Source organism: Caballeronia sp. SL1002, assembly GCF_057814995.1.
Window position 1 is genome coordinate 1 of record NZ_JBYMUW010000005.1, and the last position, 112,084, is coordinate 112,084.

Annotated in this window: 106 protein-coding genes and 2 pseudogenes (1 of these 108 cut by a window edge); 54 read left to right on the forward strand and 54 right to left on the reverse strand. The window is 62.9% G+C overall.

Features of this window, described 5'->3' with window-relative positions:
• On the forward strand, nt 1-608 hold a 608-nt coding region (locus tag AC3D25_RS24470), incomplete at its 5' end, for a DUF72 domain-containing protein (protein ID WP_488891076.1).
• Between the two features lie 7 nt (nt 609-615).
• Here AC3D25_RS24470 and AC3D25_RS24475 read toward each other — a convergent pair.
• Entirely contained in the window at nt 616-1,731 is a 1,116-nt protein-coding gene (locus AC3D25_RS24475) for a hypothetical protein (RefSeq protein ID WP_488891077.1), read from the reverse strand.
• A gap of 163 nt (nt 1,732-1,894) precedes the next feature.
• Complete coding sequence (locus AC3D25_RS24480) at nt 1,895-2,578, reverse strand: MgtC/SapB family protein (RefSeq protein ID WP_488891078.1); 684 nt, start codon at nt 2,576-2,578, stop codon at nt 1,895-1,897.
• A 550-nt stretch (nt 2,579-3,128) separates the two neighbouring features.
• On the opposite strand from AC3D25_RS24480, the gene AC3D25_RS24485 reads away from it, so the two are divergent.
• A complete protein-coding gene (locus tag AC3D25_RS24485) occupies nt 3,129-4,223 on the forward strand; it encodes an AGE family epimerase/isomerase (RefSeq protein ID WP_488891079.1) in 1,095 nt (364 codons plus the stop codon).
• An 84-nt stretch (nt 4,224-4,307) separates the two neighbouring features.
• Here the strand turns inward: AC3D25_RS24485 and AC3D25_RS24490 are convergent, their stop codons facing one another.
• Nucleotides 4,308-5,924, reverse strand: a complete 1,617-nt coding sequence (locus AC3D25_RS24490; protein WP_488891080.1) for a methyl-accepting chemotaxis protein — start codon at nt 5,922-5,924, stop codon at nt 4,308-4,310.
• Between the two features lie 252 nt (nt 5,925-6,176).
• On the opposite strand from AC3D25_RS24490, the gene AC3D25_RS24495 reads away from it, so the two are divergent.
• Nucleotides 6,177-6,614, forward strand: coding sequence for a PaaI family thioesterase (locus AC3D25_RS24495; protein ID WP_488891081.1), 438 nt, complete (start codon nt 6,177-6,179; stop codon nt 6,612-6,614).
• 84 nt (nt 6,615-6,698) lie between these two features.
• Here the strand turns inward: AC3D25_RS24495 and AC3D25_RS24500 are convergent, their stop codons facing one another.
• The 6 genes from AC3D25_RS24500 to AC3D25_RS24525 are packed head-to-tail and all read right to left on the reverse strand — an operon-like array spanning nt 6,699 to nt 11,912.
• Nucleotides 6,699-7,547, reverse strand: coding sequence for an ureidoglycolate lyase (locus tag AC3D25_RS24500; protein ID WP_488891082.1), 849 nt, complete (start codon nt 7,545-7,547; stop codon nt 6,699-6,701).
• A gap of 36 nt (nt 7,548-7,583) precedes the next feature.
• Nucleotides 7,584-8,327, reverse strand: coding sequence for an SDR family oxidoreductase (locus AC3D25_RS24505; protein ID WP_488891083.1), 744 nt, complete (start codon nt 8,325-8,327; stop codon nt 7,584-7,586).
• A 59-nt stretch (nt 8,328-8,386) separates the two neighbouring features.
• Complete coding sequence (locus AC3D25_RS24510; protein ID WP_488891084.1) at nt 8,387-9,223, reverse strand: amidohydrolase family protein; 837 nt, start codon at nt 9,221-9,223, stop codon at nt 8,387-8,389.
• On the reverse strand, nt 9,220-10,266 hold the full coding sequence (locus AC3D25_RS24515; RefSeq protein ID WP_488891085.1) for an aldo/keto reductase: 1,047 nt from the start codon (nt 10,264-10,266) through the stop codon (nt 9,220-9,222). Before AC3D25_RS24515 ends, AC3D25_RS24510 begins: the two co-directional genes overlap by 4 nt.
• Before the next feature lie 11 nt (nt 10,267-10,277).
• Nucleotides 10,278-11,564: a UxaA family hydrolase gene (locus tag AC3D25_RS24520; RefSeq protein ID WP_488891086.1), complete on the reverse strand. Its 1,287-nt coding sequence runs from the start codon at nt 11,562-11,564 to the stop codon at nt 10,278-10,280.
• A gap of 9 nt (nt 11,565-11,573) precedes the next feature.
• Nucleotides 11,574-11,912 (reverse strand): UxaA family hydrolase, encoded by a 339-nt coding sequence (locus AC3D25_RS24525; protein ID WP_488891087.1) that lies wholly within the window; start codon nt 11,910-11,912, stop codon nt 11,574-11,576.
• A 163-nt stretch (nt 11,913-12,075) separates the two neighbouring features.
• Here AC3D25_RS24525 and AC3D25_RS24530 point away from each other — a divergent pair, with 163 nt between their 5' ends.
• Together AC3D25_RS24530 and AC3D25_RS24535 are read left to right on the forward strand one after the other, a co-directional pair.
• Nucleotides 12,076-12,867: an IclR family transcriptional regulator gene (locus tag AC3D25_RS24530; RefSeq protein WP_488891088.1), complete on the forward strand. Its 792-nt coding sequence runs from the start codon at nt 12,076-12,078 to the stop codon at nt 12,865-12,867.
• A gap of 130 nt (nt 12,868-12,997) precedes the next feature.
• On the forward strand, nt 12,998-13,543 hold the full coding sequence (locus tag AC3D25_RS24535) for a hypothetical protein (protein ID WP_488891089.1): 546 nt from the start codon (nt 12,998-13,000) through the stop codon (nt 13,541-13,543).
• 71 nt (nt 13,544-13,614) lie between these two features.
• On the opposite strand, the gene AC3D25_RS24540 is transcribed toward AC3D25_RS24535, so the two are convergent.
• Nucleotides 13,615-16,023 carry a bifunctional acetate--CoA ligase family protein/GNAT family N-acetyltransferase gene (locus AC3D25_RS24540; RefSeq protein ID WP_488891090.1) on the reverse strand — a complete coding sequence of 803 codons (2,409 nt, stop codon included), beginning with the start codon at nt 16,021-16,023 and terminating at the stop codon, nt 13,615-13,617.
• A 236-nt stretch (nt 16,024-16,259) separates the two neighbouring features.
• Here AC3D25_RS24540 and AC3D25_RS24545 point away from each other — a divergent pair, with 236 nt between their 5' ends.
• Nucleotides 16,260-17,147: a LysR family transcriptional regulator gene (locus tag AC3D25_RS24545; RefSeq protein ID WP_488891091.1), complete on the forward strand. Its 888-nt coding sequence runs from the start codon at nt 16,260-16,262 to the stop codon at nt 17,145-17,147.
• A 65-nt stretch (nt 17,148-17,212) separates the two neighbouring features.
• Here AC3D25_RS24545 and AC3D25_RS24550 read toward each other — a convergent pair whose 3' ends face one another.
• The 6 genes from AC3D25_RS24550 to AC3D25_RS24575 form a co-directional block, all read right to left on the reverse strand.
• The gene (locus AC3D25_RS24550) at nt 17,213-18,586 is read right to left on the reverse strand and encodes an MFS transporter (RefSeq protein ID WP_488891092.1); all 1,374 of its coding nucleotides are present in this window, start codon (nt 18,584-18,586) and stop codon (nt 17,213-17,215) included.
• A 40-nt stretch (nt 18,587-18,626) separates the two neighbouring features.
• Nucleotides 18,627-20,063 (reverse strand): NAD-dependent succinate-semialdehyde dehydrogenase, encoded by a 1,437-nt coding sequence (locus tag AC3D25_RS24555; RefSeq protein ID WP_488891093.1) that lies wholly within the window; start codon nt 20,061-20,063, stop codon nt 18,627-18,629.
• Nucleotides 20,060-21,097 (reverse strand): aldo/keto reductase, encoded by a 1,038-nt coding sequence (locus tag AC3D25_RS24560; protein WP_488891094.1) that lies wholly within the window; start codon nt 21,095-21,097, stop codon nt 20,060-20,062. The genes AC3D25_RS24555 and AC3D25_RS24560 overlap by 4 nt, the downstream gene beginning before the upstream one ends.
• Nucleotides 21,098-21,164: 67 nt before the next feature.
• A complete protein-coding gene (gene fae, locus AC3D25_RS24565) occupies nt 21,165-21,692 on the reverse strand; it encodes a formaldehyde-activating enzyme (RefSeq protein WP_488891095.1) in 528 nt (175 codons plus the stop codon).
• Between the two features lie 118 nt (nt 21,693-21,810).
• Nucleotides 21,811-22,101 (reverse strand): DUF1272 domain-containing protein, encoded by a 291-nt coding sequence (locus tag AC3D25_RS24570; protein WP_488891096.1) that lies wholly within the window; start codon nt 22,099-22,101, stop codon nt 21,811-21,813.
• A 72-nt stretch (nt 22,102-22,173) separates the two neighbouring features.
• Nucleotides 22,174-23,550, reverse strand: a complete 1,377-nt coding sequence (locus AC3D25_RS24575; RefSeq protein WP_488891097.1) for a GntT/GntP/DsdX family permease — start codon at nt 23,548-23,550, stop codon at nt 22,174-22,176.
• 369 nt (nt 23,551-23,919) lie between these two features.
• Here AC3D25_RS24575 and parA point away from each other — a divergent pair, with 369 nt between their 5' ends.
• From parA to AC3D25_RS24590, 3 genes and pseudogenes are all read left to right on the forward strand, one after another.
• Entirely contained in the window at nt 23,920-24,582 is a 663-nt protein-coding gene (gene parA, locus AC3D25_RS24580) for a ParA family partition ATPase (protein ID WP_488891098.1), read from the forward strand.
• Nucleotides 24,583-24,606: 24 nt separating this feature from the next.
• A pseudogene (locus AC3D25_RS24585) lies at nt 24,607-24,720 on the forward strand (ParB/RepB/Spo0J family partition protein); the annotation flags it as partial.
• A gap of 78 nt (nt 24,721-24,798) precedes the next feature.
• Nucleotides 24,799-25,668 (forward strand): annotated as a pseudogene (locus AC3D25_RS24590) (ParB/RepB/Spo0J family partition protein); the annotation flags it as partial.
• Between the two features lie 36 nt (nt 25,669-25,704).
• Here AC3D25_RS24590 and AC3D25_RS24595 read toward each other — a convergent pair.
• On the reverse strand, nt 25,705-27,054 hold the full coding sequence (locus AC3D25_RS24595; protein ID WP_488891099.1) for a replication initiation protein: 1,350 nt from the start codon (nt 27,052-27,054) through the stop codon (nt 25,705-25,707).
• A gap of 1,723 nt (nt 27,055-28,777) precedes the next feature.
• On the opposite strand from AC3D25_RS24595, the gene AC3D25_RS24600 reads away from it, so the two are divergent.
• Nucleotides 28,778-29,968: a DNA-binding protein gene (locus tag AC3D25_RS24600; RefSeq protein ID WP_488891100.1), complete on the forward strand. Its 1,191-nt coding sequence runs from the start codon at nt 28,778-28,780 to the stop codon at nt 29,966-29,968.
• 59 nt (nt 29,969-30,027) lie between these two features.
• Here the strand turns inward: AC3D25_RS24600 and AC3D25_RS24605 are convergent, their stop codons facing one another.
• Complete coding sequence (locus AC3D25_RS24605; protein ID WP_488891101.1) at nt 30,028-31,044, reverse strand: tyrosine-type recombinase/integrase; 1,017 nt, start codon at nt 31,042-31,044, stop codon at nt 30,028-30,030.
• A gap of 176 nt (nt 31,045-31,220) precedes the next feature.
• Between AC3D25_RS24605 and AC3D25_RS24610 the strand changes: the two genes are divergently transcribed.
• Nucleotides 31,221-32,651 carry a DUF2252 domain-containing protein gene (locus tag AC3D25_RS24610; RefSeq protein WP_488891102.1) on the forward strand — a complete coding sequence of 477 codons (1,431 nt, stop codon included), beginning with the start codon at nt 31,221-31,223 and terminating at the stop codon, nt 32,649-32,651.
• Between the two features lie 69 nt (nt 32,652-32,720).
• On the opposite strand, the gene AC3D25_RS24615 is transcribed toward AC3D25_RS24610, so the two are convergent.
• A complete protein-coding gene (locus AC3D25_RS24615) occupies nt 32,721-33,080 on the reverse strand; it encodes a DUF2471 family protein (protein ID WP_488891103.1) in 360 nt (119 codons plus the stop codon).
• A 237-nt stretch (nt 33,081-33,317) separates the two neighbouring features.
• Here AC3D25_RS24615 and AC3D25_RS24620 point away from each other — a divergent pair, with 237 nt between their 5' ends.
• The gene (locus tag AC3D25_RS24620; RefSeq protein ID WP_488891104.1) at nt 33,318-33,503 is read left to right on the forward strand and encodes a CsbD family protein; all 186 of its coding nucleotides are present in this window, start codon (nt 33,318-33,320) and stop codon (nt 33,501-33,503) included.
• A gap of 256 nt (nt 33,504-33,759) precedes the next feature.
• Here the strand turns inward: AC3D25_RS24620 and AC3D25_RS24625 are convergent, their stop codons facing one another.
• Nucleotides 33,760-34,365 (reverse strand): helix-turn-helix domain-containing protein, encoded by a 606-nt coding sequence (locus AC3D25_RS24625; RefSeq protein ID WP_488891105.1) that lies wholly within the window; start codon nt 34,363-34,365, stop codon nt 33,760-33,762.
• 131 nt (nt 34,366-34,496) lie between these two features.
• Between AC3D25_RS24625 and AC3D25_RS24630 the strand changes: the two genes are divergently transcribed.
• A complete protein-coding gene (locus AC3D25_RS24630) occupies nt 34,497-35,708 on the forward strand; it encodes a glycine C-acetyltransferase (RefSeq protein WP_488891106.1) in 1,212 nt (403 codons plus the stop codon).
• Between the two features lie 135 nt (nt 35,709-35,843).
• On the forward strand, nt 35,844-36,875 hold the full coding sequence (gene tdh / locus AC3D25_RS24635) for an L-threonine 3-dehydrogenase (RefSeq protein WP_488891107.1): 1,032 nt from the start codon (nt 35,844-35,846) through the stop codon (nt 36,873-36,875).
• On the opposite strand, the gene AC3D25_RS24640 is transcribed toward tdh, so the two are convergent.
• On the reverse strand, nt 36,872-37,498 hold the full coding sequence (locus tag AC3D25_RS24640; protein WP_488892144.1) for a YceI family protein: 627 nt from the start codon (nt 37,496-37,498) through the stop codon (nt 36,872-36,874). The two genes, tdh and AC3D25_RS24640, sit on opposite strands and share 4 nt — an antisense overlap.
• Nucleotides 37,499-37,696: 198 nt before the next feature.
• Here AC3D25_RS24640 and AC3D25_RS24645 point away from each other — a divergent pair, with 198 nt between their 5' ends.
• Both AC3D25_RS24645 and AC3D25_RS24650 read left to right on the forward strand, forming a co-directional pair.
• On the forward strand, nt 37,697-38,218 hold the full coding sequence (locus AC3D25_RS24645; protein ID WP_488891108.1) for a hypothetical protein: 522 nt from the start codon (nt 37,697-37,699) through the stop codon (nt 38,216-38,218).
• A gap of 252 nt (nt 38,219-38,470) precedes the next feature.
• Nucleotides 38,471-40,210, forward strand: a complete 1,740-nt coding sequence (locus AC3D25_RS24650; protein ID WP_488891109.1) for an FAD-dependent oxidoreductase — start codon at nt 38,471-38,473, stop codon at nt 40,208-40,210.
• Here AC3D25_RS24650 and AC3D25_RS24655 read toward each other — a convergent pair.
• Genes AC3D25_RS24655 through AC3D25_RS24665 form a run of 3 tightly spaced genes read right to left on the reverse strand, consistent with a single transcriptional unit; the run spans nt 40,200 to nt 42,121 of the window.
• Nucleotides 40,200-40,961, reverse strand: a complete 762-nt coding sequence (locus AC3D25_RS24655) for an ABC transporter permease (RefSeq protein ID WP_488891110.1) — start codon at nt 40,959-40,961, stop codon at nt 40,200-40,202. The two genes, AC3D25_RS24650 and AC3D25_RS24655, sit on opposite strands and share 11 nt — an antisense overlap.
• A complete protein-coding gene (locus AC3D25_RS24660) occupies nt 40,958-41,884 on the reverse strand; it encodes an ABC transporter ATP-binding protein (protein WP_488891111.1) in 927 nt (308 codons plus the stop codon). The genes AC3D25_RS24655 and AC3D25_RS24660 overlap by 4 nt, the downstream gene beginning before the upstream one ends.
• A 51-nt stretch (nt 41,885-41,935) precedes the next feature.
• Nucleotides 41,936-42,121, reverse strand: a complete 186-nt coding sequence (locus AC3D25_RS24665; protein WP_488892145.1) for a DUF1289 domain-containing protein — start codon at nt 42,119-42,121, stop codon at nt 41,936-41,938.
• 158 nt (nt 42,122-42,279) lie between these two features.
• Here AC3D25_RS24665 and AC3D25_RS24670 point away from each other — a divergent pair, with 158 nt between their 5' ends.
• Nucleotides 42,280-44,784: a PAS domain-containing protein gene (locus AC3D25_RS24670; RefSeq protein ID WP_488891112.1), complete on the forward strand. Its 2,505-nt coding sequence runs from the start codon at nt 42,280-42,282 to the stop codon at nt 44,782-44,784.
• A gap of 531 nt (nt 44,785-45,315) precedes the next feature.
• A complete protein-coding gene (locus AC3D25_RS24675; protein WP_488891113.1) occupies nt 45,316-47,325 on the forward strand; it encodes an AI-2E family transporter in 2,010 nt (669 codons plus the stop codon).
• Nucleotides 47,326-47,334: 9 nt separating this feature from the next.
• Here AC3D25_RS24675 and AC3D25_RS24680 read toward each other — a convergent pair whose 3' ends face one another.
• The 3 genes from AC3D25_RS24680 to AC3D25_RS24690 form a co-directional block, all read right to left on the reverse strand.
• Complete coding sequence (locus tag AC3D25_RS24680; RefSeq protein WP_488891114.1) at nt 47,335-47,568, reverse strand: hypothetical protein; 234 nt, start codon at nt 47,566-47,568, stop codon at nt 47,335-47,337.
• A gap of 193 nt (nt 47,569-47,761) precedes the next feature.
• The gene (locus tag AC3D25_RS24685; protein WP_488891115.1) at nt 47,762-48,553 is read right to left on the reverse strand and encodes a 3-hydroxybutyrate dehydrogenase; all 792 of its coding nucleotides are present in this window, start codon (nt 48,551-48,553) and stop codon (nt 47,762-47,764) included.
• 721 nt (nt 48,554-49,274) lie between these two features.
• Nucleotides 49,275-50,675 carry a GntP family permease gene (locus AC3D25_RS24690; RefSeq protein ID WP_488891116.1) on the reverse strand — a complete coding sequence of 467 codons (1,401 nt, stop codon included), beginning with the start codon at nt 50,673-50,675 and terminating at the stop codon, nt 49,275-49,277.
• A 338-nt stretch (nt 50,676-51,013) separates the two neighbouring features.
• On the opposite strand from AC3D25_RS24690, the gene AC3D25_RS24695 reads away from it, so the two are divergent.
• From AC3D25_RS24695 to AC3D25_RS24710, 4 genes are all read left to right on the forward strand, one after another.
• On the forward strand, nt 51,014-52,456 hold the full coding sequence (locus AC3D25_RS24695) for a sigma-54 interaction domain-containing protein (RefSeq protein WP_488891117.1): 1,443 nt from the start codon (nt 51,014-51,016) through the stop codon (nt 52,454-52,456).
• A 19-nt stretch (nt 52,457-52,475) separates the two neighbouring features.
• A complete protein-coding gene (locus AC3D25_RS24700; protein ID WP_488891118.1) occupies nt 52,476-52,718 on the forward strand; it encodes a DUF2164 domain-containing protein in 243 nt (80 codons plus the stop codon).
• Between the two features lie 85 nt (nt 52,719-52,803).
• Nucleotides 52,804-53,052, forward strand: coding sequence for a hypothetical protein (locus tag AC3D25_RS24705; RefSeq protein ID WP_488891119.1), 249 nt, complete (start codon nt 52,804-52,806; stop codon nt 53,050-53,052).
• A 109-nt stretch (nt 53,053-53,161) separates the two neighbouring features.
• Nucleotides 53,162-53,452, forward strand: a complete 291-nt coding sequence (locus AC3D25_RS24710; RefSeq protein WP_488891120.1) for a hypothetical protein — start codon at nt 53,162-53,164, stop codon at nt 53,450-53,452.
• On the opposite strand, the gene AC3D25_RS24715 is transcribed toward AC3D25_RS24710, so the two are convergent.
• A complete protein-coding gene (locus AC3D25_RS24715) occupies nt 53,430-53,621 on the reverse strand; it encodes a hypothetical protein (protein WP_488891121.1) in 192 nt (63 codons plus the stop codon). The two genes, AC3D25_RS24710 and AC3D25_RS24715, sit on opposite strands and share 23 nt — an antisense overlap.
• A 321-nt stretch (nt 53,622-53,942) precedes the next feature.
• On the opposite strand from AC3D25_RS24715, the gene AC3D25_RS24720 reads away from it, so the two are divergent.
• The 3 genes from AC3D25_RS24720 (at nt 53,943) to AC3D25_RS24730 (ending at nt 55,941) form a co-directional block, all read left to right on the forward strand.
• Nucleotides 53,943-54,155 (forward strand): hypothetical protein, encoded by a 213-nt coding sequence (locus AC3D25_RS24720; RefSeq protein ID WP_488891122.1) that lies wholly within the window; start codon nt 53,943-53,945, stop codon nt 54,153-54,155.
• A gap of 130 nt (nt 54,156-54,285) precedes the next feature.
• Nucleotides 54,286-55,536, forward strand: coding sequence for a serine hydrolase domain-containing protein (locus AC3D25_RS24725; protein WP_488891123.1), 1,251 nt, complete (start codon nt 54,286-54,288; stop codon nt 55,534-55,536).
• Between the two features lie 114 nt (nt 55,537-55,650).
• A complete protein-coding gene (locus AC3D25_RS24730) occupies nt 55,651-55,941 on the forward strand; it encodes an H-NS histone family protein (RefSeq protein WP_488891124.1) in 291 nt (96 codons plus the stop codon).
• 65 nt (nt 55,942-56,006) lie between these two features.
• Here the strand turns inward: AC3D25_RS24730 and AC3D25_RS24735 are convergent, their stop codons facing one another.
• Nucleotides 56,007-56,573: a lipocalin family protein gene (locus tag AC3D25_RS24735; RefSeq protein ID WP_488891125.1), complete on the reverse strand. Its 567-nt coding sequence runs from the start codon at nt 56,571-56,573 to the stop codon at nt 56,007-56,009.
• A 582-nt stretch (nt 56,574-57,155) separates the two neighbouring features.
• On the opposite strand from AC3D25_RS24735, the gene AC3D25_RS24740 reads away from it, so the two are divergent.
• On the forward strand, nt 57,156-58,109 hold the full coding sequence (locus tag AC3D25_RS24740) for an AEC family transporter (RefSeq protein ID WP_488891126.1): 954 nt from the start codon (nt 57,156-57,158) through the stop codon (nt 58,107-58,109).
• A gap of 123 nt (nt 58,110-58,232) precedes the next feature.
• Here the strand turns inward: AC3D25_RS24740 and AC3D25_RS24745 are convergent, their stop codons facing one another.
• Nucleotides 58,233-58,475, reverse strand: a complete 243-nt coding sequence (locus tag AC3D25_RS24745; RefSeq protein WP_488891127.1) for a DUF4148 domain-containing protein — start codon at nt 58,473-58,475, stop codon at nt 58,233-58,235.
• A 496-nt stretch (nt 58,476-58,971) separates the two neighbouring features.
• On the opposite strand from AC3D25_RS24745, the gene AC3D25_RS24750 reads away from it, so the two are divergent.
• Nucleotides 58,972-59,523, forward strand: coding sequence for an NADPH-dependent FMN reductase (locus AC3D25_RS24750; RefSeq protein WP_488891128.1), 552 nt, complete (start codon nt 58,972-58,974; stop codon nt 59,521-59,523).
• Between the two features lie 72 nt (nt 59,524-59,595).
• Here AC3D25_RS24750 and AC3D25_RS24755 read toward each other — a convergent pair whose 3' ends face one another.
• Both AC3D25_RS24755 and AC3D25_RS24760 read right to left on the reverse strand, forming a co-directional pair.
• Nucleotides 59,596-60,861: a hypothetical protein gene (locus tag AC3D25_RS24755; protein WP_488891129.1), complete on the reverse strand. Its 1,266-nt coding sequence runs from the start codon at nt 60,859-60,861 to the stop codon at nt 59,596-59,598.
• A 192-nt stretch (nt 60,862-61,053) separates the two neighbouring features.
• Entirely contained in the window at nt 61,054-63,348 is a 2,295-nt protein-coding gene (locus tag AC3D25_RS24760; protein WP_488891130.1) for a hybrid sensor histidine kinase/response regulator, read from the reverse strand.
• A gap of 911 nt (nt 63,349-64,259) precedes the next feature.
• Between AC3D25_RS24760 and AC3D25_RS24765 the strand changes: the two genes are divergently transcribed.
• Genes AC3D25_RS24765 through AC3D25_RS24775 form a run of 3 tightly spaced genes read left to right on the forward strand, consistent with a single transcriptional unit; the run spans nt 64,260 to nt 66,182 of the window.
• On the forward strand, nt 64,260-64,628 hold the full coding sequence (locus tag AC3D25_RS24765; protein ID WP_488891131.1) for a response regulator: 369 nt from the start codon (nt 64,260-64,262) through the stop codon (nt 64,626-64,628).
• Complete coding sequence (locus tag AC3D25_RS24770) at nt 64,621-65,244, forward strand: chemotaxis protein CheC (RefSeq protein WP_488891132.1); 624 nt, start codon at nt 64,621-64,623, stop codon at nt 65,242-65,244. The genes AC3D25_RS24765 and AC3D25_RS24770 overlap by 8 nt, the downstream gene beginning before the upstream one ends.
• Nucleotides 65,241-66,182: a sensor domain-containing diguanylate cyclase gene (locus tag AC3D25_RS24775; RefSeq protein ID WP_488891133.1), complete on the forward strand. Its 942-nt coding sequence runs from the start codon at nt 65,241-65,243 to the stop codon at nt 66,180-66,182. The genes AC3D25_RS24770 and AC3D25_RS24775 overlap by 4 nt, the downstream gene beginning before the upstream one ends.
• 362 nt (nt 66,183-66,544) lie before the next feature.
• Here AC3D25_RS24775 and AC3D25_RS24780 read toward each other — a convergent pair whose 3' ends face one another.
• The gene (locus AC3D25_RS24780; protein WP_488888149.1) at nt 66,545-67,684 is read right to left on the reverse strand and encodes an IS481 family transposase; all 1,140 of its coding nucleotides are present in this window, start codon (nt 67,682-67,684) and stop codon (nt 66,545-66,547) included.
• Between the two features lie 192 nt (nt 67,685-67,876).
• On the opposite strand from AC3D25_RS24780, the gene AC3D25_RS24785 reads away from it, so the two are divergent.
• From AC3D25_RS24785 to AC3D25_RS24810, 6 genes are all read left to right on the forward strand, one after another.
• On the forward strand, nt 67,877-68,281 hold the full coding sequence (locus AC3D25_RS24785; protein ID WP_488891134.1) for a hypothetical protein: 405 nt from the start codon (nt 67,877-67,879) through the stop codon (nt 68,279-68,281).
• 278 nt (nt 68,282-68,559) lie between these two features.
• Entirely contained in the window at nt 68,560-69,408 is an 849-nt protein-coding gene (gene hpnD, locus AC3D25_RS24790; RefSeq protein WP_488891135.1) for a presqualene diphosphate synthase HpnD, read from the forward strand.
• Nucleotides 69,408-70,667 carry a hydroxysqualene dehydroxylase HpnE gene (gene hpnE, locus AC3D25_RS24795; RefSeq protein ID WP_488891136.1) on the forward strand — a complete coding sequence of 420 codons (1,260 nt, stop codon included), beginning with the start codon at nt 69,408-69,410 and terminating at the stop codon, nt 70,665-70,667. The genes hpnD and hpnE overlap by 1 nt, the downstream gene beginning before the upstream one ends.
• A gap of 11 nt (nt 70,668-70,678) precedes the next feature.
• Nucleotides 70,679-72,661: a squalene--hopene cyclase gene (gene shc / locus AC3D25_RS24800; protein WP_488891137.1), complete on the forward strand. Its 1,983-nt coding sequence runs from the start codon at nt 70,679-70,681 to the stop codon at nt 72,659-72,661.
• 37 nt (nt 72,662-72,698) lie between these two features.
• The gene (locus tag AC3D25_RS24805; RefSeq protein WP_488891138.1) at nt 72,699-73,382 is read left to right on the forward strand and encodes a phosphorylase; all 684 of its coding nucleotides are present in this window, start codon (nt 72,699-72,701) and stop codon (nt 73,380-73,382) included.
• Nucleotides 73,383-73,488: 106 nt separating this feature from the next.
• Entirely contained in the window at nt 73,489-73,950 is a 462-nt protein-coding gene (locus AC3D25_RS24810) for an acyl-CoA thioesterase (protein ID WP_488891139.1), read from the forward strand.
• 122 nt (nt 73,951-74,072) lie between these two features.
• Here the strand turns inward: AC3D25_RS24810 and AC3D25_RS24815 are convergent, their stop codons facing one another.
• Nucleotides 74,073-75,038, reverse strand: a complete 966-nt coding sequence (locus AC3D25_RS24815) for an MlaA family lipoprotein (protein ID WP_488891140.1) — start codon at nt 75,036-75,038, stop codon at nt 74,073-74,075.
• Between the two features lie 75 nt (nt 75,039-75,113).
• On the reverse strand, nt 75,114-77,753 hold the full coding sequence (gene hpnN / locus AC3D25_RS24820) for a hopanoid transporter HpnN (RefSeq protein WP_488891141.1): 2,640 nt from the start codon (nt 77,751-77,753) through the stop codon (nt 75,114-75,116).
• A 214-nt stretch (nt 77,754-77,967) separates the two neighbouring features.
• On the opposite strand from hpnN, the gene AC3D25_RS24825 reads away from it, so the two are divergent.
• A complete protein-coding gene (locus AC3D25_RS24825; RefSeq protein ID WP_488891142.1) occupies nt 77,968-78,585 on the forward strand; it encodes an MlaC/ttg2D family ABC transporter substrate-binding protein in 618 nt (205 codons plus the stop codon).
• A 3-nt stretch (nt 78,586-78,588) separates the two neighbouring features.
• Here the strand turns inward: AC3D25_RS24825 and AC3D25_RS24830 are convergent, their stop codons facing one another.
• Nucleotides 78,589-79,224: a response regulator gene (locus tag AC3D25_RS24830; RefSeq protein ID WP_488891143.1), complete on the reverse strand. Its 636-nt coding sequence runs from the start codon at nt 79,222-79,224 to the stop codon at nt 78,589-78,591.
• The gene (locus AC3D25_RS24835; protein WP_488891144.1) at nt 79,217-80,668 is read right to left on the reverse strand and encodes a cache domain-containing protein; all 1,452 of its coding nucleotides are present in this window, start codon (nt 80,666-80,668) and stop codon (nt 79,217-79,219) included. The genes AC3D25_RS24830 and AC3D25_RS24835 overlap by 8 nt, the downstream gene beginning before the upstream one ends.
• A 167-nt stretch (nt 80,669-80,835) precedes the next feature.
• On the opposite strand from AC3D25_RS24835, the gene AC3D25_RS24840 reads away from it, so the two are divergent.
• From AC3D25_RS24840 to AC3D25_RS24855, 4 genes are all read left to right on the forward strand, one after another.
• The gene (locus tag AC3D25_RS24840; RefSeq protein ID WP_488891145.1) at nt 80,836-82,926 is read left to right on the forward strand and encodes a carbon starvation CstA family protein; all 2,091 of its coding nucleotides are present in this window, start codon (nt 80,836-80,838) and stop codon (nt 82,924-82,926) included.
• A 29-nt stretch (nt 82,927-82,955) separates the two neighbouring features.
• Nucleotides 82,956-83,150 (forward strand): YbdD/YjiX family protein, encoded by a 195-nt coding sequence (locus AC3D25_RS24845; RefSeq protein WP_488891146.1) that lies wholly within the window; start codon nt 82,956-82,958, stop codon nt 83,148-83,150.
• A gap of 110 nt (nt 83,151-83,260) precedes the next feature.
• The gene (locus AC3D25_RS24850; RefSeq protein ID WP_488891147.1) at nt 83,261-83,500 is read left to right on the forward strand and encodes a type II toxin-antitoxin system Phd/YefM family antitoxin; all 240 of its coding nucleotides are present in this window, start codon (nt 83,261-83,263) and stop codon (nt 83,498-83,500) included.
• On the forward strand, nt 83,497-83,892 hold the full coding sequence (locus AC3D25_RS24855) for a type II toxin-antitoxin system VapC family toxin (RefSeq protein WP_488891148.1): 396 nt from the start codon (nt 83,497-83,499) through the stop codon (nt 83,890-83,892). The genes AC3D25_RS24850 and AC3D25_RS24855 overlap by 4 nt, the downstream gene beginning before the upstream one ends.
• 8 nt (nt 83,893-83,900) lie before the next feature.
• Here AC3D25_RS24855 and AC3D25_RS24860 read toward each other — a convergent pair whose 3' ends face one another.
• The 3 genes from AC3D25_RS24860 to ispH form a co-directional block, all read right to left on the reverse strand.
• A complete protein-coding gene (locus AC3D25_RS24860; RefSeq protein ID WP_488891149.1) occupies nt 83,901-84,152 on the reverse strand; it encodes a hypothetical protein in 252 nt (83 codons plus the stop codon).
• A gap of 159 nt (nt 84,153-84,311) precedes the next feature.
• The gene (gene hpnH, locus AC3D25_RS24865) at nt 84,312-85,466 is read right to left on the reverse strand and encodes an adenosyl-hopene transferase HpnH (protein ID WP_488891150.1); all 1,155 of its coding nucleotides are present in this window, start codon (nt 85,464-85,466) and stop codon (nt 84,312-84,314) included.
• A 13-nt stretch (nt 85,467-85,479) separates the two neighbouring features.
• Entirely contained in the window at nt 85,480-86,442 is a 963-nt protein-coding gene (gene ispH / locus AC3D25_RS24870; protein WP_488891151.1) for a 4-hydroxy-3-methylbut-2-enyl diphosphate reductase, read from the reverse strand.
• A gap of 397 nt (nt 86,443-86,839) precedes the next feature.
• Between ispH and AC3D25_RS24875 the strand changes: the two genes are divergently transcribed.
• The gene (locus AC3D25_RS24875; protein WP_488891152.1) at nt 86,840-88,042 is read left to right on the forward strand and encodes a glycosyltransferase; all 1,203 of its coding nucleotides are present in this window, start codon (nt 86,840-86,842) and stop codon (nt 88,040-88,042) included.
• Nucleotides 88,043-88,060: 18 nt separating this feature from the next.
• Here the strand turns inward: AC3D25_RS24875 and AC3D25_RS24880 are convergent, their stop codons facing one another.
• Complete coding sequence (locus AC3D25_RS24880; RefSeq protein ID WP_488891153.1) at nt 88,061-88,543, reverse strand: hypothetical protein; 483 nt, start codon at nt 88,541-88,543, stop codon at nt 88,061-88,063.
• A gap of 123 nt (nt 88,544-88,666) precedes the next feature.
• Entirely contained in the window at nt 88,667-89,677 is a 1,011-nt protein-coding gene (hpnA, locus tag AC3D25_RS24885; protein ID WP_488891154.1) for a hopanoid-associated sugar epimerase, read from the reverse strand.
• Nucleotides 89,678-89,846: 169 nt separating this feature from the next.
• Between hpnA and AC3D25_RS24890 the strand changes: the two genes are divergently transcribed.
• The 5 genes from AC3D25_RS24890 to AC3D25_RS24910 all read left to right on the forward strand — a co-directional run bounded on the left by AC3D25_RS24890 (nt 89,847) and on the right by AC3D25_RS24910 (nt 95,966).
• The gene (locus AC3D25_RS24890) at nt 89,847-92,975 is read left to right on the forward strand and encodes a response regulator (RefSeq protein ID WP_488891155.1); all 3,129 of its coding nucleotides are present in this window, start codon (nt 89,847-89,849) and stop codon (nt 92,973-92,975) included.
• Nucleotides 92,976-92,986: 11 nt separating this feature from the next.
• Entirely contained in the window at nt 92,987-93,823 is an 837-nt protein-coding gene (locus AC3D25_RS24895) for a CheR family methyltransferase (RefSeq protein ID WP_488891156.1), read from the forward strand.
• Between the two features lie 2 nt (nt 93,824-93,825).
• The gene (locus AC3D25_RS24900) at nt 93,826-94,449 is read left to right on the forward strand and encodes a chemotaxis protein CheB (protein ID WP_488891157.1); all 624 of its coding nucleotides are present in this window, start codon (nt 93,826-93,828) and stop codon (nt 94,447-94,449) included.
• Complete coding sequence (locus tag AC3D25_RS24905) at nt 94,446-95,591, forward strand: hybrid sensor histidine kinase/response regulator (protein ID WP_488891158.1); 1,146 nt, start codon at nt 94,446-94,448, stop codon at nt 95,589-95,591. The genes AC3D25_RS24900 and AC3D25_RS24905 overlap by 4 nt, the downstream gene beginning before the upstream one ends.
• A gap of 78 nt (nt 95,592-95,669) precedes the next feature.
• Nucleotides 95,670-95,966: an acylphosphatase gene (locus tag AC3D25_RS24910; RefSeq protein ID WP_488891159.1), complete on the forward strand. Its 297-nt coding sequence runs from the start codon at nt 95,670-95,672 to the stop codon at nt 95,964-95,966.
• 28 nt (nt 95,967-95,994) lie between these two features.
• On the opposite strand, the gene egtD is transcribed toward AC3D25_RS24910, so the two are convergent.
• Complete coding sequence (gene egtD, locus AC3D25_RS24915) at nt 95,995-96,963, reverse strand: L-histidine N(alpha)-methyltransferase (protein ID WP_488891160.1); 969 nt, start codon at nt 96,961-96,963, stop codon at nt 95,995-95,997.
• Nucleotides 96,964-97,278: 315 nt separating this feature from the next.
• On the opposite strand from egtD, the gene rarD reads away from it, so the two are divergent.
• A complete protein-coding gene (gene rarD, locus AC3D25_RS24920) occupies nt 97,279-98,220 on the forward strand; it encodes an EamA family transporter RarD (RefSeq protein WP_488891161.1) in 942 nt (313 codons plus the stop codon).
• Nucleotides 98,221-98,342: 122 nt separating this feature from the next.
• Here the strand turns inward: rarD and AC3D25_RS24925 are convergent, their stop codons facing one another.
• Both AC3D25_RS24925 and AC3D25_RS24930 read right to left on the reverse strand, forming a co-directional pair.
• Nucleotides 98,343-98,882 carry an Mpo1 family 2-hydroxy fatty acid dioxygenase gene (locus AC3D25_RS24925; protein ID WP_488891162.1) on the reverse strand — a complete coding sequence of 180 codons (540 nt, stop codon included), beginning with the start codon at nt 98,880-98,882 and terminating at the stop codon, nt 98,343-98,345.
• Nucleotides 98,883-99,039: 157 nt separating this feature from the next.
• Complete coding sequence (locus tag AC3D25_RS24930) at nt 99,040-99,528, reverse strand: hypothetical protein (protein WP_488891163.1); 489 nt, start codon at nt 99,526-99,528, stop codon at nt 99,040-99,042.
• A gap of 341 nt (nt 99,529-99,869) precedes the next feature.
• Between AC3D25_RS24930 and AC3D25_RS24935 the strand changes: the two genes are divergently transcribed.
• A complete protein-coding gene (locus tag AC3D25_RS24935; protein ID WP_488891164.1) occupies nt 99,870-100,328 on the forward strand; it encodes a hypothetical protein in 459 nt (152 codons plus the stop codon).
• A gap of 21 nt (nt 100,329-100,349) precedes the next feature.
• Nucleotides 100,350-100,880: a hypothetical protein gene (locus AC3D25_RS24940; protein ID WP_488892146.1), complete on the forward strand. Its 531-nt coding sequence runs from the start codon at nt 100,350-100,352 to the stop codon at nt 100,878-100,880.
• Between the two features lie 122 nt (nt 100,881-101,002).
• Here AC3D25_RS24940 and AC3D25_RS24945 read toward each other — a convergent pair whose 3' ends face one another.
• From AC3D25_RS24945 to AC3D25_RS24955, 3 genes are read right to left on the reverse strand one after another with little or no spacing between them, the layout of a single operon-like run.
• Nucleotides 101,003-101,890, reverse strand: a complete 888-nt coding sequence (locus tag AC3D25_RS24945; RefSeq protein WP_488891165.1) for a tyrosine-protein phosphatase — start codon at nt 101,888-101,890, stop codon at nt 101,003-101,005.
• A 30-nt stretch (nt 101,891-101,920) separates the two neighbouring features.
• Nucleotides 101,921-103,264, reverse strand: coding sequence for an ATP-binding protein (locus tag AC3D25_RS24950; protein ID WP_488891166.1), 1,344 nt, complete (start codon nt 103,262-103,264; stop codon nt 101,921-101,923).
• A complete protein-coding gene (locus AC3D25_RS24955) occupies nt 103,261-104,001 on the reverse strand; it encodes a response regulator (protein ID WP_488891167.1) in 741 nt (246 codons plus the stop codon). Before AC3D25_RS24955 ends, AC3D25_RS24950 begins: the two co-directional genes overlap by 4 nt.
• Nucleotides 104,002-104,270: 269 nt before the next feature.
• Here AC3D25_RS24955 and AC3D25_RS24960 point away from each other — a divergent pair, with 269 nt between their 5' ends.
• Nucleotides 104,271-105,008, forward strand: coding sequence for a response regulator (locus AC3D25_RS24960; RefSeq protein WP_488891168.1), 738 nt, complete (start codon nt 104,271-104,273; stop codon nt 105,006-105,008).
• Between the two features lie 144 nt (nt 105,009-105,152).
• Here AC3D25_RS24960 and AC3D25_RS24965 read toward each other — a convergent pair whose 3' ends face one another.
• The 4 genes from AC3D25_RS24965 to AC3D25_RS24980 all read right to left on the reverse strand — a co-directional run bounded on the left by AC3D25_RS24965 (nt 105,153) and on the right by AC3D25_RS24980 (nt 107,086).
• On the reverse strand, nt 105,153-105,779 hold the full coding sequence (locus AC3D25_RS24965; RefSeq protein ID WP_488891169.1) for a flagellar basal body L-ring protein FlgH: 627 nt from the start codon (nt 105,777-105,779) through the stop codon (nt 105,153-105,155).
• A gap of 194 nt (nt 105,780-105,973) precedes the next feature.
• Nucleotides 105,974-106,603, reverse strand: coding sequence for a hypothetical protein (locus tag AC3D25_RS24970; protein WP_488891170.1), 630 nt, complete (start codon nt 106,601-106,603; stop codon nt 105,974-105,976).
• A 74-nt stretch (nt 106,604-106,677) separates the two neighbouring features.
• On the reverse strand, nt 106,678-106,893 hold the full coding sequence (locus tag AC3D25_RS24975; RefSeq protein ID WP_488891171.1) for a DUF6726 family protein: 216 nt from the start codon (nt 106,891-106,893) through the stop codon (nt 106,678-106,680).
• Nucleotides 106,894-106,900: 7 nt separating this feature from the next.
• Nucleotides 106,901-107,086, reverse strand: a complete 186-nt coding sequence (locus tag AC3D25_RS24980; RefSeq protein ID WP_488891172.1) for a hypothetical protein — start codon at nt 107,084-107,086, stop codon at nt 106,901-106,903.
• Between the two features lie 252 nt (nt 107,087-107,338).
• Here AC3D25_RS24980 and AC3D25_RS24985 point away from each other — a divergent pair, with 252 nt between their 5' ends.
• Nucleotides 107,339-107,632, forward strand: coding sequence for a hypothetical protein (locus AC3D25_RS24985; protein WP_488891173.1), 294 nt, complete (start codon nt 107,339-107,341; stop codon nt 107,630-107,632).
• A gap of 67 nt (nt 107,633-107,699) precedes the next feature.
• Here the strand turns inward: AC3D25_RS24985 and AC3D25_RS24990 are convergent, their stop codons facing one another.
• Nucleotides 107,700-109,871, reverse strand: a complete 2,172-nt coding sequence (locus tag AC3D25_RS24990) for a malate synthase G (protein ID WP_488891174.1) — start codon at nt 109,869-109,871, stop codon at nt 107,700-107,702.
• Between the two features lie 398 nt (nt 109,872-110,269).
• Between AC3D25_RS24990 and AC3D25_RS24995 the strand changes: the two genes are divergently transcribed.
• Nucleotides 110,270-111,472 carry an ammonium transporter gene (locus tag AC3D25_RS24995; protein WP_488891175.1) on the forward strand — a complete coding sequence of 401 codons (1,203 nt, stop codon included), beginning with the start codon at nt 110,270-110,272 and terminating at the stop codon, nt 111,470-111,472.
• Here the strand turns inward: AC3D25_RS24995 and AC3D25_RS25000 are convergent.
• Nucleotides 111,469-111,702, reverse strand: coding sequence for a hypothetical protein (locus AC3D25_RS25000; protein WP_488891176.1), 234 nt, complete (start codon nt 111,700-111,702; stop codon nt 111,469-111,471). The genes AC3D25_RS24995 and AC3D25_RS25000 overlap by 4 nt on opposite strands.
• Before the next feature lie 166 nt (nt 111,703-111,868).
• Between AC3D25_RS25000 and AC3D25_RS25005 the strand changes: the two genes are divergently transcribed.
• On the forward strand, nt 111,869-112,084 hold the 5' portion of the coding sequence (locus AC3D25_RS25005) for an amidohydrolase family protein (RefSeq protein WP_488891177.1). 630 nt of this gene lie beyond the right edge of the window; the window shows 216 of its 846 coding nt (coding positions 1-216); the start codon lies at nt 111,869-111,871; its stop codon lies off the right edge, out of view.

The following is a 112,084-nucleotide window of genomic DNA, read 5'->3' on the forward strand; positions in this document are numbered from 1 at the left end:
GGCAGTTCCCGCCGAGTTTTCGCTTCGACGCAGCGAGCCTGGAGCCGTTTCTGGCGCTGCTTCCCCACGACACCGACGCCGCGCTGAAGCTCGCGAAACAGCACGAACCCATGATGGAAGGCCGCACGCTACTCGAAGTGGAGAAGCCGGGCGCGATCCGTCACGCCATCGAGATTCGGCACGAAAGTTTCGTCGATCCGGCGTTCGTCGAGTTATTGCGCCGCTATAACGTCGCGCTCGTGATGGCGGACACGGATGGCCGCTGGCCGCACATGCAGGACGTGACCGCGGATTTTATCTATTTGCGTCTGCACGGGCAGAAGACGATGTACGAAGGCGAGTACACGGACGAAGCGCTCGATCACTGGGCGGCGCAGGTCCGGCGCTGGGCGGAAGGCGGCGAGCCACGCGATGCGGATCGTGTGGCGGCGCGCGCGCCGAAAAGCACGCACGCGCGCGACGTTTTCTGTTATTTCGACAACGACAAGAAAGTGCGCTCGCCGTTCGACGCGCAGCGTTTCGCCGATCTGCTGGGTGTCGATTGGGCGGCGCAGCACGCGGCACCACGCGACGCGCTGCTCGCGTCGCGCAAGCGCCGCGCGGCGTAGACGCGCGTCAATGTGACGCGTTGTGTTTGCTGTGCCCGTGCTTCGCCGCGTGCTTTTTCGGCGCGGCGTCGCTGCGCGCGGTCGCGCTGACCGGCTGAATCGGCGACGCATCGGCAGCTTCTTCGCGCTTCGTGTTCGTCGCGTTCGGCACGCTGACGTTGGCCGAATCGGTGTCGAAGAAGGACGCAAGCGTCGCCTGCTGATTCAGCATCAGTTGCTCGATGCGCTGCTGCTGCGACGCGCTTTCCCGGCTCATGCGCAGCAACACGACCGTCTGCGCGATACCCGTTGCGACCGTCGCGAGCATCACGCACACGATGATCGTCAGCATCGTCTTCATCCGGCGCGAATGGGCGGTGGACGTGCCGCGCTGATCGGCGATCACGGCGTAGAGCGCGTCGATGGTGTCCGCGAAAGCCGTCGCGCGGGCGCGGTCGAGTTCGGGCGTTGCGTTCTGTCCGGTTGAGGTAGCGGACGCGGCTCGCTGGTTCTGCCGATCGACATCAATCAACGACGCCGCGAGCGACGCGGGCGTCGGTTGCGGTTCGTCCGGCGCGGCGTGCGCGCTTGTCGCCGCGCGCGTAGCGGACGCGGCAAGCGTTCCGGGCCTGGACGGCGCGCTATCGTTATCGGGCGAAACGTCGCCTTCCGGCGCAACGCCGATCAGCAAATCCACCGCAGGCTCGGGCTCGGGTTCAAGCGTTTCGATCGCCTGCTGCACGCCGCCCGGCGTCGCGCCGTTCGTTGCATTCCGTGCAGCTCGCCGCGAAGCCGCGCCTTCGGCCGAACCGGACGCGCTCGGCGGCACTGCCGCCATGAACACCTCGGGTAATTCGAAGCCCGCGAGCGTGCCTTGCCGGACGTCGGTGTTCATGGCTTGAAGCGTCGCGCGCTCGGCGTCTTCGGCGAACAGATCGAGCGTGGCCGCGCCGCGCGACGCCGCGCTCAACTGCGCGAGCCGTTGCGCCGAACGCGCGGCGCGGGCGAGTTTGGTGTCGGTGTCGAGCGCATCGGGGGTGCCAGCACTGGATTGTTTCGATACCGCCTGACGGCGCGGCGATGCGCGGCCGGACGAAGCGGCGGGGACGGAAGTCTGGGCGTTTTTTACAGCGGAATCTGGCATAAGTCGAAGAGTGGCGGCCGGGCAAAGGCGGCCCACAGCGGGTCACGCGGATCAGCGAATTTTTTGAGACCGCATTGTCGCACGGCTAAGCGCGTCGATCGGCGCTTTGTCCCTGCGAATCGGTCTTCAGGCGGCGGTCGGCGGTGTGCTTACCCACACGGTTCTACGACGCGCCTTCTTCCTTGAATTCGCGCACGCTCGGAAGGCGGCGCAAGTTGTCGCAAATCGCCTGATATTCCACCGACGACACCCGCGAAAGCGTGATCTGAACTTCGTCGAGATCGGTTGAATCGTCGCTTTGCTGCACGATGAACTGCTTGACCCGCGCGCTGCCCGGCCCGAGCAATTCGTGCAGCGCATGAAAGTTGAGCGCGCCGCGATCCACGAGCAGCGTGAGCTGGCGACGCTGTTTCACCGAAATGAAACGGCGTTCCAGCGGCTTGATGCCCGCGAGGATGATGAGAATGATGATGGTCGCGGCAATCGACGCCGTATAAAGTCCGCCGCCGACCGCGAGCCCGATCGCCGCGACCGACCAGAGGCTCGCCGCCGTCGTCAGCCCGCGCACGATCTCGCCGCGCAGCAGGATCGACCCTGCGCCGAGAAAGCCGATGCCCGAAACGACTTGCGCCGCGATCCGCGAGGGATCGAGCACGGTGTGTTCGTTGCCGATGACATCCGCGAAACCGAACGCCGAGACGATCATGATGAGCGTCGAGCCGACGCACACGAGCATGTGCGTGCGCAGGCCGGCCGCCCAGGAAAGCCGCTCGCGTTCGAAGCCGATCACGCTGCCGAGCGCGGCGGCCAGCACGAGCCGCGAGACGAGTTCTATATTGCCCAGCATGGACGCGTTCTCCTTGTCGTGGGCCGGGATCGAGTCCCGGCGGGTTAGGGCGGTTTGCAACTGATCCTACGCCGAACCGCATTGGTGTTAGCCAGCGCCGGCGGTGATCGCTGCGGCGCGACCCGGCGGCACGCAGCAGACGACCGTACCACGGTCGCGCCAAGCGTTGTCGTTTGAGTCGTCGTGACGGTTGACGTTCACATTCTCGTTCCCACGCGACAACGTCGCCAAGCCGATGCACACCGATTCTCTCTATTAATCAGGAATACCAATCGGTTGATGCAGGTCGTCGCGAGTCCGTGAGCAATCGCGCAGCGTCCGCGAGGACGTCATTTTTTGCCGTCTTTCGAGCGAATTATTTGTCAAATGGCGTAGAACGCCGAGCCATGTCCGATTAGACCGGACGCGCTCGCGTTTGCACAAAATTTTGATTTATCCTTATGTATCCGGTGCGTCGAATGATTTTGCCCGGTTGACTTTGCGTTTTTGTCTTCGCACTTTCAAACCGTGTCTTCGTCCGCCCTCCAACTTCCAACTACACGAGCGCCGTATGCCCGACCATCCGATTTCTCCGTCCGCCGAATTGCGTGGGCATTACGCAAACGTGCTGCTGCCGGTCTGGCGCGGCCCGGGCTTCAATACCGAACTCCGCCTGCCCTACGAAGCCGTCGCGCCCGCCGATCACGCGCCGCTCGCCCCGACGCGTTACAGGGCGATGGCTTGCGCGCGACAGTTATATGTCTTTTCGCGCGAAGGCGATCTGGAGCACGCGGCCACGCTGTTCGCATCCTTGCTTCACTATTTTCGGGATACGGTGCATGACGGCTGGTTCTACAGCGTCGATGCCGAAGGCGCGCCGTTCGAGCGCAAAAAGGATCTCTACACGCACGCGTTCGTGATCTTCGCGTGCGCGGAATATGCGCGTCAGAGCGGCTCGAAGGAGGCGCTCGCCGTGCTGGACGAAACGGCGAAGCTGGTCGAGACGCGCTTCGCCGCGAACGACGGCCTGCTTAACTCGGCGCTCTCCGAAGACTGGAGCAAAGTTGTCGAAACGCCGATCCAGAATCCGCTGATGCACTTGACCGAAGCGTGGCTGGCCGCGCGCGAAGCCACCGGCGACTCCATATTCGACGAGCGGCTCGACGTGCTCGCGCGCGCGGTCGCCGCGACCTTCGTCGATACACCGAGCGGCTGTATCGCTGAGTTGCCGATCGGCGCGGACGACAACCGGCTGGAGCCGGGGCATCAGTTCGAATGGTTCTTTCTTGTGGAAGGCAGCCGCCATCCCGCATTCGAGGCGAGCGGTCTGCGTGCCGCGCTGCATCGCGCGTTCGATTTCGCCGAACGTCACGGCGTGGATGCCGAAACGGGCGGCGTCTGCGCGGCCATCGACGAGCGCGGCGCGATGAAGGATCCGATCCAGCGAATCTGGGCGCAGACCGAATATTTGCGCGCCCTCGCCACGCATGACAGCGATTCGGCGCGCGAGCGCCTGCCCGCGCAAATCGAGCGCTTCAGGTCGCGGTTCCTGCATTCGAGCGGCTGGATCGAGATTCAGTCCGAGGACGGCCGCGTGGTCCGCGCCGATATGCCGTCCACCACGCCCTACCATCTCGCCACGGCTTACGCCGCGCTGCCGGACTGAACGTTGCCCGAGTGGGCGAAAAAAAGCCTCGCGATCGATTCATCGCGAGGCTTTTTTATGATTTCCACAAGCTACACAGGCTGCTTACACCGCGGAAAATCCCGTCGGCTCGAACGCGTTGCCGGGCGCATTTGCGTGCCGGTCGGCCACGAGCACGGCATCGGAAATATGGAACACCGACACCGCCGCCTTCAACTGGCGCGTCTGCTCATGCAGCGAAGTCGCCGCCGCCGCCGCTTCCTCGACCAGCGCCGCGTTCTGCTGCGTCATCTCGTCCATTTGCGTGACGGCCTGATTCACCTGCTCGATCCCCGTGCTCTGTTCGAGCGACGACGCGCTGATTTCGGCCATCATCTGCGTGACGCGCGAAATGGACGTCGATACTTCGCGCATCGCCTGACCCGCCCGCTCGACGAGCGCGGAGCCGTCGCTGACCTGCGACACCGACTCGCTGATCAATTCCTTGATTTCCTTCGCCGACTGCGCGCTACGCTGCGCCAGGCCGCGCACTTCGCCCGCGACGACCGCAAAGCCGCGACCCTGCTCGCCCGCGCGCGCCGCTTCGACCGCCGCGTTCAGCGCGAGAATATTGGTCTGGAACGCGATCCCGTCGATCACCGAGATGATTTCCGCAATCTTGTCCGAGCTTTTCGCGATGCTGCGCATCTTCTCGACCACTTCGTTCACCACGCCCGATCCGCGTGACGTGGCGTTCAGCGCGTCGCCCGCGAGCGAGTTCGCCTCGTGTGCGTGCTCGGCGTTCTGACGCACCGTGGCCGTCAGCTCTTCCATGCTCGACGCGGTTTCTTCCAGCGATGCCGCCTGGTTTTCGGTGCGCGCCGACAGATCGGCGTTGCCAGTGGCGATTTCGTCCGCGCCGAGGTTGATCGAATCGGACGTTTCACGCACCGTTTTCACGGTCCGCGCGACGCTCGCCTGCATCGCGGCGAGACCGGCGAACAGGCGGCCGATCTCGTTCGTGCCGTGGTCGGCGATACGCTGGTCGAGTTTGCCCTCAGCGATACGCTCGAAATGATGGCCGGCTTCTTCCAGCGGCGCGATCACGGCGCGCCGCAGCGATAGATGCACCATCACGATGCCCGCGACGAGCGCCAGGAAAATCGCCGCGCCAACGCTGCGGAACAGGACGAATCGCGAGTCGATCGATTCAAGATACGCGCGGCCCGCTTCGTCACCAAATTTCACGAAATTCTGCTGCTCGGCGAGATAGCGATCCTGGAAACCTTGCGTCGGCTGGTCGAGAAACGCCTGGATGTTGTTGCTGTCGAGGTACTGAACCAGTTCGCCGAGCGCCTGATGCAGCGCCTGATATTTTTCCTGCAACGCGACCATGCGCGCCTGGTTGTCGTCGCCGGTTTTCGGCGCGCTGGCAAAAGCGCCGAACGACTTTTCCGCGAGCGCGAGTTGTTCACGCGCGTGCTGGACGATTTCGACCGGTTCCGTGCCGCCGCGAACCATGCGCGTGCCTGCGCGCGACAAATTGATACGTGCGTCCATCAGATGCTGCGTGGTCTCGTTGACCGCGTTCACCTGTCTGAGCGCGATATTCGCCAGATTGCCGACGTCCTCGTGCGTGCGCGAGAGCGACCAGAACCCGAGCCCTTCCGTCACGACCTGGAAAAGGCAAAACACTGCCAGCACCGCCAGCAACCCTGATGCAACTTTTATTTTTCCGAACATCCGACACCCGACTTCTAAAAAAATTAGCCCTTTCCCGCGGCAACCCTAGGGTTAACGGCAGGCAGTCCGGCGGCTTGAACACGATTTTCACGAAGTTTTTGGGCGCGTCCGTCGGGCAAATCGGATGAGTTCGGCGGCCTGTCTGCAATACGCCTGAAAGATTTCGCGCGCTTTTTCGAGAATCGTCCTTGCGGAGTAGCGGATCGCTACCTACAGTCCTCTCAGGCACCGAACCCACCAAGGAGTGTCCGAATGGCCGAAATCGTCGATATTGCTCGCGGCGCGCTGAACGCGCAGCCGTTCAGCGCCTTGCTCGGAACGAAACTGATGCAGGTCGATGCAGCGAGTCTCACGCTGTGTCTGACCATTCGCGACGAACTGAGGCAGCAGCACGGTTTCGTTCACGGCGGCGTAGTGAGTTATCTCGTCGATAACGCGCTGACCTTCGCCGGTGCGCTGCGACTCGGCCCGAAGGTCGTGACCGGCGAGTACAAGATCAACTATTTGCGTCCGGCGGTATCCGGCACGTTGATGGCGCGGGCGCGCGTGATCCACGCGGGCATGGCGCAGGCGACCTGTCAGTGCGACGTGTTCGTGACCGACGGCGGCGCGGAACGGCTGGTCGCGGTGGCGCAGGGAACGGTCAACCGCATTTCGGAAGGCGTCGCGGAGCCGGTGTATCACGCCTGACCTTTGGTCGACCTTTGCGCGCTTCAGTAAAAAACCTCGCCGCGGCGAGGTTTTTTTCGATGCAGGCGTTCTGAACGCGTCGGCTTACTTGGCCGCGTAGGTCGTCTGCTGCTGCTCGCCCAGACCCTGAATGCCGAGGCGGATGGTCTGGCCGGGTTTCAGATAGACCGGATTCGGCTTCACGCCCATGCCGACGCCCGGCGGCGTGCCGGTCGAAATCACGTCGCCCGGTTGCAGGCTCATGACTTTCGACAAATACGCCACCAATTGCGCAACGTTGAACACCATCGTGCGCGTATTGCCGTTTTGATAACGGTGGCCGTCCACTTCGAGCCAGAGATCGAGTTGCTGCGGATCGGCGATTTCGTCCTTGGTGACGAGCCACGGACCGAGCGGTCCGAACGTGTCGAAGCCTTTGCCCTTGTCCCATTGCGTGCCGTGCTCGATCTGCCACTCGCGCTCCGATACGTCGTTGATGACGCAATAGCCCGCGACGTAATCGAGCGCGTTTGCTTCGTCCACGTATTTCGCATGCTTGCCGATCACCACGCCGAGTTCGACTTCCCAGTCGGTTTTCTTCGATTCGCGCGGAATTTCGACGTCGTCGTTCGGGCCGCAAATCGCGCTCGTCCATTTGCCGAAAATGACCGGCTCGGTCGGCACCGGGAGATTCGATTCCGCCGCGTGGTCCGCGTAGTTCAGGCCGATACAGACGAACTTGCCGACACGGCCGACACACGGGCCGATGCGCGTATCGGATGAAACTTCCGGCAGCGTCGAGAGATCGATCCCGCGGAGTTTTTCGAGTCCCGCGTCGCTCAGCGTTTCGCCGGCGATATCGTCAACCACGCCCGACAGGTCGCGAATTTTTCCTTCCGAGTCCAGCAGACCCGGCTTTTCCTGACCTTTCGGCCCGTAGCGAAGCAATTTCATCTGTTTCGATCCTCGTTGTACAAATAAAGGTTCAGTTCAGTTCGACCAGCCGCCGTCGATCAAATGGATCTGGCCGGTCGTGAACGACGACTCATCGGAGGCGAGATACAGCGCCAGCGACGCAATTTCCTCAGGCTTGCCGACACGCCCCATCGGCTGACGCGCGACGAACGCGGCGTGAATCTGCTCGACGCTCGCGCCCTGCGCCTTCGCCTGTTCCGCGATGCGCTCCTGCAGCGACGGCGAATCGACCGTACCCGGACAAATCGCGTTGCACCGGATGCCGCGCGTGACGAAATCGGCCGCGACCGCTTTCGTCAAGCCGATGACCGCCGCTTTCGAAGCGCCGTAGACGCAGCGATTCGCCACGCCTTTCACGCTCGATGCCGCCGACGACATATTGATGATCGAGCCGCCGCCGTTATCGAGCATGGCCGGGAGGAAGGCGCGAATCGTACGGTACATCGCCTTCGCGTTCAGGTCGAACGCAAAATCCCAATCTTCCTCGCTCGCCTCCAGAATCGATCCCGCGTGGACGAACCCGGCGCAGTTGAACAGCGCATCGATCGCGCCGATTTCCTTCGCCAGCGCGTTGACCGCCGCGCCGTCGAGCACGTCGAGCCGGCGCGCGTCGAACGGCTTGCCTTCGAGCGATTCCGTGCGAATGTCCGTCGCGATCACGCGCGCGCCCTCGGCGGCGAAGCGTTCCGCCGTCGCGAGGCCGATGCCCTGCGCGGCGGCGGTGATCAGCACGGTCTTGCCTGCGAGTCTTTGTGTCATCTACGGCTCCGTCGATTATGTTCGGGGTTTCGTTTGCTTCGATTGAATGTTTCGCGCGTTCAAAGGCGATAAAACGCTTGCGCGGCACCGCCGAACAACGACGTGCGGGCCGCTTCGTCGAGTTCGCGCGTGAGCGTTTCGGCGGTCGCGTGCCATTGCGCGTAGTCGCCGTTGAGATTCAGAACCGGCCAGTCGCTGCCCCACATCATGCGCGTCGCGCCGAAGCTGCCGAGCAGGTGATCGACGTAAGGCCGCAGCGTGTCGGTCGTCCAGCCGAGCGACGCTTCCGTGGCGAGACCGGACAATTTGCAAAACGGCTTTTGCGGTAAAGCGGCGAGCGCTTCGATAGCGGCGGCCCACGTGAGATCGGGCGTTCCCGCGTCATCGCGGATCGGCGGCTTCGCGCCGTGATCGACGACGATCCGCAACTCCGGATACCGCTCGGCAAAACGCACGAACGACGGAACGTGGCGCGCGAAAATCAGCGCATCGAAGGCAAGGTCGTGACGAATCAGCGCCTTGATCGCCGGTTCGATGTGCGCCGTCTCGATCCAGTCGTCGTCGGGCAGGTCTTGCAGCATCGGACGCACGCCCTTGAACTTCGGCTCATGCACGAACGTTTCGATCAGATCCGGCGCGTCGGGCGCGTCGAGCGGAATCCAGCCCACCACGCCTGCAATCGACGCTTCGTACCGCGCCAAATCGAGCAGATAGCGCGTCTCGGCGACTGTCGGCGCGGCCTGAACCACGACTGTCCGGTCGATATCGGCCGCTTCGCGCAGCGGTTTCAGATCGGCAGGCGCGAACACGCGATACAACGCGGCCAGTTCCGGCGTGAGCCATCCGTAATCGCCGCGCGCTGGATCCCAATAATGCTGGTGCGCGTCTACCTTCATTGCGGCACCGGCGCGGCAGCGTGCAACAGCCCTTCCGCACGCAAGTCGTCCCACAACGCGGCGGGCAACGGCTGCGAAAACGACGCGACGTTCTCGCGCACCTCGGCCGCGCTTCGCGCGCCCATCAACACGGTCGCCAGAACTTTATGCGCATAAGGAAACTGGAGGGCGGCGCTCGACAGCGCCACGCCATGCGCGCGACACACGCGTTCCAGCCGCGCCGCGCGTTCAACGATCTCGGCCGGAGCAGCGCCATAATTGAATTTCAAATCGCCATCGCCTTTCGATTCGAGGCCGCGCGCGAGAATGCCCGAATTGAACGCGCCGCCGAGCAAAATACTGACGCCGCGCGCCTCGCACGCGGGAAATAGATCATCGAGTACGCGCTGTTCGAGCAGCGTGTAGCGGCCTGCAAGCAGCGCGCAATCGATATCGAATTCCGCCATGGCTTCCAGAATCGCCGCGCCTTCGTTCACGCCGAGTCCGACCGCTTTCACACCGCGCGTCCTGCGCAATTCGTCGAGCGCGCGGAATCCGCCTTCGTCGGTCAACTGACGCCAGTAATGCGCGTTCCGTTCGCCATGCGTGTAGCGGCCAATATCGTGAATCAGCACGATATCGATATCGACCATGCCGAGACGGTGCTGGCTGTCCTCGAAAGAACGCAGGATGCCGTCGTAGGTGTAGTCGTAAATGGCCTCGAACGGCAGCGGATGTTCCCAGCCTTCGCTGCCGTCGTACGGCGTGGTGCGCGGCACGAAGCGACGTCCGACCTTGGTCGAAAGTACGAATTCGTCGCGCGGATAGCGCCGCAGCGCGTCGCCCAGCCGGTGCTCGGCTTTCGTGTGGCCGTAATGCGGCGCGGTGTCGAAGAAACGGATGCCCGCTTGCCACGCGGCGTCGATGGTGGCGATGGCCTCGGCGTCCGGCAACTCGTGATAAAGCCCGCCGAGCGGCGCGCTGCCGAGCGAAAGCGCGGTCACTTCAAGCGAAGTCTTGCCGATCCGGCGTCGGCGCGTGACAGCGCCTGATTCTTGGGTCATCGATAGTGGTCTCAGATCTGCGCGATCGTCACGGCGTGACGGGGCGTGGCGTTGGCTGGCAGACAAGCCGGTCCGACCGGCTCGAACGTTTTGTACGTCAGAATGAATTCCTGATGGCCGAGCGCCTCGGATTTCGACGGCGCGCCCGCCGCGACGCCAATCGTCGCGTCGAATACTTCACGGCCGACTTCGTCGAGCGAACCGCGGCCTTCGAGAATGCGGCCCGCGTCCACGTCCATGTCGCCGGCGAGATTGCGGAACGTGGCCGGGTTCGCGCACACCTTGATGACCGGCGAAATGGCCGAGCCGACGACCGATCCGCGTCCGGTCGTGAACAGGATGACGTGGGAACCGCACGCGATCAATTCGGCGATTTCCGCGTTGTCGCTGATGTTCGGGAACCCGAAACGCGGTTCGCCGTCTGGCACGACGTCGAGCAGATACAGACCGCCCGTCGGCGGAACGTCACCCGGTTTGACGATGCCGACAATGGGCGACGCGCCGCTTTTCGCATAAGCGCCGAGGGATTTTTCTTCTTGCGTGGTCAGGCCCCCATCGGCATTGCCCACCGCAAAGCTGCCGTGGCCGAGAATCGAGTAATAGCGCGCCGCTTTCGCGACGCACGCGACGATCTCGCGGCCCAACTCAGGCCGCGCCGCGCGCTTTTCCATGTGATATTCGCAGCCGACGAGTTCGCCGGTTTCCTCGAAGATGCACGCCGCGCCCGCGTCGATCAGCGCGTCGAACGCACGCCCTACGGCGGGATTCGCCGTGATTCCGCTCGTGCCGTCCGAGCCGCCGCAAATCGTTCCGACGATCAATTCGTCGAGCGCCATCGGCACTTTTTCTTGCGCCGCGAGTGTCGCGCGCGCCTCGCGGATCCAGTCGAGACCGTACTGGATCGTGCTGCGCGTGCCGCCCTTTTCCTGAATGGTCAGCACTTCCACCGGCCGGCCGCTTGCGCGCACGGCATCGACGAGATAGTGCTTGTTCATGCTCTCGCAGCCCAGCGACACGAACAGAACCGCGCCGACGTTCGGGTGCGTGGTCAGGCGCTCCATCATCTTTTCCGCGTAACCGTTCGGATAGCAGCCGGGAAAACCGATCAGATGAACCGGCGGTTCGGGCACGTACGCGGGGTCGTCGAAGGCGTCGAACGGCGGGCGAAACTGGCCGACGATCTCGCGCGCGACGTGATGCGCGCACTCGACGAGATACGCCACCGCGACGACATTGCGAATGCCCTTGCGGCCGTCGGCGCGCAAGTAGCCCTGGAGTTGCGGTTGATGCGTAGTCATGGCGGTCGCTCAGTGGGGCACGTAGGCGTGACCCGCGTCGTGCGTGTAGGTCGGGATGTAGTCGCTTTCGAGATTGTGCGTATGCAAATGCTCACCGGCTTTCACGTCGGCGGTCACATGGCCGATGATCGCCCCGTAGCGCAGCACTTTGTCGTCTGTTTTCAGGTCGAAACGCGCGATTTTGTGAGCCAGATCGATGGTTTTTGCGAGCGTTACGCGCGCGCCCTCGATCTCGACCGTCTCGCCCGCTTCGAGCCGCGCGCCCGCGATCAGACAGTTGTCCTGCGGGCTGAGAAGAATCAGGCGGGCGTCGGTGGCTTGCGCCGGTAAAGAAGGTGGATGCTCCACAACAGATCCTGATGGTCTCGTATGGGGTTTGCCTTGATGCGCACATTTATCTATGAACGTATTATTCATATACGGACAATTTGAAGTCAAGCGAAGTGCGCTGCACCATTGGTCCGTACTTTCCCTAGCGTCGCTCGGCGCCCATGACACGAACCGGTTCAGTATGGATCCAGACGACAACTCCGACGCCGACCGTTATCGCGCACCCGCGCTGGATAAGGGTCTCGATATTCTCGAACTGCTCGCCGAGCAGAAAGACGGCCTGACGCGCGCCGAAATCACGAAGCGGCTGGGGCGCAATGCAAGCGAGATGTATCGCATGCTGGAGCGTCTCGTCGCCCGGCAATATGTGGTGCGGTCGCCCGCGGGCGACCGGTATTCGCTCAGTCTGAAGCTTTTTGCGCTGGCGCATCGTCATCCGCCGATGAACCGGTTGATCGCCGAGGCGCTGCCCGTAATGCAACGTTTCGCCGACGAAGCCGAGCAGTCTTGCCATCTCGCCGTCTACGATCGCGGCAACCTGCTCGTCATCGCGCAAGTCGACGGGCCAGGCACGTGGGGCATTTCGGTGCGGCTCGGCTCGCGGGTCGGCTTGATCGATACGGCGTCCGGCCGCGTGATGCTCGCATTTCAGCCGCCCGAACAGCGCGAGTACATGCTCGCCGAGCACACGAAGGTGAAAGGCGAGATTGCGCTTGACCCGGATGCGCTGGATCGCGCGTATCCCGATGTTCGGCGCGACGGTTATCTGTGCAAGGAAAGCCAGCAGACTTTCGGCGTGATGGATCTGACATTTCCGCTGCTCGGGCCGTCGGGTCAGGCGATTGCCGCACTGACGTGTCCTTATCTGCGGCGGATCGACGGTTATGTCGCGCCGACACTCGACGCTGTCACGACCATGTTGCGGCTCGCGGCGGACGAACTGTCGATGTTCCGCGACTCGGCTTCGGCCTGAAATAACCACCGGTCCGGTGTAAAGGCCGCGCATTTTCGGGATATCCGCGGCGACGCGTTAGAATGGCGGCCCTCTCAAAAAGCGGGACGCCGCCGCAAGCGGCTATTCCGTGCTCTCATCGACGTACATCATGGCGAAACTTCTGTCCGATCCCGAATTCCAGCGCTTCTCCGAGCTTCAGCAAAAGCAGGCCAGCTTTACGATCACGCCCGAGGAAGCCGACGAACTGCGCGATATCGTTGCCCGCGCGCAGAAAAAACGCGATGACCGCGCGTCCGCGATGCAAACCATCGAGTCTTTCATTCAGCAGTTCGATATCAGCCCGGACGAGCTTTTCTCGGCCGAGCAGATCGGCGACGCCGCCCGCACGTTCGGCCTGATTCCCGCCGCCAAGAAAGAACGCGTTCTGCCGCCGCAACTGACGCACAACGGTAAGCCGTATCAGTGGACGTCGCGCGCGTTGCCCGACGATATCCGCGTGCCGTTGTTCGACGCGTTCAGCGCGGGTTTGTCGGTGAAGACGTTTATCGCGACGCCGAAGGACGCGATCCGTTGCGCGGCGACCATCGCCCGTCTGGAACGCGAAACCGGCAGCACTTACGCCGACGCGTGGCTCGAAGAATTGTCGCTGTCGCGCACGCAGATCGACGAGGCGCAGGCGAAAGCGGCGGCTTGAGTCCGGCTGTCTCTCCCGTGGTTTGGAAAACCGCCCCGCCTCATACGCGGAGCGGTTTTTTTTCGTCAGTGCTAAGCGGCGGCGGTCGTTTCCGGGCTTGCCTCGCACAGCCGCAATCTAAAACCGACGACGCCCGGATCTTCGGTCTTCGTCACGGTGAAGCCGCTGCGGCGCGCGAGCGAGATCATCGGCGTGTTTTCGCGCAGCGCTTCGCCTAACAGCCAGCGCGTGCCACGCGCCTGGCTGTACGCAATGATCCGGCCCAGCAACAGCGCGCCGAGCCGGCGTCCCTTCTGATCGGAACGCACCGCGACGGCGAATTCGGCGGTTTCGTTGTCAGGATCGGCGACGGCGCGCACGACGCCGAGCGTTTCCTGCACGCCGTTCTCGCTCGCGCCCGTGGCGATCAGCGCCATTTCGCGGTCGTAGTCGATTTGCGTCATGCGCGCGAGCTGCGAGTGGTCGAAGCTGCGCACCGAGCCGAAAAACCGCAGCCGCAGATCTTCCGGCGTCATCGCGGCGACAAAGGCGCTGTGGGCCAGTTCGTCCTCGGGCCGGATCGGCCGCACGGTCAGGCTTACGCCGTGCCAGTCGATACGCTCCTCGAGATTGCGCGGATACGGCACGATTGCAAGCGGCCGGCGGAGCGCGCCGAGTGTCAGGTGCGGCTCGTAGACTACGACGGCATCGCGCGTCACCCGAACCGTCAACTTCAACGCAACGATCTGCTCGATGTCGCACACCACTTGCGACAACGCGGTCAGCGCCGACAACAAACGCTCCGCCGGTAATTCCCGCGCGCGCGGCGAACGCATCACGATGTCGCGAGCGAGCACCGGGTTGAGCGGCGGCAGCGCGAACTCGTGCAGCGCGCCCGGCAAGCCGAGGACGCCCGCCGCCGTGAACTCGAAAACCGGGCCGAAGACCGCGTGATTCAGCAAACGGACATCGACTTCGATCGCTTCAAGACTGCGCGGTCCAGCCGGGCCAGGGCGCACGGCAAGGTCGAAGCGAGCCAGCACGCGCGCCGCGCGCTCGCCGTCCAGTTCCGCGATACCCGCCGCCAGCGCGGCACGAATCTCGCCCTGCGCCGCGTCGATTTCCGCCGGAACCTGCGCGGGCAGACCGTCCGGCGTCTGCATCAGTAATTCGCGGCCATGCCGATAATCGACAAGCCGCGCGAAGCCGCGCGCGAGCCGCTGCGGCGTCGTGTGAACCGGAATGCCGTTCGCGTGCAGTTCGTCGCGTGTCGCGCGATCCGCGCAGCCGAAGAAACACGCCAGCATGCCGCGATACGCATGCTGCCGATGCGCGATCAACATGCGCGCGACCTCGGCCACGGGCGCGGCGTGCGTGGGCGCGTGAACCACGAACACCGTGCCGGTCTCGCGATGCGGCGCGAGCGCTTCGAGCGCGGTGCCGAATTCTGCCGCCGATGCGTCGTCGCCGAGTTGCAGCGGATTGCCGATCCGCGCGCGCGGCAGCGCATTCGACACGGCTTCGCGCGCCGCCGACGGCCAATGCGCGAGCGCGTCGCCCGCAGCGACGAACGCGTCCGCCGCCAGCGCGGCCACGCCCCGGTCGCTCGTAACCACCGTCGCCACGTCGCTCGCGGCGACACGGCCGACACCGAGCGTCTCGATTTCGTCGAGCAGGTCGTCGAGGGAATCGACGCGCACGAGGCCCGCGCGCCGGAACGCAGCGCCGTAAAGCCCGTCGAAGCGGTCGTTATTCCCCGTGCGCAGCACCAGCACCGGCTTATTGCGCGCCGCCGCGCGCGCCGCCGACATGAATTTGCGCGCCGAGCGTAGGGATTCGATCGCAAGCAGAATGGCCCGCGTGGATATATCGCTCGCGAGGAAATCGAGGATGTCGCTAGCATCGACGTCGGCTTCCTCGCCCAGCGCCACCACGCGCGAAAAGCCGAGGCCGCGCGCCCGCGCCCAGCCGAGCACACCGTTGGTCAACGCGTTCGATCCCGACACCCACGCCACGCCGCCCGCATTGATCGAGCCGAACGGCGCGCCCAGCACTGCGCCGAGCGATGGCGTCATGACGCCGAGGCTTGCCGGCCCGACGACCCGCAACAGAAAAGGCCGCGCCACCGCCAGCGTGCGCGCGGTCCAGTCCTCGTTTTCATCCGAGCTTTCCCGCGCGCCACTGCGGTCCCCCGCCTCGCCCACGATCACCACCGCGCGCGTCCCGCGTCGCCCGAGTTGCTCGACGATGCCCGGCCAGGTCGGCGGCGGCGTACAGATCACGGCGACCGTTGGCGCTTCGGGCAAATTGTCGACCTCCGCGAAGACGCCCTGCCCGTTTAGATCGCGATACTTTGCATTGACCGGCCAGAGCGGCCCGCTGAACGCCTGCTCGGCTAGTTGCGACCAGACGATCTCGCCCACGCTGCCCGGACGCAACGACGCGCCGATCACGGCGATCGACTTGGGACGAAACAGGGCATCGAGATTGCGAACGGTCATGGTCGCTCCGAAAGGCGAGGCGCATCGGTAGTCAGTCGCTCAAGGATAGGTCATTCCCCGGTGCCGCTCCATTAGACCGAAAGTCATAGGCGCCAAGGCCGCGCGCGTATCAGAAAAGCACAGTTTATTTATCGCATTCCAGATAATCTCAATCCTCAGACAAAGCCGAAAATTGAGCGCCGAAGCCGCTTGAACCGCTTCGAACGCGCCCGATATGCAGAAGCAAGGAATGAGAGATGCGCCGTCTTCCATCGTTGATCGCATTACGTTTTTTCGAAGAAACGGCGCGTCATCTGAGCTTTAACCGGGCCGCCGCCGCGCTTTGCGTCACGCAAGGCGCGGTGAGCCGGCAGATTCGCCTGCTCGAGGGAACGCTGGGCGTGAAACTGTTCGATCGCGATCATCGCGGCATCCAGCTCACACCGGCCGGATCGCGGCTGATGCCAGCGGTGTCGGAGGCGTTCGACGTCATCGAGCACGGCACGCGCCTCGCCTGCGGTCATCACGCGCGGCAACGGCTGATCGTCTCGATGCCGCCGACCTTCGCCACCCAATGGTTCTCCTCGCGGCTCGGCGCGCTGGCCGTGCAATTGCCCGGCGTCGATCTCTCCATCCGCACGCAGCCGGCCGAGGCATCGCAGTGCAGCGTTCGTTTCGGGCGCGCACGCGCAACGCAAGGCCCTTCCGAATTGCTGATGACGGAACGGCACGTCCTGGCCGCATCGGCGACATGGCGCGATGTTCCGCTCGACGCCCTGCTCGACCGCCTGCCCGCGCTGCATGTTCTTCACGACGACGCGCGTCTCGACCTCTGGCCGAACTGGCTTCGGGAAGCCGGATTGCCCGCGCGCTACGCCGAAAACGGCATCGAGTTCTCGAGCCTCGAACAGGCCATTCAAGCGGCGAAGCGAGGCGTGGGACTTGCCGTGATCGACCACAACATGATCGTCGATGAACTCGCCGAAGGGACGCTCGTGCGGCTCTCCGAGGTGGAAGTGCGCGGGCCGTATGGCTACTGGCTCGACATGCCGCGAACGCAGACCAGCACACAGGCGTTCGCGAACTGGCTGATTCGCGAGGCGCGCTCGTCCGGCCTGGCAGTCCTCGCCACAAACACGCAATAAAAAAGCGTCCGCCGAAGCGGACGCGATTCAAAGGTGAGTATGTTCGGGAGCGGGTTTCTGCGCGATCAGTTCACGCCGCTCGCCTGCCGCAGCGTCAGGTTCTTCGTCTCGGGTGCCAGCAGGATCGACACGATCATTCCGATCAGCAGCACACCGGCCAGCACGAGCATCGTGACCTGGAAGCCGAATCGGGAGATTCCGACCGGCAGCAGGAACGTGCCGATGGCCGAGCCGAGCCGGCTGCACGCAATGGCGAGTCCCACGCCGCACGCGCGCACTTCGGTCGGAAAGCATTCCGGCGGAAACACGCCGACCAGATTGCTGAACGCGGACATCGTGAGCGTGAAGATGGCGAACGCGACGATCATCGCGATGCTGGCGGTCGGCGGCAAGACGCTTAATGCCGCGAGCATCGCGCACGTCACGGCGAACGAGCCGATCAGGAAGTGGCGTCGCGGCAGTTTGATCGTGAGCCAGATGCCGAGCACCGCGCCCAGCACCAAGAGCCCGTTCAGCAGCAAATCCGCGCCAAAACCATCGCTCAGTCCGATCAGTTTGAGAATGCCCGGCAGGAACGTATAGACCGCGAAATACGGAATCACGAGGCACACGAAGAACGCGCAATTGAAGATCGTGCGGCGGATCAGATCCTTCTCGAACAATCGCGCATAACCCCGCCGGCCATTCGCGGCGAGCGTCGTCGGCTCCGGATCGAGCGATACGTGCGGTCCGAAATGCTTCAGCACGATCGCGCGCGCCTCGTCCGCGCGGCCCTTGTTCAGCAGCCAGCGCGGCGACTCGGGCGTGCCGATCCGCATTACCGGCACGATCAGCGCGGGCACGCTCGCCGAAGCCAGCAGCCAGCGCCACGCGTCCGGCACGCTATCGCCGAAATGCAGGCCCAGCACGTTCGCGAAGACATAGCCGATCGTCCACACGACACTGAACGAGCCGAGCAGCGCGCCCCGATGCTTGCGCGGCGAAAACTCCGCGAGGATCGCGTGACCGACCGTGAAATCGCCACCCATTCCGAAGCCGATCAATACGCGCAGCATGAACAATTCGAGCGGCGACGTCGCGAAGAATTGCAGAAACGCAGCCACGGTAATGATGATGAAGCTCGTCAGAAAGATCCGCTGGCGCCCGAGCCGGTCCGACAGCCAGCCGAACACGAGACTGCCCAAAAAGATGCCGATCAGCGCAGAACTGCCGATCGCGCCCATCCAGAACGGATCGAGCGGCATCTGGCGGTTGAGCGACGTCAGCGCATACCCGACCGTGCCGAGCGCATAACCCTCGGTGAAATGCGCGCCGAACGTCAGGCCGGCGATCTTGATGTGAAAGCGGTTGAGCGGAATATCGTCGAGCGGAATCTGGCGCGACGGCGCGGTGCTGGAATAGATGGGCCGCTCGGGAAGTTCCAGATCGGTGTGATTCATGCGATGTCTCCTTCGTGTTTTGGTTCGCGATCCGAAATGTTCAGCAGCCGAGGCCGCTCATCATCACGTATTTCAGTTCCATGTATTCGTCCATCCCGTACTTCGATCCCTCGCGTCCGAGCCCCGACTGCTTGACGCCGCCGAACGGCGCGACCTCGGTCGAAATGATGCCTTCGTTGATGCCGACCATGCCGATTTCGAGCGCATCCGCCATGCGCCACGCGCGCCCGAGATCGCGGGTGTAGACGTACGCGGCGAGGCCGAATGGCGAATCGTTGGCGAGCGAAATGGCTTCGGCTTCGGCGCTAAAGCGAAAACACGCGGCGACCGGCCCGAACGTTTCTTCGTCGGCGATCAACATGTCGCGCGTGGCGTCGGCCAGCACGGTCGGCTCGAAGTACGTGCCACCGAGCGCGTGCGCGCGGCCGCCGGTGAGCACGGTCGCGCCGCGGCTGACGGCATCGGCGACATGCAGTTCGACCTTGTGCATCGCCGAGCGATTGATGAGCGGACCTTGATCGGTGTCGCCGAGCAAACCGTCGCCGGCCCGCAGTTTTTGCACCGCCTGCGCGAGGCGCCGGACGAACGTGTCGTACACGCCGTCCTGCACGTAAAAGCGGTTCACGCAGACACAAGTCTGCCCCGTGTTCCTGAACTTCGACGCAAGCGCGCCTGTCACGGCCGCGTCGAGATCGGCGTCGTCGAACACGATAAACGGCGCATTCCCGCCGAGTTCGAGCGAAAGTTTCTTGAGCGTCTCCGCCGATTGCGCCGCGAGCAACTTGCCGACGCGCGTCGAACCGGTAAAGGAAAGCTTGCGCACGATCGGCGACGCGGTCAGGACCGCGCCGATCGCCAATGCATCGCCCGAAACCACGTTGAACACGCCCGGCGGCACGCCCGCTTCCTCCGCGAGCACGGCCAGCGCGAGTGCGGACAACGGCGTCTCCTCGGACGGCTTGAGCACCATCGTGCAGCCGGAAGCGAGCGCGGGGCCGGCCTTGCGGGTGATCATCGCGAGCGGGAAATTCCACGGCGTGATGGCCGCGACGACGCCGACCGGTTCGCGCGAGACGAAGATCTTCGATCCCGCCTTGGTCGCCGGAATCACGTCGCCGTAACTGCGCTTCGCCTCCTCCGCGAACCATTCGAGAAAGCTCGCCGCGTAGGCCACTTCGCCTTTCGATTCCGCGAGCGGCTTGCCCTGCTCGCGCGTCAGCAATTCGGCCAGCGCGTCGCGATGCACGAGCATCAGTTCGCCCCATCGACGCACGCGCGCGCCGCGTTCCTTCGCCGTCAGCGCGCGCCACGCGGGAAAGGCGGCGTTCGCGGCACCGATCGCGCGTTGCGTCTCGGCGGCGCCCGCCTTCGCAACATCGGCGATCAGTTCCTGGTTCGCCGGATTCAGCACGGCGTAAGTTTCGCGGCTGGAAACCCACGCGCCGTCGATGTAGTGTTCGTCGCGAAGAAGCTTCATGCGATGCTCTCCTGCGCGCGCTCGAACACCGTGAGCGGTGCCCGCGGCTCACGTTCGATCCGCCGCCCCGCCGTGTAGTCGTTGATCAGATCGCACGGCGTGTAGTTGCGTTCAAGCTCGTGGATATCCTCGCCGGTGAGCGTCGTGTCCAGCGCGGCCAGTGCGCTGTCGAATTGGGCGGCCGAATCCGCGCCGACCAGCATGCTCGCGACGCCCGCCTGATGCAGCACCCACGCTTGCGCGATCTGTGCCGCGCTCACGCCGCGACGCGCGCCCACGCGCGCCACGGACGTCGCAATCTCGCGCGACACGGCGTCGCCGTACATTTGCGACGTGAAGAAATCCGTCTGGTTCCGCGTGGACGTTGAATCGCAGGTCAGGAGACCGCGCGCGAGCGGGCTGAACACCGACACGCCGATACCCTGATCCGCGCAATACGGCATCATTTCGCGCGCTTCCTCGCGATACGCGAGGTTCAGTTGCAACTGCATGTTGATCGGTTTGTGCCAGCCGTTCCGTTCGCATGCCTGAACGATTTTTGCGAGCTGCCACGTGTACATCGTCGATACGCCGATGTAGCGCGCCTTCCCTGCCCGCACGATATCGTCGAGCGCGGCGAGCGTTTCTTCCACCGGCGTGTTCACGTCGAAATAATGCAGCATGTAGATATCGACGTAATCCATGTCGAGCCGGCGCAGCGACGCGTCGATGCTGTCCATCACGTGCTTGCGCGAGTGGCCGCCCGCATTCTGATACGCGCCCATGTCGTAACCGACCTTCGTCGTCACGACGATCTCCTCGCGGCGCGCGAGCCGCTTCAGGATCCGGTCGACCACTTCCTCGCCTGCGCCGGTCGAATAGAAATCCGCGAGATCGATGAAATTGACGCCGGCTTCCAGCGCGTGGCGCACGATCGGCTCGCTTTGCGCTTCATCGAAAATCCAGGGCTTCCATTGCGGCGAACCCATGTTCATCGTGCCGAGGCACAGACGCGACACCTTGAGGCCGGACTGGCCCAAACGAACGTATTGCATGCGAGTCTCCACCGTCCGCCAAGCGCGCTTGGGGACGTGTTTGATCAGGTTTTGAGGTGTTGAAGGGTTACGCGGCGCGCGGCGTGTAGAAGGGATTCGAGACGTCGCGCGCCGCGGCGAAAACGTCTTCCTTGCGCGGGAGGCCGAGCATCGCCGCCTTCAACGCCGATTGCGCCGCGAGGTAGTTATTGCGGAAGACAGCGTCGAGATCGTCGGTCTTGGGATTCACCCAGTTCGCCGATACGACGACCCACTCGTTCTCAGCCTCGGGTGGCAGCACGCCCGTTTCGAGCGCCTCGGCGACCGCCCGTGCGATGCCCGCCTGCGACGCGCCCCACGTCGCGTTGCCATGGAAATCGCCGTCGATCTGCGCCTTGTTCACGTAGAGCGTGAGCGGCTTGGTCGGCACGCCCGGCCTCGCGATCACGACAAACGGCGCGTGACCGGCGGACGGGGTCGCGAGCGCGGTCGCGAAGGCCTGGCCGGCGGGTCCGTTGCGCGGTCCGACGAGCACGTTGATGTGGGCGAGATTGACGCCCGGGCCTTCGAAACCTTCGCCTACATAAAGTTGCTGCTGGAGATGAGGTGCCGGCATCGCTAGTTCCTTTCAGGGGTGGAAATCAGTGAAAGGATTGTGTGTGGGCTAAATTTAGCCTGATAGCGATGATTCCTGACGCAGGGTATGAGGGCGGCTCATGTCTGTTGCGTTGTGCTCAGCGCTCTTCTGGTGGCAGCGCGCCGTATCGATCGAACAACGCGCGGTGCGCCGAGGCATCGACTTCCGCAGTGACGCGCTCGGTGGACGCCGGGCGCGTCTCGAGCTTCGCCTTTGGCCGGATGGGTCGATGCTGAAAATTGCCGCCGCAATTCGGACAAACATTTCGAAGAAAAGAAAGCGCGCACATTTCGCAGAAAGTGCACTCGAACGTGCAAATCATTGCGTCGCGCGCATTCGGCGGAAGCGGTTTGGAGCAGCGCTCACAGGTGGGGCGAAGGACAAGCATGAATGTCTCCTAATGATCGATTGACGCTCAGCGTACTGCGCTGGCTTGCTAACCCACCAAACTACTCGCAAATCACGTCAGAACGCCCCAGAGCACGAGTGTCAGCGCGAGTCCGACGACGGAGACGATGGTCTGGAGCACCGACCAGACGAACACCGTCTGCTTTAGTTGCAAGCCGAAATATTCGCGGACCATCCAGAACCCGGCGTCATTGACGTGACAGAAAAATACGGAGCCCGCGCCGATTGCAAGCGCGATAAGCGAGTTATGCGTCGCGCTCAAACCAGCGACGACCGGCGCGACGATACCTGCCGTCGTGGTCGTCGCGACGGTTGCCGAACCGGTCGCCTGGCGCAGCGCCACCGCAATTAGCCACGCTAAAAGAATCAGCGGAAGGTGAGCGCCGACAGCAATCTTGCCGATGGTCGAACTGATCCCGGCGACAACGAGTGTCTGTTTCAGCCCGCCGCCCGCGCCGATAGTCAGTAAGAGTCCCGCGATGGGCGGCAAACTCTTACGCAGAATTGCACCGACGCGATCGCGAGGCATGCCGCGCGACCAGCCTAGCGCAACGATTGCGAACAGTACTGTTAAGCCGAGCGCGATCAGAGGCTCGCCAAGAAAATTGAGCGTATCGAAAGCGAGGGTTTCGGGAACGAGCGCAAGCTTTGCTACCGTGCGGCCAAGCATCAGAGCGACGGGTAGCAGGATCGTCACGATCGAAATAGCGAAGCCCGGTGCGTCGCCGTCTTGACGATCCCCGGCGAAGAGTTTGCCCATCTCCTCCGGCTCTTCGACATGCATCCTGCGCGAAAGCCACATACCGTACAGCGGTCCGGCGAGGACCACGGCCGGAATAGCGACGATCAACCCGAGTCCGAGCGTGATGCCAAGATCGGCATGTAGCGCGCTCACGGCGATCAACGGGCCGGGGTGCGGCGGGAGAAGTGCATGAAGCGTCGTCATACCGGCGAGCGCAGGAATCGCGATGCGCAAGATCGGCTGTTTCGAGCGCCGAGCCATCACGAAGATGATCGGCACCATCATCACCAAGCCCACTTCAAAAAAGAGCGGCATCCCGACGATGATCGCGACGAGCGCCATCATCCACGGCAGCGTTCGTGGAGTGGAGTGCTTGAGAATCGTGGTCACGAGCCGGTCGGCCGCGCCCGATTCGGCCATGAGCGCGCCGAGCATCGCGCCCAGCGCAATGATGATGCCGACGTCGCCGAGTAGCGCGCCCGCGCCCTTACTGAACGAGCTCGCCACCGTTTCGAGCGGTAGATGGGCAGTAAAGCCCGCGACGAAGGAGCCGATCAATATCGACAGGAACGGCGCGATTTTCAGCGCGCTGATGAGCAGAATGATCGCGGCCAAACCGAATGCGCAGGCGAGGATTAGTTGTGTGTCGTGAGAGGCCCACGCGGTGAGGGCGGTCGTTGAATGCACTTGCCTGTATCCCTTGAGCTGTTGCGCTGGTTTTTACGAACCGGCGCATGTGTGCCGGCGGCGGTTTGCGGATTCTATGACGACAGGCTTACGGCCGGCTTGTGGACTTTTAGCTTCACTTAGACGACGGGGTGTGCTGTTGGCAGGATGGTCGCCTGACTTTATGCGCATAAAGTCTGCGGGCATCGCGTCCGCCTGGCGTTCTACAAAGAATTGGCACCGTGCTGGCGCGTAGGAGAGCAGCGACCCAACTTTATGCGCATAAACTCGGCCGAATGGCTAATCGCTACGACTTTTTATGAATTAGACATCGAAAAACTTGAATCGCAATGTAAAATTAAAAAGGCTTAAAAACTAGCGGAGCGACAAGTGGCAGCGGAAATCATTGCGATTACCCAACAGAAGGGCGGGGTCGGCAAAAGCACGATAGCGATGCATCTCGGCGCTGCGTTCCACGAAAAAGGAAAGCGCGTCCTCGTCGTCGATGCGGACGGGCAAAACACGCTGGTGCATTGGGCAAGCGCTGGGACTGACGGCGAAAGCGGTATTCCGTTTCCCGTCGTCAATCTCTCTGAAGCGGGCGGCCAAATTCATCGCGAGATCAAAAAGTTCGTGAACGACTATGACGTGATCGTCGTCGACTGCCCACCGTCGATTACCGAGAAAGTGTCGGGGGTCGTATTGCTCGCCGCGACAGTTGCGGTCATTCCCACGTCGTCATCGCCTGCCGATTACTGGTCGAGCGTGGGACTGGTCAAATTGATCCAGCAAGCCCAAGTAATGAATGAAGATCTCCGTGCCGTCTTCCTTCTTAACAAGACGGAAGAAAAACGGATGCTCACGCGGGAGCTCAAGGTTGCGCTTGAGGAGCTTGGATTTCCGCTGCTCAAAACGCAAATCCCAACTCGTGAGTGCTATAAGCAGGCAATGGCACTCGGTCAGACGGTTTTGCAGATGAACGATCGCGGCGCACGACTGGCCGCGCTAGAAATTCGCGCATGTGCAGACGAAGTTCTCGCCATGCTTCCCTGACTTTATGCGCATAAAGGACCTTGAATGAAACCGTCTCCCTTCGCCAAGGGCTTCAAAGCCCGCCCCGACACGACGAGCAGCGAGAAGCGGACGGCGCTGGATCGTCTGAACGCAATCGACGGTATCGTCAGCAACGATCCTTCGAACAAACCCGCGGCGGCAGGCAGGTCAAGCACCTTCGGCGCCGATCAAGCGCCCGACACCGCGATGGGCGCAGAATCCGACAACTACAAAACGTGGCGCCGTGAAAATCAGTACACGCCAGGGCAGTTCATCGAACTGCCCTTAAAGGCGATTAAGGCCAGTCCGTTTAACCCGCGGCATTTTTATCTCAAAGCTTCGATTGCCGAGCTGGCCGTGAATCTTGCCAAGCAGGGTCAGCAGCAAGCTATTCACGTCATTCCGGACTACGAGAACCCCGGGACATTCTTCGTCAGTGATGGTGGGCGGCGAGTTCGCGCGCTGAAAGAGGCCAACAAGGATACGGTCAAAGCCGTGGTCATCGATCTTCCCATCGGGATCGAGAGCTACAAGCTTGGATATGACCTCAACGTTCAACGCGACTCCCAAACGGTTTTCGATAACGCCGTAGTCTGGAAGCGCTTTCTCGACGACAGCCATTTCCAAAGCCAGCGCGAATTGGCCGATCACCTGGGGCTCGACGAATCAACGATTGCTGTTGCGCTTTCGATCGCCAAACTTCCCGAAGGCGTCATGCAGGAAATGGTCGCGCGGCCTGACCGGTTCGGATCGAACATGGCGTATCAGATCACGCGATACCACACCGCGCGGGGCGCCGACGCGACGCTGCGGCTAATCAACAAAATCGTCTCCGACGATTTGAGCACGCGCCAGGTCGCCGATATCGTGAAGGGCCGCGCGAGCGCCAGCGAAACCCCGAAACCGGCGGGACGCCAGCGTTACGCGCAGCGACTGGAAATCAAACTCGATGGAATATCGGTGGGGGATTTGAAGACTTACGGTGAAGATCGCCTTGAACTGCGGCTGCGCGGCTTGTCCAAAGACAAACGCGACGAATTGCTTCACCAGATCGAAACCATGCTCGAAACCGCCGCGAAACACTGAGCACGTTGACGTTGACGTTGACGTTGACGCGCCGCGTCAAGCGGCGCGCGATTGATTAAGCGTGAACGAGAGTAAATCGCCGTCGGTCGGCTCGCCCCAGGTCTTCCGGGCAAGCCAGTCAAAGAACGATGTTTCGGCCAGCTTTGAATCGAGGCCGCGCTTTCGCCAGTCGTCGCGCAGGTGTTGACCGAGGTCCGGCAGCACGTCTTCCTCGAAAGTCCGGCGCGCGAGTTCCCGTTCCGACTCACCTTGCTCGTCGTAGAGCGCGCGCGCTTCCTTGCGGCGAAACGCCGAATACTCGCCGAGCAAACGCGCCTTCAGGTCATCGGCCGGTGCGCCGTTGGTGCGAGGGGGCGTCGCCGCGGCCGGGAGCGCTTCGACGGGCGGCGCGTATCCCTTCTTCAATGCGTCCTTGAACAACGCCGCCGCGCTGCGGACCGGCGGTAGCGATGTGCTGCGCATCCGCTGCTCGGTCATCTGCAGTGCAGCGCGGATACGGTTTTCTTCGCTATCGGCATAAAGCGTCTGCGCGTCTTTCAACGGAATTCCGATCTTCACCATGCGATCGACGAGCGTACTGTCGAAAACGTTCGGATGTTCATCGAGCGCGAGCATCGGCTGCTTGCGCTCGGTCACACGGAACTGGATCTCGGCGACACGTCGCCCTTCGCGATGCTCGATCAATTCCACGAAAATGTTCGTGACCGCGTTCACTTCCGCGATTGCAGGACGCAGATAATCTCGCTTGAAGTACTTGTATTCGCGCTTGGCCTCGTCGCCAGCCTCGGTATCCGGCGTTCCTGAGAGAATCGGCCGCCACCATTCCCAGGTCTCGCGCATCGTCAGATGGCTCGGGTTCGTGAGATAACGCACGCAAATTTCGTATAGCGCGAGGCCCGCGCTGCTTCGCAACTGACTTTGAAACTGGAGACTGAGCCGCGCGTACTGGACGGGATCAAGGAGCTTTTTCTTGATCTTCGGCGCGAAGGAAAACTCGACCCAAACGCGCCGCGTGGCTGGATCTTCGAGAATTTCGGCATCCGCGATCAGCGTCGAAATGCCCCACTTGCGGCCCGGCTTCTGACTAGACGTGCCGGTGCTCCATTCAACCTGCACCGACACCATGCGCCGCAAATGCTCTTTGACGAGCGCCGTATCGTTCGAATCGAAGGCCGAGTTCGCCACGATATCGGACAACAGCGCGCGATAGGTGTCGCCGGACTCGTCCGCCTGCTGCGCAACCGCCAGCAGCACGTTGAAGAGCTTTCGCGTCAACAACGTGATTTTGCCGCTCTTCGGCTGAATCGCGATCGCCTCGACGGCTTTGCGCAACTCGGCCGAGCTCGGGCTGACTACATCTGTTTTCTTTGCGCGCTTGGTTGCCATGCGTCGGGTCGGGAGGATTTTGCAAAAAGGATACCCACTGCGGTGATGCGCGTCTATAGCACACGCTTCACCATCCGACGGTGAAGCGGACTTCGATGCCTGAACTCACTGCGGTGCGGTCCCGTAAACCCTCACCGCTCACCTTGCTCGCACTTCGCAGATAAACCGACGCCATGCGGGTAAACGGTTTGCGGCGCCCCGCGAGCGGTTTACTTCGCCGCACGGACGCTCCCGAAAGACCTCACCTAAAAAAAATTTACACGTGGCGGCGGATGTCGCGTTGTCGCGACGCGCATATTTGCATTGAATGGTGGCTAGCAGATCGATTTCTGCTTCTAGCGAAAGAATCTGGCAGATGACCTCCCGAAAACGCTCACCTACCGCGCTCGACGACTTCCGCTCGATGGCGCTAGAGATAGCCAAATCAAGCGATGCGCGGCTGAACGGGCCCCGAAAACACTCACCTTATGCGAATCGCGCTAAGAAATGCCACGTTCAGTCGACTCCCGAAAACCCTCACCTTACGAATTCCGAGACAAAAATCCCTGAATACTCCGGCACTTATCCATTTCAAGTCACCCATCCCCACGCAACAGCGATCCCGAAAATCCTCACCTGATCGACTTGATACGCGTGGCGTCCACTTATCTCCAACGGTTTTCTGGCGCCCCTGAAAATCCTCACCTATAGAAAGCGGCAGCATAGCAACTTCCACATAGACCATTGATTCTTAACCATAAATTCTTCCGCATGGAATCATGGCCTGTCTCGAGCCTCAGTTTTCAAGAACAGGTTGCAGCACGTGCTCCCGCAAAACCTCACCTTAAACGTCCCGGACCGCCCCCGATCCGTGCACAACTAAACGATATCTTCATCCTGCAAAAGCTCACCTTGTCCGTTTTTGTCGGTTTTTGGTCCTCGAAATGCTTCGCCAGCGCGAAAAGCACGGGCGGTTTCCATCAGATCGTCGAATTGGCTCCCGCATATACTCACCTTAGAAGCGGTCGCGCATCCCGGACGGGGCGCTCGCAGCCTTCGGCGCCCCGAAAACGCTCACCTATCGGTTCGTTTCTTCCCCGCAAAGGCTCACTTATCGGTAAATATGACCTTGCCGGAGTATAAATCTGGTCTGTTTTATAGGTCCCGTATCGCCTCACCGCAACAATCTGACATTTTGACCCGTGCAGCGCACAACCATTGGGAATGCGGCTCTGCGGGTCCCGCAAAACCTCACCGTCCGAATCTGGCCGGCTCCCGAAGCCGCTCACGATCAGTCCCGCGTGTTCTCACGTTCGTCCCTGAACCCCATCACCCGTGAATCCCGGAGCGGCTCACCGACTAGCCCGTAAAGGCTCACCTCATCGCGCGGAAACGCCCAGCCAGTAAGGCTTTGCGGCGGCGTTAACGTCTTTAACTAAGGTTCAAGGGTGTTTACTTCTAATACTCTCAACCAACCATTCCTTTGTGCTCTCACTAGGAAAGCTACTTCCAACCGTGGAACACGCCGAGTGAGTAAAAAATTTGATAAATCCGAGCAAATTCAATAGATTAGGAGAGAGAGCTAAGAATGTTTCACGAACAACCATTTTTTTGGGTGCATGGTGGTAATCTTCCAGCACAAAAGTAGCCAACAAAAAGCACTTGAGCTGACAAAGACTAGGAACGTTGCATTCACAACGTAAAACATTATGATCGCTCCAATTTTTTCGATCTGCCCCTTCCTATGAACGACGAATCTCGCCAATTACTGCGCGATGAACTGGAAAAGCTCCGGGCCGGAGGCGCGCGTCGGCAGGAACTTTCGCAGCATGCCTGCAAGCGTTTGTTTTTCGATTATGGAATTCGGCCGTCTATCGCCACGGTGCGTGACCTAACGCTCACCGGAAGCGCCAGCGATATTCCGAAGGACATCGACGCGTTCTGGTCCCGAATTCGTGCCGTATCGCGTGTGCGAATCGAGGGTGGTGCGATTCCGGAAAGCCTGCAGGAGCGCGCCGGAGAACTGCTCGGTCAGTTGTTCGCCGAGGCGCAACAGCACGCGCACACTCTGCTAGGCGCCGAGCGTGAGGAAATTCAGCATGCCGTCGACGCATCGGCGATCGAATTGCGCGATGCCCGCATTCGTGAATCGACGATCGAGGAAGCTTATAAGCGTAGCGAAAACCGCGCAGATCTAGCCACCGCGCGGGTCGCTTCGCTCGAGGCGGAACTTGCGACGTTGCGCGGGCAGGAATCGAACGCAAACGGCGGCCTGCAGACGCTAATCCGCCGTTTGGAGGACGAAAACGCGGCACTCGTAAAACGGCTCGACGCGGAGCAGGCCGCAAGCGCGGCGTTGCGCGATCGGATTGACGCGCTGCAGTCCGAATTTCGTCAGAACACGGAACATTACGCGCAGCAAATCAAGGATGCGGTTAGCGAGGCAGAACGCCGCGTGAAACCGATGCTGGTCGAACTTGATTCATTGCGCGGAATGGCGGCGACGTATCAGGCGGGCGTTCGGGACTCGAGTCAGAAAGAATTCGAGTTTATTCAACAACTTAGTGCCGCGAAGGTGCGGGGTGATCGACTGGAGGTGCAGGTCAGAAACCAGTCCGATGAACTGGACGCGCTCGTTCGCGAATGTGATGCGCTGCGTACCCGTGGCGCAATTAGCGAGAATCTCGGCCACCTGATTTCCTTGCTTGTGTTCGACGGCCGGCTGTCCGACGAGGAACTCGCAGCGCTCGGCACGGAAGTCGATGCGCATATTGCCGTGCCGCATCGGTGTCCGGCATGCGAAGACGGCGAGCCGGAGTTGTCGCATCACAATGGCGCGTTCGAGTTGGCTTGTCCGGATTGCGATCATAGCTCGGGCGCCTCGTCGTCGCGGCTTGCGGCGGTCGCGCGATTTCGAGTGCGAGAGCGTGCCTAAGCACAGCGCTCGCGTCATCGACATCTAAAGGTGAGGTTTTTCGGGAGCTGACGGATGGGCTAGAACGTGTCGGAGTTCCCGCTATCTCGCGCCTGGATGAGATCACGCTCCCGAATTTGCTCACCCATCCACTGCTGCCACGCCCGATGAAGCCGATGCGACGAAATCGGTTTTTGGAAACCGAGCCACTGACCGACCCGTTCCGGCGCCGTGCCTCCGTCGAACAACTCTGCGGCAAAGGTGTTTCGAAGTGTCTGCGGACTGGCGCGTGCGACGCGTGACGAACTGATCCCGGATGCGTCGATGACCGCGTCGATCGCGCGAAGCATCGTCGCCTTGTGCATCGGGCGGCCGGATGGGGCGGCGGGAAACAGTAATTCGCCGGCAAGTTCGGCCGTTTTGCGCTCGCTGATCCAGTCATCGAGCAAGGCGGTGGCGAAAGGCGCGAGCCGGGTTTGTCGGGTGAGTGCGGGATTATCGGGTTCCACGGTCAACCACGGCTGGTTCCAAACGTAGCAACTAACAGTAAGCGACGCCGCCTCGCTGGTTTTGACCCCGCCGCCCAAAAACGCCGCGACGAGCGCTCGATCGCGGCGTTCGCGCCAGCGTTGCCCTTGCGTCACGGCATCGAGCGGAGTGAAAAGAAATGCCACTAATCGCGCGCGTTCGCCGTGTGCGAGGAAGCCCGTCGGTTCGTTTTCGCGGGCACTTCGCCACGCCGCTTCGCCGTCCTGCGCGATGAAGCGAGCGGGGTTCGTCGATGCAATTTCGATCTCGCGGACATGGTCCAGCACCCGCTCGATCAGCCTCAGATAACGCGCGCGCTGCGTTCGACGAATGTCGAGTTGGGTCACGAACTCTTCGATAACAGGCCGCTCGACCGACCGCAAATGCTTCCCCTTCGCCTTCAGCCAATCGAGAAATGCTCCCCATTGCGCGCGATAAACATCGGCCGACGAGGCGCGAAACGCTTGCTGCGCAAGCCAGGCATCGAACGCGATTTGCGGGTCGGCGTGCCAGTCCGCGCGATGTTGATCGAACATATCCGAGTGATGCGCCGGCGGCGATTGGGTCATGACGATTTATCCGTTAGTTGCTTAGATATCGAGAGATATCGTGACCTGATAGATGCATCCGGTCAACCCATAAAACGCGCCGTCTCCTTTTTTCTTGCCTCGCGATAGCGACCTCGCCTACTGTCACCATTAACGCCTTGCCGTCCTACACACAAGTAAAAGAAAGGAGCAGCAATATGGCATCGTTGCCGTTGATCCAGGAACGTCGGGCACGCGGACGGGCGGCTCGCAGCGCGGTACCTCGGGGAAGTCACGAGACGGTCGGAAACGTCGATCGCGATGCCGTCGATTTGTTGCAGAGAAGCAGCGCCGGGCGCGTCGGCGCGCTCGTCCCCTTGCGATACGGGCGCATGCTCGTTTCCCCATTCACATTCTTCCGTGGCAGCGCGATCGTGCAGGCGCACGATCTGGCCGGCACGCCCGATAGCGGTATCCATCTCCAAATTTGCGGCGACTGCCACTTGTCCAATTTCGGCGGATTCGCGACGCCCGAACGCGCGCTGATTTTCGATCTCAACGATTTCGACGAAACTGCGCTAGGACCGTGGGAGTGGGATCTGAAGCGGTTGGTCGCGAGTTTTACCGTCGCCGGTCGCACGCTCGGACACGGCAACGCGGCCGCCGACGAATTCGCGTTCCTCGTGGCGCAGAGCTATCAGACGCGCATTGACGAATATGCGGAGATGGGCGCGCTCGAACTCTGGTACGAGCGGATTACGTTCGACCGCCTGTACGAGACGGTAAGCACGGACGATGCGCGGCGACGCGTCAAGCGCGGAATCGCCCGCGCGTCGCGGCGCACGCACGAAAGCGTGTTGCCGAAACTGGCGGAGGAAAACGAGCCGGGCGAATGGCGCATTCGGGACGCGCCGCCCGGCGTGTTTCACATTCACGGCGACAGTACGCTCTTCGGCCCGGACGAAGACTGGATGAAACTCACCGGTACGCGCGAAGAGCTTCTCGCGCCAGTCTTGCGTGAATACATGACGACGATCACCGCCGACCGCGCCGAATTGCTCTCCCAATTCGCGCTGAAAGACGTGGCCTTCAAGGTGGTCGGCGTGGGAAGCGTCGGTACGCGTTGCCTCGTTTTCCTGATGACCGACCCGATCGGGAAACCGCTTTTCCTGCAACTGAAGGAATCGGCGGCGTCGGTGGTGTCGATGTTTTTCGACGACGCCGGCGCGAACGCTTCCGAGCTTCACGACGGACGGCGCGTCGTGACCGGCCAGCGCTTGATGCAGGCGGCGACCGATCCGTTTCTGGGATGGGCGACCGGCCCGCTCGGGCGTCCGATGTACATCCGCCAACTTCGCGACATGAAAATCTCCGCCGAACTCGAACTCTTCAACGCGGGAGCTTTTCGCGAGTACGCGGCTTTGTGCGGCTGGGTTCTCGCACGGGCACACGCAAAAGCGAGCGGTCGCGCGCCTGAAATTTCCGGATATATCGGCAGCGGCTCGCGCATGGCCGAAACGTTGATGCGCTATGGCAGCGCCTATGCGGACCAGGTGGAACGCGATTTCGACGCGTTTCGGGTTGCCTGCCGAAACGGTCGCCTCGAAGCGCGAACCGACGCCGACATGGCCGCCGATTTCACGACTTAGTCGGCGCGCGCCATGGCGGTTTGCGGCATGCCGCCGCGCGGCAAGCGCGCGCTGCTATGCCGCAAACGATCAATGCGCGACGGCGACGGCGAGGGCCGGTCGCCCCTGTTGCGCTGCCCGCTCGTAAGCATCGACGGCAAATGCAAATACGGCCGGCAACGCGTTCGTCGCACTGAAATCGACGACATCATCCGTTTCCGGGTATTGGAATTCGCCCGGTCGCGCGAAAAGCTCGCGTAAAGTCGGCTCGTGCCGCCCGGCGAAACCGAGATCAGCGACCGCCTCCGCCTCGATTGCGTGCAGAAGGCGCCACGTGAGCGGCACGCCCTGCACGATATACCGTGCCGATACCGCGCGCGTGATGCGTTCCAGGTCCCGCACCGCGCGGGCAAATTCTTTCTTGCTGAGTTGCTCGTCTAATTTGTCCATCGTCGTCCCCTCAAGCCGTCGCCGTATACTGTACAAACATACAGTACTTGTCGCAACGTTCATTTAGCGTCGCGCCGCCGAAACTCTGTGTCTGTGCGATTCCGCCTACGGGTTAATCAGACGCGCACGCCTAGGCCGGCGAGCGGGAAGCGCGCATTGTTATCCCGTACGGAGGGCGCGCTCGGCGTTCGTAACGGCCCCAGCGCGTAAGCTAATCAACTACAAGGAGAACGAAAGATGAATAAGGATCAAACGGATGGTCTGGTCGAGCAGGCGAAGGGCAAGGTCAACGAAGTGGTCGGAAAGGTGACCGGTGACAAGAAGCAGGAAATCAAGGGCGATTTACAGCAGGCAGCTGGGAAAGTCCGAAAGGGCGTTGGGGATGCGCGTGAAGACGTAAAGGATTCCCTGAAGAAACCGTGATTTTCAAGGCAGCATCGGAACGAAAGCGCACGAAGCAGTTGCGTAAGGTTCGAAGCGGGACGCGTGCGTCCCGCTTTTTTGGGTGTATCGACGAAGAACCGTCCGGCGGGTCGAGGGAAACTTTATGCGCATCAAGTTTCAGCCCCGCAGCCCCGCAACCCCGCATCCCGCAGCCCCGCAGCCCCCGCAGCCCCCGCAGCCCCCGCAGCCCCCGCAGCCCGCGCCACTCGCGCCACTCGCGCGACGGCGTTTGAAATCAAACGTGAACGACCACGAGTAAGGCTTTAGCCTCGCCACGCCCGACATTCCGAATAGCGTGGGGTTCATCGGCTGAATAACGCGCGGTTTCCGCGATCTTTACGCGCTTGCTGGTTCCCGATGCGTCGATCTCGATTGAGCCTTGAAGCACAGTCAAATGCTCGCGCGTGCCCGGCTCGTGGGCGTTAGAAACGAGCGACCGTCCCGGCGTCAGCGTGAGTTCGTACCACTCGAATTTCCCCGCCAGATCTATGGGTCCCCAAACGCGCAGTTGATACGCGCCATCGGCGCCATTTAGTGTCGGAATGTCGTGAGGACCGACGATGCGAATAGTGTCGACTTCCTTTTGCTGCGCAAAAAGCTGGTCCAGGCTAATGCCGAGCGCATTCGTCAAGCGCCATGCAACAGCGATGGTCGGATTCGCCTTGTCGCGCTCGATTTCCGACAACATCGACTTCGAAACGCCCGCTGCTCGCGATAAATCGTCGAGCGTCAGCTTTCGCTCATTGCGAAGTCGCTGAATCTGTTCGCCGACGCGCGGCGGCGCTGCGACTGTCGAAACAGTCTGTGCGCTCGTATTCTCCCTCGTGCTCGTGCTTGCCATCGGCGCTTCAATCCTTTACATTGTTCGGCATATTGGAAATGCGTTCGAAATATCGAACTTGTCCATTCTGATCGATCGACTATAACAGGACCGATGCGTGCCGGCATCGCCATGACCAACCCGAGACGCCGATGAAGCAAAAATACTTGAGCCATGTCCAGACGACGATCGACGAAATTCGTGCGGCGGGGTTCTACAAGGCGGAACGTGTGATCGCAAGTCCGCAATCGTCGGCAATTACGCTGGCGGGCGGCGCCGAAGTCCTTAACTTTTGCGCGAACAACTATCTTGGGCTGGCTGACGACGCACGGCTGATCGATGCGGCGAAGCGCGGCCTTGAACGCGACGGTTTCGGAATGGCCTCGGTGCGATTTATCTGCGGCACGCAGAGCGTACACAAGACACTTGAAAAGGCGCTCGCCGATTTTCTTCAGACCGACGATGCCATTCTGTATTCGAGTTGCTTCGACGCCAACGGCGGCCTTTTTGAGACGTTGCTTGGCGATGAAGACGCAATCATCAGCGATGAACTCAATCACGCCAGCATCATCGACGGCGTGCGGCTTTGCAAGGCAAAGCGCTTTCGCTATCGGAACAACGACCTCGCGGACCTCGAAGCGCGTTTGCAGGAGGCGGACGCCGCAGGGGCGCGCTTCAAGATGATCGCCACCGACGGCGTATTTTCGATGGACGGAATCATCGCCAACCTCACGGGCATCTGCGATCTTGCGGATCGCTATGGTGCGCTGGTCATGGTCGACGATTCCCACGCGGTTGGTTTTGTCGGCGCAAACGGACGCGGAACGCCAGAGCATTGCGGCGTGGCGGATCGGGTCGATATCTTCACCGGAACACTGGGAAAGGCGCTCGGCGGCGCTTCCGGCGGTTACGTCGCAGCGCACAAGGAAATTGTCGAATTGTTGCGGCAACGCAGTCGTCCGTATCTGTTCTCGAATACGTTGGCGCCGAGCATCGCGGCGGCGTCGCTCGGCGTGATCGAACTACTTGCGAGCGACGAAGGCGCGGCGCTGCGAAAGCGGGTCAGTGAAAACGGCGCCCGGTTTCGATCGGCGATGACCGCACTCGGCTTTACGCTCGTGCCGGGTGAGCATCCGATCATCCCGGTGATGTTGGGCGACGCGCAACTCGCATCGAAGATGGCCGACGCACTTCTGCAAGAAGGCGTCTACGTGATTGGGTTCTCCTATCCGGTCGTGCCGAAAGGCCGCGCGCGCATCCGCACGCAGATGAGCGCGGCGCACACGCCCGAGCAGGTGGACCGTGCTATCGATGCGTTCGCGCGTGTCGGTCGCGCGCTCGGCGTGATCTCGCAAGGCGGCTGATTACCGACGGCAGGTTACAGCGCAACGCGACACCTGCACTGCCCAAAACTTGATGCGCATAAAGTTCGGCGCCCCGAGCGGGCAAAGGCCAAATCCAAACGCCGAACTCAGACAGCATCGTCAGGAAGACCAAAAATGAAAGCACTCGCAAAACTCGAACGCGCGCCGGGCCTTACGATGACGCAGGTCAAGCGTCCGGAAGTCGGCCACAACGACGTCCTGATCCGTATCCGGAAAACGGCGATTTGTGGAACGGATATCCACATCTGGAAATGGGACGACTGGGCGCAGAAAACGATTCCAGTGCCAATGCATGTCGGCCATGAATATGTCGGCGAGATTGTCGAGATGGGGCAGGAAGTGCGCGGCTTCGAGATTGGCGACCGCGTGTCCGGCGAAGGCCACATTACCTGCGGGTTCTGTCGAAATTGTCGCGCGGGACGGCGTCACCTTTGCCGCAATACCATTGGCGTCGGCGTGAATCGGGAAGGCGCATTCGCGGAATACCTCGTGATCCCCGCTTTCAACGCGTTCAAGATTCCCGCAGACATTTCCGATGATCTCGCTGCGATCTTCGATCCTTTCGGCAACGCCACGCATACTGCGTTGTCGTTCAATCTCGTCGGTGAAGACGTGCTGATTACGGGCGCGGGGCCGATCGGCGTGATGGCGGTCGCGATTGCGCGGCATGTCGGCGCTCGCAACGTCGTGATTACCGATGTGAACGCTTATCGCCTGGAACTTGCGCTCAAGATGGGCGCGACGCGCGCCGTGAATGTCGCCAGCGAATCGCTGCGCGACGTCATGGCGGAACTCGGCATGACAGAAGGATTCGACGTCGGCCTGGAAATGTCCGGCGTGCCGAGCGCCTTCACCAGCCTGCTCGAAGCGATGAACCACGGAGGCAAAGTGGCATTGCTCGGCATTCCACCCGCGCAGACTGCGATCGACTGGAACCAGGTGATTTTCAAGGGTCTGGAAATCAAGGGAATCTACGGCCGGGAGATGTTCGAAACCTGGTACAAGATGGTCGCGATGCTGCAAAGCGGCCTCGATCTTTCGCCCATTCTCACGCACACGTTTCCCGTCGACGACTTCGAACAGGCCTTTGCCACCATGCTGTCGGGTAACAGTGGAAAGGTCGTCCTCGACTGGACAACAGTCTAAGGCGCCGCCGCCGCGCCTTCATTCGTATCTGGCGAAAATTCGGCCTGAATCGCGACATGCACGTCGTCGCCGACGGCCGGATACCACGTTGACAAGCCGAACAACGCGCGGCTGAAATGACCGTCGGCGGAAAAACCGAGCGTTTCCTGTTTGGTCAGCGGGTCTTTTGAGTGACCGTTGAAGGTCATATCGAGCGTGACGGGGTGAGTCGCGCCGCGAATCGTCAGATCGCCGGTCAGTCTGCCCTTGTTCTCGCCGGTGCGCTCCACGCGCGTGCTGGTAAAGCGGATCACCGGATATCGCGCGACATCGAACATATCCGCGCCCTTCACCAACCGGTCGAGCAATGGCACGTTGGTGTTCACGCTCGACGCGTCGATTTCCACCGCAACGCTGCTTTTCACCAGTCCGCCAGGCCGCCAGTCGAGCTGCGCGCTCGCCTTTTCGAAACGCACGACAAAGCGTGAATAGTGAAAATGATCGACATCGAAGCTCACGTTCCAGTGATGCGGATCGAGTCGATATCGGCCGGGCGCCACACTGGATTCGTCGGCCGATACCGTGTGCGTGACGACTTGAAACGGCGTGCATGCTGAAAGCGCAGCCGCCATAGAAACGGCCATCGCCGTCAAGATCGTCGATAAACGAAGTTTCTTCGACAAACTCAAACTCATCGTGCAGATCCGGTGATTTTTCTCGAAATAGCTCAGGGCCGTTGCTCCGAGCGCGACTTCCACACGATCGCCATCCTATTAATGTAGAGTTCCGGTCGAATCCTATATTGAAAAGGCGTTGCCGCGCCCGGCGGCGACGGAAAGTCCATGCTATCAACGCCGGCCCGGAGCCATGTATCTCGCGCACTCTGTTTGTTTACCGCGGCATTCGCCGCATTATCGATAAGCACAAACGCGCGCGCGGCCGACTGGTGCAGCAATGGCGTCTGGGTCGATGCGATGATCGGTTCGCACCACTTCCACCCGAAAAAAGATTTCGAGCAATTCAATCCAGGTATCGGCGTGGAATGCTGGATCAATTCCGAATGGGCGCTGACCGGCGGATATTTCCGTAACTCGCTGTCGAAACCGTCGTTTTACGGCGGCGGCGTCTGGGCGCCCGAATTTGCACATTGGGGTGTCGTGCGGCTCGCGGCGATGGGCGGGCTGATCTCCGGCTACGACTACGGCGGCTGGGGAATCGGCCACAACCACACGGTCGGTCCCGTCATCGCGCCGATCATCATGGCCGAGTACGGCCGCGTCGGCGCGAATATCATCCTCATTCCGCCGATCCCGTCGAGCGATCTGCCATTCACGATGGCGCTGCAACTCAAGCTGCGTTTCTAGTCCTAATCGCCTCGTCTCATCCGCTTCCTGGCGCGATGGCCGTTTTCCACACAGCGGGAAACGGGCCTTCGCCACGTACCAAAAAACCTGTCCCGCTTTCTCCTTGACGCTCCGGTACATGCAAGCGCGGGGACGCATAGTGTCCAAAAGCAGCGCGGATTGACACGTGATCTTCACATGTGGAATAGTATTCCAACTTTGAGCGCTGTTCAAATTTGCTCAGCGACCACGTAGAAAGCATCGACGGTAACCATGAATACGCCAACGGAATTGAATTGCGATCTGCTCGTCATCGGTTCGGGCGCGTCCGGCTTGGCCGCCGCCGTGACGGCGGCCTGGCATGGCCTCAAGGTAATCGTCGTGGAGAAGGACGCCGTTTTCGGCGGCGCCAGCGCGTGGTCGGGCGGCTGGATGTGGGTGCCGGGCAATCCGCTCGCGAAGCGCGCCGGGATCGATGAAGACCCGCAGCAGCCGCGCACTTACCTGAAAAATGAACTCGGCGAACGCTACGATCCGGCGCGCGTCGACGCGTTTCTCGACAACTGCCCGCACATGATTTCGTTCTTCGAGGAACACACGGCGCTGCAATTCGTCGATGGAAATGCGATTCCGGATGTTCACGGCAGCGTCGAAGGCGCGGCGACGCAGGGTCATCAGGTGATCGCCGCGCCATATGACGGGCGCGAACTCGGGCCGCTCATCGAGCGCCTGCGCAAAACCATGCGCGAGACGTCGTTCATGGGCATGCCGATCATGGCGGGCGCGGATCTCGCGGCGTTTCTCAGCATGACGCGCTCGCTCAAATCTTTTGCTCACGTGACGCGGCGCTTCGCACGGCACTTGTTCGACCTCGCCCGATACGGCCGCGCGATGCAACTCGTCAACGGCGTCGCGCTGATTGCGCGGCTCGCGAAATCGGCGGAAAACCTTGGCGTGACGCTGATCGACTCCGCGCCCGCGAAGCGGCTGATTCTCGACGGCGACGGCGACGCCGTGCGCGGCGCGGTCGTCGCGACGACGCAAGGCGAGATCGCGATTCACGCGGCGAGAGGCGTCGTGCTCGCGGCAGGCGGTTTTCCCAACGATATCGCCCGGCGCCGCGCGTTGTTCCCGCGCACGCCGACCGGACGCGAGCATCTCGCGCTGCCGCCCGAAAGCTGTTCCGGCGACGGCATCGGTCTCGGCGAATCGGCGGGCGGCTGCCTCGTCACGAACGTTGCGTCGCCCGCAGCGTGGGCGCCGGTGTCGAAGGTGACGCATCGGGACGGCAGCGTCGGACATTTTCCGCACATCATCGACCGCGCGAAGCCGGGCGTGATCGGCGTGCTCGCCGACGGCAAGCGCTTCGTGAACGAAGCCGGTGGTTATTACGATTACACGGCGGCGATGGTCGCGGCCGTGCCGGAAGGCGAGGAAGTGGCGTCGTGGCTGATTTGCGATCACCGGTTCTTGCGCCGCTACGGGCTCGGCTACGCGCGCCCGTTTCCGGTTCCGGTCGGCTCATTCATCCGACGCGGCTACCTGCAGCGCGGCGCGACGGTCGAGGCGTTGGCGAAACGGTGCGGCATCGCATCGGACGCATTGTCGAACACCGTCCGGATTTTCAACGAACACGCCCGGCGCGGCGAGGATCCGCAGTTCGGCCGCGGCTCGACGTCCTATAACCGCCGAGGCGGCGACGTATCGCACGGCGGCCCGAACCCGTGCGTCGCGCCCATCGAACACGGCCCGTTCTACGCCGTCAAAGTGCTGCCCGGCAGCTTCGGGACCTTCGCCGGACTCACGACGAACGGTTCCGCGCAGGCGCTCGACCGCGACGACAAGCCCATCGCCGGCCTCTACGCGGTGGGCACCGACATGGCGAGCGTGATGGGCGGCTTCTACCCGTCGGGCGGTATCAACCTCGGCCCGGCGATGACGTTCGGCTACATCGCGGGCCGCCACGCGGCGGGCGCGACGGCTTACGAAGGCGTCGATAAGATCAAGCCTTGAGCTTGTAGCCGGTTTTGAAAATCCACGCGACGATGCCTGCGAATATCGCGAGAAAAACGAAGGTCATCGCGACACTGATTCCAACGCTGACATCCGATACACCATAGAAACTCCAGCGAAATCCGCTGATCAGATAAACGACCGGATTGAATAGCGCGACGGCTTTCCAGAAGGGCGGCAATATCTCGATGGAATAGAAGCTGCCGCCGAGAAACGTGAGCGGCGTGATAATCAGCAGCGGAATGATTTGCAGCTTTTCGAAGCCGTCCGCCCAGATGCCGATAATGAAACCGAGCAGACTGAACGTGACCGAGGTGAGCAACAGAAACAGCACCATCACGAGCGGATGATCGACGCGCAACGGCACGAAAAGCCGCGCGGTAATCAGAATGATGAGGCCGAGAATAATCGACTTGCTCGCAGCCGCACCGACATAGCCGATCACGATTTCCAGGTAAGACACGGGCGCCGACAGTAATTCGTAAATCGTCCCGGTGAACTTTGGAAAGTAAATGCCGAATGAAGCGTTCGACACGCTCTGCGTCAACAGCGACAGCATGACGAGCCCCGGCACAATGAACGCGCCATAACTCACGCCGTTCACTTCCGGAATGCGCGAACCGATTGCCGCGCCGAACACGACGAAATAAAGCGAGGTCGAAATAACCGGCGAGATAATGCTGCCCATGATGGTGCGCCAGGTGCGCGCCATTTCGAATTTGTAGATTGACTGGATTGCGCGGCTATTCATTTTTTCCTACCCACCAGACTCACGAAAATATCTTCGAGCGAGCTTTGCGTCGTCTGAAGATCCTTGAAGATCACGCCGCTATCGGCCAGATCCTTGAGTAACGCGATAATCCGCCCGGGCTCGTCGTGCGCGTCGTAGGTATAAGTCAGCTCGCAGCCATCCGCCGATAACGCCAGCCCATAAGCCGCGAGTCCGGCCGGCACCTGCGCGATTTCGCCTTCCAGTTGCAGCGTCAGTTTTTTCTGGCCGAGCTTGCGCATCAATTCCGCTTTATCTTCTACCAGGATAATCTCGCCGCGATTAATCACGCCAATCCGGTCCGCCATTTCCTCGGCTTCGTCGATGTAATGGGTCGTCAGAATGACGGTCACGCCGCGATCCTTCAGGCCGCGCACGAGATTCCACATATCGCGGCGCAATTCGACGTCCACGCCGGCGGTCGGCTCGTCGAGAAAGAGAATTTCGGGTTCGTGCGACAACGCCTTCGCGATCAGCACACGGCGCTTCATCCCGCCGGACAGCGTCACGAGCTTGTTGTCCTTCTTGTCCCACAGCGAAAGCGACCGCAACACCTGCTCGATATGCGCCGGATTCGGCGGCTTGCCGAACAGGCCGCGGCTGAACGAAACGGTCGCCCAGACGGACTCGAACGCGTCGGTCGTCAGTTCCTGCGGCACGAGGCCGATCATCGCGCGGGCCGCGCGATAGTCGGTCTGGATATCGTGACCGTTCACCGTGACCGTGCCTTCGCTCGGATTCACGATGCCGCAGATCGTGCTGATCAGCGTCGTCTTGCCCGCGCCGTTCGGCCCGAGCAGCGCGAAAATCTCGCCTCGGCGGATCGTCAGGTTGATGTTGTTCAGCGCCTGGAAGCCAGACCCGTAGCGCTTCGATAGCCGGGATATTTCGATGACATTTTGCATGGCCCAGAACATAGCAGAACCGGCGCTATTTTTCTTGGACCATCCGTTCTCTCAACGTTTTCCGTGCTTTTTGAGCTTTGCCTTGCGTTTCGGCCGCTCGTCGATAATCCGCCTGCGCTGCTTGTCCTTCAGCTTTTTCCACTGCCGGCACTCGTCCTTCGTGCGCAGGCAACCGATGCACAGGCCCGTTTTGTCGTCGAATTTGCAGATGTTGATGCAAGGGGATTCCACTGCCATGACCGTCCCGGACGCGAGTCGCTTAGAGAAGCTAAATCTCGCACGCGTAAGCGGCGGCGGCCAGCTAATTGTGTCAATTATGTCGATAGTCAGGTACGACATACCGAATGCTAAGATGGCCGCATTGCCGCTTCGGGCCGTGCCGCACCTCTGCCGACATGCCGCGTCCTCTACTCTTCTCCACATTGGGCCAGCTCGAATTCGAGAGAGCCGTGCTCGGCCGTGTCGTGGCGGGCATGCCGCTCGTGGAAGTGCTCGAACACGTCATTCGCCGGGTCGAAGCGCTGTCGGCCGAGCCGATGTTCGCGTCCGTGCTGCTCGTCGATGCAAGCGGCAAGCGGTTCGCCCACGGCGCCGCGCCGAGCCTGCCGGAAAGCTATAACCGCGCGATCGACGGCCTCGAATTCGGACCCGTGACCGGTTCCTGCGGTGCGGCGGCCTACAGCGGCGAGCCGGTGATCGTGAGCGATATCGAACACGATCCGCTTTGGGTGTCGTATCGCGATCTTGCGCTCGACCACGGCCTGCGCGCCTGCTGGTCCTGGCCGATCCGCGCAGCGGACGGCCGCGTGCTCGGCACGTTCGCCAACTATTATCCGATCGTGAAAAGCCCGTCCGACGCGAATCTCGAAGAGATCGCGTTTGTCGCGAGCGTCACGGCACTCGCCATCGAGCGCTATACGAGCGATCTCGCGCTGCGCAAAAGCGAGGAAGGGCTGCGGATCGCGCAGCAGGCGGGGCGGATCGGTACGTTCGAAATTTTTCCCGAGCGCGGACGCGTGGCGGTCTCGGCGGAGTTTTGCGCTCAGTGGGGACTCGCGCCGCAAGCAGAGTTCGATATCGCGGAACTGAGCGCGTTCGTGCATCCCGACGATCGCCTCATCGTGCTGAACACGGGCAAGGAAATTCCCGCCGATGCGCTCGACTATCTCGAATATCGGATCCGTCGCCCGGACACCGGCGAAGAGCGCTGGATGGGCCGGCGCGGCGAGGCGGTCGAGAGCGGCGAGGCGGGCGTGCGGTATCTCGGCGTCTCTTACGACATCACCGAATACAAGCGCGTCGAGGCGCGTTTGCGCGTCAGCGAATCGCAGTTGCTGCGCCTGAACGATTCGCTCGCGGCCGAGGTCGAGGCGCGCACGCGCGAACGCGACAGCCTGTGGCGCAATTCGCGCGATCTTTTTATCGTCGCGAGCGAGGACGGCATGTTGCGCGCCGTGAATCCCGCGTGGACATCCATTCTGGGCTTTCGCGAGGAAGAACTCGTTGGCCGGTCGATCGCGGAAATCGTGCATCCGGACGATCAAACGCTCACGCGCGCCGCGCTCGACGCAGCGGTCGATTCCGGTCATGCGCGCTTTGAAAACCGGATCGTTCATCGCGACGGGACGTATCGATGGGTGTCGTGGGTCGTTTCGCCCGAAGGCGACGCGATGTATGGCAACGGTCGCGATATCACGAGCGAGAAGGACACGGAGCACGCGCTTCGGCAAACCGAGGAAGCGCTTCGGCAGGCGCAGAAGATGGAAGCGCTCGGGCAACTGACCGGCGGGATCGCGCACGATTTCAACAATCTGCTGCAAGGCATTACCGGGCCGCTCGAACTGGTTCGCCGCTTCGTGCAGCTTGGCCGGATCGACGAACTCGACCGGTTTATCGGCATGGCGATGGGTGCGGCAAATCGGGCGGCGTCGCTCACCCACCGGCTGCTGGCGTTTTCGCGCCGCCAGCCGCTCGACCCCAAGCCCGTCAACGCCGACGAGCTTCTGAGTTCCATCGACGACCTCTTGCGCCGCACGATGGGCGAGGCGATCGACGTCAAGGTGATCCGTAACCCGCAACTCTGGCTCACCCGTTGCGATGCCAATCAGCTCGAGAACGCGCTCCTGAATTTCGCCATCAACGCGCGCGACGCGATGCCCGACGGCGGCCGCCTGATCCTCGAAACCGGCAACGTGGAACTCGGCGCGGCATTCGCGGCGCGGCATCCGGATGTCGCGCCGGGCGCTTACGTAGTGGTGTCGGTGTCGGACACCGGCGCGGGGATGCCCGCCGACGTGATGGCGCGCGCCTTCGATCCGTTCTACACGACCAAGCCGCTCGGGCAGGGCACGGGGCTGGGGTTGTCGATGGCTTACGGGTTCGCGCGGCAGTCCGGCGGCATCGCGACGATCGACAGTGTGATCGATGTCGGCACGACGGTTCGGCTGTATTTGCCGCGCTATCAGGGCGGGGTGCGGACGGAGGAAACCGCCGCCGAGCTTACCGATGCGCATCGGGCCGCCGAGCGGCGCGCGATTCTCGTCGTGGAGGACGATCCTGCGGTGCGGGAGCTTGTCTGTGAGATTTTGCGCGATCTCGATTATGAGGTGATGGCCGCGGTCGATGGACCTTCTGGGTTGGCGGTGCTCAATTCGCCCGCGCATATCGATTTGCTCGTGACCGATGTCGGGTTGCCGGGGTTGAACGGGCGGCAGCTTGCCGATGCCGCGCGCTCTACGCGGCCGGGGTTGAAGGTGCTCTTTATGACGGGTTACGCCGAAGCCGCCACGCGCAGTAACGGGTTTCTCGATTCCGGCATGGAGATGATTACCAAGCCGTTCACGCTCGAGTCCATGGCTACGAGGATTCGCGCGATTATTGCCGCGCGTGCGGGGGGGTGAAGGTGTTTTTGTCTGCGTGTGCTTCTTGGAAACTTGCTTTCGTGTGCGTTTATTAGCGATGCCCCTGTCCGGGGCGGGACTCACTTTCTTTGCTGCTGCAAAGAAAGTAAGCAAAGAAAGCAGCTTATCCGCCTAAGTGTCCACCTCGAATAACCTCGCGGATAGGCGCGCAAGCTGACTCGGGTGGCGCGCAGTCACTCTCATTGGCACAGCGCCTGCCAGTTCCGTCCTCGCTCCGCTCGGACGACGGGAACACGCGTCCGTTCTACTCTTCTGGGTGCGTCGTCCTTGTGAAACGAATCGCAGTGCGGATTCGTCGCCTACTTTTAACCTCCGCTCCCGCATTGCCTCACCCTTTATCTCCTGAATATTCTCACCCTCGATCCCGCGCGTCGTGCCGTCGCCGGGCAAATGGCACGCGCCTTGCTCAAATACTGACCAAGCAGACGCCCGCGTGCCGCAGTCGACGGTCCGCAACGCTTGGCTCACGCGCCGCCCAAGCCGCCCAAGACAGAACAAGAGAAAAATTTCATGAGCACGCCCTCGAGTCCCCGCCGGCCGCCCGCCAAAGTTTTGCCGCCCGACGCCCCCGGCGTGCGCGCACTCACCTCGCTCATTACCGGCGTCGTGGTCATCTGCGCGCTGTATTTCGGCCGCGCCGTCCTCATTCCGATCATCCTAGCCGTGCTGCTCAGCTTCCTCGTCGCGCCGTTCGTCGACCTGTTGCGGCGGCTCAAGTTCGGGCAGGTGCCCTCGGTGATCGTCGCGGTGCTGGTCGCGCTGTCCGTGCTCACGGCGGTCGGCGCGCTGATCGGCGCTCAGGTCGCGCAACTGGCCGGCGATTTGCCGCAATATCAGGTGGCCGTCGAGCGGAAGATCGAACGCGTTCAGCAACAAACCGTCGGCCGCGCGGATGAGTTTCTCGGCCGCGCTTCGACCGCGCTCAAACGGCTTTCGCCCGCGCGCGAGCAGGAAGCGCGCAAGAACGAAAATCCCGCGACGTCGCCCATCGACGCGCCGATGCCCGTCGAAGTCCACGAGCCGTCGCCGTCGCCGCTCGAACTGGCGCAGCGCTTCCTCGCGCCGGTCATCAGTCCGCTCGAAACCACCGGCATCGTGCTCGTGGTGGCGATTTTTATCCTGTTGCAGCGCGAGGATTTGCGCGATCGGCTGATTCGCCTCTTCGGTTCGCGCGATCTGCACCGCGCCACGACCGCAATGGATGAAGCCGCGCGCCGTCTGTCGCGCTATTTCCTCGCGCAACTCGGCATCAATCTGGGCGTGGGCATCGTCGTCGCGATCGGACTCGCGATCATCGGCGTGCCCGGCGCGCTGCTATTCGGCGTCCTGACCGCGCTGCTGCGCTTCGTGCCCTACGTCGGAACGTGGATCGCCGCGCTGGTCGCGCTGATTTTTGCGGCGGCGGTCGGTCCCGGCTGGAGCATGCTGATCTGGACGCTGGTCTTGTACGGCGTCACCGATATCGTCGCCGGGCAGGTCGTCGAACCGCTGTTGTACGGACACAGCACGGGGCTTTCGCCGTTCGCGGTGATCGTCGCGGCGGTGTTCTGGAGCTGGATCTGGGGGCCGATCGGGCTCGTGCTGTCGACGCCGCTCACGCTGTGTCTCGTGATTCTCGGGCGGCACGTGGACCGGCTGGAGTTCCTCGACGTGCTGTTCGGCGACCGGCCCGCGCTCACGCCCGCCGAAAATTTTTATCAGCGCCTCTTGGCGAACGATCCCGACGAGGCGCTGGTCCAGGCCGAATCGTTATTGAAGGAGCGCTCGCTTTCCGCCTATTACGACGAAGTGGCGCTCGCCGGGTTGCGCCTCGCGCACAACGACGTGCTGCGCGGCGTGGTCACGGTCGATCAATTGCGGCGGATCAACGAATCTGCGCTGGATATCATCGAAGGACTGGAGGACGTCGAGGACGTGGTGACGGCGAAGATGAAGGAGGACGAGCCGCCCGCCGCGCTCGAAATGTCGGACGACGAGAAGGGCATTAGCCACGAGTCGCCGCCCGGTCGTTTCGATGCAGCAGCGGAAGGGCATACGGCATCGGTGCTGTGTATTGCCGGGCGTGGCGAACTGGACGATCTCGCCGCGAATATCGCCGTGCAGCTTTTCCGGAAGCACGGGCTCGGCGCGGATCTGACGGGCTACGAACGCTTTTCGCGCAACCGCTTCGGGGAAGTGGACCTGTCGGGCGTGTCGATTATTTGCGTGGTGTCGTTCGATGCCGCCGAATCGCCGCCGTATCTGCGCAACCTGCTGCGCCGGCTGCATCAGCGGGCGACGGCGGCGGACCTGATCGTCGGGCTGGTCGTGCCGGAAACCGCGTTGCCGGGCGAAGCGCTGGTGCGCAAGACCTCGGCGGCGACGTCGTTCAAGGAACTCGTCGATGCGAGCGTCGCCGCTGCGCGCCGGCAGACGCACGACGGCGTGTCTTGGGCCGGCCTGAATCCGCCCGAAGGCGCTACGCCCGACGCGGCGGCGCCCGCGACCGCTGCCGCCGTGGGCGAGTTGCGCAACGCTTGAGCGCCGGATTCAGCGGTTGCCGTCGAAGAGGTCGTTGAGCATGGTGTCGAAGGCGCCTTGCGCTTCTTCGAGTTCCTGCAGCGCGGCGTCGAATGTTTGCAGTGCGATTTGCGACGGGCGGCCATCGCCCGCCGGGGGAAACTGGCCTTGCAATGCGGTGAAGGCGGACTGCACCTGCCGCGTCGCGTTGACGATACGTTCCATCGCTCGCGCTTCTTCCGCGCGATTGGCTTCAGAGGTCATTGGAGACTCCTTGTGGGGGAACCTCGATAGTACCAACTGACGCGGGTTTTCAGGCCGGGCCGCGTTAGGCTGGGACGCGTCGGGGCGGGCGCGTTAGGCTGGGACGCGTCGGGGCGGGATGCGTTAGGCTGGGACGCGTCGGGGCGGGATGCCCTTGGCTTGCTCGCTGCTCGCGGTCGCCACTTCGGGCGCGTTATTGAGCGGTCCAGCCGCCGTCGATGGTCAGCGCCGAGCCGCGCATTTCCTTCGCGGCGTCGGAGCAGAGGAACACGGCCAGATCGCCGATTTGTTGCGGCGTCACGAATTCCGCCGACGGCTGTTTATCGCCGAGCAATTTCGCGCGCGCCGCGTCGGGCGTGAGCGATTCGCGCTGCGCGAGATCGTCGATCTGCTTTTGCACCAGCGGCGTCAGCACGAAGCCGGGGCAAATGGCGTTTACCGTCACGCCGGTGCGCGCGTTTTCGAGCGCCGCCACTTTCGTCAGCCCGACGATGCCGTGTTTGGCCGCGACATAGGCCGACTTCCCGGCCGATCCGACCAGCCCGTGGACCGAGGCCACATTGATGACGCGGCCCCAGCCGTGTTCGCGCATGGCGGGCAGGGCGACGCGCATGGTGTGGAACGCCGAGCTGAGGTTGATCGCGATGATTGCGTCCCAGCTTTCGACTGGGAACGTATCGACGGTCGCGACGTGCTGGATGCCCGCGTTGTTCACGAGAATATCGACGGTGCCGAACGAGTCGGCGGCGAAGGCGATCATCGCCTCGATTTCGGCGGGCTTTGTCATGTCCGCGCCGTGGTGGACGGCTTTCGCGCCGGTCGCCTCGATGTGGGCGATCGCGCCGGACACGTCGCCGAAACCGTTCAGCACGAGGTTTGCGCCTGCTTCGGCCAGTGCTGTGGCGATGCCCAAGCCGATGCCGCTCGTTGAGCCCGTGACTAGGGCTGTCTTGCCGGACAGCGGTTTTTGGGTCGGTGTGGTCATTTTTTGGGGTTTCCTTGGGTTTGGTTTTTCGCTGGCGCTCGTGGGTTTGTTTGCTTGCCTGCGCTTCTTTTGAACTTGCTTTCGTGTCGGTCTATTAGCACGCCGCTATGCGCGGCAGCAGTCACTTTCTTTGCTGCTGCAAAGAAAGTAACCAAAGAAAGCAGCTTATCCGCAGAAGTGTCCACCTCGAATAACCTAGCGGATAGGCACGCAGGCTGATTAGGCTAACTCGCGTTCGTTCGGATTGGCACAGCACCTGTCAGTTCCATCCTCGCTCCGCGAGGACGACGGGCACATCAAAAACCGTTGGTGAGCGGTCGGTTCGGTTGTTCTGTTATGCCGTTCCGGCAGGCACTTCGTGCCTGCCGGGATGAATGAGCGGCTCCGCTCTGTAGTGTGGTGCGATGGCCGAATCAGCTTGCGCGCCACTCCCGGTTACGGTTCGTGGTGGACACTTAGACGGACTAGCTGCTTTCTTTGGTTACTTTCTTTGCAGCAGCAAAGAAAGTGACTGCTGCCGCGCATAGCGGCGTGCTAATAAACCGACACGAACGCAAGTTCACAAAAAGCGCATGCAAACCAAAGCAAAGGGCGCCAGCAAACCAAACCGGTGCAAGTTCCCAGGAAGCACAAGCAAACAAACCCACGAGCGCTAGCAAATCAAAATCAGTGAAAGCGCGGGCCAACCGAAGGTTTTAACCGACCGCGCCAGCCCCACACCTCAAACAACGCCAGTCAAGTAGTACACCGCAATAACAAAAAACACGGCCATCGTCTTGATAATCGTGACAGCGAAAATATCCCGGTACGACTCCCGATGAGTGAGCCCCGTCACGGCCAAAAGCGTAATCACCGCGCCGTTGTGCGGCAACGTGTCCATCCCGCCACTCGCCATGGCGACAACCCGATGCAACACCTCAAGCGGAATATGCGCGGCCTCGGCACCCTTGATGAACAAATCCGACATCGCCCCAAGCGCGATACTCATCCCGCCCGACGCCGACCCCGTAATCCCCGCGAGCGAACTCACCGAAATCGCTGCATTCACGAGCGGATTCGGAATGCTCTTGAGCGCATCCTTCACGACGATAAACCCCGGCAGCGCTGCGACCACGCCGCCAAAGCCGTATTCCGACGCTGTGTTCAACGACGCCAGCAGCGCGCCGCCGACCGCCGCCTTCGTGCCGATGGCAAAACGCTCGCGCACCCGGCCGAACGCCGTCACCACGACCAGCAAGATGCCGAGCAGCAACGCACCTTCCACAGCCCAGATCGCGACGACCGATTTGATCGCCGTCGTGACGGGCGCCGCGTTGCCGGGCAACACATCGGCGGCGACCGTGTAGCTCGCGCCGTACCAGACCGGAATCCACTTGGTCAGCACGAAATTCGCCACGCCGACCAGGATCAGCGGCGCGACCGCCAGCAGCGGATTCGGCAGTTGCTTCGCCTCGACGCGCTCCGGCTCGTTCACGAGCGACGTGCCGTAGCCCTCGCCGGTCGCCATGACCGAGCGGCGTCGCCATTCGAGAAACGTCAGCCCCACCACGACGATAAACACCGAGCCGATCGTGCCGAGCCACGGCGCGGCCCAGCCGGTCGTCTTGAAAAAGGTCGTCGGGATGATGTTCTGGATTTGCGGCGTGCCGGGGAGCGAATCCATCGTGAACGAGAACGCGCCGAGCGCGATCGCGCCGGGCATCAGGCGCTTCGGAATATTGCTCTGGCGATAAAGCTCGGCCGCGAACGGATAGACCGCGAACACCACCACGAACAGCGAGACGCCGCCGTACGTGAGCACCGCGCACACCGCCACGATCACCGCATTCACGCGCGACTTGCCGATATAGCGGATGGCCGCGGCGACGATCGATTCGGAGAAGCCCGACAGTTCGATCACCTTGCCGAATACCGCGCCGAGCAGGAAGACGGGGAAATACAGTTTCACGAAGCCGACCATCTTCTCCATGAAGATGCCGGAAAACACCGGCGCGACCGCCGACGGTTCGGTCAGCAGAACCGCGCCCAGCGCGGCGAGCGGCGCGACGAGGATGACGCTGTAACCGCGATAGGCGGCCAGCATCAGGAACACCAGTGCAGCGAGCACGACGATAAAGGACATTGAGTCTCCGTAATATTCTTGTAGAAGCGTTTCTTGTAGGCGCCGGCAAGCGGGCTTCTTGTAAAGCCCCGGTGTGCGTCGTGTGGTCTTGCGCGCGGAAAGGCGAAATGCAGGTTCCGTGCCAACGCCGTTCGGACAACGCTTGATCGCCGACACGACGAGCTTACGCGCGGCCTGTGTCGCGAATTGTACCGAAAACGTCTATTAAACGAGACGTAATCTCTCTCGAAAATGCGCGCGCGGGTTCCTCGGATGTCACTCTGCATAAGGTCTTGCGGGCTGTCTCGATGCTGAGATATGCTGTCTCTATAACGAGATTTATAAAAAGGATGGGGACGATGCATAACGACTGGACCACGGTCCCAGTGAACTACGACGACGTCCTTCGCCGCGCGATGGAGTCGCTCTTCAAGACGTTCGAGAATTTCAGCGAAGGCACGTTTATCGTCGATGCGGATGCGCGCGTCGTGTGGATCAACAAGCGCTACGCCGCGCGTTTCGGCTTTTCGGACCCGGAGCAAGCGATCGGGCGCGACTGCGAATCGGTCATTCCGAACAGCCTGATGCGCGAGGTCGTGACGACGGGCAAGCCGATCCTGCTCGACGTGCTGGAGACCGATCGCGAACCGCTCGTCGTCACGCGCCTGCCGCTGAAAGACGATCACGGCGTGACGGTCGGCGCGATCGGTTTCGCGCTCTTCGACGAAATGAAGGCGCTCACGCCGCTTTTTTCGCACTATTCGCGCGTTCAGCAGGAATTGATCGCGACGCGGCAATCGCTCGCGCAGGCGCGGCGGGCGAAATATACGTTCGCGAGTTTTGTCGGCACGAGCGCGGCGAGTCTCGAAGTGAAACGCCAGGCGCGGCGCGCGGCGCAGGTCGAGTCACCTGTGTTGCTGCTCGGCGAGACCGGCACCGGCAAGGAACTGCTGGCGCACGCGATCCACGGTGCATCCACGCGTGCCGCGCGTCCGCTCGTGACGGTGAACGTCGCGGCGATCCCGGACACGTTGCTCGAAGTCGAGTTTTTCGGCGCGGCGGCGGGCGCGTACACGGGCGCGGATCGGAAGGGCCGCGTGGGCAAATTCGAACTCGCCGGCGGCGGCACGCTGTTCCTCGACGAGATCGGCGATATGCCGTTGCCGCTTCAGGGCAAACTGCTGCGCGTCTTGCAGGACAAGGAGTTCGAGCCGCTCGGCTCGAACCGGATCGTGCGCGCGGACGTGCGGATTATCGCCGCGACGTCCGCCGATCTGCCCGCGCTCGTCGCGTCGGGCCGCTTCCGCGCGGATCTTTTTTACCGGCTGAACGTGCTGACGATCCACGCGCCGCCGCTGCGCGAGCGGCTCGGCGATATCGAGGCGCTCGCCTACGCGATCCTCGAAGAACTCTCGTCGCAGGCGCAGCCCGGCCACGCGGGCCATTTCGTTCTACAGGACGACGCGTGGCGTTTGCTGTGCGCGTATCCGTGGCCCGGCAATGTGCGCGAATTGCGCAACACGCTGGAGCGCGCGGTCATGTTGTCGGACAGCGAACATATCGACGCACGCACGCTCGCGCCGTTTATCGGCCCGTCGCGCTTGCAGCCCGCTTCCGGCGACGAAGCACAGTCCGCCGCCGCGTCGCAGTCGCACGCCGACGCCATGGCCGGTTTCGAGCGGCGCTTTCTCTCGGACGCGTTGCTTGCGTGCGGCGGGCGGGTGACGGAAGCGGCGCAGCGGATCGGCTTGGGGCGGGCGACGCTTTACAAGAAAATCGCCGCGCTCGGCATTGAGATTTGAGTTTTTAAACGGAAACGCGATGAAAAAACAGGATGCGGTGTTGTCGAAGGAAACCGAAGCGCTCGCGATCGCCCAACTACAGCGCTCGGCCGACGAACGTTTCGAGACCCGCCTCGGCCAGTTCGAGGCGAAGGAATGGCTCGACGAACTGACCGCGTCGATCGGCGTGCATTTCTACAATCAGGCGCTCGCCGACGTGCAGGCGAAGATCGATGCGCGTCTTGAAATGATCGACGCCGATATCTGGAGTTTGAAGAAGTAGCGTGCAATGAACTGCTGATATCGACGCGAAAGCCGCGCGTGGCATACTCGCGAAATCATAAAAACAGCGTGAAAAAGGGGTTGGGATGAAGCGGGCGAAACTCGGTTTGGCAGTGCTCTTCACCACGTCGCTCGCGGCATGCAGCAGCGCGCCGCCGCTCTTTTCCAGTGACGGCCGGCCGACCACGCTGATCCAGTGTCCGGCGGCGGGTGGCTGGAGTCTCTGCCAGCAAAACGCGCGCGCGACTTGCGCCGGTTCCTACGATGTCCTCGATCAAACCGACGCGAACGGCCAGTACGGCATATTGATCGCGTGCAAGGCGAAGCCTCAGTAAGCCTCACTGAGGCGCTGGCTCGCGCGGCGGCAGATGCGTGAGCGGATCGGATCGGATCGGCTTGGCGGTTGGTCGCGGTCTTCTGATATTTCCCGAATCGCGCGCCGATATGCGCAATCTGCGCGAGCAACTTCTTTACCGCGATGTTGCTGCGCAAAACGCGGCCGTCATGCTCGATGGTGACTGCCGCGCCTTCTGCCTGCGTGTGACTCGCGAGTTTTGCATTCAGTGCCAGCCGCAGGCGAAACGCCCGCGCGAGTTGCGGGGTGAATTGATCAAGCCAGCGTGTGCGCGGTTTCATCGGCGGCATCCGAGTCCGCGCGAACAGAACGATGAACGCGATATCCGAGTCGTCGTCGAAAAACTCGATAAGCGGCTCAGTTTGCGTTCAATTCAGTGAATAAAACTACGCCCGAATCCGGTGCGCGGTTATCGGCAAAAACGATTAGTGCGAGATCGTGGATGGTGAGCGGAAATAATCTCCTCTCCATCGTCACCCCAATGCGTTCACGCGCCGTTTTCCCAAGCGCCTCAATTGATTGCGGATTCGCAAATTGCATGAGTGTCATGTTCGAATTGCGTAATCTCGACGCTCAGGTTCGCTCCGGCTGGCCTATAAAAAGACTGGCTATTCGGTGGCCGTGTCACCAGTTTTACTGGCCCAAAACCTCGAAACATACAGTACTTTCGGCACTGGCAATTCTTCAAAACGCCTACTGGACGGCGTTTTGCAGGTCATGCGCACCGAGGCACGGTGATTGCTAACACTCCTCGGTCTCGTTTTGACTTCGCTCCGGGCGTGCGAAAGCTTCTTGTCAAAAGAGATTGCTGAAAATTAGGCATGTCGAGTAACAAAGATAACGCAAAAAATAACGAATTCGGGCCAAAGAATGAATCATCGTCAGATCGAAATGGATATCGGGCATCTTGAGCAAATAATCCGCCATGTGAGCGCAGCTAATTGGATCCCGCTGGCCTACTGGCGAAACCGTATCGATTCGGTTTCATCGCACGCCGTCATTCCCGCACAGCAAAATCGCCTGCGCCGGATCAACGCTCAATTCGCCGAACTCGAAGCGGCCGAACTCCAGGCTGCCGCCTGAACGCGTCGCGTTTTAAATCCGCCGTTTCTTCCAGGCTTTCCCGCCGATAAGCGGTACATTGTCTCCATCTGACTCGCGGAATCCGGTTTGCGCCGGCTTGCGTATATTCATCCGGACGGAGAGCACTCCAATGTCGAAAGCGGGAAGCGGGATGAGCGGGCGTGCCGTATCGAGCGGATCGGGCTTCAGCGCCGACCGGCTCGCCCGCTTGCGTGCGGCAATGCAGCATTTCGTCAATGCGGGCGACGTCGCGGGCGTCGTGACGCTCGCATGGCGCCGCGGCCAGATCTCGCACGCGGACGCGCTTGGCATGCGCGACCGCGAGGCCGCATTGCCGATGGCCCGCGACACGCTGTTCCGCCTCGCGTCCATGACGAAGCCGGTCACGAGCGTCGCCGCGTTGATGCTGGTGGAAGAAGGGCACATCACGCTCGATACGCCCGTCGCCCACTGGTTGCCCGAGCTCGCGAATCCTGCCGTGCTGCTGAACGCGGACGGCGCGCTCGATCGCACCGAGGCCGCTCGCGCGCCGATCACGCTGCTCGATCTCCTCACGCACCGCGCCGGTTTCGCGTACCACTTCACTGCAGTGGGACCGCTCGCGGCAGGCTACGCGGACGTCTTCAACGGTTTCGACGCGCTGGTCGATCCACGCGACTGGCTCGACCGGGTGGCGCGGCTTCCGCTGATGTTCCAGCCGGGCACGCGCTGGCATTACGGCGTCGCGACCGACGTGCTCGGCATTTTGATCGAACGGATTTCCGGCCAGACGCTCGGCGATTTCTTCGAGACGCGCATCTTTCAGCCGCTCGGTATGCCCGACACCGGTTTCGTGGTGCCGCCGGATCGCGCGGATCGGCTTTCCACGTCGTACGCGATCCGCGCGGACGGCGCTCAGGTGGTCGAGGATCACCGCACGTCGAGCCGCTGGCTTCAGCCCGCGCGTTTCCAGAGCGGCGGCGGCGGTCTCGTGTCCACCGCCGACGATTACCTGCGTTTCGCGCGCATGTTGCTCGGGCGCGGACGCCTGATCGACGAAGACGGGCCGCGCCTGCTGTCTCACAAATCAGTCGATCTGATGCGCTCGAACTTTCTGACGCCGGAACAGCGCCGGATTCCGGCTTTCGGCTATCCGGTGTGGGCGGGACAGGGTTTCGGGCTGGGTCTCGCCATCGTCGACGATCCCGCGCGACAACGCGTGCTCGGGTATCGCTCTAAGGGATCGTTTGGCTGGCCGGGTGCGCTCGGCACAAGCTGGTTTGCCGATCCGGTGGAAGACATGATCGGTTTGATGTTGATCCAGCGCCGCGACGAATCGCCCGCACCGTTCCCGATGGCACAGATTTTCGAGCATCACCTGTACGACGCAATCGACGATTAAAACCAAACGCGAGAGCCGCGTCTTGCCAATGAACTTGCGCCGACACGTCAGATCCGGCACTTTTCATACTTTTGCCGGTCTTTCCTAAGACGTAACAAAAAAGGGAGCGAATTCATGGCAACTTACAAGCAATTGACGGCGCAGTTGGAGAAGCTCCATAAGGAAGTGGCCGCCGCGCGAGAGAAGGAAGTCGCGGACGCAATCGAGGATATCAAGACGAAGATCGCGGATTACGGGCTGACCGCCGAGGAACTCGGTTTCAAACTGGCGCGCAGCAGGCCCGCCAAGAAGGCGCCGCTCCCCGCGAAGTATCGCAATCCGAAAACCGGCGAAACCTGGAGCGGCCGCGGCCGGGCGCCGGCGTGGATGGCGGGCAGGAACAAGGAGCGGTTTTTGATCGAATGAACGGCGGCGCGGTGCGGCGGCGCGGTGCGGCGGCGTGGATCACCGCCGCGGGTTAATGCCGCGGGTTAATGCCTCGTTTCGCGCAGCATCGCGACGTCGTAGCCGAGCGCGCGAACCCTTTCGATCAACGCTGTCCGTTCAGCGGCGGAAGGTCTGGCTTCGCGCGTGAGGATCCACAGATAACGGCCGCTCGGCTCGCCGACGATCGACCATGTGTAGTCGTCGGCGCGGTCGAGTACCCAGTAGTCGCCCACATAGAACGGACCGAAAAACGATACCTTCAGCTTGGTCGCGTTCGATCCCGGGACGATTTTCGCCTTGCCTTCCACTGACTTGAACGGTCCGTCGAGACCGCCTTCGTGGCATGCGTTCACCACCGATACCAGCCCGTCCGGGCGCTTGGCGTAATCGGCGGTGACTGCTTCGCAATCCCGCTCGAAGCGATTTTCGTAACGCGCGAACTCGTACCATCGGCCGACGTAGCGATCCAGATCGACCGGTTTGGCCGGTTGCGGCACTCGGGCATTGCCGCTTTTCGAACCCGCGCTGGATGCGCATGCCGACAGCACTGCGAGGCCACCAAGGGCGAGAAGGGCCGCGACGCCTACGGCGCAGGATCGTTTGAGTTTCATGGGTCATGTCCTTGGATCGAGAGCGTTGTTTAAAGCAAACCGCATTCCCCGCGTCGTGGAATGATCCCGCAAAGGCTCACCTTTAGCCGTTCGATCAACGCGCGCACGCGATTTCTTCACCTAACGTGAATTCGCGATGAACTCGGCAACGCATTGTTTTATAAGGCTTTAGTCAGTGTGGCTGAATCTGCCGCGAAGTTCGCCAAAGCCACGGCCCGCTGCACTTCAGATGATCCCGGATTCCCTCACCTATCGCTTATCCACTCTGGCGCGAACCCGATAAAGCGCGAATCTGCGCATGCACAACCATTCCTGCGCTACGCACGGCGGTTGCATCGGCGATTCAAATAAACCCTTATCCGCCAATGGCTTGCAGCCGAATCGCGAACTGTTTTGAGAGGTTCGAGAGCGCGCGAAAAATTAGTTAGAAATACTTGAGACCCGCGAACCGTGAGCTTTATCGACGACCCGCAACTCACCGTCGCGCAGGTCCCGAAACGTCTCACCTCAAGGCGGGCGGCCCTGCGCGCGGTGTCCGCAGACGCTATCCTTGCGCCTTCCGCCTGTCCTCACTACTTGCTCATGTCCGCGCTGTTCTCGTCGATATTCACGCCGCTTCTCTCCATCATCCTGCCGGTCTTCGGTCTCATCTTCGCGGGCTTCGCTTGCCGGAAGACTGGCAAGCTTGGGGCCAATGCGTCGTCGGAATTAAATCGTTTTGTCGTCTATCTCGCGTTGCCCGCGCTTCTGTTCGACATCATGGCCCGCACGCCGTGGAGCATGCTCGATCAACCCGCGTTCATCGCCGTGTTCGGGATCGGCTGCTTCGCGGTGTTCGGGATCACGGTCGTGATACGGATGCGGCAAGGCCGACATCTCGCCGATGCCAGCATCGACGGCCTGAACGCCGCTTATCCGAACTCCGGATTCGTCGGCCTGCCGCTCTGCCTGCTCGCGTTCGGGCACGCGAGCCTCGCGCCCGCCGTGATCGCGACCATCATGACGGTGTGCGTGCTGTTCGCCGTGGCGATCGTGTTGATCGAGTCGGGCTTGCAGACGGAACGGCGGATCGGCGCGACTGCCGCCAAGGTCGGGAAGTCGCTGGCGACGAATCCGCTGCTGATCGCGCCGCTCGCGGGCGCGCTGTGGAGCGGCGCGGGCTGGCCGTTATCGGGCGGCGCGGAGACGTTTCTGAAGTTGCTGGGCGGCGCGGCGAGTCCGTGCGCGCTGGTGGCGCTCGGCTTGTTCCTCGCCGAAAAGGCAAAGGCGAGCGATAACCGGACAGCCGCCGCGCTGGTCGGACTGAAGCTGATCGCGCAACCGCTGCTGACGTGGTGGCTGGCTTTCCATGTGTTCGCGCTGCCGCCGCTGTGGGCGAAAACCGCGGTGATCCTGAGCGCGCTGCCGACCGGCACGGGGCCGTTCATGCTCGCGGAGTTTTACGCGCGGGAAGCGGCGGTCACGTCGAGCGCGATCTTGTTCTCGACGATCGTCTCGCTCGTCACCGTCACGCTATGTCTCGCCGCGTTGCTCTAGCGCAGGCGTAAAAAAACCCGGCGCGTGGCGCCGGGCCAAACCACACTCTGACGAGGTGGAGGAGGAGCTGCCCCGGACGCGCGCTTTCTAGCCGTCGATGCATGCAGATCCGGTTTCCTAGCTTTAGCCCGCGCGCTTCTGCGCGTGTTTCGCTTGATACGGCAGAAGTTGCGGATACGACAGGCTGTTTACCGCTTGCGTGTCACCGTTGCGACGCGCGGCCGCAAGTTCGGCTTTGACTTCCGCACGGGACTTGGCGGCCGGTTGCGTTTGCTGCGCGGGCTCCGCGAGCGCGTCGGTGGAAAGAACGGGCGCGGCCACGATAACCGCCGACAACAACAAGCTACTAATCAGAGCGCGTTTCATTTGGTTTTCCTTCTTCTCGGAGATATTCGGGCGATGCGGGCATCGGACATTTCCGAGTTTAGGAGAAAACCTATCGAAGATTGATAGTCATTGAGCGAATACATTGTTGCCGGAATCGGGGCAATCGGTGATTCGATCGGGGGCTAGGCCGAGTAACACGCGGAATTGTTGCGCTATGTGTAAGTAACAGTGCATAGCGCGTGAACTTTTCTGCGACGCCTTCGGGCATCCCCGCGTGTTTATGGCTCTCAAACTAAACGTCGCGTGGGTGCACAAAAACGCGAGAGTCGATGAATAACATCACGTCGGGTCGACTTATCCACAGTTTCGCTGAATAACTTTGTGGATAAGTGTCGAGAATTCCTTGTAAAGCACGGCGTCGTTCGGTCTTGCCTCTTTTGAAGCAGCGCCGACGGACTGAGCTTCCGGCGCTTATCATGGCGTTCGTAGTGAGCGGTATCCGGAAACGTCGATTCATTCACTTACGGAACAAGCCATGACTTACAAGATTGCGGTAGTCGTTGGAAGCCTGCGTCGCGATTCGTTCAACAAGCAACTCGCGCACGCGGTGATCTCGCTTGCGCCGAGCGATTTTTCGTTCGAGTTTCTCGAAATCGGCAATCTGCCGCTGTATAGCCAGGACTACGACAGCGATTACCCGGAAGTCGCGCTGGCGTTTAAGCAAAAGATCGCCGATGCAAACGCGCTGCTGTTCGTCACGCCCGAATACAACCGGTCGATTCCCGGCGTGCTGAAGAATGCGCTCGACTGGGGTTCGCGGCCGTGGGGCCAAAGCGCGTGGGGCGGCAAGCCGGGCGCGGTGATCGGGACGTCGGTGGGCGCAATCGGCACGGCCATCGCGCAGTCGCATCTGCGCGGCGTGCTGGCGTATCTGGATGTGCCGCTGCTCGGCCAGCCGGAAATGTTCATCAAGCACGATCCGGCGCGGATCGACGCGGACGGCAAGATCGTGAGCGACGACACGCGTAAATATCTGCAGGCGTTCGTCGATAAATACGTGGCGTGGGTCAAACTCGTCAGCGCTTAAGCGTCGATACAAAGCAAAAGCCGCCAGCCCGCGACGAGCGAACTGGCGGCTTTTTAACGCCGAATCAGCGCCTTACACGTGATGATGACCCGTCACGCGATCCCAGCCATGCCGGATCGCGGCCTTGAAGCGGTCCCACGTGTCGCCCGCGGCCGGATCGCGGCTGTGCCAGTCCTGGCGCAGTTCGGTTTCCATCTCGTCGTCCCAGTTGCGGCCGTGAAAACGCGTGTCGCGGCCGGCTGTCGCGCCGTATCGGTATGCGCCTTCGTAATCTTCGTAGCGCGAACCCGTGGCGGCGTACTTCGAGTCGTAATCGCTGCGGAAGTCGTCTTCGTACTCCATGTACTCGTCCGGGACGCGGGCAGGCGTTCCGCCGAGCGGTGCATCGGACGCCATGCCGAGCGGATCGTTCGCCGATGCCTCGGTTTCATCGAGCGTGTTCACCGGACGCCAGCTGGCCGCCGATGCCGCGCTCGTTCCGGTCAACGGATCCCGCGTGGTCGCGGCACTAAGCGGGGCGCGCGTCGTGGCGCCCGTCAGCGGATCGCGCTGCGGGGTGTCGTTCAGCGGGTCGATCATCGGATCGTCCACGCGCACGCCGGTTAGCGGATCGCGCACGCCCTCGCGCGCAAACGGCGTGCTCGGGTTATTGATCAGATCGATCGGATCGTGCGGTTCGAGCGGCGCAAGTTCGTCGCGGCCGGCCAGCGGGTCCATCGCCGGGTTGAGCGCGGCCTCGCTGATCGGGCTGCCCACGGGGCTGTCCATTTCACTACGCGGATACGCGCGGGTACGGTTCAGATCGGCGCGCATCGCGGCGGGATCATTCAGCGGATCCCTCAGCGGATCCCTCAGCGGATCATTCACCGGCTCGCGTCCCGGCACGCCGCTGCCACGGCCGAGGCCGAGTTCGTCGAGCACGGAATGATCGCGGTCGCCTGTGTTGCCGAGCGTGCCCCAGCTAGCGGCCCGTTCGTCGATATCGATCGCGCCCTGATCCGACAGCGTCGTCCGCGCGATATCGGCCTGCGATTCGTCGATCGCTTCCACCGCGACCAGCACGGCGCCGCGCCGCACAGCTTCGGAATAATGGGCGACTTCCGGCGGATGCTCACGCCCGCCGAACAGCATCGAGAAGAAGCGTTCGATATTGGCGAGCACGCCCTGATCGGCATGCGGTTGCGCGCCTGCCGTGACGGACGGCTCCGCCATGTCGTCGCGTTGCGGATTCGCTTGCAGTTCGACGTCTTCACGCATGAAACCGGCGGCGACGAGCGCGCTGCGCGCGTCTTCGGCCTGAGCGAAAGTATCGAATACTCCGATGACGGTGTGTCGCATGTGAGCCTCCTGGCGGATGGTCGGTTTTAGGCGCGCGGCGAACTCGGGCGTTACCGCGCATGGTTCGAGTCTCCGCAACTCGCGTGCCGGGTGGCGGCGAGGCCTGCACATGGGCTTGTAACCTCTGCGTCGGTGGGTCGCGGGCAAGCGTGATTTTTACAAAACCGGTAGAAAAAGCGCCGCGGCGCGCCCCTAGCGGGCCGCACGGTGATGTGCATGCTCGGGATCGACGGAACGCGTGGCGCGCTCCGCCGCCGCGCCGCCTTCGCGGATCGCCTTGAGCAGCGAGTCGAGCAGGGCGATATCGAATGGTTTCGACAGGACGCGTGCATCCACCTGCCGCGCGCGATCCAGTTCCTCGGCATAGCCTGTCACGAGGATCACCGGAATGCGGGGCGTGCCGTCCTGCAGCGCTTCGGCGAGATCGATACCGTTCATGCGTCCCGGCATGTGGATATCCGACAGCACGACATCGAAGGGCGGCGCTGCGTCGGCCGGCGCCTTCGCGCGCGCGTCGTCGAGCAGAGCGATGGCGGCGTCGGCGTTGAAAACGTACGTGACCGTGTGGCCCATCATGGTCAGGAGCGCTTCGGTGCCGGCGGCGACTTCCTCGTTGTCTTCCACGAGCAGCACATGCAATCCGCGCGATTCGCCGGGCGCGACGGTTTCGGCGGGTTCGCTCGCGGCGGGCGCGGCGACGGCGCTCGCACGCGGCAAATACAGACGCACCGAGGTGCCGGCACCGATCGCGCTGTCGATCGTCGCGATACCGCCCGCGCGCTCGCAAAACGCGAAGACCTGCGGCAGGCCGAGGCCCGTGCCCATGCCTTTCGGTTTGGTCGTGAAGAGGGGCTCGAAGGCGCGGCCGAGCACCTCGGAACTCATGCCCGAGCCGGTATCCGCCAGCATGAGCTGCACGAAATCGCCGGTGAGCGGGAAGCCGTCTTCGTGACGAAACTGGATATTGTCCGCGTGGACGGTGAACGTGCCGCCGTTCGGCATGGCGTCGCGCGCGTTCACGGCCACGTTGATGAGCGCCAGCTCCAGTTCGGCGGGATCGACGCGGACCGGCCAGACGTCCGGCGCGACCTCCAGATGCAGCGCGACCTTCGCGCCGAGCGACGCGCGCAGCAACTCGCGCCCCGCTGGCACCCACTTGCCGATCACGATGGTTTCGGTGCGCAGCGGTTGCTTCCGCGCGACGCCGAGCAACTGGCGCGTGAGCGACTGCCCGCCCTTGAGCGCGCGTTCGATCGCGGACAGTTCGCGATCGAGCGCGGGCGCGCCACGGCGGCGCGCGATCTGCACGTTGGTCGACACGATCATCAGCAGGTTGTTGAAGTCGTGCGCGACGCTGCCGACCAGATTGCCGAGCGCTTCCATCTTGCGCGACTGCCGGTAAGCCGATTCGATCGAGCGCCGCATCGACGCCTCGGCTTGCCAGCGCTCCCACGCGTCCTCCTCGGCGGCGAGGCGGCGCAACGACAGCCACAACACGCCCCAGAGCACGATGCACGGCACGAACAGCGACACCAGCCGCACCGTCAGATGTTGATACCACGCGCTCCAGATGGTCGAAATCGGGTAGCCGCTCGACACGTACACCGGATAATTGCCCACCCGGCGATACGCGACGATCTTCAGCTCGTTGTCGAGTCCCGAGCGCATTTCGACGACGCCCGCGCGGCCGCCTCCGCTGTACGCCTCGCGCAGCGGCGAACTCGCGGCGAGCGACATGCGATCGGACGGCCGCACCGGATACCACGCGAGCACCTCGCCGTCTGCGCGCGTAAGACCGATCGAAACCGTGGTGTTATCGCCGACAAGCTCGCGGTAGAACGCGTTGAAATACGCCGGGCGCAGCGCGATCGACACCATGCCGGCGAACTTTCCATCCGGCGCGCGGCGCGCGATGGCGGTGTTGAAGACCGTTTCGCCGGACACGCGGCCGGTCATCACCCGCGAGACATTCTCGATGACCTGACCTTTGCGCACGCCGATGAAGTCGTCGCGATTGGCGACCGAAACCGGCGGCGGCGGCGTCGCGCGGCCGGTCGCCAGGAGCGTCCCGTCGATCCCGAAAATCGACACCGACGCCACTTGCGCGTAGCCCTCGCTCATTGCCTTGAGCTTGTCGTGAACGTTGGACTCGTCGCGGCGGATTGCGTTGTCGTCGCGGCCCTCGACCAGATCGACGATGCGCTCGTTCAGCATCTCGTTCATGTCGAACACCTTGCGCGCGTGTTCTTCCGCGACGCGCGCGTTGCGGGTCGCGAGTTCGCTAGCGTCGGCCTGGCGCTCGCGGTAATCCGAAAACGACGCGATCACCACGTACACGAACGGCAACACAATGGCGGCGACGAGCAAGCCATACAGCGTCAGGCGCTGGGCGGCGAAATTGCGCTCGGGGACAGCCGGAAACGGCGGTTCGTCCTGCCGGTGTTCGGCGGCCGGCAATGCGTCCGGGTCGTCACGTTGCGGCGTCATGATTCGAGATTCGCTGTGTCGATTCGGTACGTTGCATGAAGCGCGGATTAATCGAGTTAATCGTGGAACCGGTTCAGCAAGCTGGTGATTCCATCGGTCCCAAGGCGTGACATCTTAAACGTGACGAAGCCTTTTCAACACGCAAACGTTTGGCCGATATTGCTTTACTCCGGCTGCCCGCATTAGCGCTTACAGCGACACGATAAACATTGCGGTCCCGCATAAATCATGCCGAATAACGAGCGCTCCGGAATGGCGAATGCTCGTGCGTTTCGAAATGCCTTTAAACAGCGAGAGATCCGGTAGCGCAAACGTACACAAAAGAAGAAATGAATACCGGAATTTCATCGTGAGAGTAAAATTCACTCCTCTCCGCGAGGTTCGGTAAGATTTTGCATGATTCCCGGGTTTTGACGAGTTGCTTTGACATCCTTTGTGCCGGACAATCGAATCGTCTGACTGTTATACGCCGGCAGAGCGCAAACAGCAGCGAAAGACCTTGGCGCACCGTTTCCGGGGAATGTCAGGCGCGGTTCGCGAGAATCCAGCGTCACGCGGCGCGCGAGGGACGACCAAGAAAAACGATTCGGCCTGGCCGCGCGAATCCTGTACGGGGCTGGTTCCATGATCCCAACGTTGACGGTTGACCATACGGCGATTTCACGTATCGCATCGTGTTCCGCTCGCATTCCTCACAGCCGACAGCGCCGCTGACGGCGTCGCGCCGTTTAAACCGCGTATTTATCGCGGATGCCGCCCGCGCGCATTTCCGTTCGAATTGATTCAGCCGTTTCGAAAAAACTCGACAACGGATTAACTCAAGAATGCGTGCGCTGCGCCGTTATCCCGTTCGAGAGCAGAAAATCCGACTGCCCGAGCCGGGAAACAAACCGTTAATCTCGCCGCCGACCATGCCTTTGCCGATTGTTATTGCCGATGACTCACTGCTAGCGCGCAAGGTCATGACCCGCGCGCTGCCGGACGACTGGGACGTCGAAATTTCCTATGCCACCAATGGCCGGGAAGCGCTCGATCACTATCGCGCGGGACGGGCGTCGGTGATGTTTCTGGACCTGACGATGCCCGACATGACGGGTTATCAGGTGCTCGACGCCTTGCAGCATGAAGACCTGAACACGTTCGTGATCGTCGTGTCGGCGGACGTTCAGCCGATGGCGCAGGAGCGTGTCCGCGCACTGGGCGCGATCGCGTTCATTGCCAAGCCCGTGACGCCCGAGGCGTTGCTGCCCGTCCTGAAGGAGTATGGCCTCCATGTCTGAGCCAGCCTTGAACGAAGACCAGCGCGACGCGCTGCAGGAAGTCGCCAACATGGCGATGGGGCAGGCGGCGACGCGTCTCGGCAAACTGCTCGGGCGGTTTATCGAGTTGTCGGTGCCGCGCGTGCAGGTAGTCGGCGTGAGCGAGGCGGCCGCGACGCTGCGCGCAATGACGGGCATCACCGATACCGTCACTGCCGTCCGGCAGGGCTTTCGCTCCGACATCAAGGGCGAGGCGATCGTGCTGTGCCGAAGCGGCAGCGTGGAGCAGCTTTGCGCGCTGGTCGACGATCCCTATACGAAGTCGGCCTACGAGGCGACGACGCAGGACGAACTCGTCTTCGACGTCGCGAACGTGCTGATGGGCGCGTGCGTGTCGTGCATTTTCGACCGCCTCGGCCGCGCGCCGATCTTTTCGCCGCCCGGCATGCTCGGCACGAACATGGCGCTCGACGCCGTGTTCCAGCCCGCCGCGCTCGCGTGGAAAACCGCGCTGCTGCTCGAAGTGAATTTCGCGCTGGAAGACCAGAGTTTCCGCGCGCACCTCGTCATGCTGATGGCCGAGGACTCGATCCGCCACATGAGCGAAGCGCTCGACGCACTGCTCTCCAGCCTATGAACGAACTGCGCCACGTCTTAAGCGAAATGGTGGTCGAACGGGTCGGGTTCGGCATTTTCGTGCTGGATCGGGATTTGAACGTCGTGATGTGGAACCGGTTCATGCAGGACCACAGCGGCAAGACAACCGAACAGGTGGCCGGCAAATCCATTTTCATGAGCTTTCCCGAACTGCCGCGCGTCTGGCTGACGCGCAAGGTCGAGAGCGTGTTCCAGCTCGGCAGTTTCGCGTTCAGTTCGTGGGAACAGCGGCCGTATCTGTTCAAATTCGATCACGACCGCCCGATCACCGGCGGCGTCGACTACATGCAGCAGGACTGCACGTTCATGCCGCTCACGCGCGAGCGCGAGGTGATCGCGGTTTGTGTGACGGTGTCCGACGTGACGCACACCGCGATGATGCAGCGCGCCCGCGACGAAGCCGTCGCGAAACTGCAGGAATACGCCGATCGCGACGGCCTGACGGGCATCGCGAACCGGCGTTATTTCGATCTGCGCCTCGGCGACGAATTCCAGCGCTGGCAGCGCTACGGCGGCGAGTTGTCGCTGCTGCTGTTCGATCTGGACCATTTCAAGCGCATCAACGACGAATTCGGCCATCTGGTCGGCGATACCGTGCTGCGCGTCATGGCGGAGCGCGTCGCCCGCGCGGTGCGCGCGCAGGACGTGTTCGGGCGTTTCGGCGGCGAGGAATTCGCGCTGCTGCTGCCGTGTACGCCGCTCGACGACGCGATGGTCGTCGCCGAAAAGGTGCGCAACGCGATCTGCGAGGCGCCGATCGACGTGAATGGCACGACCGTTAACGTGACGGCGAGTGTCGGCGGCGCGGCGGCGCGGCGCGGTGTGACGTCGTCGGCGGAGGCGCTCGTGAATGAAGCCGACGCCGCGCTTTATGGCGCCAAGCGGCAGGGGAGGAATCGATCGGTGGGGTTTGTTTAGGGCTGGCGCTCTTGTTTTTGTTTGCCTGCGCTTCCTGGGAACTTGTATTCGTGTACGTTTATTAGTGATGCCCCTGTCCGGGGCGGCGGTTTTGGGTTTGCTGGCGCTCTTCGCTTTTGTCGTTTAGCGCTTCTTGGGAACTTGCTTTCGTTTGCGTTTATTAGCGATGCCCCTGTCCGGGGCGGCGGTTTTGGGTTTGCTGGCGCTCTTCGCTTTTGTCGTTCAGCGCTTCTTGGGAACTTGCTTTCGTGTGCGTTTATTAGCTCTGCCCCTGTCCGGGGCGGGACTCACTTTCTTTGCTGCTGTGTACAGACCGGAGACATAGTTGACACATGTACGAGGACATCGTTGACACCTGATGTTCAGGGTTTTGCTGCTTTCAGGTCAAGTTTTGCAATGCGTTGATGGGCAAACCAGAACTCAATTACGCCGTCTTCGTCGTGCTTTGGACGTGCGGCCACGTACAGCCCTTTGAGCGCAGTCGACAGACGCAGCGCCTCGCCTCTAAAACGCACCAGGCCATTTGAATTGACCCGCAGCACCTCGTCGGCAGGCCCGTATTGCGGTTCTGGCAGATGCTCGGGCATCGTCCGCGGGCTGGGCTGGTAGCGGCTCACCGGCGTCGCCAGGTCCAGCGCCTCATGCGGGCGTTGCGTGTTGTACACCTGTCGCCAGCGTTCCAACTCCTGCTGCACGTGGGCGTGGGTCGTGAACACGTGCCGCGCCAGCACTTCAGCTTTCAGCGACCGATGAAATCGCTCATCCTTGCCATTCGTCTGAGGATGATACGGTCGGCTGTAGCTCACGTGAATACCCAGTCTGATCAGCCACACCGCAAGCTCGGTCAACTGGCCCGGCGCACTCGGGGAGCCCCAAGGCGCACCGTTATCGGTATTGATGCGTGACGGTAGCCCATAGCAGCGAAACGCCCGCTTGAGCTCGGTCTGCACGACTTCCGTGGTAGTCCGGCCGCAGGCGGCGAGCACGATGTTAAAGCGCGAGTGGTCGTCGAGCACGGTCAGCGGCGCACAGCGGCCACCCTCCAGGGTCGGGAAATCGCCCTTGAAATCCATCTGCCACAGCGCATTCGGATGCTCGTGCTCGAAGCGCTGCCAGGGCCGCTGCGGTCTGTCCTCAGGCGCGTGGAGCAGGTCGTGACGGCGCAGGATCTCGGTGATCGTGGAGGGTGCGGGCACATTGGCGTGGCCGAGATCTTGCAGACGACGCTCGATCTTGCGTCCGCCCCAGCCGTACTCGCGGCGCAGGTCGAGCACGACGGCGACGATCTCATCGGGTGAGCGCGCGGGACTGTTGTGCGGACGACGCGAGCGATCGACGAGACCTTCAAGGCCTTGCGTCGAGTGGCGGGCAAGCCACTTGTAGCCGGTCTGGCGGCTGACGTTGAAACGTCGGCACAACTCGCTGAACGGCACGCGCCGTTGGGTGGCGAGTTGAACGAATTCCTGTCGGAGACTCATGGTGTCTTTTACGTTCCACGGCATGGGAGGATTTCGGGCGTTCGATTACCCGAAAGTGTCAACCATGTCTCCGTACACCTGTCAGCTATGTCTCCGGTCTGTACACTGCTGCAAAGAAAGTAAGCAAAGAAAGCAGCGTGACCGTCTAAGTGTCCACCACGAACCGTAACCCGGAGTGGCGCGCAAGCTGATTCGGCCATCGCACCACACTACAGAGTGGAGCCGCTCATCCATCCCGGCAGGCATAAACGCCTGCCGGAACGGCATAACCGAAAAACCGAACCAACCGCCGGTTTCTGGTTTTCGGTTTTCGGTTTTCGGTTTTCGGTTTCTGGTTTCTGGTTTCTGGTTTCTGGTTTCTGGTTTTCGGTTTTGGTTTTCGGCTTCTGGTTTTCGGTTTTCGGTTTTTGGTGTTCGATGTGTCCGTCGTCCGCGCGCAGCGAGGATGGAACTGACAGGTGCTGTGCCAATACGGATAACTGCGCGCTGACCGAATCAGCTTGCGCGCCTATCCGACTGGTTATGTGTGGTGGACGCTTAGCTGGAAAAGCTGCTTTCTTTGCTTACTTTCTTTGCAGCAGCAAAGAAAGTGAGTCCCGCCCCGGACAGGGGCAGAGCTAATAAACGCACACGAGAGCAAGTTTCCAGACACACGCAGGCAAACAAAACCAAAGCGCCAGCAACCCAAACCAGAGCGCCAGCAACCCAAACCAGAGCGCCAGCAACCCAACCCCTCGTCCGCTAATTGCGACAAACTTGTTATACTTTTCGCCGCTCCAGGCATCGCGCGCGGCGGCTCTTGGCCGTTCCCGCCGCACCGCTGGGTTCCACGCAGCGGCGCAAAGTCATCGCCTGATCTCTTAAATTTTGCCCTTGGGGGCGCCACAGCGGAGTTCGTCTTGGCCGTTTCCAATCTGATCGCTGATGAAACCACACCCGACGCCGCGCAAGTGACGTCGGGCAGTTCGTTTTATCTCGCCATGCGCATCCTGCCGGCTGCGCAGCGCGACGCGATGTACCAGATCTACGCGTTTTGCCGCGCGGTCGACGATATCGCCGACGAAGGCACGCTGCAGCGCCGCGAACGCGCGCTCGCGCTCGACGAATGGCGCGAAGCCATCGACGCCTGCTACGCGGGCACGCCGCGCAAATCGCTCGTCACGCTAACGAACCACATCACCACGTTCCAGCTTGCCCGCGACGACTTCCACGCCGTCATCGACGGCATGGCCATGGACGCGGCGGAAGATATCGTCGCGCCCGACGAAGCCACGCTCGATCTGTATTGCGATCGCGTCGCGAGCGCGGTCGGACGGTTATCGGTGAGGATATTCGGGATGCAGGAAGATCCGGGCCGCCGCCTCGCGCACCATCTCGGCCGCGCGCTGCAACTCACCAACATCCTGCGCGATATCGACGAAGACGCCGGCATCCACCGTGTCTACCTGCCGCGCGAACTGCTGTCGCGCGAAGGCATTTCCACGACCGATCCGGCGGAAATCGTCGCGGATGCGCGCCTGCCGCTCGTCTGCGCGACGCTTGCCGAGCGCGCGAAAGCCCACTACGCGCAAGCCGACGCGATCATGGCCGCGTCGCCGCGCGGCGTCGTGCGCGCGCCGCGCATCATGTCGGGCGCGTACCGCACCATTCTCGACGCCAATCTGAAGCGCGGCTTCGACCTGCCGCGCACCAAAGTGCGCACGCCGCGGTCGCGCTTGTTGTGGATCGTCGCGCGTCACCTGTTCTGATGGCCCGTCTCGTTCACGTGATCGGCGCTGGCCTGGCGGGCCTCGCCGCCGCCGTGCAATTGCAGCGCCGCGGCGCGCGGGTCGTGTTGTACGACGCCGCGCCGCACGCGGGCGGGCGTTGCCGGTCGTATTTCGACGGGAAGCTGAACGCGACCATCGACAACGGTAATCACCTCGTCCTCTCCGGCTATCACGCGACGCTCAAATATGCGCGGGTGATCGGCGCGCTGGACGAACTGGTCGGCCCGACGCTGCCGGAATATCCGTTTCTCGACCTCGGCGCGGGCGCGCGCTGGACCCTGAAGTTCTCGAACAGCCGCATGCCGGGCTGGATCTTCGATTCCGGCGCGCGCGTGCCCGGCACGCAATGGACCGATTATCTGGCGCTCGCGCCGCTGTTCATGGCGAAGCCGGGGCGCACCGTCGCTGAATCGATGCGCGCGCGCGGCCGTCTCTGGGACGACCTCGTGCGGCCGTTCGTCCGGGCGCTTCTCAACGCCGATCCCGCCGACGGCGCCGCGCTCCTCGCCGGCAACGTGCTGCGCGAAACGCTCGCGGCGGGCGGCCAGGCGTGCCGTCCGCTGGTCGCGCGCAACGGCTTGAGCCACGCGTTCGTCGAACCGGCGCTGCGCCTTTTGCAGTATGGCGGCGCGGAAATCCGGCTCGGCGCGGCGTTGCGCGGGATCGGCTTCGCGGGCACGGATTCAAAAGTCCGCGTGGACGCGCTGAACTTCGACGGCGGCGCGGTCGCGGTGGCTCCCGGCGACGGCGTCGCGCTGGCGGTGTCGCCCGATGCCGCCCGCCAGCTCGTGCCGGGCTTGAGCGCACCGGACCAGTTTCGCGCGATTCTCAGCGCGCATTTCGCCGTCGATCCCCCGCACGGCTTCGAGCCGCTGACCGGTTTGCTGCGCGGCACCGGTGAATGGCTGTCCGCCTTCGACGGGCGGCTTTCCATCACGGTAAACGACGCGCAACGGCTGCTAGGCACGCCGCGCGAGGAACTCGCCGCCACGCTCTGGCAGGAGGCGGCGAAGGCCGCCAAACTGCCGGTCACGCCGATGCCCGCGTGGCAGATCGTCGCTGAAAAGCACGCGACGTTCGCCGCCGTGCCGAGCCAGGAAAACCTTCGGCCGGGCACGCGCACGCGCTGGCCGAACCTGATGCTGGCGGGCGACTGGACGGCGACCGGCCTGCCCGCCACCATCGAAAGCGCGATCCGCTCGGGCCACAAGGCCGCGGATTCGCTGATGAACCCATGAAGAAAACGCAGATGAACGACACTTCCCACACGGGTCTCGGCGCGGCGGCGGTTCCGCCCGCGAGGCTCGACCATTCGATCGCGCGCGCGACCGACGCGATTCTCGACGCCCAGCATCCCGACGGCTACTGGCTGTACGAACTCGAAGCCGACGCGACCATTCCCGCCGAATACATCTTGCTGGTTCACCATCTGGCCGAGACGCCGGACCTCGAACTCGAAGCGAAAATCGGCCGTTATCTGCGCCGGATCCAGCAGCCCGAAGGCGGCTGGCCGCTTTTCACCGACGGCGCAATGGACGTCAGCGCAAGCGTGAAGGCGTATTTCGCGCTGAAAATGATCGGCGATTCACCCGACGCCGAGCATATGTTGCGGGCCCGCCGCGCGATTCTGGCGGCTGGCGGCGCGGAAACGGTCAACGTGTTCACGCGCATTCTGCTCGCGCTGTTCGGCGTGGTGTCGTGGCGCGCTGTACCGATGATGCCGCCCGAAATCATGCTGTTGCCGCAATGGTTTCCGTTCCATCTCTCGAAGGTGTCGTACTGGGCGCGCACGGTCATCGTGCCGCTGCTGGTGCTCAACGCCCGCAAGCCGCTGGCGAAAAATCCGCGCGGCGTGCGGATCGACGAGGTGTTTTGCGAGCCGCCGGTCAATACCGGGCTTGCGCGGCGCGCGCCGCATCAGCACAAGGGCTGGTTCCTGCTCTTTCGCGGCGTCGATGCCGTGCTGCGCGCCTGCGATGGCCTGTTTCCGGGCGCGACGCGAAAGCGGGCGATCGACGCGGCGGTGCAGTTCGTCGATGAACGCCTGAACGGCGAGGACGGTCTCGGCGCGATTTATCCCGCGATGGCGAACGCCGTGATGATGTACGACGTGCTCGGCTATCCGTCCGATCACCCGCACCGCGCAATTGCGCGCAAATCGCTGGAAAAGCTGCTGGTGATAGACGAAGCGCCCGACGGCGAAGCGTACTGCCAGCCGTGTCTCTCGCCCATCTGGGATACGTCGCTCGCGGCGCACGCGCTGCTCGAAACCGGCATGCCGAAGGCGCGCGCGGCGGTGTCGCGCGGGCTCGAATGGCTGCGTCCGCTGCAGATTCTCGACGTGCGCGGCGACTGGATCTCGCGCCGGCCGAACGTGCGGCCCGGCGGCTGGGCGTTCCAGTTCGCCAATCCGCATTACCCGGACGTGGACGACACGGCCGTCGTCGCGATGGCGATGGAGCGCGCCGATCGCGAAAACGGCACCGCGATCTACGGCGAGGCGATCTCGCGCGGCCGCGAATGGGTCGTCGGCATGCAGAGCAGCAATGGCGGGTGGGGCGCGTTCGAACCGGAAAACACGCAGTACTACCTGAACAACATTCCGTTCTCCGATCACGGCGCGCTGCTCGATCCGCCGACCGTGGACGTGTCCGGCCGCTGCCTTTCGATGCTCGCGCAACTCGGCGAAACGCCCGCCAACAGCGAGCCGGCGCGCCGCGCGTTCGACTACATCCTGCGCGATCAGGAACGCGACGGAAGCTGGTACGGCCGCTGGGGCCTGAACTATATCTACGGCACCTGGACGGCGCTTTGCGCGCTGAACGCCGCCGGCCTGGCGCCGACCGACAAGCGCATGCAACGCGCGGCGCAATGGCTGATCGACATTCAGAATGCCGATGGCGGCTGGGGCGAGGGCGGCGAAAGCTACAAGCTCGATTACCGTAGCTACGAGCAGGCGCCGAGCACGGCGTCGCAAACGTCGTGGGCGCTGCTCGGTCTGATGGCCGCGGGCGCGGTCGATCATCCGGCGGTCGCGCGCGGGATCGCGTATTTGCAGACGACCCAGCGCGAACACGGCCTCTGGGACGAAACGCGCTTCACGGCGACGGGTTTTCCGCGCGTGTTTTATCTGCGTTATCACGGCTATCGCAAATTTTTTCCGTTGTGGGCGCTCGCGCGGTATCGAAATTTGACGCGCGAAGGCGTGTCGCGCGTGACGGCGGCCATGTGAGCGGTCGTCTCGTCGCGCTGAATTGCGTGGATGCGTCGTGAGGGCGGTTATTGCTGTCACCGGCATGGCCTTCGAGGCCAAGCTCGTGCGCGGTCCCGGCGTGGACGTCGTGTTCGCGGCGCGCGCCGATTTGCTTCAGCGCGGATTGAGCGAAGCCGTGGCGCGCGGCTGTTCGGCGATCGTGAGTTTCGGCACGGCGGGTGGACTCGGGCCGGATTTGCAACCCGGCACGCTGATCCTCGCGGATGCCGTCGCGGGTCCGGTTGGACGCATCGAGACGGATCGCGCGTGGACCGGGCGATTCGCCGCCGCGCTTGAGAATAATCCGACGAACCCTGCGTTCAGGCGCGGAATAATCGCGGGCGTGGCCGCGCCGGTGACGGACGAAAAGGCCAAGGACGCGTTGTTTCGCGCGACTGGCGCGCTTGCGGTGGATATGGAGTCGCACATCGCGGGCGCGGTCGCCACCGAGCAGGGCGTGCCGTTCGCCGTGTGCCGCGCAATCGTCGATCCGGCGTGGCGCTCGTTGCCTCGCGCCGCGATGGCGGGCTTGCGCGACGACGGCCACACCGTCGTGCTGCCAGTGTTGCGCGAGTTGTTGCGCGAGCCGTCGCAACTCGGCGCACTGCTGCAAGTCGCCGCCGATGCCCGCGCTGCCCGCGCGACGCTGACAAACGCCATGAAAGCGTTCAGATCCGCGGGCGTATTCGGTTTTCCGTAAACCTTGCTTTCTGCGGGTTAACCCTCATGTCTGTATAATAAGGGAAAACCCTATACAGGACGTACGCCGCGAGGGCGGGGCGTCTACCGCAGAGAGAGGTATCGAAATGAATTTTCATACTCGTAAGTGGGTCAAGCCCGAAGATCTGAACCCGAACGGCACGTTGTTCGGCGGCAGTCTGCTGCGATGGATCGACGAGGAAGCGGCCATCTACGCGATTCTCCAGCTCGGCAATCAGCGCGTGGTCACCAAGTTCATGTCGGAGATCAATTTCGTCAGTTCGGCGCGGCAGGGCGACGTGATCGAACTCGGCATGACGGCGACGCATTTCGGCCGCACGTCGCTCACGCTGCGCGCGGAAGTCCGCAACAAGATCACGCGCAAAAGCATTCTGACGGTCGAGAAAATGGTCTTCGTCAATCTCGACGAGAAGGGCGAACCCGCGCCGCATGGCCGCACGCGCATTCGCTACGCGGACGAACTGTTTGAGGCGTATCGGCAGGACGGCGTGCGCACGGCGGTCGAAGCGCCCACCGCCGACGATAACGTGGGCGAAGTGATGCATTGAACGTTTCGGGCTTGCTGAAGTTCGGCGGGGCGAAAGGCGTGAAAAAAGGCTGTTCCCGCGATGCGGGAACAGCCTTTTGTTTTTGGCGCTTGGGGCTTGCCGCAATGGGTTACCGCGTCGCGTTATTGCGCGGCAGGCGCCGAAGCGGGAACGGCCGAACCCGAAGCGGGAACGGCCGATCCCGCGCCCGGATCGGCGTAATCGGGCAATCCCGCGCCCTTGCTCGAACTCGGCGATGCCGCCGCGCCCGAGGCCGGCGCGTCGGGATCTTCGTAAGCCGGCAATCCCTGTCCACCGCTCTTAGCCGCCGGCACCGCCGTGGCGCTCGCGCCTGCGGCGGGCGTCGCGGCCCCGGTGTCGTCGCCGTAGTCGGGCAACGTGGAGGAGCCGCCGCCCGTCAGCAGATACTGGCGGCGCTGCGTGTACGCATCGCGGACGAACGCGTATTTGTCGAGCGCGGCTTGCGACAGGAGATCGGTCGCGCCGATCAAATCCGCGCGCGCGCTCACGAACTGCACGCCGAACAGAATGTTGCGGATGGTCGGGTCCATGTAGCTGGTCGGATCGAGGCGATACGCGACGAGCCAGTTCGTCGCGTCACGCACCGAACTCGGACCCAGCACCGGCAACACGAGATACGGACCGGACGGTACGCCGTAATGACCGAGCGTCAGCCCGAAATCTTGATGGTGTTTCGGCAGCCCGGCCTGCGAAGCAATATCGATCAACCCGCCCAGCCCGAAGGTCGAGTTGAACGCGAAACGCATCAGGTCTTCGGTGGCATCCGTAATCTTTAACTGCAACAGGTTGTTCGCGAAGTTGCTGATATCGCCGAGATTCGAGAAGAAATTGCTCACGGCCGTGCGGATCGGACTCGGCGTGACCTTCGTGTACGCATTGGCGACCGGACGCGCGATGTATTTGTCGAGGCCGTCGTTGAACGAGAACACGACGCGGTTCATCGGTTCGAGCGGGTCGCCGGGGCGGCGGTCGGGGCCCGTCGCGCAGCCGGCGGTCGAGAGCACGCCGGCCATCACGATGCTCACCCCGAGCGCCTTGACGGTTTTCCCTGCCAAAGCCGTTTTCATTATTCGATTCCCTTAGTCATTGCGCTATTTTTGTTCGCGAGCGATAAGCCCGTTCGATTTGCGGTCAACCCAACTTCAGCCCTGATCCGCCGTCCGCGCCGCGCGTGCCGCTTTGGCGCGTTCGCGCGGCTTCCCCATTAGAACCGGCTGAAAAACCACTGCGCCGATCAACGTGCAAAATAGCGCGAGCGCGAGCAGCCGCCCCATGCTGGACGTTCCCGGATGATGCGAGAACCACAGACTGCCAAAGGCGGTCGCCGTGGTGGCCGCGCTGAACATCACGGCGTGCGTGAGGCTCGATTGCAACAGGCCGGTCTGGCCGGAGCGCCACGCCATCACGAAATAGATCTTGAACGCCACGCCGATCCCGAGCATCAACGGCAGCGCGATGATGTTCGCGAAGTTGAGCGGCATGTCGAAGGCCACGCACAATTCGAGCGTGACGATCGCGGAAACGAGCAAAGGTATCAAAGTTCGTAAAACGTCGCTCAGACGGCGCAGCGTGATCCAGAGCAGCACGGCGATGGCCGCGAGCGACCACGCGGCGGCCTGCTCGAACGCCTTGATGATCGTGTTGGCCGAGTGCAGCACTGAAATCGGCCCGCCGATCGCGTTCGGTTCGGCCTTTTGCACGGCGTCGGCAAAGCGGCCGAGCATTTTGTCGTCGTTTTGCGCGACGCCGGGCGGCGCTTTCGGCGATGCCTCGACGAGCGCGCGGCCATCCGGCGTCACGAAACTGTCCACCATCGATTTCGGCAGCGTTTCGCGCGTAATTTCCGACGGTTGCAGCAGCTTGCGCATTTGCGCCAGCGCGAGGCGCAGCGGCTCGGCGATCGCGTGCTCGGCGCGGTCGCGGGTAGCGGCGTCGGCTTGCGCGAGCTTCGTTACGGCCGTCGACAGATGCTTCGCCTCGGCTTCGCCCGGACCGGGATGTTCGTCGGCGGCGAGCGCCAGCTGGTTGCCGAGGCGCTTTAACGCCGCCACGCGCACCGCGTCGTTCGCAGGCGCGGCGGGCGTCTGGTTCAGCGCGGGCAGCAATTGCGCGGCGGCGGTGGCGATCGACTGAAGCTTTTGCGGTTGATCGGCGGGAATCAGCGACGAAAGCGTCGTCGCGCGCTCGACTTCCAGCAGCGCGGCCAGTTTCGCGGCGATCCGGTCGGCGTCCGCAAGCGACGGCGCGAGCACGGCGACGTCGTTGACCGACGCTTCCGGCGCGTCCTTCAGCGCGATGAGCGTTGCCATCGACTCGGTGTGCGGGTCTTTCAGGTTCAGCGGATTGAAGTCGAAGCGCAGATGCAGCAGCAGCGGCAACGCGCCGATCACTACCACGAGCGTCCCGATCAACACCGGCTTGCGATGACGGTCGAGAAAATCGTCCACGGGCGCGAGCTTCGGAAAGCCCGGCGAGCCAGCCTCGCCTGGCGGCGCGAGCACTTTGAGCAGCGCGGGCAGCAAGGTCATGTTCGTCAGATACGCGACGAACATGCCGACGCCCGCGATTTGCCCTAATTCCGAGACCCCGCGATACGCCGTCGGCAGGAACGAAAAGAAGCTGGCGGCGGTCGCGGCGGCGGCGAGCGTGAGCGGCACGCCGACATGACGCGCCGTGCTGGTCAGCGCGACATCGAGGCGGTCGTCGCGGAACCGTTCCTCGCGATACCGCACGCCGAACTGAATGCCGAAATCGACGCCCAGCCCGACGAACAGCACCATGAACGCGACCGAAATCATGTTGAGCGCGTGGACCATCAAGAGGCCGAGCGCCGCCGTGATCGCGAGTCCGACGAACAGCGTGATGAACACCGCGACGATCATTTTCCCCGAGCGCAGCGCGAGCCAGAGAATCATCAGCACGACGAGGAACGTGAGCACGCCGTTCAAAACCGCGCCGTCCTTGACCGAGGCGAATTCCTGATCGGCGAGCGGCTGTGCGCCCGTCAGGCGGATCGACGCGCCGTATTTTTTCGCGAGACCAAGCGATTCGGCGGTCGCGCGAACCGCATCCGATGCCCCCGCGCCCGCTTCGAGCGCATTGAAATCGAGCACCGGCAGCACGGTGACGAACGCGCGGGCCGGCTCGGCCGCCGAATACTGGGTTCCGTCCGCGAGCGCGCGCCACGACAGCACGGCGGGCTGGCCGGCGAGCACGCGGTCGATCACCGTCGCGCTCTGGCCGAGCAGTTTCGACATCTGGCCAAGATCGACCTGACCGAGTTGCAGCGGCAGGTTGAGCGTCGTGTTGAGCGTGCCGGCGAGGCCGGTGAGCGTGGGATCGTGGGCGAGTGAATTGATCAGCGGACGCGCCTTCACGAGCTGTTGCGTGGTGCTCGCCAACTTTTCGGCGCTCAAGTAGAGCAGGCCGTTGTGCTCGAAGAAATCGCCGCCGGATGGCTGCGTGACCGACGTGAATCGCTCCGCATGCTGCTTGAGCGCGGCGGCGAGTTCGTTCGCGGCGGCATCGGCTAATTCGGGCGCGGCTGCCTCCACGACGACCAAAAGCGTCGCGCCGCGCTGCGGGAACGCGGCGCTCAACGCGTGGCTGCGCGCCGCCCATTCCGGCTCGGTCTCGATCAACTGGCTGATATCGGTGCTGATCTTGAAATGCTGAACCACGTAGACGCCGCTCAGCACGGCAAGCAGCACGGACACGACGATCACCCACAACGGACGGCGGATGGACAACGTGACGAGGCGGGCGATTTGAGACGTCAGCATGTGGGCGGGTGCCTTGATTCGGATATGCGGCGAAGTTGCGCGTCGAGATTGCGGGTGAGGGCGAGCCGGGACGCGCAAGTATACAGGCGATACCGGCGGCGAGCCGCACGGGCGCGGGCCGCGCGGTGAACTGTGGCGGCTGATGCGTGTCGGTATACTTGCTTTCAGTGCGCGCCTGCGGGCGCGATTTATCTCTCATTCCAACAACGGTCGTATGAAACGCTATTTGTCTGTTTGTTTCGCCTTTTTTCTCGCCGCGACACTTTTTTCGGGGGCGGCCCACGCCCAGAGCAATCCAGACGTTGTCGTCAAGGCGGCCGTCGAAGGCACGGTCAACGCGATGAAGGCCGATCCCCAGGCGCGCGGCGGCGACATGGCGAAGATCACTCAACTCGTCGAGGCGCGGTTCGTCCCCGCGACGGATTTCCAGCGCACGACGCGCATCGCGGTCGGCAAAGCCTGGACGAGCGCGACGCCGGATCAGCAAAAGCAGCTTTATGACCAGTTCCAGACGCTGCTGGTGCGCACGTACACGTCGTCGCTCGCGCAACTGCGCGATCAGGACGTGAAGTTTTCCTTCGATGCCCCGAAGCTCGACGCCGGCGCGAAAGACGCGGTGGTCGAATCGCATGTGGTGTCGACGGGCGGCGACAATCCGGTGCGCTACCGGCTGGAAAAGACGCCGCAGGGCTGGAAAATCTACGATATCGACATGATGGGCGCGTGGCTGATCCAGGTGTATCAGCAGCAGTTCGCCGGTCAATTGGCGAAAGGCGGCGTGGATGGCCTCATCAAATTTCTGACCGATCACAACGCGCGCACTGCAGGCTGATGCTCACTTGCGCCGGTTTTCCACCGCGAACTTGATCAATTCCGCCTGACCTTCTATGTCCAGCTTGCGTTTCAGGTTCAGGCGGTGCGTCTCCACCGTTCGCACCGATAACCCGTGCTGCTGCGCGATCTGCTTGCTCGACACGCCCTCGGCGAGGGCGTCGAGAATATCGCGCTCGCGCGGCGTCAGGCGTTCCAGCGGCGTCTGCATTGCCTGCGCCTGGATCATCCGCGAGGCGAGTCCCGCGCTGAAAAACGTCTTGCCGGCGAGCACGGCGTCGATCGCCTGCAGGATTTCCTGGGACGGCGAATCCTTCAGCACATAGCCGCTCGCGCCCGCCCGCACGGCCTGCGTCACGTATTCCACGTTGTCGTGCATCGAGAGCATCAAGACGCGGATCGCCGGAAAGCGCTCGTGAAAGCGCGCGGCGAGTTCGATGCCGCTCAAACCTGCCATGCCCACGTCCATCAGCGCGAGATCGGGCGGGTTCGCTTCGTCGGCGGCGAGCGCGAGCGCTTCGCTCGCATTGCCCGCCTCGCCGATCACCCTCAGATGCGGCGCGGTTTCGAGACGTGCCTTGAGGCCGTCGCGCACGAGCGGATGATCGTCGATCAGAATCAGGCGTGCGGGCTCAGACATCGGTTATTCCTTGCATGGACGGAGCGGAAAGCGGCAGCGGCACGGCGGCGGCGATCACCGTGCGGCCCACCTGCGACGCAATATGCAGCGTGCCGCCGAGCGCGTCGAGCCTCTCGCGCATGTTACGCAAGCCGACCCCGCCACGCAGATCCGCGAGCGCCGCGTCCACGTCGAAACCCTCGCCGTTATCGGCGATGATCAGTTTTACTGCGTTCGCCGCCAGGTCGAGCGTGAGCGCGGCGCGGGTCGCTTTCGAGTGCTGCACGATATTCGTGAGCGCTTCCTGGGCGATGCGAAACAGCACGGTATTGACCGGATCGGGCAGCGGCGCGGGCTTTTTGCCGCGCGCGGCGGCGTCCTGCGTCTGATCCGCGAGCATGCCGGCCGCCTCGAAACGCACGCCGATCCCGCTTTGTTCGTCGAGTTCGCGCGCCAGTTGTTCGAGCGCGGCGGCGAGGCCGAGGTCGTCGAGCATCGCGGGGCGCAGCGCGTGAGAAATGCGCCGCACTTCGCGCAAGGTGCCGCTCAGGCGCGTGAGTCCGGTCTTGAGCGCGGTTTCGGCGGCGTCTACGCGCAACTCGGCGCGCTCGAAACGCGTCAACGCGGATTCGAGCAGCAGTTTCACCGACACCAGCATCTGGCTGATGCCGTCGTGCAGTTCACGCGAGAGCCGCGCGCGTTCCTGTTCCTGCGAATCCACGACTTGCCGCGCGAGCCGTTTCAGCTTGGCGTCGGCGCTGCGATGCTCGCTGATATTGAGCACCGCCGCGCACGCCGCGATCACCGCGAGCGCCGCCAGCGCAATCGCGCCGATCCACATCACGGTGCGGTCGATATTGGCGGACGCGTGCTGGTCGATATGCGCGAGCGTGGTTTCGACGTCTTCGAGATAAATGCCCGTGCCGATCATCCAGCCCCAGCGTTCGAGCGGCATCACGTAACCGAGTTTCGACGCGAGTTTCGACGTGGACGGCCGTTGCCACACATAGCGCACATACCCGCCGCCGCGCGACGCCTGCGCGATGAGTTGCTGGATGGTCAGTGCGCCGGCGGGATCGCGCAGCGTCCAGAGATCGCGGCCGACGAGATCGGGCTGGCGCGGATGCATCAGCGACTTGCCGTGCATCGTATAGACGAAGAAATAGCCGTCGGCGCCGAAATCGAGGCGCGAAAGCGCGTCGAGTGCCTGTCGCTGCAGCGCGGCTTCGTCGCGTGGCGCGCCGGGCGTCGCGGATGCGTCGTAATACGGCGCGATCGCGCTGCGCGCAATGTCGACGTAATGCCGCAACTCGATTTCCTTGCTCGACATGTACGCGGCCTGCATGGTCGCGTGCTGTGCGTCGGCGAGCGTTTCGGCCTGCTGCCGCACGCCATATTCGATCCCGCCGATCGCGAGCGCGAATGGCACGATCGCCAGCAGGAAGATCTTTACTTTGAGTTTCATGGCGACGAAATCTACGTAGTCTTACGTAGATAGCTTACGTAGTTGTCCGCTTGTCGAGGCTGCGGCGAAGGCGAATACTACACGCCCATCGCGCCGCCCGGCGTGAGGCGGTCCGGATGTCCATCAGACACTTCCGAGACCACATCAAACTATAAACAGGAGACGCCATGAATCGGGCATCCGGCTATCTGGCCTGGATCGCGGTCGCGCTATTGGGCGCGTTCTCGTTCGGGACCATTGCACTCGCGCACGGAGAGCGGATCAGCGCGCTCTGGATCGTCATCGCGGCGGTCTGCGTGTATCTGATCGCTTATCGCTTTTACTCGCGGTTTATCGCGAGCAAGGTGCTGCAACTCGACGGTCTGCGGATGACGCCCGCCGTGCGTCACAACGACGGCCTCGACTACGTTCCCACCAACAAATACGTGCTGTTCGGCCATCATTTCGCGGCGATCGCGGGCGCGGGGCCGCTGGTCGGCCCGGTACTCGCCGCGCAGATGGGCTACACGCCCGGCATGCTGTGGATTCTCGCGGGCGTCGTGTTCGCGGGCGCGGTGCAGGATTTCGTCGTGCTGTTCATCTCGACCCGCCGCGACGGACGTTCGCTCGGCGACCTCGTCAAGATGGAACTCGGCCTCGTGCCGGGCGTGATCGCGCTGTTCGGCGCGTTTCTCATCATGGTCATCATTCTCGCGGTGCTCGCGTTGATTGTCGTGAAGGCGCTGACCGGCTCGCCGTGGGGCACGTTCACGGTCGCGGCGACCATTCCCGTCGCGATCTTCATGGGTATTTACACGCGCTATATCCGCCCGGGGCGGATCGGCGAGGTGTCGGTGATCGGCTTCTTCGGCCTCATGTTCGCGATCGTGTACGGCCAGCACGTTGCTGAATCGGCGACGCTCGCGCCGTTCTTCACGTTCACCGGCACGCAACTGACGTGGATCCTGATCGGCTACGGTTTCATCGCGTCCGTGCTGCCGGTGTGGCTGCTGCTCGCGCCGCGCGATTATCTGTCCACATTCCTCAAGATCGGCACGATTCTCGGCCTCGCAATCGGCATTCTGGTCGTCGCGCCCGAGCTGAAAATGCCGGCGTTCACGAAGTTCGTCGATGGCACCGGCCCGGCCTGGGCGGGCAGCCTGTTCCCGTTCCTGTTCATCACCATCGCCTGCGGCGCGGTGTCGGGCTTCCACGCGCTGATCTCGTCGGGCACGACGCCCAAGCTGCTCGATAACGAAGTCAACATGCGCTTTATCGGCTACGGCGCGATGCTGATGGAATCGTTCGTCGCGATCATGGCGCTGGTGGCGGCTTCCGTGATCGAACCGGGCGTTTATTTCGCGATGAACAGCCCGGCCGCCGTGCTCGGCGCCACGCCCGACGCGGTCGCGCACACTGTGTCGAGCTGGGGCTTCGTGCTCACGCCGGACATGCTGACGTCGACCGCGAAGGCGGTCGGCGAGACGACGATCGTCGCGCGTGCGGGCGGCGCGCCGACGCTTGCGGTCGGCATGGCGCAGATCCTGCACCAGGTGATCGGCGGCCCGGCGATGATGGCGTTCTGGTATCACTTCGCCATTCTGTTCGAGGCGCTGTTCATCCTGACCGCCGTCGATGCCGGCACGCGCGCGGGCCGCTTCATGTTGCAGGACTTGCTCGGCACGTTCAGCCCGGGATTGCGCCGCACGGACTCGCTGCCCGCGAATCTGATCGCGACCGCGCTGTGCGTCGCCGCGTGGGGCTACTTCCTGTATCAAGGCGTGGTCGATCCGCTCGGCGGCATCAATACGCTTTGGCCGCTGTTCGGCATCTCGAATCAGATGCTCGCGGGAATCGCGCTCACGCTCGGCACCGTCGTCCTTTTCAAGATGAAGCGCGAACGCTACGCGTGGGTCACGCTCCTGCCGACCGCGTGGCTTCTGATCTGCACGATGACCGCCGGCTGGCAAAAGATTTTCGACGCCAACCCGAAGGTCGGCTTCCTCGCGCATGCGTCGAAACTGAACGAAGCGGTCGAGGCGGGTAAAGTGGTCGCGCCGGCGAAGTCGCTGGAGCAAATGCAGCGCATCATCTTCAACGATTACATCGACGCCGCGCTGGCCGGGCTCTTTATCTTCGTCGTGGTGAGCATTGTGTTTTACGGCGTGCTGGCGGTGATCCGCGCGCGCCGCGAAAGCCGTCCGACGGTCGCCGAAACGCCGTTCGAAGCGATGCCGACGGGTTCGAGCCCGAACGCGGCGATCCGTTCCGGTCACTGATTCAAAGGCTGCGCTCACAGGAGAACGCCATGTTCACCGATCTTCGACAAGCCGGGCGGTATCTCGGCCAGGCGATGCGCCTGATGGTCGGGCTGCCGGACTACGACACCTACGTGTCGCATATGCAGGCGACGCACCCGGATCGCGATGTGATGACTTACGCGGAATTTTTCCGCGAACGGCAGGAAGCGCGATACGGATCGGGCGCGGGGAAGTGTTGTTGAGGCGCTCGGTCTTTCCGTGAAAAACGCGACGGTAACCCCGTCGCGTTTTTTTTGCGCATCGCTGCCGTTCCCTGCTAATATGACCATAGACATATGACTAGGGGCATAAAATGCCAGGCAGGCAAATTTCGAAGTCCGAGTTCAAGGCGAAGGCGCTTGAGTACTTCCGGATCGTGGAGTCGTCGGGCGAAAGTTTGATCGTGACGGATCATGGCAAGCCGACGCTCGAAGTGCGGCCGTATCAGCCGGAATCGCGGCCGCACCCGCTCGTCAGTTTGCGCGGGACGGTGCTGCGCTACGACGATCCGCTCGATCCGATCGGCGAAAGCGACTGGGAGGCCGGTCAGTGATCGTTCTGGATACGCACGTGCTCGTGTGGTGGGTCAACGGCGACGACTCGCTGAGTCGGGACGCGCAGGCCGCGATCGACCGCGAACTCGACGGCGGCACGATCGCCGTATCGTCGATTACCGCGTGGGAAATTGCGATGCTCGTCCGACGCGACAAGCTGCGTCTTTCAATGGACATGACGCGCTGGCTGGATACCGTTGGCGATATCGAGGCGGTTCAGTTCGTGCCGGTCGATAACGTCATCGCGCTGGATTCGGTCGCGCTTCCCGGCGACTTTCACAGCGATCCGGCCGACCGGATGATCGTCGCCACCGCGCGCGCGCTGGGCGCGGCGCTGGTCACGAAAGATCAGAAAATCCGCGATTACGCGCACGTCAAAACCGTCTGGTAAAGCTAGTCTCAGACTTCCGATACCAGCACCATCGCCTTCGCCGAAACGCTTTTCGCCGATCGCAGCGCCTTCTCGCGTACGGCGGTCATGTCCTCGATTTCGCTCGAATAGCGGTAGCTGGCCGGCAACAGCCGGTAATCGGTCGCGACCTGCGCGGCTTTCGTCTCGCTGAAGCCGAGCTTGCGGAGCGTGCGTTCGAGCAGCGAGTAGTCGTCGAGATCGGCTTTGCCGAGATTGATCAATACGTTGAATTCGGTCATGGCGTGCTGCGTTTCCTTCTGAAAAATCCGCGATCCTACAAGTTCGCGGGACCGCCGCCGCATTGCGTCACAAAATGGCACCGAAAACAAAACGGGCAGGCTGGATCGCGTTTCGGCGATCCCACCTGCCCGTTCCGGTCGGCGCTCTCGCCAGAGGGCTTAGTGCGCCGCTGCGGCTTGCTTGCCGCTCTTGCTGTTCTTCGCGCGGCCGATTTCTTCCAGCTTGATTTCGACGTGCTTCGAGAAGACGTATTCCGCCGGACGCTGCTTGTCGATCGGCAGATCCTTCGCGTAAGCGCCTTCCGTGCGCGGTCCGCGCAGCGACACGCCCAGCGCCTTCAGCGGATGCGCGACCGTGTCCATCACCGCCGTCGCCTCGAAACCGCTATGCACCATGCAGTCCGCGCATTTCTCGTACTTGCCCGTGCCGTACTTGTCCCAGTCGGTCGTGTCCATCAGTTCCTTGAAGGTCTTCGCATACCCTTCGCCGAGCAGATAACACGGACGCTGCCAGCCGAACACCGTGCGCGCCGGGTTGCCCCACGGCGTGCATTCGTAGGTCTGGTTACCGGCGAGGAAGTCGAGGAACATCGCCGATTGGCTGAACGACCAGTTCTTGCCGTTGTTGCCGCGCTTGAAGATTTCGCGGAACAGCGACTTGGTTTTGTCGCGGTTCAGGAAGTGCTGCTGATCGGGCGCGCGCTCGTAAGCGTAGCCCGGCGACACCGTAATACCGTCGACACCCATCGGCCCGAGCGTGTCGAAGAACGCGGCGACGCGCGCCGGATCGGCGTCGTTGAACAGCGTGCAGTTGATGTTGACGCGGAAGCCACGGCGCTTCGCTTCCTTGATCGCCTTTACGGCTTTGTCGTAGACGCCGTCCTGCGACACGGAATGATCGTGCGCCTGCTGGTCGCCGTCGAGGTGCACCGACCAGACGAAATACGGGCTCGGCTCGTAGTCGTCCATTTTCTTTTCCATCAGCAGCGCGTTCGTGCAGAGGTACACGAATTTCTTGCGCGCGATGATGCCCTTCACGACCTGCGGCATTTCCTTGTGCAGCAGCGGCTCGCCGCCGGCGATCGACACCACGGGCGCGTTACATTCATCGACCGCGCCGAGGCATTCCTCCAGCGACAGACGCTGATTCAGAATCGGGTCTGGATAGTCGATCTTGCCGCAGCCGTTACAGGCGAGATTGCAGCGAAACAGCGGTTCCAGCATCAGCGCGAGCGGATAACGCTTGTTGCGCGTGAAATGCTGACGGGCGATATAGGCGCCAACACGGACTTTTTGCAGCAGCGGAATAGACAATTGAGTGCTCTCCTTAATCTTCGCGGGTAGCGATAGCAACATCCGCGACGAGCGGCTGTGTCAGCTTCGCGGGGAGTTTGAATTCGACCTTTTCTTCGCGGCCGTCCATCGTCGAAACTTCGACGGTGCCGAACGCGCGCAAAGCATCGATGACATGTTTGACCATTTCCTCGGGCGCCGAAGCGCCCGCGGTGATGCCGACCGTTTGCGCGTGCGCGAACCAGTCGGCTTTCACTTCCGAACCGTCCGCGACGAGGTAACTCGGCACGCCGCTCTCGGCGCCGATCTCGCGCAGCCGGTTCGAATTGGAACTGTTTGTCGCGCCCACGACGAGCAGCACGTCCACCTGCGTGCTCAATTCGCGGACTGCTGCCTGGCGATTCTGCGTCGCGTAGCAGATGTCGCGTGTATCGGGGCCGACGATATCGGTAAAACGGCGCTGCAACGCGTCGATAATGCCGCGCGTGTCGTCCACGGAAAGCGTGGTTTGCGTCACGTAAGCGACCGGCGTATCGACGGGCAGCGTGAGCGTCGCGACTTCCGCTTCGCTCTGAACCAGCACGACTTTCGCCGGAATCTGCCCGACCGTGCCTTCCACTTCCGGATGCCCCGCATGGCCGATCAGGATAAGCGTGCGGCCCTGCGCGACATACTGGCGGCCCTGCACGTGAACCTTCGTGACGAGCGGGCAGGTGGCGTCGAGCACATCGAGACCACGCGTTTCGGCATCCGCCTCCACCGTGCGCGCCACGCCGTGCGCGCTAAAAATAGCGACCGCGCCGTGCGGCACTTCGTCGAGTTCCTCGACAAATCGCGCGCCTTTGCTGCGCAGATTATCGACGACGTGCCGGTTGTGAACGATCTCATGGCGCACATAAACCGGCGCGCCATGCCGTTCGAGCGCGCGATCGACAATTTCGATAGCACGGACGACACCCGCACAAAAGCCGCGGGGTTGAGCAAGGATGATACGCATATTCGGGCGAACTCCGACTGGCGCGGGTTTCGAAATGGGGTCGACGCGAGCGATCCGATACACGCACAAAACCGGCTGACGTGCGTGCATCGCGATTAACCGGTAAAAAAGAACGATTACCGTCGCGTCGAAGATGACCGCGTATTCTAACGCGTTCGCTTTTTGGATGCTCGCACCGTGTAACCCGCGCGGGCCTTGATGTGGCCGGGTCGCAGCGCCGATTTACTGCGAAATCGCGGATACCAGTAAACTACCCGGCGCTCGCCTCGTCGCGCGGGCTTTCGCCGGCCTGACATCGCTGCGACACCCGCCGCGCGTATTTTCCGAATCTGCCGCCCGCGAGCCGCTTTTCCCGCGCCGGACCTGCTTTGCCGAAGGTTGGAAACTAACGAAACATATGCTACTGATCGCCTGGTTGTCCCTTGTCATCTGGCTCGTCCTCGTCTTCGCGCGCGGTGGTTTCTGGCGCGCGCAGCCCGCTCCTGTCCTCACCGACACCACGCTGCACGCGGTCGGCCGCGCCGAAATCGCGCGGCGCGGCGCGTGGCCCGCGCTTGTCGCCGTCGTGCCCGCGCGCAACGAAGCCGATGCAATCGGTCGCGCGGTCGGCTCGCTGCTCATGCAGGAGTATCCGGGCGCCTTCCACGTCATCGTCGTCGACGACCACAGCACCGACGGCACCGCCGACGCCGCGCAATCGGCCGCGCGCGAATTCGGCCTCGAAGATCGCCTGACCGTGCTCACCGCCGCGCCGTTGCCGCCGGGTTGGTCGGGGAAGGTCTGGGCGCAATCGCAAGGCGTCGGCGCGATCGACGGGCTTGGGTTGCCCGCCGACTTTCTGCTGCTCACCGACGCCGATATCCATCATCCCGCCGATGCCGCGACGCAACTCGTCGCCCGCGCGATTCTCGAAGATCGCGATCTGGTGTCGCTGATGGTGCGTCTGCGCTGCGATTCGACGTGGGAAAAAGCGCTGGTTCCGGCTTTCGTGTTCTTTTTCGCCAAGCTCTATCCGTTCGCCTGGGTCAACGACGCGACGAAGCGGACGGCGGGCGCGGCGGGCGGCTGCATGATGGTGCGGCGCTCGGCGCTGGTCGAGGCGGGCGGCATCGAGTCGATCCGCGCGGAATTGATCGACGATTGCAGTCTCGCGGAACGCATCAAATTCCGGCGCGGTTTCAAGGACGCACGGCCGATCCGGCTCGATCTCGCCGACCGTTCGGCGTCGCTGCGTCCTTACGACAACTGGCAGGAAATCTGGAACATGATCGCGCGGACGGCGTTCACGCAATTGCGCTATTCGGCGTTTTTGCTGGCGGGAACGCTGCTGGGCATGGCGGTGATCTATCTAGCGCCGCCGCTTCTGGCGCTCGGTTTCGGCGCGCGCGCGTGGCCCGCGTGGCTGGCGTGGGCGCTGATGTGCTGCGCCTACGCGCCGATGCTGCGCTACTACGGCCGGTCGATTCTCTGGGCGCCGGCGCTGCCGCTCGTCGCGTTGTTCTATGTCAGCGCGACGGTCGGCTCGGCGGTGCGTTACTGGCGCGGCCAGGGCGGCCAATGGAAGGCGCGCGTGCAGGCGCCGGCGCGCGAAGAATCCTGAACGCGCGGGCGGTGCTGGCTACTTTTTGGTCAGCATCGCGTACATCTCGATCACCATGTCCGGCGTGAACGTGAACGGCACCCAGCCGTGTCCCGTGTGGCGCAAGACCAGCAGGCGGTCGCCGTTCGCGTATTTTTGCGTCGCCATGACCGGATTTTTGGTCGCGGCGAAGCGCCAGCCCGGCGCGATGCCGCCCGGCTGATCGACGGTCATCGAGGCGCGCACGTTCGCCAGTTCCTCGATCAATTCCGACACGCCTTCCGGGCTCAACAACACCTTATTGCCGCCGATCGCCATTTCGATCGCGTCCTGCGCCGGGCGCGAGACGTGCAGCAAGGGTTTGTCGTCGGGGGAATGCGTGGATTGCGACGCTTCAGAAACGGACCCGGAAACGCCTTCGGAAACGGACTCGGACACTTGGTCAGAATCGGATTCGGGCGTGGCCCGGAGAAGCGCGTCCAGGTTGGACTCCAGCGCGCCGAGCTGGTCTTGTAAGTTCATGCGTATGCCTGCTTTACCTTCCAAATAAGGCCGCGATTTTAACCGGTCGACCTGGCCGTCGCCGGCACACGTTGTAACAAAATGCGTGTAGGCGACGGATAAACCACATAAAACCGCAGTCGGTTAGCGCCCGAGATAGCCGTTGGCACGAAACCAGTCGAGCGCGTCGCTTAAGCCTTCCCGGTAAGGCCGCGCCCGATAACCCAGATCGCGCTCCGCCTTCGCCGAGGTGAAGTACATCTTGTTCTTCGACATCCTGAGGCCGTCCACCGTCACGAACGGCTCGCGGCCCGTGAATTTCGCGACGAATTCCGCGCCCATCGCGAGCGGATACAGCGGACCGCGCGGCAATTTGATGGTCGGCGGCTTGCGGCCGCTGAGGTTCGCGATATCGGTGAGCATTTGCTGCAACGGCAGATTCTCGCCGCCGAGGATGTAGCGCTCGCCGGTCACGCCGCGTTCCAGCGCGAGAAAGTGGCCAGCCGCGACGTCGTCCACATGCACGAGATTCAGGCCCGTATCGACGAACGCGGGAATCTTGCCGGTCGCCGCCTCCAGGATGATCCGGCCGGTCGGCGTCGGCTTCACGTCGCGCGGCCCGATCGGCGTGGACGGATTCACGATCACCGCCGGCAAGCCGTCGTTCGCCACCATCCGCTCGACCGCGCGCTCGGCCAGAACCTTGCTGCGCTTGTACGCGCCGATGGTCTGATGCGGCTCGGCGGGCTTGGTTTCGTCGGAAATCGTGCCCGCGCTCGTCACCTTGAGCGTCGCCACGCTGCTCGTGTACACGATCCGTTCGACGCCGCATGCGAGCGCCGCGCGCATCGTCGCCTCGGTGCCTTCGAGATTCGCGCGCTCGATTTCGCCCGGGTCCGGCGCCCAGATGCGGTAATCGGCGGCGACGTGGAACAGAAATCGCACACCTTTGAGCGCGGCGCGCATCGACGCTTCGTCGCGCATGTCGCCGATCACCACTTCGGCGTCGAGCGCCTCGATATTCTGGCGCGAACTCGTCGCGCGCATCAGCACGCGCACGTCGTAGCCGCGCGCGGCCGCGATTCGCGCCACCGCCGATCCGACGAATCCGGACGCCCCGGTGACAAGAACGAGACCGCTTGAACGATCAGTCATTTTTTCCTTTTCGGTACACTTCCGCGCGGGCGAAGGTAATAGGTGCCCAATGCCGGCAATGGGGTGAATCGGCCGCAACCCTAGGTGTGACAAGGGCTTGCGGCTCGTGCTATGGTCCCGGCGTGCTGCCCGTGCGGTGGGTTGTTATTTCAACAAAAATCTTTAGTAAATGCCTACAGACAGCCGAAAACTTTCCGCGTGGCTCTATTCGGCTATCGCGATCACGCTGATTGCCGTTTTCGCCATCGACTCCCTGACGCCGCTGCGCATCGCGATCTGGGTCTTTTACGTCCTGCCCGTTGTGCTCTGTCTCTGGGCCGACCGTCCGTTCGTGCCGGTCGCAACCGCGTTCGCGGCGTCCGTGCTGACCGTCGCCGGTTATCTGCTCGGCACCAACGACGCCGCCGTGATGACCGCCGTGCTCCAGATCAACCGCGCGATGGGCATTTTCGTGTTCCTCGTGCTGGCCGGCGTGGCGAACCTGTATATCAAAACGCGGCTGAACGCACAACGGATCGCCTGGCGCGAGTCGGGCATCGCCCAGCTCGGCCTGCAATTGCGCGGCGAGCAGTCGCCGGTGTCGCTCGCGACCGGCATGCTGCGCTCGCTCGTGCCCTATGTCGATGCCAAAGTGGGCGTGATCTACGCGCTCGACGGCGACGTGCTCAAGCGGCTCGCCGGCTGGGCGATCCCCGACGATAAAACCGTGCCCGCCGAAATCCGGCGCGGCGAGGGACTGGTCGGCCAGATGCTCGAGGAAAAGCGCGTGCTGGTCGTCCGGGAGGCGCCCGGTCACTATCTGAAAGCGGGATCGGCGCTGGGTTCCGCCGAAACCTCGGGCACGCTGGTCGCGCCGCTCTTCGCCGACGGCGAGTTGGCGGGCGCGATCGAACTGGGATTTATCGGCGCGGAAGGCCGTCTCGACGATGCCCGCGAACTGCTCGAAAACGCAGCCGAAATTATGGGCATGACGTTGCGCTCGGCGCGTTATCGCACGCGGCTCGTCGAGTTGCTCGAAGAAACGCAGCGTCAGAGCGAGGAATTGCAGGTTCAGCAGGAAGAACTGCGCGTGTCGAACGAGGAACTGGAAGAACGCGGACGCGCGCTGATGGATTCGCAGGCGCGGCTCGAAACGCAGCAAGCGGAGCTCGAGCAGACCAACGTTCATCTGGAAGAGCACACGCAGCATCTGGAGCGGCAGAAGGCCGAGTTGCTGCGCGCGCAGCAGGAGCTTGCCGCGAACGCGCTGACGCTCGAACGCGCGAGCCAGTACAAGTCCGAGTTCCTCGCGAACATGTCGCACGAACTGCGCACGCCGCTCAACAGTTCGCTGATCCTCGCCAAGCTGTTGCAGGACAACAAGCACGGCAATCTCAGCGAAGAACAGGTGCGCTACGCCGCGACCATCCATTCGTCGAACAGCGACTTGCTGTCGCTCATCAACGACATCCTCGATTTGTCGAAAGTGGAAGCCGGACAAATGGACGTGCAGTTCGCGCCGGTTTCGGTCGACAGCCTGTTGCAATCGCTGCGGCAGTCGTTCGCGCCGGTCGCCGAAAGCAAGGACGTGGCGTTCGTCACGGAGCGCGGTGAGGGCGTCCCGGCGTATTTCGTCACCGATAACCAGCGCCTGCTGCAAGTGTTGCGCAACCTGCTCTCGAATGCGTTCAAGTTCACCGAGCGCGGCGAAGTGACGGTTGCGGTGGAAAAAGCGGGCGAGAACGCCATCCGTTTCGATGTGCGCGACACCGGCATCGGCATTCCCCGCGACAAACAGGATTTGATCTTCCAGGCTTTCCAGCAAGCCGACGGAACGACTAGCCGCAAATACGGCGGCAGCGGTCTCGGTTTATCGATTTCGCGCGAATTTTCGCGCTTGCTGGGCGGCTCGGTCGGCGTATCGAGCGAAATGGGCAAGGGCAGCGTGTTTTCCGTCACCCTGCCGTTGACGGCGCGCGAAGGCACGGTGACGTCGAAACTCGACGTGATCGGGCAATCCGGGGAAGCCGCGCCGGTCGCGGAGATTCCCGCGCCCGCCGTCGTGGAGATCAAGAAGCCCGCGCCGTCGAACACGCCTGCGCCGCCGCCTATCGCCGATGACCGTGCGGATCGCAAGCGGCCGGATCGCGTGATTCTCGCGATAGAAGACGATATACGCTTTGCGCATATTCTCCATGACCTCTCGCATGAACTCGATTTCGACTTCATCCACGCGACGACGGCTTCGCAAGGCGTCGAACTGGCGCGCGAACTGCAGCCGAACGGCGTTCTGCTCGACATCGGCTTGCCCGACCAGTCGGGCCTGACCGTGCTCGAATGGTTGAAGCACGATCCGCTCACGCGTCACATTCCCATCCATATCGTCTCTGCAACCGATCATCAGGACGTCGCGCTGCATCTCGGCGCGATTGGCTACACGCTCAAGCCGAGCGCCCGCGAGACGCTCGCAGCGGCGATCCGCAAGCTCGAAGCGCGTTCGGCGCAAGGCATGCGACGCGTGCTGGTGGTCGAGGACGACCCGGTTCTGCGCGAAAGCATCCATGCGCTTCTCGCGAGCGAAACGGTGGAAATCGTCGGGGCGGGCACGATTGCGAATGCGCTCGACGAAATGGCGCGCGCCGCATTCGATTGTGTCGTGATGGATCTGGCGCTGCCGGACGGTTCGGGTTACGAGTTGCTGGAGCGCGTGTCGACGGGCGGCGATCTGGCGTCGCCGCCGGTGATCGTGTACACAGGGCGCATGTTGTCGGCGGACGAAGAACAGCGTCTGCGCCGCTATTCGAAGTCGATCATTATCAAGGGCGCGAAGTCGCCGGAGCGTTTGCTCGACGAAGTGACGCTCTTTTTGCACAGCGTGGAAAGCGCGCTACCGCCGGAACAGCAGCGCATGCTGCGCGCGGCGCGCCAGCGCGACGACGTGTTCGAAGGCCGCACGATCCTGCTTGCCGAGGACGACGTGCGCAACATCTTCGCGCTGTCGCACGTGATCGAACCGCTCGGCGCGAAGCTCGAAATTGCGCGGAACGGGCGCGAGGCGCTCGAAGCGCTCGCGCGGCATCCGGAAATCGACCTGGTTCTGATGGACATCATGATGCCGGAGATGGACGGCCTGACCGCGACAGCCGAAATCCGCAAGTTGCCGGAACACGCGCGCCTGCCGATCATCGCGCTGACCGCGAAAGCGATGCCGAGCGACCGTCAGAAGTGCCTGGAAGCGGGCGCGGACGATTACATTTCCAAGCCGATCGACGTGGACAAGCTGGTGTCGCTCTGCCGCGTCTGGCTGCGTCAGCGCTGAAAAGGAAGCCCATGACAGACGCCCGGCCCGCCGACGACGCGACGTTCGATATCGAACTGAAACTGCTGCTCGAAGCGATCTACCTTCGCTATCAGCACGACTTCCGGGATTACTCCGTCAGTTCGCTGCGCCGGCGCTTGTCGCAGGCGCTGCACGATCTCGGCTTTCCGACGCTTTCGCAGTTGCAGGAGAGGATTCTGCGCGATCCGACGCTGTTCTCGCGCCTGTTCCAGTACCTGACGGTGCAGGTGAGCGAAATGTTCCGCGATCCGCAGTATTTCCGCGCGATCCGCGAACAGGTCGTGCCGATCCTTCAGACGTATCCTTCGATCAAGGTGTGGGTGGCGGGCTGCAGCAGCGGCGAGGAATTGTGGTCGCTCGCCATCTTGTTTGCCGAGGAAAAGATCGCCGATCGCACCGTGCTGTACGCGACCGATATCAACGCCGACGCGCTGCGTCAGGCGGAAAACGGCATTTATCCGCTCGACCGGCTCGCGAGTTTCAGCCAGAACTATCTGGCGGCGGGCGGCAAGCGGTCGTTGTCGGACTACTATCACGCGGCTTACGGCGCGGCGAAGTTCTCGCAGACGCTCAAGTCGCGCGTCGTGTTCGCGGATCACAGCCTCGCCACCGACAGCGTGTTTCTGGAAGCGCATCTGGTGTCGTGCCGCAACGTGCTGATCTATTTCGATCGCGCGCTGCAGGACCGCGCGCTCGGCTTGTTCAGCGATTCGCTCGTGCGGCGCGGTTTTCTCGGCCTCGGCAGCAAGGAAAGTCTGCGTTTTTCGACCCACGCCAATCAGTTCACCGATTTCAACGCGCGCGAGCGCCTTTACCAGAAGGTGTAGCGATGACTGCCACCGTTCCGGATGCTCCATTCGACCCGCGCGCCGTCGAGGCCGTGGTGATCGGTGCGTCGGCGGGCGGCGTGGAAGCGCTGAACCGCTTGTTGCCGGATCTGCCCGCGCAGTTCCGGCCCGCCGTGCTGGTGGTCGTGCATCTGCGTCCGGACGTGCCGAGCCTGCTGCCGGAACTGTTCGCGTCGCGGTGCGCGCTGCCGGTCGTCGAACCTGACGACAAGGACGCGATCCAGCCCGGTACGATCTACCTCGCGCCGCCCGGTTATCACATGCTGGTGGAAGACGACCGCACGATTGCGCTCTCCGTCGATCCACCCGTGCGCTTTTCGCGGCCCTCGGTGGACGTGTTGTTCGAATCCGCGGCGCACGCGTATGGCGGCGCGCTGCTCGGCATTTTGCTGTCGGGCGCGAACGACGACGGCGCGCGCGGTGCGAGCGCGATTCGCGACGCGGGCGGCCATTGCTGGGTGCAGGACCCGAAGACGGCCAGCGCGACGGCCATGCCGCTCGGCGCCATTTCGAACGGCGCCGCGCACGAAATTTTGACGCTCGACGACATGGCGGCGCGCCTCGTCGCCGGCTTTGGACGCGTAGGACAGGAGCCAACACGATGACGCAATCCGTTCACGTTCTGATCGTCGATGACATCCGGAACAACATTACCGCGCTCGAAGCCTCGCTGGCGCGCCCGGATATCACGGTGCTGAAGGCGGAATCCGGCCCGGCGGCGCTCGAATTGCTGCTGACACACGAAGTGGCGCTCGCCATTCTCGATGTGAACATGCCCGGCATGGATGGCTTCGAGCTGGCCGAACTCATGCGCGGCAGCCCGCGAACGGCGCACGTGCCGATCATCTTCCTCACGGCGACCGCGCAGGACACCGGGCGCACGTTTCGCGGCTACGAAGCGGGCGCGGTGGATTTCCTGTACAAGCCGTTCGACGCGCGCATCCTGAATTCGAAAGTGGACGTGTTCATCCAGATCGACCGGCAGAAGCAGCAACTCGCCACGCAACTCGCGACCGTCCAGCAACTCCTCGACGCCAACGAAATGCTGATGGCCGTGCTCGGCCACGATCTGCGCACGCCGTTGTCGGCGGTGATCGCTTCGTCGGAGTATTTGTCGCGTTTCGTGAAGGACGAGAACGTGGCGAGCATCGGCGCGCGCATCAAGAACAGCGGCATGCGGATGGTGCGGATGGTCGATCAACTGCTCAATCTCGCGCGGCTGCGCGGCGGGCGCGTGACGCTCCAGCCGCGTTCGGTGGAACTGATTTCGCTCGCGCGCAATATCGTCGAGGAATACGAGGCGCGTGTCGGCAAGGGGCGCATCTTCATTTTCCGTGAAGGCGATACCGTGCTTCAGGGCGACGGCGATCTGCTTTCGCAAGTGTTCTCGAATCTGATTGGCAACGCGCTGCAGCACGGACGCGGCGACTCGGCGATTCAGGTGCGGCTCGACGGGCGCGGCGATAACGTCGTCGTCAGCGTGCAGAACGCGGGCGAAATTCCGCCCGAAGTGCTGCCGTCGATCTTCGCGCCGTACCGCTCCGGGCGTCCGCAGCACGAATCGGGCGGACTCGGCCTCGGGCTCTACATCACGCGTGAAATCGCGCAGATGCACGGCGGCGACGTGAAGGTCCGCTCGACGCCCGAACTCGGCACCGTGTTCGACGTGACGCTGCCGCGTCAGCCGCGCGCGACGCGTCCGCGTAACGAATCGGCGGACGTGGCGCAACCGTTTCGTCTGGGCTGAAATCCGGTGTCTCCAACGCAAATGCGCGAGCTTGTCTAGAATTCGGGCCTTGAGCGTAACAATCAGGAGAACCGCCCCATGCCGAGTCCCGATCTGGATTCAAGAATCGAAACGTATTACGTGCGGGTGAAAGGCGTCGTGCAGGGCGTCGGCTTTCGCCACGCGACCGTGCGCCGCGCGCATGCACTCGGCGTGCGCGGCTGGGTCGCGAATCTGGAGGACGGTTCCGTCGAGGCGATCATTCAGGGGCCGGCCAACCAGGTCGATCTGATGCTCGAATGGCTGCGGCGCGGCCCGCCGCACGCGCGCGTGACGGATCTGACAAGCGAGGAACGCTATATCGAAAAGCGTTTCGAGCGCTTCGAACAGCACTGAGCGCTCGCCGCTCCTTCAGAAAACGCGCTCAGCGCGCGACCAGCAGGCTTTCCGCAAATCCCCATTCGTCGTCCACCCACTGATGCGCGCAGTCGAAGCCCGCGTCCGCGGCGAACGGCGCGACTTCGTCGGCGGCGAATTTGTGGCTGCTTTCGGTCCAGATCGTTTCGCCTTCCAGCAAGCTGACCTGCAGGTTCGCGGCGCGCACGGTTGCCGTGACGGGACGCTTCGCGCGCAAATGCATCTCGATACTGCGCGCGTCCGGATTGAAACGCGCGACGTGCTCGAAGGCGTCGAGCGGAAAATCGGCGTCCAGTTCGCGATTGATCCGCGCGAGCAGATTCAGGTTGAACGCGGCTGTCACGCCGATCGGGTCGTCGTACGCGGCGACTAAAGTCGGCAGCGGTTTCATCAGATCGGTGCCGAGCAGCAGCGCGTCGCCGGGCTTGAGCATGCCGCGTATCGACTGAAGAAACTTGGTGGCCGCGAGGCGCGAAAAATTGCCGATCGTGCTGCCGAGAAACAGCACGAGCAGCGCTTCCGAACCGCGCCGACGCGCGCTGACTTCGGCCAGTCCCGCCAGATAATCGCGTTCGTAGCCGAGGATCGAAATGCGCTCGATGTCGCCGAGTTCGCGACGGCACAACTGCAGCGCGGTGCGCGAAATTTCAATCGGGCAATAATCGGTAGGGCGCTTTTTACAAAGCAACTCCAGAATGCGGCGCGTCTTGCGGCCGCTGCCACTGCCGAGTTCCGCGACGGTCACGTCCTGCGGCAACGCGGCGACGATATCGGCGGCGTGCGCGGCAAGCACGCGTTCCTCGGCACGCGTGACGCCGTATTCCGGCAGCGCGGTGATGACTTCGAAGAGCGCCGATCCGACCTCGTCGTAGAGGTACATCGACGGCAATTCCTTTTGTGGCGCGTGTGTGAGTCCTGCAACGACAGCTTCGGCAAACGGGTTGGAGGGGCGGGGCGACAACGCGGGCTGGACCATGACGTCTCCGTTTTCGCCGCGTCTTGTCGTCCGGTGCGGATGCGACGCGGCTGGTGAAATGACGCGGGTCGCTGCCTTTTGCGAAGGCGGCGGCGCGTCGAAAGTGCGGCGTTCCTGAATACGAATTGGCGGATACGCCCCAAAAAGAACCAGCGGTGAAGCAAGAACCGCGCGCGGGCGGCTTACAACATGCTGCAAGGCGATTGCGGCAGGCGTGTGTCGCACGCCTCGTCGCCATGGGCGAAGTGGTTAAAATGGCGGTCTTTCCGGCGGTTCGGATCACGCGGTGACTTAAGGCGCGGCAGCGCTTCTTCGATGAATCAACACGATATTGGGCGCGGACTCGCATTGTCGGTCGGCGCGTCCACGCTGTTCGCACTTTTGTCCGGTTATACGCGATGGCTCGCGCCGCTCGACGGACTCGAAATCTTCGGCTGGCGGATCGTGTGGACGCTGCCGGGCGCGCTGTTGCTGGTCGCGGTGCGCGGACGCTGGCCGCGTCTGATCGCGCTGCTGCAGCGGCTCGCGCGCGAACCGCGCTTGCTTGCCGCACTCTCGCTGGTCGCGGCGCAACTGGCCGTGCAACTGTGGATTTTCCTCTGGGCGCCCTTGCACGGCCACGCGCTCGACGTCTCGCTCGGCTATTTTCTCTTGCCGCTCATCATGGTGCTGGTCGGCCGGTTTTATTATCGCGAGCCGCTCGACGGTTATCAGTGGGCAGGCGTCGCGTTTGCCGCCGCCGGCGTGGCGCACGAACTATTGGCGACGCGCGCGTTTTCATGGCCGACGCTCGTCGTCGCGCTCGGTTATCCGCCGTATTTCATGATGCGACGCCGCCTGAATCTCGATCCGCTCGTCTCGTTCGCGGTCGAAATGATGCTGATCGTGCCGTTTGCCGTCGCGCTCCTGGTTGCGCGCGGTTCGTTCGCGGTGGTGGCCGCGCGACCGATGCTCGCCGCGCTGCTGTTGCCCGGTCTGGGCGCGCTGAGCACGATTGCGCTGGCGTCGTATCTGCGTTCGAGCCGTTATCTGCCGATGGCGCTGTTCGGCATCCTCGGCTATGTCGAACCGGTGCTGCTCGTCGCGGTCGCGGTGTTCCTGCTGAAGGAACCGTTCTCGATCCAGCAACTGGGGACTTACGTGCCGATCTGGATCGCGGTCGTGCTCACGGGTATTCATAGCGTCGGCGCGTTGCGCGCGGAGCGTTCGCGGCGGAGGATGCCGCCGACCGCTCAGGTGGAAGCCGGCAACGGCTAAGCGCGGCTGGCTAGGCGCGGCTGGCTAAGCGCGGCTGGCTAAGCGCGGCTGGCTAGGCGCCCCCGGCTAAGCGCGGCTGGCTAAGCGCGGCCGGCTAGGCGCCCCCGGCTAGGCGCCCGCGGCTAGGCGCGACGATGCGCGGAGGATTCGCCAAAGGCATCGTTCACGAGCCGCGCTTCGATCGTATCGCGCAACGCTTGCCGCAATCCGAAGCCGAACGCCAGTTCGGCGAGCACGAAGAGCGGGCCGATCACGAGTCCCGTGAGGTCATCGACGAACGCCGGTTTGCGATGTTCATAGCGAATGTGGCCGATGAACTGAAACACCCAGCCGATCACGAATAGCCCCACGCCGAGCGCGAGCCATAGCGGTGTCGGCTGCGCCGCGGCCCATTGTCCGAACGCGATGCAGAGCGCGGAAAACAGCGCCATGCCGAGGCCGAGCGGCACATCGAGCGTCAGATAATAGAGCGTCGCGGCGGCGAACAATACCCACGCGGGCGACCACGCCGCGCCGTTCGCGCCGAGCGGCCACACCGGGCGGCTCAGCAGCGCGGCGAGCGCAAGCACGATAAGCGGAATGCCGACAAAATGCGTCGCGATATTGCGCCGGTCGCGGTGATACGCGGCGTACTGCGTGAGCTGATCGGCGAGCGTGCGCATCGGTGTCTCCTTATCGTTTCAGCGATCATAAACCGGCGCGCCGGACACGCCTTAGAGGAGACGCTCGGGCATAAAAAAGGGCGAGTCCGAAGACTCGCCCTGGTGCAACGCACCGTTACCGGTGCGCGATGCGGTCGTGCTGCGCTTTATCTGCGTATTACTTCTTGGCAGCGTCGATCTTCGCATCGGCGGCCGTCTTGTTGGCATCGCCCTGAGCCTCGACCTTTTCCTTGTCGGCCTTGGCCTGCGCGACGGAGGCATCCTGACTTGCGTCGTGCTTCTTCTTGTCGGCCTTCGCCTGAGCGTCGTGCTTCTTCTTGTTGGCCTTCGTCTGCGCCTTGGCGGCGTCGGCGCGTGCATCCGACGCTTCATCGGCGGTGGTGGCTTTCGACACCTTCGCGGCTTCCTTGTTGGCGTCCGCTTGCGCGTCGGCCTTGTCGGCGTTGGCCGAAGCCTGCGCCTTGTTCGCGTCCTGCTGGGCGCTGGCCTTCTTCTTGTTGGCCTTGACCTGTGCTTCGTTCTTTTCCTGGTTTGCCTTCAACTGAGCATGGCCGGTTTCCGTGGTGGCCGACGCGGGCGCGGCGACCTGCGCGAACGCGGTCGAAACGAGCATGGCGGAAGCGAGAGCGGCGACGATTTTCTTCATGGTTTTAACTCCTTTGAAAGTGCACCCGGTTTGCATCAGTGCTGCTCATAACAACGGGGTCGCGCTGACCGCGGTTGACCTTTATTGACCTTTCTCTGGTGACAAACGGTAAGCAAGCGCGACCAATTGAAACCGGATCTGCATGAATTACTGAGCGTCCTCTAACGACCGATAACAATTGGAAAGGAGTTACCGAGTTCGCGCTGTATTTGCGGTTTTAGCGAAGCGGCGCATGACCGACGATGACGTCACGCAATCGAACCGGCACGCGGCAACCGTGCTCGACGAATGCGCGATTCACATCTCGGCCATCCTTCGCCACTCTCCGGATTTCAAGCACCATGCAAGCCGCCATTCGACTCTCCTTCTCCACGCGCTGGACGCGCACGTTCGCCACGTTCGCGCTGTGCGCGTCGCTCGCGCCGACCTATGTATTCGCCGCCGATCTGCCCGACGTCTGCGGCGCGCTCAAGCACATCATCGCGACGCCGAACTTCACGACGCTGCGCGCACAACCGGCGATGCTGCCGCCCGGCGCGCCGGGTCAGGGCGAATGCCGCGCGAGCCAGCACAGCTACGATTGCCACTGGAAAGCGCATTGGGAAGCGGACGGCGTGGTCGCCGATCCGCTGCAGGAACTCGGCGCGGATATCGCGTCGTGCTTCCCCGATGTCGTGCACGACGTGAACACGGCGAACCGCCAGCACTTTGTCGTGCGCGGCGACGAGGCGCATGGCCGCGTGAGCGTCAGCGCGAGCGTCGACGGCCCGAGCGCGCTGCGTCTGCGCATCGTTCGCTAACCCGCCGCCCAACGAGCGATGATGACGCGCACCCTCGCCGCCGCCGCACTGGCCGCCTTATGCTCGGCGACCCTCTCGGGCTGCGCGTGGACGCTGATCTCGGCGGCCGACGCCGCCGGGTCGCTCGTGCAGGCGGGCTATACGGTGGCCGCCAACTATTCGTCGCCGACCTACGTCACCGGCGAGCCGGTCGCGCTGCGCACCGTATGTATCGAGTTGAATCAGACGGTCGCGACCGGCGACTTCGTGCCCGCGCTGCAGATTGCCTTGCATAAGCGCGGCGTGAATTCGATGGTGTACAACCCGGGCACGTCGCCGCCGGGTTGCGAGGCGCTGTTGAGCTACGCCGCGACGACCGACTGGGATCACCGGTCGTTCAGCGACGAATGGACCGCCTACATTTCCGCGATCAATCTGACGCTCTTGCAGCGCGGGCGCGTGCTCGTCACGGCGCGTTACGAGACGCACGGCCTGAACGTGGATCGCTTTTCGAGCGCGAGCCAGAAGGTGAGCGCGCTGATCGACAAGATGGTCGTGGCGCAGGTCGATTGACGAAGCGCCTTACGCTCACTTACGACTGACCCTTACCCCGCGCGCACGATGCTAAGGTGCGCGGGCAGTTAGATGTTTATCCCTCTTGGGCTTGCCTGGTTCCACCTGGGCAAGCCTTTTTTTCATGCTACGAGTTTGGCGCGCAGGATCGCGACGGCCGTTGGATCGACGCTCAGACCTTCGCTCAGGTAATTGTCGAGCGTGCCGAAGCTCTGCTGTATCTGATCGAATGCGGCTTGCAGCGTGCTGGCTTCCGCCCGATACAGCGGCGCGGCGTTCGCGGCGGCTGTTGGTCCGCTACGGCGTGCAATCGCGTCGATCCGTGCCTGAATCGACGCACTCGCGTAAAGGTTCGTGAGCAGATAGTCCTGCATGATGACGTCCACCGGAACGCCCGCGATGGCGAGCAGGAGCGCCGCCGCCCAGCCCGTGCGGTCGCGGCCGGTCGCACCGTGAAAGATCTGCGGACCGGGCGTCGTGGCGAGCTTCGTGAGCAGAACGCCGAAACGGGCGCGCGCGACCGGATCGACGATCATGCGGCGCTCCTCGTTCGCCATCCACGTGCTCGCGGCGTCGCTGCTCGACGGTACAGGCACGGTGACGTCGATGGGCGCGATATCGAGAATCTGCTTCGACGCATTCTTCGGCACGCGATCCTGCGCAAAGGCCGCCTCGCTGACCGTGCGCAGGTCGTACACGGCGCGGATGCCGAGCTGGTCGAGCGTCGCGGCATCGTGGTCGTCGGCGGTGAGCGCGCCCGAGCGATAGAAGACGCCGCGACGCAGACGTTTGCCGTCCGCGGTCGGATAGCCGTCGCCGACACCGGCGACATCGCGGAAATTTTCGACCGATGCAAGGCGCGCGGTGGCGGCGACGTCGTTGTTATCGGTCGAGCCCCCGCACGCGCTCAGCAAGTTCGTGCCAAAGCCGGAAAAGAGGACGGCGCGCGCGCTGCCGTGCAGGAAGGCGCGGCGCGAAAGGGGCGCGCTGAAGGAAGAATGAGCAAGCATCGTGAAGATCGTTGTTATTGGTATGGTCGGTCACGCCGGAAGCGCGACGCTTGCCGTCGCGTTCGATGCCGAATGAGCTTGCCGTTCCTTATGAACGGGAATCGCGATACGCACGTTGAGGCCGCCGCCGGCCGCGTTCGTGACTTCACAGCGGCCGCCTGAATCGCGCGCGAGGCGCGCGACGATTGCCAGGCCGAGACCGCAATGGCCGTCGCCGCTACGCGCCGGATCGAGGCGCACGAACGGCTTCATGGCTTCTTCGATACGCTCGGGCGCGATGCCCGGACCGTGATCGCGCACATCGAGCAGCCACTCGCCGCCGTGCTTTGACGTGCGAATCTCCACGGGCGCTTCGCCATGTTCGAGCGCGTTATCGACGAGGTTCGTCGCGAGCCGGTCGATCAACGTGCGCGGCAACTGGAAGCCGTCGCCCGCGTCGAGGGCGAGCGAGAAGAGCGGCATGTCGCTGTCGTCGGGCAGGGAAAACTGCGCCGCGAGAAACGCGTCCACGCCGGTCGATGCACCTTGCGACGGCGCGCTCGCCGCGAATTCCAGGAACTGCTGCACGATATGCGTGAGCGAGTCGATATCGCGGATGAAATTGTTGCGCTCGGCGTCCTCTTCCACCAGCACGCTTGCACGCAATTTGAGGCGCGTGAGCGGCGCTTTCAGGTCGTGCGCGATGCCCGCGAGCATCACGGCTTTTTCGTCGTCTGCGTCGCTGATCCGCCGCATCATCTGATTGAACGCGCGGATCAGGTCGCGCAACTCGCTCGGCCCGCTTTCGGCGACCGGCACGGGCCGCTCGCCATCGCCGAATTCGCGCGCCTTCTGCGCCACGCGCGAAAGCGGACGCTGCAACTGCCACGCGGCGACGAGCGACAGCAGCAACGCGCCGACCAGCATCGCCGCCGATTCCACCACCACGGGCGGCGGCGGCGGCAGATCGACCGGCGTCACGATCCAGTTATTGCTCGTCGGATAGCGCACCCAGATACGCGGCGCGCGGTTCGCGTCCTGATCGACGGCGAGCTGCGTGCCGGGCGGCAATTCGTTCTTCAACTGCTTCGCGAGATGCGCGAGCGGCGTGCGCGATGGACTGCGCAACTCGATACTCGCGGGCATGTTCCAGATGGGCACGAGATGCACGCGCATGGCGGGCGCGAGGCGCGCGCCATGCGTCGCGTCGCTGTTGGCGGCTTCGAGCACGAGCAGGAGACCGCGCGCGTAGCCCTCGGCGTCGTGGTGCGGCCGCTGGATCGTCAAGACCGCGAACCAGCCGGCCTGCACGGCGAACAGCACGACGAGCGAAATCAGCGCTGTGCGGCCGAACAGCGTGTTGAACGGATTGCGCCAGCCTTTTCGAACGGTCATGGCTGAGCGGACGAATCGGGGTCGATGATCGCCGCGTCGGTGTCCGGCACGAAGACATAGCCCTGACCGCGCACGGTTTGAACGTGACGCGGATTCGACGGATCTTCCTCGATGATGCGGCGCAGACGCCAGATCGGCACGTCGAGACTGCGGTCGCGGAACGCGAGGTCGTCGCGATGCACGAGATCGTGGATCAGCACGCGCGATAACACCTTGTATGGGTGCTTGACGAACACCTTGAGCAGCGCGAATTCGCTGTCGCGCAGCGGCACGCGTTCGTCGCCGCTGATGAGCGCGCGCGTCATGAAGTCGAGTTCGAAGCGGCCGAAGCGCTGACGCGCGCGCGCTTCCGGACGGCCGTTAGCGACGGGTGCGCGGCGGCGCAGCACGGTGTCGATGCGAGCGACGAGTTCGCGCGGATCGAACGGCTTCGCGAGGTAATCGTCCGCGCCCGATTCGAGGCCGGTGACTTTATCCGTGATGCTGCCGCACGCCGTCACGAAGATCACCGGGATGTCGTCGCCCGCCGCGCGCAGTTGCGCGAGCGCGCGAAGGCCGTCGGTGTCGGGCATCATGATGTCGAGCACGACGATCGACGGCCGTTCGAGTTCGAGACGGCGGCGCAGGCCGCTGCCGTCGTGAAGCACGGACACATCGAAGCCACGGTTGCGGAGAAAGCGGCAGAGCAGATCGCGCACCACCGGATCGTCATCGACGATCAGCACTGAAGTAGTCATCTCGAAATTTTAGTCGTGCATCTCGAAATTGACTTCGTGAAATCGGGCCTTGCCGGTTACTGTTTCTTACCAGGTGTTTGCCGCAAACCTTTGGCGGTGCGAACCGGAAATATCCGGGAAGCCTTATTTTACGGGGCCGTTGGCGTCACGATTAAACGTTTGGTGCAAAAACTACCGGTTCGAATGCGTGTTCGCGGTGCGCGTCCGTGAAAGATTCGGAAAGGCTTGGGTGTCGCGAAAACACGCCGCCGCGTCTTAAAATAAATCGCATGACTCATCATGTTCTTATCGTCGACGACGACCCCGTAGTGCGCGACCTTGTTCGCGAATATCTCCAGAGCCACGGTTTCGCGGTGTCCGTGCTGCATGACGGCGCGAGCCTGAAGCGGCGGCTGGATGCCGAACGGCCTTCCATCATCGTGCTCGACGTGATGATGCCCGAGCAGGACGGCATCAGCGCGCTGCGCGAATTGCGCGGCACGGGCGACGACATTCCCGTGATCTTCCTGACCGCGCGTTCGGATGTGATCGACCGCGTGATCGGGCTTGAGCTTGGCGCGGACGATTATCTGGCGAAGCCGTTCGATCCGCGCGAGCTGGTGGCGCGAATCCGCACGGTGCTGCGTCGGCGGGATGCCGCCGTGCCGGGCGCGCCGGAAAATCGGCCGCCTTACCGTTTCGGTCCATTCGAAGTGGATTTCGCCGCGCGCGAGTTGCGGCGTCATGGCGAGCGTGTGCCACTGCGGTCTGGTGAATTCGCTACGCTCAAGATTTTCGTCAAGCACGAGATGACGGTGCTGACGCGTTCGCAATTGAACGAGAAGCTGCGCGGGCAATCGGGTACGTATCGCGACCGGAGCCTGGATGTATCGATCTGGCGTTTGCGGCGGTTGCTCGAGACCGATCCTTCGGAGCCGCGGTATGTGCAGACTGTCTGGGGGCAGGGATATATTTTTGTCCCGCAAGGGGAGACTGGGGCGGCAGAGCGGGCCGTGAAACGAACGTAGGTTTTGGTTTTGCTGGCGCGCCTTAGCTTTGGTCTCTTGGGCGCAAACAAACAAAGCACAGGCGCCAGCAAAACCAGACCTCGCGCAAATTCCCACGAAGCGCCAAGCCAACCAAATCAACCCTCCCCGCGTGCAACCCCAAACCTAAAAAGTCAGTACGCTCATAAACAGCCGCTGCAACCACCCCATCGTCGTGGAATCGGCGAGCATCCCCACCCCGGCCTGTTCGATCCGTGCATTCGCCACCTTGCTCGAAGGCACATAATTCCCCGCTTCGATATCCTTCGGATTCACGATACCCGAAAGCCGCAAGTGGTCCTGATTCCCGTTCATCGCGATAATCTTGTCGCCCGCAATCACGAGATTGCCCGTCGGCAATGTACCTATTACCGATACAGCCAGCGTTCCCGTCATGCCGCTCACGTTCTTGATCGACCCGTCGCCCTTGAAGGTCGTGCTCGCCGTGCCGAGGTTGAAGAGACGCGCGAGCCGTGCCGCCGTGCCGGTGGATTTGTCGGCGGCTTCCGCGCTGATTTCGCTCGATCGGCTCGCGGCGGCGTCGGCCGTATTGCTCCCCTGATACGACTCCGCGAGCCGAATGGTCAGGACGTCGCCCACGCGCTGCGCACGCGGCGTTTCGTAGAGCGAAAGTGCGTTGCCCGACTGAAAGATCGAGCCCTGCGTATTGACGTTGACCGGCTGCGAGACGACCGGCGCGACGGTCGGCATTTCGACGATTGAGCGGTCCGTCGGCGATGAACAAGCGCTCATCAAAAACGCTGTCGCAAGCGCGGAAAGGGTGAGAGGCGATGCAGTGCGGCGGGTCATGTCGGTACACGTATCCAAAGGGTCGATGATTCAGGATAGGGCGCAACACTCGAAGCCGATCGCTCGATGAAACTCGCGCTTTTGCAGGTCTTTACGCGCGCTTGCTACGTATTTCTAATTGTTTCCCCGGGTCGATCTTATTTCGCGCTCGCTTGGGTCGTGGCGGTCTCGCGTTTAAGATAAGCCTCGGCCGATTTCAGCCGATACGTCACGCTGCCGGTAGCCGAAGTGTCGTCGGTGTCGAGTGTGATCGAGCTGACGCCGTTGTCCCACACCCGCGTCGAGCCGCTCGCCGCGCGATGCGTGCGGCCCGCGCCATAGCGGGACTTCAGGGCCTCGGCGAGATCCGCCGCGACCCGCGCATCCATCACGAACGACATGCGGTAGAGGCGCGGCGAAGTATCGCCCGGCAGCGCGACAAAACTCAGCACATGATCGCGCGCGGGCGCGCCATCGACCACCGCTTGCGACGCACGCCAGCCGAACACATCGCGATACGCCCAGCGGCACGCGATGGTCATGCTTTGCGCGGATTTCAGCGTCATGCCGAGCGCGGCGGATTCGGCATCGGTATCGCAAATCGCCACGCTTTCGGGCGGCGTCGCGCGCGCGGGTTCGCGTCGACGGAAATCGTCGAGCGCGATGCCGAGCGGCAAGCCGCGAAATTCGTAGGGTTTGGCGGCGGCCACGCGGTCGTGCGCGGCAACGGGGAAGGTCGCGAGGCACGCGCTCGCGGCGAGCGCGCACGCAACGAAGATGGGTTTCATCGGCGAACGGGATGAGGTGAAAGGCGCGCCATGGCGCGCCGGGTAGACGTTGCGTGAAAAAGCAGACGCAGCGCTCAGTCGATAATCTTCGCGCACGCGTCGAATGGCACCGACGCGGCGTGGCCGACCACGGGAAGAATGCCGATCGTGTCGGAGGCGAGCCGGCACGGCAGCGCGGCGAGCGCGCAACCGTCGAGCGGAAGCACCGCCAGGCCGACGAGCGCGAACGCCGCGACGCGCGCGCCAGCCGCCTTCGCGCGCCGCATCGAGGCAGGTTGGAAGGACGCCATGAGCGGCTTACGCGGTGGTGTCGATAGTGCCGCCGAGCGGCGAACCCGACGGCGCCGCGCCGGGCGCCGCCGGTGCGATGGGTGTCGTGGCGGGCGTCGCGGCAGGCGTCGCCGGCTGGCCGGGCTTGCGCGCGACGGTGTTGATGCGTGGCGTGGTGTTGGTCTGTACGTTGGTCGAGGGGCGGATGTTCATGATGAGTTCAGGTCGCAAAGTTGAGATGTTTCGGCTCGACGACGCGCGGTCTGTCGATGCGAAATGATCGCTTCGGACGCCTCATCGCGAAGGCTCAAGAAGGTCGCGCTTTTCGCCGGTCCTTACCGTGCGTTACGCGGACCTCGATCGTCGTGTTGCGCGATGAAAGAATCGGTGAGGATTGGCGGCTCAAGACGTCGAGCGGCCGCGCCGTTAGACCGTCTGTGATTTCGGATCAGAAGGAGGCGTCCCATGGAGATCGGCAGCGCAACCAACGCCGCCTACCAACCTGCCACGGTGCAGAAACGACCCGCGTCCGCTGAGACTGCGGTGACCGATGAGACAACCGACGACGCGGATTCTTCGCAAACGCAGGCGGCGAGTGACAGCAACACGAACTCATCGGCACTGAAATCGTTTGCTTACGGCACGCTCGGTCTCGAACGTCCGGACCAGCAAGCGACCGAGCAGAACCAGTTCTATAGCGCGGGAAAGTGGGTCGCTGCGGCGGTGACGATCGGCGGGATTATTTCGCTGTTTGTCTAAGCGAGCAGACGTAAAAAAAGCCGTCCGGCATGACGCCGGACGGCTTTGTCGTAGAAAGCGAGCGGTATTACGCTGCTTTCACCGCCAGACGATACTTGTGCAGCAGCGGTTCCGTGTAGCCGCTCGGCTGCTCGCGGCCTTCGAACACGAGCGCGGTCGCGGCCTGATACGCGAGCGAGCCGGCGAAGTTCGGCGCCATCGGCTGATAGTGCGGATCGTTGTCGTTTTGCGCGTCCACGACCTTCGCCATGCGCTCGAACGTCTCCTTCACAAGCTCAGGCGTGACGACGCCGTGGCGCAGCCAGTTCGCGATATGCTGGCTCGAAATGCGCAGCGTCGCGCGGTCTTCCATCAGGCCGACGTCGTGAATGTCCGGCACCTTCGAACAGCCGACGCCCTGATCGATCCACCGCACCACATAGCCGAGAATGCCCTGCACGTTGTTCTCCAGTTCGCTACGGATTTCGTCGGCGCTCCACTCGGCCTTTTCGACCACGGGAATACTCAGCAGGCCGTCGAGCAGTTCGTCGCGCACGCTGGCATAGGCGGTCTTTTCGAGTTCCTTCTGCACGGCGAGCACGTCCACCTGATGGTAATGCAGCGCGTGCAGCGTGGCGGCCGTCGGCGACGGCACCCACGCCGTGTTCGCGCCTGCCTTCGGATGCGCGATCTTCTGCTCCAGCATCGCCGCCATCAAGTCCGGCATCGCCCACATGCCCTTGCCGATCTGCGCGCGTCCGCGCAAGCCCGAGTCGAGCCCGACGAGCACGTTGCTGCGCTCGTAAGCCGCGATCCACTTCGACGACTTCATGTCGCCCTTGCGCATCATCGGACCGGCTTCCATCGCCGAATGCATTTCGTCGCCGGTGCGGTCGAGGAAGCCCGTGTTGATGAACGCGACACGCGCCGTCGCCGCGCCGATACACGCCTGCAGGTTCACGCTGGTGCGCCGTTCTTCGTCCATGATGCCCATCTTCAGCGTGTTCGCGGGCAGGCCGAGCAGCGTTTCCACGCGCCCGAACAACTCGTTGGCGAACGCGACTTCGGCGGGGCCGTGCATCTTCGGCTTAACGATGTAAATCGAGCCGGTGCGCGAATTGAGCTTGCGCTGCAGGTCGTGGATCGCGCCGAGCGTCGTCATCACGGCGTCCAGGATGCCTTCGGGAATCTCGCGGCCGTCGCGGTCGAGCACGGCCGGATTCGTCATCAGATGCCCGACATTGCGGATGAACAGCAGCGAGCGGCCATGCAGCTTCACCGCCGATCCATCCGGCGCCGTGTATTCGCGATCCGCGTTCATGCGGCGCGTGAAGGTCTTGCCGTTCTTCGTGACGTCCTCGGCCAGATCGCCCTTCATCAGGCCGGTCCAGTTGCGGTAGAGCTGCACTTTGTCGGCGGCATCGACGGCGGCGACGGAATCCTCGCAGTCGATAATCGTGCTCACGGCCGCTTCCATCAGGATGTCCTTGACGTGCGCGCTGTCGGTCTTGCCGATCGGATGCGACGCGTCGATCTGAATTTCGAAGTGCAGCCCGTGATGCTTGATGAGCACGGCGGTCGGCGCGGCGGCGTCGCCCTGGAAACCCGCGAATTGCGTCGGATCGGCGAGCGCGGCGTTCCCGCTCGGCAAAGTCACAACCAACTGGCCGCCTTCCACCGCGTAACGCGTCGATCCCGCGTGCGAGCCGGACGCGAGCGGCGCGGCTTGATCGAGGAACGCGCGCGCACGTTCGATCACGCGTTGTCCGCGCACCGGATTGAACGACGCCTGCTTCTCGGCGCCGTCCGTCTCGGGCAAGGCGTCGGTGCCGTACAGCGCGTCGTAGAGGCTGCCCCAGCGCGCGTTGGCGGCGTTGAGTGCATAGCGAAGGTTCGAGAGCGGCACGACGAGCTGCGGGCCGGCCTGCTGCGCGATTTCGGTATCGACGTTCGCGGTCGTCGCGCTCACGCCAGCCGACGCCGGCACGATGTAGCCAATACCTTCCAGGAACGCGCGATACGCGGCCAGATCGCGCACCGGACCCGGATTCGCACGATGCCATGTGTCGAGTTCGGTCTGGAGACGATCGCGCTCGGCGAGCAGCGCGCGGTTCTTCGGCGCGAGGTCGTGGACGAGCGCGTCGAAACCTTGCCAGAACGCCGCGCGATCGACGCCGGTGCCCGGCAGCGCTTCGTTTTCGATGAAGTCGTTCAGGATGGGCGCGACTTGCAACCCGTGTTGTTGGATGAATTGCGACATGAATGGCTCCGGCTGGCTTGGGGCGTGGGCTTTAGAAAATGGCGGTAAAACGGTCGTGGCGGTGTCGGAAAGTACGCCGGTGCAGCGGCGTGCCTCGCGCCAAACTTCGAATACTACGGACTCGACGCACTCGTCGCCACCCTCGGGCGTCGATCCGCGTCTCCTTTCAAATGTCTTTCCGGATGCAAACGACATTCTAAATCGGTGCATTCGCGCCTTATTAGAGTGCGCGCCCGCCATGACGTGGTGCGCGGCGAAAGCCGTCCGCACCGTCGCGAATCGCGGTTCGCACCATCTCAACGCCACGCGGGTAAGGCGCCGCACCGAAAACACGCAGCGACTCCCCGTTTTGGTCCGCTTCTTGCAATATCGGCGATTCCTTTTTTTCGCGGCTCGTCATGCAGGAACTTCAATCCGGAATCAACACACTTTTCCTGCTGCTGGGCGCCGTCATGGTCCTCGCGATGCACGCGGGCTTCGCCTTCCTCGAACTTGGCACCGTGCGGAAAAAGAATCAGGTCAACGCGCTGGTCAAAATTCTTGTCGATTTTTCGGTATCGACGCTCGCGTATTTCTTTATTGGCTATCACCTGGCGTATGGCGTGCAGTTCTTCCACGACGCCGACATTCTCGCCGCGCACAACGGCTATGCGCTCGTCCGCTTCTTCTTTCTGCTGACCTTCGCGGCGGCCATTCCGGCGATCGTGTCGGGCGGGATCGCGGAACGCTCGAAATTCAATCCGCAATTGTTCGCGACGTTTGTGATCGTCGGGTTTATCTATCCGTTGGTGGAAGGCGCGGCGTGGCATGAGCGCTTCGGCATCCAGGGCTGGCTCGCCGCGACTTTCGGCGCGCCGTTCCACGATTTCGCGGGATCGGTCGTCGTACACGCATTCGGCGGATGGATCGCGCTGCCCGCCGTGCTGCTGCTCGGCGCGCGTCATGGCCGCTATTACCGCGACGGCCGGATCGCCGCGCATCCGCCGTCCAACATTCCGTTCCTTGCGCTGGGCGCGTGGGTGCTCGCGGCCGGCTGGTTCGGCTTCAACGTGATGAGCGCGCAGACACTCGACAAAATCAGCGGACTGGTCGCCGTGAATTCGCTGATGGCGATGGTCGGCGGCACGCTCGCCGCGTGGCTCGCCGGGCGCAACGATCCGGGCTTCACGTACAACGGTCCGCTCGCCGGACTCGTCGCGGTATGCGCGGGGTCGGACGTGATGCATCCGCTCGGCGCGCTGATCGCGGGCGCGTTGGCAGGCTTCCTGTTCGTGCAGATGTTCACGCTGGTGCAGAACCGCTGGCGTATCGACGATGTGCTCGGCGTCTGGCCGCTGCACGGCCTGTGCGGCGCGTGGGGCGGCATCGCGGCGGGCATTTTCGGGCAGAAGGCGCTGGGCGGGATCGGCGGCGTGTCGCTCGGCGCGCAGTTGGTCGGCACGGTGAGCGCGATCCTGCTCGCACTCGCGGGCGGCACGGCGGTGTACGGCGCGATCCGGCTCACCGTGGGTTTGCGGCTCGATCAGGAAGACGAGTTCAATGGCGCCGATCTCGCCATTCATCGGATTTCCTCGACGCCCGAGCGCGAAACGGCCGTCTAGCGCGCCTTTTCCGCGCTCCACGCGTCGCACCATTCGATCGCCCACGACCGCGCGCATGCGAGCGCGTCGGATGCGTTGTCGAAGCCGTCGAGATCGCCGGATTCGTGGGTGTCGATCGCATCCTCCGGCGTCTCCGATCCACGCGTGATCCGCGCCTGGGCGTAGAACTGGCCGTCTTCGTCGTGACGAGCACGGCATTCGATGTGATGCGCCTTGTAGTCGAACCGCATTGAATTTCCTTGGTCTGGATGAAGGCGAAAAGCGCCGCATGACACGTTGGGTCGCAGGGTTCGTGCCGCGCCGGCGCGGCGTGCGTTCGATTTGCGCCCCTATAATTTACCGCGCGCCGCCTGGCCCGTCCGTCTGCCGCCTAGAAAGACCGCAATGAGGACCGCAATGAACATCTACGACGAACCGAAGATCGACTGTCACCTTCATCTCTTCGATCCCGCCCGCTTCCCCTATGCCGCCGATACCGCGTACCGCCCCGCGGGCCAGGAAATCGCGACCGTCGCGCAGCTTCGCCACGTCATGGACGCTTATGGCGTGACGAACGCGCTGATCGTCGGGCCGGTGTCGGGCTACGGCAACGACAACGCGTGCCTGCTCGAC

Excerpts from the sequence above, each read along its gene's own strand:
- AC3D25_RS24745 (WP_488891127.1), bottom strand. The coding sequence starts at position 58,475 with ATGAAACGCGCTCTGATTAGTAGCTTGTTGTTGTCGGCGGTTATCGTG.
- AC3D25_RS24530 (WP_488891088.1), top strand. The coding sequence starts at position 12,076 with ATGGATCCAGACGACAACTCCGACGCCGACCGTTATCGCGCACCCGCG.
- AC3D25_RS24930 (WP_488891163.1), bottom strand. The coding sequence starts at position 99,528 with ATGAAGAAAATCGTCGCCGCTCTCGCTTCCGCCATGCTCGTTTCGACC.
- AC3D25_RS24730 (WP_488891124.1), top strand. The coding sequence starts at position 55,651 with ATGGCAACTTACAAGCAATTGACGGCGCAGTTGGAGAAGCTCCATAAG.
- AC3D25_RS24625 (WP_488891105.1), bottom strand. The coding sequence starts at position 34,365 with ATGGCAAGCACGAGCACGAGGGAGAATACGAGCGCACAGACTGTTTCG.
- fae (WP_488891095.1), bottom strand. The coding sequence starts at position 21,692 with ATGCCGGCACCTCATCTCCAGCAGCAACTTTATGTAGGCGAAGGTTTC.
- AC3D25_RS24955 (WP_488891167.1), bottom strand. The coding sequence starts at position 104,001 with ATGACTACTTCAGTGCTGATCGTCGATGACGATCCGGTGGTGCGCGAT.
- AC3D25_RS24760 (WP_488891130.1), bottom strand. The coding sequence starts at position 63,348 with ATGACGCCGCAACGTGACGACCCGGACGCATTGCCGGCCGCCGAACAC.
- AC3D25_RS24985 (WP_488891173.1), top strand. The coding sequence starts at position 107,339 with ATGGAGATCGGCAGCGCAACCAACGCCGCCTACCAACCTGCCACGGTG.
- AC3D25_RS24875 (WP_488891152.1), top strand. The coding sequence starts at position 86,840 with ATGCTACTGATCGCCTGGTTGTCCCTTGTCATCTGGCTCGTCCTCGTC.
- AC3D25_RS24690 (WP_488891116.1), bottom strand. The coding sequence starts at position 50,675 with ATGTCCTTTATCGTCGTGCTCGCTGCACTGGTGTTCCTGATGCTGGCC.
- AC3D25_RS24845 (WP_488891146.1), top strand. The coding sequence starts at position 82,956 with ATGTTCACCGATCTTCGACAAGCCGGGCGGTATCTCGGCCAGGCGATG.
- AC3D25_RS24740 (WP_488891126.1), top strand. The coding sequence starts at position 57,156 with ATGTCCGCGCTGTTCTCGTCGATATTCACGCCGCTTCTCTCCATCATC.
- AC3D25_RS24520 (WP_488891086.1), bottom strand. The coding sequence starts at position 11,564 with ATGACTACGCATCAACCGCAACTCCAGGGCTACTTGCGCGCCGACGGC.
- AC3D25_RS24940 (WP_488892146.1), top strand. The coding sequence starts at position 100,350 with ATGACGCGCACCCTCGCCGCCGCCGCACTGGCCGCCTTATGCTCGGCG.
- AC3D25_RS24675 (WP_488891113.1), top strand. The coding sequence starts at position 45,316 with ATGAGCACGCCCTCGAGTCCCCGCCGGCCGCCCGCCAAAGTTTTGCCG.
- AC3D25_RS24545 (WP_488891091.1), top strand. The coding sequence starts at position 16,260 with ATGCGCCGTCTTCCATCGTTGATCGCATTACGTTTTTTCGAAGAAACG.
- AC3D25_RS24720 (WP_488891122.1), top strand. The coding sequence starts at position 53,943 with ATGAATCATCGTCAGATCGAAATGGATATCGGGCATCTTGAGCAAATA.
- AC3D25_RS24900 (WP_488891157.1), top strand. The coding sequence starts at position 93,826 with ATGACTGCCACCGTTCCGGATGCTCCATTCGACCCGCGCGCCGTCGAG.
- AC3D25_RS25000 (WP_488891176.1), bottom strand. The coding sequence starts at position 111,702 with ATGCGGTTCGACTACAAGGCGCATCACATCGAATGCCGTGCTCGTCAC.
- AC3D25_RS24705 (WP_488891119.1), top strand. The coding sequence starts at position 52,804 with ATGAAGCGGGCGAAACTCGGTTTGGCAGTGCTCTTCACCACGTCGCTC.
- AC3D25_RS24680 (WP_488891114.1), bottom strand. The coding sequence starts at position 47,568 with ATGACCTCTGAAGCCAATCGCGCGGAAGAAGCGCGAGCGATGGAACGT.
- AC3D25_RS24620 (WP_488891104.1), top strand. The coding sequence starts at position 33,318 with ATGAATAAGGATCAAACGGATGGTCTGGTCGAGCAGGCGAAGGGCAAG.
- AC3D25_RS24935 (WP_488891164.1), top strand. The coding sequence starts at position 99,870 with ATGCAAGCCGCCATTCGACTCTCCTTCTCCACGCGCTGGACGCGCACG.
- AC3D25_RS24540 (WP_488891090.1), bottom strand. The coding sequence starts at position 16,023 with ATGACCGTTCGCAATCTCGATGCCCTGTTTCGTCCCAAGTCGATCGCC.
- AC3D25_RS24490 (WP_488891080.1), bottom strand. The coding sequence starts at position 5,924 with ATGTTCGGAAAAATAAAAGTTGCATCAGGGTTGCTGGCGGTGCTGGCA.
- AC3D25_RS24890 (WP_488891155.1), top strand. The coding sequence starts at position 89,847 with ATGCCTACAGACAGCCGAAAACTTTCCGCGTGGCTCTATTCGGCTATC.
- AC3D25_RS24895 (WP_488891156.1), top strand. The coding sequence starts at position 92,987 with ATGACAGACGCCCGGCCCGCCGACGACGCGACGTTCGATATCGAACTG.
- AC3D25_RS24550 (WP_488891092.1), bottom strand. The coding sequence starts at position 18,586 with ATGAATCACACCGATCTGGAACTTCCCGAGCGGCCCATCTATTCCAGC.
- AC3D25_RS24990 (WP_488891174.1), bottom strand. The coding sequence starts at position 109,871 with ATGTCGCAATTCATCCAACAACACGGGTTGCAAGTCGCGCCCATCCTG.
- AC3D25_RS24945 (WP_488891165.1), bottom strand. The coding sequence starts at position 101,890 with ATGCTTGCTCATTCTTCCTTCAGCGCGCCCCTTTCGCGCCGCGCCTTC.
- AC3D25_RS24780 (WP_488888149.1), bottom strand. The coding sequence starts at position 67,684 with ATGCCGTGGAACGTAAAAGACACCATGAGTCTCCGACAGGAATTCGTT.
- AC3D25_RS24605 (WP_488891101.1), bottom strand. The coding sequence starts at position 31,044 with ATGACCCAATCGCCGCCGGCGCATCACTCGGATATGTTCGATCAACAT.
- AC3D25_RS24765 (WP_488891131.1), top strand. The coding sequence starts at position 64,260 with ATGCCTTTGCCGATTGTTATTGCCGATGACTCACTGCTAGCGCGCAAG.
- AC3D25_RS24535 (WP_488891089.1), top strand. The coding sequence starts at position 12,998 with ATGGCGAAACTTCTGTCCGATCCCGAATTCCAGCGCTTCTCCGAGCTT.
- AC3D25_RS24495 (WP_488891081.1), top strand. The coding sequence starts at position 6,177 with ATGGCCGAAATCGTCGATATTGCTCGCGGCGCGCTGAACGCGCAGCCG.
- AC3D25_RS24640 (WP_488892144.1), bottom strand. The coding sequence starts at position 37,498 with ATGGCCGTTTCTATGGCGGCTGCGCTTTCAGCATGCACGCCGTTTCAA.
- AC3D25_RS24975 (WP_488891171.1), bottom strand. The coding sequence starts at position 106,893 with ATGGCGTCCTTCCAACCTGCCTCGATGCGGCGCGCGAAGGCGGCTGGC.
- ispH (WP_488891151.1), bottom strand. The coding sequence starts at position 86,442 with ATGCGTATCATCCTTGCTCAACCCCGCGGCTTTTGTGCGGGTGTCGTC.
- AC3D25_RS24735 (WP_488891125.1), bottom strand. The coding sequence starts at position 56,573 with ATGAAACTCAAACGATCCTGCGCCGTAGGCGTCGCGGCCCTTCTCGCC.
- AC3D25_RS24570 (WP_488891096.1), bottom strand. The coding sequence starts at position 22,101 with ATGCTTGTCCTTCGCCCCACCTGTGAGCGCTGCTCCAAACCGCTTCCG.
- AC3D25_RS24610 (WP_488891102.1), top strand. The coding sequence starts at position 31,221 with ATGGCATCGTTGCCGTTGATCCAGGAACGTCGGGCACGCGGACGGGCG.
- AC3D25_RS24840 (WP_488891145.1), top strand. The coding sequence starts at position 80,836 with ATGAATCGGGCATCCGGCTATCTGGCCTGGATCGCGGTCGCGCTATTG.
- AC3D25_RS24665 (WP_488892145.1), bottom strand. The coding sequence starts at position 42,121 with ATGGCAGTGGAATCCCCTTGCATCAACATCTGCAAATTCGACGACAAA.
- AC3D25_RS24960 (WP_488891168.1), top strand. The coding sequence starts at position 104,271 with ATGACTCATCATGTTCTTATCGTCGACGACGACCCCGTAGTGCGCGAC.
- tdh (WP_488891107.1), top strand. The coding sequence starts at position 35,844 with ATGAAAGCACTCGCAAAACTCGAACGCGCGCCGGGCCTTACGATGACG.
- AC3D25_RS24555 (WP_488891093.1), bottom strand. The coding sequence starts at position 20,063 with ATGAAGCTTCTTCGCGACGAACACTACATCGACGGCGCGTGGGTTTCC.
- AC3D25_RS24880 (WP_488891153.1), bottom strand. The coding sequence starts at position 88,543 with ATGAACTTACAAGACCAGCTCGGCGCGCTGGAGTCCAACCTGGACGCG.
- AC3D25_RS24480 (WP_488891078.1), bottom strand. The coding sequence starts at position 2,578 with ATGCTGGGCAATATAGAACTCGTCTCGCGGCTCGTGCTGGCCGCCGCG.
- AC3D25_RS24650 (WP_488891109.1), top strand. The coding sequence starts at position 38,471 with ATGAATACGCCAACGGAATTGAATTGCGATCTGCTCGTCATCGGTTCG.
- AC3D25_RS24925 (WP_488891162.1), bottom strand. The coding sequence starts at position 98,882 with ATGCGCACGCTCGCCGATCAGCTCACGCAGTACGCCGCGTATCACCGC.
- AC3D25_RS24980 (WP_488891172.1), bottom strand. The coding sequence starts at position 107,086 with ATGAACATCCGCCCCTCGACCAACGTACAGACCAACACCACGCCACGC.
- AC3D25_RS24515 (WP_488891085.1), bottom strand. The coding sequence starts at position 10,266 with ATGACCCAAGAATCAGGCGCTGTCACGCGCCGACGCCGGATCGGCAAG.
- AC3D25_RS24995 (WP_488891175.1), top strand. The coding sequence starts at position 110,270 with ATGCAGGAACTTCAATCCGGAATCAACACACTTTTCCTGCTGCTGGGC.
- AC3D25_RS24770 (WP_488891132.1), top strand. The coding sequence starts at position 64,621 with ATGTCTGAGCCAGCCTTGAACGAAGACCAGCGCGACGCGCTGCAGGAA.
- AC3D25_RS24810 (WP_488891139.1), top strand. The coding sequence starts at position 73,489 with ATGAATTTTCATACTCGTAAGTGGGTCAAGCCCGAAGATCTGAACCCG.
- AC3D25_RS24685 (WP_488891115.1), bottom strand. The coding sequence starts at position 48,553 with ATGACCACACCGACCCAAAAACCGCTGTCCGGCAAGACAGCCCTAGTC.
- AC3D25_RS24645 (WP_488891108.1), top strand. The coding sequence starts at position 37,697 with ATGCTATCAACGCCGGCCCGGAGCCATGTATCTCGCGCACTCTGTTTG.
- AC3D25_RS24970 (WP_488891170.1), bottom strand. The coding sequence starts at position 106,603 with ATGAAACCCATCTTCGTTGCGTGCGCGCTCGCCGCGAGCGCGTGCCTC.
- AC3D25_RS24630 (WP_488891106.1), top strand. The coding sequence starts at position 34,497 with ATGAAGCAAAAATACTTGAGCCATGTCCAGACGACGATCGACGAAATT.
- hpnE (WP_488891136.1), top strand. The coding sequence starts at position 69,408 with ATGGCCCGTCTCGTTCACGTGATCGGCGCTGGCCTGGCGGGCCTCGCC.
- AC3D25_RS24715 (WP_488891121.1), bottom strand. The coding sequence starts at position 53,621 with ATGACACTCATGCAATTTGCGAATCCGCAATCAATTGAGGCGCTTGGG.
- AC3D25_RS24755 (WP_488891129.1), bottom strand. The coding sequence starts at position 60,861 with ATGCGACACACCGTCATCGGAGTATTCGATACTTTCGCTCAGGCCGAA.
- AC3D25_RS24485 (WP_488891079.1), top strand. The coding sequence starts at position 3,129 with ATGCCCGACCATCCGATTTCTCCGTCCGCCGAATTGCGTGGGCATTAC.
- AC3D25_RS24700 (WP_488891118.1), top strand. The coding sequence starts at position 52,476 with ATGAAAAAACAGGATGCGGTGTTGTCGAAGGAAACCGAAGCGCTCGCG.
- AC3D25_RS24660 (WP_488891111.1), bottom strand. The coding sequence starts at position 41,884 with ATGCAAAATGTCATCGAAATATCCCGGCTATCGAAGCGCTACGGGTCT.
- AC3D25_RS24560 (WP_488891094.1), bottom strand. The coding sequence starts at position 21,097 with ATGCAATACGTTCGTTTGGGCCAGTCCGGCCTCAAGGTGTCGCGTCTG.
- AC3D25_RS24860 (WP_488891149.1), bottom strand. The coding sequence starts at position 84,152 with ATGACCGAATTCAACGTATTGATCAATCTCGGCAAAGCCGATCTCGAC.
- AC3D25_RS24475 (WP_488891077.1), bottom strand. The coding sequence starts at position 1,731 with ATGCCAGATTCCGCTGTAAAAAACGCCCAGACTTCCGTCCCCGCCGCT.
- hpnA (WP_488891154.1), bottom strand. The coding sequence starts at position 89,677 with ATGACTGATCGTTCAAGCGGTCTCGTTCTTGTCACCGGGGCGTCCGGA.
- AC3D25_RS24825 (WP_488891142.1), top strand. The coding sequence starts at position 77,968 with ATGAAACGCTATTTGTCTGTTTGTTTCGCCTTTTTTCTCGCCGCGACA.
- rarD (WP_488891161.1), top strand. The coding sequence starts at position 97,279 with ATGAATCAACACGATATTGGGCGCGGACTCGCATTGTCGGTCGGCGCG.
- AC3D25_RS24695 (WP_488891117.1), top strand. The coding sequence starts at position 51,014 with ATGCATAACGACTGGACCACGGTCCCAGTGAACTACGACGACGTCCTT.
- hpnN (WP_488891141.1), bottom strand. The coding sequence starts at position 77,753 with ATGCTGACGTCTCAAATCGCCCGCCTCGTCACGTTGTCCATCCGCCGT.
- AC3D25_RS24725 (WP_488891123.1), top strand. The coding sequence starts at position 54,286 with ATGTCGAAAGCGGGAAGCGGGATGAGCGGGCGTGCCGTATCGAGCGGA.
- AC3D25_RS24510 (WP_488891084.1), bottom strand. The coding sequence starts at position 9,223 with ATGAAGGTAGACGCGCACCAGCATTATTGGGATCCAGCGCGCGGCGAT.
- AC3D25_RS24615 (WP_488891103.1), bottom strand. The coding sequence starts at position 33,080 with ATGGACAAATTAGACGAGCAACTCAGCAAGAAAGAATTTGCCCGCGCG.
- AC3D25_RS24670 (WP_488891112.1), top strand. The coding sequence starts at position 42,280 with ATGCCGCGTCCTCTACTCTTCTCCACATTGGGCCAGCTCGAATTCGAG.
- AC3D25_RS24600 (WP_488891100.1), top strand. The coding sequence starts at position 28,778 with ATGAACGACGAATCTCGCCAATTACTGCGCGATGAACTGGAAAAGCTC.
- AC3D25_RS24815 (WP_488891140.1), bottom strand. The coding sequence starts at position 75,038 with ATGAAAACGGCTTTGGCAGGGAAAACCGTCAAGGCGCTCGGGGTGAGC.
- AC3D25_RS24655 (WP_488891110.1), bottom strand. The coding sequence starts at position 40,961 with ATGAATAGCCGCGCAATCCAGTCAATCTACAAATTCGAAATGGCGCGC.
- AC3D25_RS24965 (WP_488891169.1), bottom strand. The coding sequence starts at position 105,779 with ATGAGCGCTTGTTCATCGCCGACGGACCGCTCAATCGTCGAAATGCCG.
- AC3D25_RS24595 (WP_488891099.1), bottom strand. The coding sequence starts at position 27,054 with ATGGCAACCAAGCGCGCAAAGAAAACAGATGTAGTCAGCCCGAGCTCG.
- AC3D25_RS24835 (WP_488891144.1), bottom strand. The coding sequence starts at position 80,668 with ATGAAACTCAAAGTAAAGATCTTCCTGCTGGCGATCGTGCCATTCGCG.
- AC3D25_RS24850 (WP_488891147.1), top strand. The coding sequence starts at position 83,261 with ATGCCAGGCAGGCAAATTTCGAAGTCCGAGTTCAAGGCGAAGGCGCTT.
- AC3D25_RS24500 (WP_488891082.1), bottom strand. The coding sequence starts at position 7,547 with ATGAAATTGCTTCGCTACGGGCCGAAAGGTCAGGAAAAGCCGGGTCTG.
- AC3D25_RS24710 (WP_488891120.1), top strand. The coding sequence starts at position 53,162 with ATGCGCAATCTGCGCGAGCAACTTCTTTACCGCGATGTTGCTGCGCAA.
- AC3D25_RS24910 (WP_488891159.1), top strand. The coding sequence starts at position 95,670 with ATGCCGAGTCCCGATCTGGATTCAAGAATCGAAACGTATTACGTGCGG.
- egtD (WP_488891160.1), bottom strand. The coding sequence starts at position 96,963 with ATGGTCCAGCCCGCGTTGTCGCCCCGCCCCTCCAACCCGTTTGCCGAA.
- AC3D25_RS24775 (WP_488891133.1), top strand. The coding sequence starts at position 65,241 with ATGAACGAACTGCGCCACGTCTTAAGCGAAATGGTGGTCGAACGGGTC.
- AC3D25_RS24505 (WP_488891083.1), bottom strand. The coding sequence starts at position 8,327 with ATGACACAAAGACTCGCAGGCAAGACCGTGCTGATCACCGCCGCCGCG.
- AC3D25_RS24905 (WP_488891158.1), top strand. The coding sequence starts at position 94,446 with ATGACGCAATCCGTTCACGTTCTGATCGTCGATGACATCCGGAACAAC.
- AC3D25_RS24830 (WP_488891143.1), bottom strand. The coding sequence starts at position 79,224 with ATGTCTGAGCCCGCACGCCTGATTCTGATCGACGATCATCCGCTCGTG.
- AC3D25_RS24750 (WP_488891128.1), top strand. The coding sequence starts at position 58,972 with ATGACTTACAAGATTGCGGTAGTCGTTGGAAGCCTGCGTCGCGATTCG.
- AC3D25_RS24950 (WP_488891166.1), bottom strand. The coding sequence starts at position 103,264 with ATGACCGTTCGAAAAGGCTGGCGCAATCCGTTCAACACGCTGTTCGGC.
- shc (WP_488891137.1), top strand. The coding sequence starts at position 70,679 with ATGAACGACACTTCCCACACGGGTCTCGGCGCGGCGGCGGTTCCGCCC.